Genomic DNA, 91,065 nt, shown 5'->3' with positions numbered 1-91,065 from the left:
TCGTAACGGGCGGCCATCGCCATGCCGACGGCGTTGGCGACACCCTGGCCCAGCGGACCGGTGGTGGTCTCGACGCCGGCGGTGTGGCCGTACTCGGGGTGACCGGGCGTTTTCGAACCGTGGGTACGGAAGGCCTTGAGGTCGTCGAGCTCCAGCTCGTACCCGGCCAGGAAGAGCTGGGTGTAGAGGGTGAGCGAGGTGTGTCCGGGGGACAGGACGAAGCGGTCGCGGCCGGTCCACTCCGGGTCCGCGGGATCGTGTCGCATCACCTTCTGAAAGATCGTGTACGCCGCCGGAGCCAGGCTCATCGCGGTGCCCGGGTGTCCGTTCCCGACCCGCTGCACGGCATCGGCCGCCAGGAGACGGGCCGTGTCGACGGCACGCCGGTCGAGTTCGGTCCATTCGAAGCTGTGCGGTGTCTGCGTGCTCATCTTCAAGAAGTCCTCGATCGGAGCGGGGTAGCTGGTCTGACGTGTTCAAACTTAAAAGTCTGACTTTTATGGGGGAAGGTGGCCATGTGCCAGCCTGTGGTGAAAGTGGGACACGGACGGCTCGACCGAGGCGGCACGAGAAGGACATGGCGGACAGAACCATCCAAGGCGGAGACGGCGACGGTGGCGTGGACGGGATCAGAACCTTCCCCTTCCCGGTCGAACTGAGCGTCGGCGGTGTCGGCATGCAGGTCGGGCCGATGGGCACCGGCCGCACCTGGCACGCGGACGCGCCACTGGAACGCGTGCACCGCATCGACTTCCACGTCGTCATGCTCTTCGGCGACGGCCCCGTACACCACATGATCGACTTCGCCGAGTACGAGGCGACGGCCGGCGACCTGCTGTGGATCCGCCCGGGGCAGGTCCACCGCTTCTCGCCGAGCAGCGAGTACCGCGGAACCGTCCTGACCATGCAGCCCGGCTTCCTGCCCCGCGCCACCGTCGAGGCCACCGGCCTGTACCGCTACGACCTGCCGCCCCTGCTGCACCCCGACGAACCCCAGCTCGCCGCCCTGCGGGCCGCCCTCGCCCAACTGCAACGCGAGTACGAGGACACCGGCACCCTCCCGGCCGGCCTGCACACCTCGGTGCTGCGCCACTCGCTGACCGCCTTCCTGCTCCGTCTGGCCCACCTCGCGGCCAGCTCCGAGGAGGCGGCCCGGCGGCAGGCCGACACGACCTTCACCCTCTTCAGGAACGCCGTCGAGCAGGGCTTCGCCACCAACCACAGCGTCAGCGCCTACGCCGACGCCCTCGGCTACTCCCGCCGCACCCTGGTGCGCGCGGTCCGCGCCGCCACCGGCGAGACCCCCAAGGGCTTCATCGACAAACGCGTGATCCTGGAGGCCAAACGGCTGCTGGCCCACACGGAGCTGCCGATCGGCCGCGTCGGGGCGGCGGTCGGTTTCCCGGACGCGGCGAACTTCTCGAAGTTCTTCCAGCAGCACACGGACATGACGCCGGCGGCCTTCCGGGCGGAGCTGCGCTGACACCGCGACATCGCGACATCGCGACACCGCGACGGGGCTCCACGCGCGCGTGGAGCCCCGTCCGGGGAAGCGGGCCGCGGGTCAGCGACCGAAGGTGAACCAGTTCACGTTCACGAAGTCCGCCGGCTGGCCGCTCGTGAACGTCAGGTAGACGTCGTGGGTGCCGGTGACCGCGCTCATGTTCGCGGGGACCGTCCGCCACGACTGCCAGCCGCCCGTGTTGGCCAGCGAGAAGCTGCCGACGGGTGCGCTGGTACGGCTGTCCAGGCGGACCTCGACGAGACCGCTGACACCGCCCGCCGCGCCGCTCGCCACGCGGGCCACGAACTGGGTGGCCGCCGTGGAGCCGAAGTTGACGCCCCGGTAGAGCGCCCAGTCGCCGCCTGCGAGGGAGCCGATGTTCTGGCCGCCGCCGGTGTCGGAGGTGGTCTCGGTGCCGGCGCCGGACTGGCCGTCGTAGGACTCGGCCTGGATGGCGCTGTAGGCGTCACGGTTGCCGGTCGGCGGGGGCGTGGTGGAACCGCCCCCGGCGGCCGACAGCACCTGGACGTAGTCGACGACCATGGGGACGCCGGAGCGGGTGTCGCCGTCCAGGCCGCCGCCGAACGCGTCGGGGAAGGCGCCGCCCATCGCCACGTTCAGGATGATGAAGAAGCCGTGGTTGGTGGCGTTGGTCCAGGTCGTCGCGTCGACCTGGTTCGCGGTGACGGTGTGGAAGTTGACGCCGTCGACGAGGAAGCGGATGGCTTCCGGGCTCGCCGAGCGGTCCCACTCCATGGTGTAGGTGTGGAAGCCGGACTGGCAGGTGCTGCCGGGACACGCGGTCGAGTTGCCTATGCCGGTCGTCTCGTTGCACGGGCCGCCCGGATTGGTGCCGCAGTGCATCGTGGCCCACACGGTGTTGCGGCCCTGGACGTTCTCCATGATGTCCAGCTCGCCGACGCTCGGCCAGTTCTGGTAGTTGCCCCGGTACGGGGCGCCCAGCATCCAGAACGCGGGCCAGTAGCCCTCCGCGGCGGTGCCGGTGACGTTCGGCATCTGGATACGGGCCTCGACACGGAGTTTGCCGCCCGACGGGGGCTGGAAGTCGGTGCGGTTGGTCTCGATGCGGCCCGAGGTCCAGCTGCCGGCCGCACTGCGCAGCGGGGTGATGCGCAGATTGCCGTTGCCGTCGAGTGAGACGTTGTTCGTGCTGTTCGTCATCGTCTCGACCTCGCCGGTGCCCCAGTTGGCGGGGCCGCCCGGATACGAGGTGCCGGTGGCGTACTGCCAGTTGGAGGTGTTGACGCCGGTGCCCGCGGCGCCGGTGAAGTCGTCGAGGAAGACCTGCGACCAGCCCGCCGGGGGCGTGGGCGCGGAGGCGTTCGCGGAGGGGGAGGCGACCGTGGCGGCGGCCGCCGCGAGCCCCAGGGTGCTGATGACGGCGACGAGCGCCCGGCGCAGGGGGCGCCGTCTGCGGGACAGGCCGGCGGGGTCGGGTATGCCGGAGGGTTCACTCATGGTGGGGGGCCTCTCGGGTACGGAAGGGGATGCGCGGGTGCCTTGGAGACACCTTGAGAGCCCTCTGAGAGCGCTCTCAAAGTGCGCCCAATGTGCTCCCGGCCGCTCCGGCCGTCAAGAGGTGTAACAGTGAAACTCCTTTTGCCCCAGGTGAGTTAACCCGCTGAAGTCGCCCATGTGCTAAAGCGCGCTGCCCGCCTTCCAGTCCTGCCACGACAGGTTCCAGCCGTTGAGCCCGTTGGCCGGATCGACGGTCTCCTCGCCGGAGTTCGTCACGATGACGACGTCGCCGAGCATCGAGCTCTCGTAGAACTTGTAGCCGTCCACGGAGCTGTCGTTCGCGCCCTTCGCGTCGTGCAGGCCGACGCAGCCATGGCTGGTGTTCTCGCTGCCGAACACCGCGGTGGACGCCCAGTAGTTGCCGTGGACGAAGGTGCCGGACGTGGTCAGACGCTGGGCGTGCGGGACGTCGGCGATGTCGTACTCGTCGCCGAGTCCGACGGTCGAGGACTCCATCCGGGTCTGCTTGAACCGTTCGCTGATCACCATGATCCCGGACCAGGTGGTGTGGTCGGCGTCGCCGCCGCTGACCGGGTAGGTGGCGAGGGTCGCGCCGTCACGGCGGACCGTCATCCGCTTGGTGGCGAGGTCGACCGTGCTGATCTGCTCGCGGCCGATGTGGAAGGTGATGTCCTTCGACTGTATACCGTAGACATCATCCGTTCCCTCGACGTCCTTCAACCTCAGACCGAGCGTGATGGTGGTCCCGGCCGCCCAGTACGTCTCGGGCCGGAAGTCGAGCCGGGTGTCGCCGAACCAGTGGCCGACGACCACGACGGCCGGCTCGGCGGTCACCGTGATCGCCTTCTCGACAGCCGCCTTGTCCGTCACCGCGTGCGTGAAGTTGACCGACACGGGCATGCCGACACCGGACGTGGAGTTCGCCTCGGGCGTGAAGTAGCCGACGAAGGTCTCGCCGGGCGACCTGGTGGTGAAGGTCGCGGTCTTCCCGGCGCCGTCGTCGGTCTTGGCGGCGACCGTGTACCTGGTCCCCGAGTACGGGTTCCGGGTGGAAGTCCACCTCGTCCGCGTGTCGTCGAAGGAGCCGGTCAGCGTGGAACCGTCGTTGCCGGTGACCTTCACGGAGGCGAGAGCACCGTCGGTGACGGTGACCTCGACGGGGCTGGTGAAAGCGGCCTTCTTGGTGCCGTCGGCGGGAGTGACGGCGATGACCGTCTTCTTCCCGGCGACCTGCGCGGAAGTCGTGGACGTCGTGTTCGCCATGGGCGTCTTCCCGTCCGAGGCGTCCGCCGCGCCGCCACCGCACCCGGTCAGAACGGCTGCGGCGGGTACCGCGCCGAACACCCCGAGCAGCCCGCGCCGGGACCACCCCTTCGACTGCCGCTCGGACCGGTTCGATATGTGCGGGACGCCCACGACACGCCTTCCTGAGATATCCGTCTTTGCGTGTGCATCGTGCGCCCCGTACCTGGGTTGATCCTTTGAAAGCCCGGGCCGCCGTCTGAGATTTGGGTGAGGAGACGCCGAGCGGGCCCCCGGAACCACGCCGGGGCCGGGCACCGGCTGCCAGGCAGGGGCCTGCGTGCCAGAATGGCTGCGCCCTTTGCCCCCGCGTCACCGACCCACGCTCGTCGCTGCCGTACTTGTCACCCCCGTACCTGCCGCTCCCGTACCTGCCGCTTCTGTACCTGTCGCGCCCGTACTGATCAGACCGAGGTTGTCGCTGTGACCAAGTCCGTCGCCCGTGAGCCGCTGCGACGCAACGCGCGGTCCAACCGGGCGCGGATCCTGGCCACGGCCCGCCAGGAACTCGGGCGGAACCCGGACATCACCCTGGAGGAGCTGGCGCGGGCCTCCGGTGTCGTACGGCGCACCCTCTTCGGGCACTTCCCCGGCCGTGCCGCGCTGCTGGAGGCCCTCGCCGAGGAGGCCTGCGAGACCCTTCGGGCGGCGGTCGAGGGCGGTGCGAGGCCCGCTGACCCGGCCGAGCGGGCACTCGCGTACTTCGTGTTCGCGATGTGGCCCGTGGGCGACCGCTACCGGATGCTCCTGGCCCTCGCCCGGCACGATCTGGGCGCGGAGCGCGTCGCGGAGATCCTGGCACCGGCCCGCGCGGAGGTCACCGCCATCCTCGACCGGGGCCGGCGGGACGGCGTCTTCCACACCCACCTGCCGCCCGCCGTGCTGAGCGCCGCCCTGGAGGCGATGACCCTCGCCCTGCTGGAGGAGGTCAACACCGGGGCTCTGGAGGACGACGGCACCCGGGTCGCCGTCGCCACGCTCATCGCGGCCGGTGTGCCTCAGGAGCGGGCGCGTTCGGTGGTCGACGACGTCGTGTCGACGGGGGTTCCGCGGCCCGCCGCCGGTGCCTGACCGGTCGCCCGCGCCCGTAGCGTCGTCGGCCCGGTGAGGGTGACGACGACTGCCTCGGCGAGAGGTCCCGGCCGCTGAGGCCGCTGAGGCCGTAAGCCGCTGAGCCGGATGAACCGATCAGGCCGATGACGGTGAGACAACGGCCGCCGAGCGGCCGCGAGGTGAGGACGCGGCACGCCAGGGTACTCGCGGCCCTCGGGAGCGGCGTACGGGTGAGGGTGAGCGCGGGTCGTATCGCCTCCGTGCTCTTCGCGCCCTCCGGGACCTCCGCGATGTCGCGGTGGGGCCCCGCCCTCGGAGACCCGCCCCCCGGTGATCTCGACAAGGGCCGTCCGGCCCGCGAAATGGAGACAGACGGTGCGACGTGCCACTCCGGCCCCGGGGACCCCCGCGAGGCCGCTGTCTGAATTGCCGCCCGCTCCACACCGTGCCGCTTCCAGGACGTGGTCGAGGGAGCGGCGCGCCCCGTGGCTGTGCGACGGGCGGGAATCAGGGCTGAGGTCAGGGCTGGGGCCGAGATATTTGCACATCACTGAGCAGTAACTTAATCTGCACGTTGATGGGTAACTAACTCGTCCTCCAGGAGCTTTCCATGCCCTTGCCCGCCCACACACCTGTCGAGAAGATGGCCGGCCCCTACGAACGGCGCTGGTGGGCCCTGCTCGTCCTGTGTCTGAGCCTGCTGATCGTCGTGATGGCCAACACGTCCCTGATCGTGGCCGCGCCGGACATGACCAAGGCGCTGGGCCTGAGCAGCAGTGACCTGCAGTGGGTCATCGACGGCTACACCGTCCCGTACGCCGCGCTGATGCTCGTGCTGGGCTCGATAGGCGACAAGTACAGCCGCCGCGGCGCCCTCGTCACCGGCCTGCTGGTCTTCGGCTGGGGTTCGGTGATGGGCAGCCTGGTCGACGAGACCGGGCTCGTCATCACCGCCCGCGCGATCATGGGTGTCGGCGCCGCCATCGTCATGCCGGCCACGCTGTCGCTGCTGGTCGCGACCTTCCCGCGGGCAGAGCGGGCCAAGGCCATCACGGTCTGGACCGCCACCTCCGGCCTCGCCATCGCCGTCGGCCCCCTGGTCGCCGGCTGGCTGCTGGAGGACCACGCCTGGGGCTCCACCTTCCTGATCAACGTCCCCGTCGCGGTCGTCGCCGTCGTCGGGGCGCTCGCCCTCGTCCCGCCGTCCAAGGCCAAGGGCATGGGCCGGATCGACTACGTGGGCGGACTGCTCTCGATCGTTTCCGTCGGCTGCCTCGTCTACGCGACCATCGAGGGCCCGCACTTCGGCTGGGGCACCGGGCCCGTCACCGCGGCCGTGGTCGCGGGCGTCGGCTTCCTCGCCTTCGTGGCCTGGGAACTGCGGCACCCGCGCCCCATGCTGGACGTGCGCAAGTTCGCCCTGCGGCCCTTCAGCGGGTCGATGCTCGCGGTGCTGTTCTTCTTCTTCGGCACCTTCGGCGCGATCTACTACGCCACCCAGTTCCTGCAGTTCGTCCTCGGCTACGACGCGCTGCAGACCGGCGTACGACTGCTGCCGCTGGCCGGTGCCGTCTTCGCCGGCGCCGCGGCGACCGGGCGGCTGGCCCCGAAGCTGGGCGTGAAGGCGCTGGTCACGGCCGGCATGGCGATCGGCACCGTGGGCGTCTTCCTGCTCGTCCAGGTCGACAAGGCCTCCACCTACGGTGACTTCCTGCCCACCTTGCTGCTGCTCGGCTTCGCCATCGGCCTGAGCGTGTCCCCGGCGACGGACACCATCATGGGCTCCTTCCCCGAGGCCGAGCTGGGCGTCGGCGGCGGCGCCAACGACACCGCGCTCGAACTCGGCGGCTCCCTCGGCATCGCGATCCTCGGCTCGCTGCTGGGCACCGCCTACCGCGACGAGCTGACCGACCTGGCCGGCGGCCGGCTCCCGGCCACCGCGATGGACACGGCCAAGGACTCGGTGGGCGGCGGTCTCGCGGTCGCCGAGCAGTTGGCGCAGAGCCCCTCCGCAGGCCCTCGGCAGGCGCAGGCCCTGATCGACGCCGTCCACGAGTCCTTCGCCCACGCCGTCGCCCGGACCAGCCTCGTCGGCGGGATCATCATGGCTGTCGGCACGGTGATCGTCCTCGCCGTCCTGCCCGGCCTCCGGGCCGCCGGAAAGCCCCGGTCACAGGAGACGGCGGCACCGGAGACGACGGCAGCGCAGGCGGCCCGCGACGAGGAACACGCCCACTCCCGCTGACGATTGACCTGCCCGGTCACGCTGGCGTTCATCGAGTGAAGGTCCGCCGGCAGGGCCCGGCCGGCGCGGGGTGCCGTCCTGCATCGGGCGCCGGCCGGCACCGGCGGTCGGGCCGTCTCCGGCTCGCCGCGTGTCGATGACGACGACCGCGGCCGCCGCGAGGAATCCAGGCCGCGCAGGAACGCGCTCGTAAGCGGAAGCGGCAGCGCCGATCGTTCGCCACAGGCCGTTCGCCACCGACCGCCTATGTCCGGCTCCCGTCCGGCTGCCACCCCAGCGCCCGCGAGATCCCCCGCGCCGCCAGCCGCACCGCCGGAATCAGCGTCGGGACCTGGGCGCCGTCCTGCGGCACGACGACCGACACGGCCGCGACCAGCGTCCCGTCAAGGCCGCGTACCGGGGCGGCCACCGACAGGGCGTCCTCGGTGACCTGGCGGTCGCTCACCGCGACGCCCGAGCGGCGTACGTCGGCCAGGACACGGCGCAGCCGGCCCGGGTCGGTGATCGTGTGCGGGGTGTAGGAGGCGAGCGGGCGGGCGCAGTACTCCTCCTGGAGGTCCGGGTCGCCGTAGGCCAGCAGTGCGAGCCCGACCCCGGTGACGTGCAGGGGCCAGCGGGCTCCGACGCGGATGTGGACGCCGACCGCCGAGCGGCCGGAGATCCACTCGATGTAGACGACCTCCGAGCCGTCGCGCACCGCCAACTGCACGTTCTCGTGCGTGGCTTCGTACAGGTCCTCCAGGTACGGCAGCGCGACCTGCCGCAGTGCGAGGGCGCGGGGGGCGAGTGCCGCGACCTCCCACAGGCGCAGTCCGACGTGGTAGGTGCCGGACTCGTCGCGCTCGAGGGCGCCCCACGCGGTGAGGGCGCCCACGAGCCGGTGCGCGGTGGTCAGGGTCAGCCCGGCCCGCCGGCTGATGTCCGTCAGGGTGAGCGCCGGGTGTTCGTGGTCGAACGCGGCGAGGACGGACAGCAGCCGGTCGGGCGCGGAGCGGGTGGTCATGGCCGGGCGTCTCCCGGGTGGGCGAGGTCGTAGGGGCGGGGGTAGGCGGTCGGCCGGAAGGCGAGGTAACGGCCCGGGGTGGCCGGGTCCGCCTGCTGGGCGCGGGAGTTGAGGGTGGCGGGCGAGGTGTCCCAGCGGCCGGTGTCCAGTCGGTGCTCCAGGGTGTGCAGGGCGCTGACCATCTCGCCGGTGGTGAAGGTGCAGTGGCCGGGGCCGTCGACGTAGGCCTGGCTGAGCAGTGGTGCCGCGCCGGCGGCGGTGGCGGCCCGCCGGTAGGCGCTCTCGGACTGTACGGGGATCAGCGCGTCGCCGGTGGTGTGGATGTTCAGCTGGGGATCGGTGAGGCGGCCGGTGAAGCTGCTGGTCTGTCGCATCCAGCGTACGGCGGTGGGGTCGGCGGGGATACGCGGCGACCGGGCGAGGGCCGTGAGGTCGCCCCGCAGCGACACGCCCGCCTCCTTGTAGAGCTCCGTCACCTCCTTGTACAGCGGGGAGCGTCCGAGCATGGCGGTGTAGTCGATGCCGGTGTTCCAGGACGGGTTGCCGCCCGCGCGGCTCTCCGCCTCCTGCCGCCAGGAGAAGGCGGGGCGGCCCAGGAGACCGGTGACGGCGGCGTACTGGTTGGCCTGCTGCCCCGCCCAGTCGGACGGGCCGGGCTCGGTCTGTGCGGGGTCGTTGTGGCCGGGGATGTTGTGCAGGGCGGCGGCCAGGGCGATCCGGGCGCGGCCCGCCGGCGTCTGCTGGGCCGAGGTCACCTTCCCGGTGAGGGCCTTCGACGCGTCGACCGCGGACGCCTGGTCGGCGAAGCCGGTGAGCGGGATGTCGGCGTCCGGCGCGAGGAGGGTCTTGAGCGCGAACACCGGATCCAGGGTGCTGTTCCAGTTGGCGACGCCACCCTGTACGAGCCCGCACATCGACAGCGATCCGTCGAAGCGGTCGGCGTGCCGCTCGGCCAGGGCCGTCGTCACGAGGCCGCCGTACGACCTGCCCCAGGCGAGTGTCCGCCGGGCCGGGCCGAACTTCTGCGTGAACAGGTCCAGCGTGGCGAGCTGGTCGGGCACCGCGTCGGTGACGGCCCAGCCGTTCGTCGCGTACGAGGAGCCGATGAGGGCGTAGCCCTCGGCCAGCAGTTGGGCGGTCGTCGCACCGCCGGAGTCCGAATCGGGCGAGTTCTGAGCCGCGTTGGGCAGGCCGACGGGGCGGTAGCCGTGGCTGAACAGGAGGACCGTGCCGTTCCAGTCGGCGGGTACGTCCATCAAGTAGGCCGCACCCGAGGGGAGTTTGCCTTCGATGTGGGCGTCCGTCGCGGCCTGTTGTGCCGGTTGTGCCTGTGCGGGCAGTGAGGTCGTGGCGCACAGGGCGATGGTCAGTAACGCGACGCGGGTGGGGGTCCTCATCGGGGTGACCTTTCCGGGGTGGGGGTGGCGGTGCGGGTGGGGGCGGAGTCGAGCGTGTCGGTGTGGGTCTCGCGCATCCGCCAGACGGTGAGCGCGGTGATCGCCGCGCCGCCGCACAGCAGCAGGGACACGGGGGTGCTGCCGCCGCCGTTGGAGGCGAGCAGGCTGCTCGCGATCAGCGGCGAGAAGCCGGCCCCGACGAGGGTGGCCGCCTGGTAGCCGAGGGAGGCGCCGGTGTAGCGGACGCGGGTGCCGAACATCTCGGTGAGCAGGGCGCCGAGCGGGCCGTACATCGTGGACTGGGCGATGCCGTGGCCGAGGACGAGGGCGAGGATCAGCAGGCCGGGGGAGCCCGAGTCGACCAGGGCCAGTACCGGGAAGGCGAGCGCGGCCGAGGCGAGGGCACCGGCCAGGACCACCGGGCGGCGGCCGACCCGGTCGGACAGCGCGGACGCGGCGGGCAGGACCAGCAGGGCGACGCACGAGGCGATCGTCACGGCGGCGAGCACCTGTGGACGGCTGTACCCGTGGCCGACCGCGTACGAAATCATGAATCCGGTCAGCAGCGACTGCGCGGTGAACGCGCCGATCCCGACACAGGCGGCCAGCAGCACCGGCTTCGGGCGCCGCAGCACCTCCAGGATCGGGGGCTTCGCCGACGGCTGCGGCTTCACCTCGGCGAACAGCGGGCTCTCCGCCACCTTGAGGCGGACGAACATGCCGACCGCAAGCAACAGGATGCTCAGCAGGAACGGCACCCGCCAGCCCCAGGAGCGGAAGTCGTCGTCGGGCAGGGCGGAGACCAGCGTGACCACGCCGGCCGACAGTACGGAGCCGAGCGGGGCGCCGAGCTGGGTGAAGCTGGACCACAGGCCGCGCCGGGAACCCTGGACGCGTTCGGCGTGCTCGACGACCATCAGGGTCGCGCCGCCCCACTCGCCGCCGATCGCGAGGCCCTGCACGACCCGCAGGGCGACGAGGAGGACGGGGGCCCAGACGCCGATCGTGTCGTAGGTCGGCAGTACGCCGATCAGGAAACTCCCGCAGCCCATCAGGGCCATGGTCAGCAGCATCATCGACTTGCGGCCGAGGCGGTCGCCGAAGTGGCCGAAGACGATGCCGCCGAGCGGGCGGGCCACATAACCCGCGGCGAAGGTGCCGAAGGCCGCGATGGTGCCGACCGCGGGGTCGGCGCCGGGGAAGAACAGGTCGCCGAAGACCAGCGCGGCGACCGTGCCGTAGACGAGGAAGTCGTAGAACTCCACTGCCGTGCCGAGCAGGCCGGACAGGGCGACGCGGCGCAACTGCCGCTGTTGTGGGGACGGTTGGCGTGCGGACGTGTGGGGTGGCTGCACGATGTGCTCCCTGATGCCGATGGCGTGGGGGTGTCACCGGTGGGGGACTTCACCGATGCCCCGGTGAAGTTAGGCATCCATCGTGCGGCCGTCAATCATTTGCACAACATCAGTTGAGACCGTCCTCCGCGATCCGCAGCAGGAGCGCGTGCAGCGCGTCCCGCTCCGCCGCGTCGAGCGGGTCGAGGAGTTCGTTGGTCACCCGCAGGCCGGCCTCGTCGGTGTCGCGCAGGAAGCCGCGGCCGGCCTCGGTGAGGACGACGATGCGGCTGCGGCGGTCGTCCGGGGAGGGCCGGCGTTCGGCGAAACCCAGCTTCTCCAGGTCGTCGACCAGGCCGACGATCGCGCTCGGGTCGTAGCCGAGGGTCGTGCTCAGTTCGCGCTGCAGGGCGCCCCCGGAGGTGGCGAGGAGGCGGAGCAGGGCGTAGTGGCGCAGGCGCAGGCCGGACTCCTGGAGGAAGCCGTTGAACAGCTGCCCGGAGCGCAGTCCCAGCCGGTACAGGAGGTAGCCGGTGTCCGCGTGCAGCCCGCGCATCCACGGCTCGTCGGCGTCGATCGGGGCGGGGCCTGCGGCGTGGTCGGTGGCACGTGGCTGGCGAGCGATGGCGGGCTCCCTGGGAGAGGCCCCGGGGTGGGGCGGTTCGGCTTGCTGTGCGGTGGCTGAGCGGAGGGCTGAGCCGTCGTCGAGGTGGTGCCGCGTCCAGTCTGACGCACCGGCCGGGCGGCAACAACTATTGACGTCACCAATTATTGCTCTTAGCTTCGATCTGTACGCCGCACAGCCGCGGCCGCATCACCCGTGTCACCTTGTGAAGGGACCCGCCCGTGCCCAGCATCGATCTCACCGGCAAGGCCGCCGTCGTCACCGGCAGCGGCCGGGGCCTCGGCCTCGCCTACGCGCACGCCCTGGCCGCCCACGGCGCCTTCGTGGTCGTCAACGACATCGACGAGGCCGTGGCCGAGCAGGCCGTGAAGTCCATCACCGCGGCGGGCGGCACCGCCGTCGCCGAGGTCGTCCCGGTCGGCACGACCGAGGCCGCCGACCGGCTCGTCGGCCGCGCGGTCGAGGAGTTCGGACGGCTCGACATCCTGGTCACCAACGCGGGCATCCTGCGCGACAAGGTGCTGTGGAAGATGACCGACGAGGACTTCGACGCGGTGATCACCACCCACCTCAAGGGCACCTTCACCTGCGCCCGTGCCGCCGCCGTGCGCATGCGCGAGCAGGGCGAGGGCGGCAGCCTGATCCTGGTCGGCTCCCCGGCCGGACAGCGCGGCAACTTCGGCCAGACCAACTACGCCGCCGCCAAGGCCGGCATCGCCGCGATGGCCCGCACCTGGTCCATGGAGCTCGGCCGTGCCGGCATCACCGTCAACGCGATCGTGCCGGTCGCCGCCACCGCGATGACCGAGACCATCCCCGCGTTCGCCCCGTACATCGAGGCCATGAAGAACGGCGAGCCGCTGCCGGACTTCCTCCGCAAGGGCGAGGGCTTCGGCACGCCCGAGGACTGCGCGGCCCTCGTCCCCTTCCTCGCCTCCGAGGCCGCCCGCTCGATCACCGGCCAGGCCATCGGCATCGGCGGCGACAAGGTGGCACTCTGGTCGCATCCGCAGGAGATCAGCGCGGCCTACGCCGACGGCGGCTGGACCCCCGCGACCCTGGCCGACGCCTTCCCCACCTCGGTCGGCGCCGAGCTCCAGACGGTCGGCATCCCGGCCCCCAAGTTCCCGGAGGCCTGACCATGACGACCATCGACGTCGAGGATCTCGTCGCGATCGACGTCCACACCCACGCGGAGGTGTCCTCCAAGGGTCACTCCTCCCTGGACGACGACCTGCACGACGCCTCCTCCGCCTACTTCAAGGTTGAGGGCAAGCGGAAGCCGACGCTTCAGGAGACGGCCGCCTACTACCGCGAGCGGAAGATGGCCGCCGTGATCTTCACGGTGGACGCCGAGTCCGCGACCGGCACGGCCCCCGTCCCCAACGAGGAGGTCGCCGAGGCGGCGGCCGCCAACGCGGACGTCCTCATCCCCTTCGCGTCCATCGACCCGTTCCGGGGTAAGGCGGGCGTGAAGCGGGCCCGGCGCCTGGTCGAGGAGTACGGGGTGAGGGGCTTCAAGTTCCACCCCAGCGTCCAGGGCTTCTTCCCCAACGACCGCTCGGTGGCGTACGACCTCTACGAGGTGATCGAGGAGACCGGCACCATCGCCCTCTTCCACACCGGCCAGACCGGTATCGGCGCCGGCGTGCCCGGCGGGGGCGGGATCCGGCTCAAGTACTCGAACCCGCTGCACGTGGACGACGTGGCGGCCGACTTCCCGCATATGAAGATCATTCTGGCGCACCCGTCCTTTCCCTGGCAGGACGAGGCCCTCGCGGTCGCCACCCACAAGCCGGGCGTGCACATCGACCTGTCCGGCTGGTCGCCGAAGTACTTCCCGCCGCAGCTCGTGCAGTACGCCAACACGCTGCTCAAGGACAAGGTGCTGTTCGGTTCGGACTTCCCCCTCCTCACCCCCGACCGCTGGCTCGCCGACTTCGCGAAGCTGCCGATCAAGGACGAGGTCAGGCCGAAGATCCTCAAGGAGAACGCCGCCCGCCTGCTCGGGCTGACCAAACCGTAAGGGGCGTGACATGCGCAACGAGGGACTGGGGTCGTGGCCCGCACGCCGGGCCCGCAAGACCCCGCACCGCACCGCCCTGGTCCACGGTGGGCAGTCGACTGACTACCGCACATTGCATACACGCACCACCCGTCTCGCCCACGCACTGCGCGCCCGGGGCATCCGACGTGGCGACCGCATCGCCTACCTCGGCCCCAACCACCCTTCCTACCTGGAGACCCTGTTCGCGGCCGGCATCCTCGGCGCGGTCTTCGTCCCCCTCAACACCCGCCTCGTCGGCCCGGAGATCGCCTACCAGCTGGCCGACTCCGGTGCCAAGGCGCTCGTCTACGGCCCGTCGTTCCAGGCACTGGTCGCCGGCCTGCCGGGCAGCACGGACGTGCGGACGTACGTCGAAGTCGGCGCCGAATACGAACAAGCGCTGTCCGAGGCCGTGGCGGAGCCCATCGACGAGCCGGTCGGGGCCGACGACACCTGCATCATCATGTACACCTCGGGCACGACCGGCCGCCCCAAGGGCGCCATGCTCACCCACGGCAACCTCACCTGGAATGCGATCAACGTCCTCGTCGACACCGACCTGATCGCCGACGAACGGGCCCTGGTCTCCGCCCCGTTGTTCCACACGGCAGGCCTGAACATGCTCACCCTGCCGGTCCTCCTCAAGGGCGGCACCTGCGTCCTGGTCGAGGCCTTCGACCCGGACGCCACCTTCGGCCTGGTCGAAGAGCACCGGATCACCTTCATGTTCGGCGTGCCCACGATGTTCGACCAGATGGCCCGGCATCCGCGCTGGAAGGACGCCGACCTGTCCTCCCTGCGGATCCTCACCTGCGGCGGCTCCCCGGTGCCGTCGCCGCTGATCGCCGCCTACCAGGAGCGCGGCCTGACCTTCCTCCAGGGCTACGGCATGACGGAGGCGTCTCCCGGCACGCTGTTCCTGGACGCCGAACACGTGGCGAGCAAGGCGGGTTCGGCCGGGGTGCCACACTTCTTCAGCGACGTAAGGGTGGTACGGCCGGACCTGGCTCCCGTCGACGTCGACGAGACCGGCGAGGTCATGGTCCGCGGCCCGCACGTCATGCCCGGCTACTGGGGGCTGCCCGAGGAGACGGCGGCCTCCTTCGCGGACGGCTGGTTCCGCAGCGGGGACGCCGCCCGCGTCGACGAGGACGGCTACGTCTACATCGTCGACCGCATCAAGGACATGATCATCTCCGGTGGCGAGAACATCTACCCCGCCGAGATCGAGGACCTGCTCCTCGCCCACCCGGACATCGTCGAGTGCGCGGTCATCGGCGTTCCCGACGACAAGTGGGGTGAGGTGCCGCGGGCGGTCGTCGTGCCGCGCGAGGGTGCCTCGCCGGACCCCGACGAGGTACTGGCCTCGCTCGCCGGCCGGCTCGCCAAGTACAAGATCCCGAAGTCGGTGGTCGTCGCGGACGAACTCCCGCGCACCGCCTCCGGCAAGCTCCTCAAGTCCCGGGTGCGCAAACGCTTCGGCACCCAGTCCTGACGTTCAACTCTCCGCTTCCGACTCCCAGCTTAAGGAAAGCCACATGGGCATCACCGTCAACGGCCTCGACGAACTGAAGAAGCTGGCCGGCAGCGACCTCGGCACGAGCGAGTGGATCGAGGTCACCCAGGAGCGCATCAACACCTTCGCCGACGCCACCGGCGACCACCAGTGGATCCACGTGGACCCGGAGAGGGCCGCGGCGGGCCCCTTCGGCGCCCCCATCGCGCACGGCTATCTCACCCTCTCCCTCTTCATCCCGCTGTTCACCGAGCTGCTGGACGTCCAGGGCGTGACCACGAAGGTCAACTACGGCCTCAACAAGGTGCGTTTCCCCGCCCCGGTGAAGGTGGGCTCACGCATCAGGCTGGTGGCGAAGCTGACGGAGGTCGAGGACGTGCCGGGCGGTGTGCAGGTCGCCGTCGACGGGGCGATCGAGGTCGAGGGCGGGGCGAAGCCGGCGGCCGTGCTGCAGAGCCTGTCGCGGTTCTACGCCTGAGACCGAGGGACCGGGCCCGCGCCCGCCGAGCCGCACGGGTCAGCTCGCGCGTCGTCGGGCTCAGTCGCTCTCGCGCACCGGCACCAGGTCGAGCAGCCGCTGCGCGCACTCCCGGGCGAGCGGGGTGAGCCGGTCGTAAACCGTCCGGAACGTCTTCTCGGCCTCTTCCGCCGGCCAGTCGTCCGGCAGGTGCCTGACCGGCAGGCGGGGGTCGCGGCGGATCACCTGGAGCCACTCGGTGGACAGCCGCAGCCGTAGCGCGAGCGAGGCGAGTTGGGGATCCTCGCGCCCGGAGGCCGGGGAGACGTCGTCGGGGGTGGGCAGCCGGGCCTCCCACGGCTGCCAGCGCCGTACGAACTCCTCGTAGCGCGCCGCCAGTTCGGCCAGCTCCCAGGTCTCCTCGACCATCGCGCCGATGTCCATGCCGGTGTCGGCGTGTGCGCGGAAGACCTTCACATGGGCGGACAGGCCCAGCTCGTCGACCAGCGACGACACGTCGACCTCGCCGGGCGCGATCCACAGGCCGCTGAACAGCGGCCCGAAGCCGCTCCAGGTGAGCTTGGAGCGCAGGTCGTGGCGCTGCCGCTGCCAGGACTCGGGCAGGGAGAAGCCGAGCAGAGTCCAGGTGCCGTCCCAGTGCCGGTTGACCGCGCCGGTCTGCCAGATGCGCCGGCCGCCGTCCCGCAGCACCGCCGCCGAGCGCTCCGTCAGGCCGAAGTACATGCGGCGGCCCTCACGCTGCCGGCGCAGCAGACCGCGGTTCACCATGCGGGTCAGCGTCGACCGCGTCGCCTGCTCGCCGACCCCGGCGCACGCGAAGACGTCGATGACACTGCCCGAATACACACAGACGTCCCGGCCGAGCACCTGGTCGCCCAGGAACGTCAGCATGAGCGACTGGGGCCGCAGCGACTCTTCGGTGGTCACGCGGCCCACGTTACCTCCCGCCGATCAGTCCGTGACCTGCTTGTACGAGTACACGGCCGTCGCCACCGCGCACACTCCGGGCGGGATCACCTCCACGCGCAAGGTGCCGCTGCCCGGGTCGTGGTCGACGCCCTCCGCCTCGAACGTGCCCGTGCACACGCTGCGCTGCGGCAGCCCGAACAGGCTCCGCACCGAGCCGGTGACCGCCTGTCCGTCCAGCTTGTGGGCAAGGTCGATCCGGAGCAGCGGCCGGATCTCGGGGAACAGCGTGCCGGTGGCGTCGTTCGAGGCGCACACCAGGCGGGTGTCCGTCACGAAGTCGCAGCCCTGGATGTCGCGCACCGGCTTGTCGAGCGTGATCTGCCAGACCTCCGGCAGGTCGCCGCCGGTCGGAGGAGTGGCCGGGTTGAGCAGGGGAGCGGGGAAGACCTGGAATCTGTTCTGGTCGCCCCACTCACCCGACACCAGCCACTGCCCGTCGGGCGAGACGGCGGCGAAGGAGTTGTTCAGCTGCTCGCCCGGGTTGAGCCGGTGGACGTACTCGTAGCGCTTCCCGGCCGGTGTGGTGACCGCGAACATCTTCGACGTGGCCGTGTCGGGGCCCTGGTAGGCGTCGAAGACGTACCCGCGCGCGATGTCCGGGTCACCGATGTGGTTCCAGCCCTTGACGCGCAGATCGAGGGGGATGGACGCCAGTCCGCGGTACAGCAGTGAGCCGTCCGCGCGACTGGCGAGGCCCTGACCGCCGCCGAGGGTGTCGGTGTACGCGGTGGCGGTCTGCGCCCAGTGCGGGTCACCGGCGGCCGACGCCGTGCCCACGCCGAGCGCGCAGGCACCCAATAAGCCAGCCAGAGCAACGAGTTGACGTCTCATCAGGCTCCTGTCACGTCGACGAAGACGGGGTTGGAATAGAACCACGTGTCGGCCCACGGGTCACCGTCTCCGGGCACGTGGGGAATCGGGCCGTGCGGGTCGACGGAGGCACCCAGGTAGCCGGCGCCGTTGCGCTTGCCGTCGCTGCCGCGGAGGCGGACGTAGAAGGACTCGTCCCCGGCGGTGACCGGGATGCGCAGGGTGTACGTCCCCTTGCGGCCCGAGACGTCCTTCGTCTGGACGACCTTCGTGTCGGGAGCCTTCCAGGTGTCACGGTCGGCCACCGGGCCGCGCACCGCGCCCCGGATCACGTCCACGTGTGCCAACTCGGGCAGAATTCCCTGAGTGTTGGGGCGCGAGGTGGTCGTGACGGTGACGTTCAGCGTGAGCTTCTCGCCCTTGCGGACCCGCAGCCGGCCGCCCAGGGTGACGCCCGGTCCGAAGTCGCGGTCCCGTGTCAGCCGGACGTCGAGCCCGTCGAGCAGATGCCCGTGGTCGAGCCAGACCCGGCCCGCCCGCAGGCCCGCCATCACCGAGCGGTAGCCGTAGCGGGTCACGCCGACATGGGTGCGGCTGAACTGGCCGGGCCAGAAGTCGCCGCCGGGCTGGGGGGAGTCGGTGTTCACGGGGTCGGGGATGTGGCCGGTGTTGTCGAAGTTCTGTCCCGGCAGCCAGTCGCCGTTCTTCCAGGTGTCGAAGACGACGCGGTGCACGTCCGAGTTGGTGGTGATGGTGAACAGCTTGCCCTCGGCGAGCATGGAGTCCCACATGCCGCCGACGGTCGCCGTCATCCAGTCGTATCCTCCGTACAGGACGTACGCGTTCTCCGGATAGCCGGGCCAGGAGTTCACGGACGGCTTGTTGGTGTACTCGCCGCGCTGCGAGTCGGGTCCCTCCCAGCCGGGGATGCCTCCGCCCTGGGCGCCGGGCGCCCCCTCCATCCCGATCATGATCTCGGGCGCCGCGTCCCGCCAGTTGCGCATCTCGTGCGGTGAGTCGATGCCCAGCCGGAGCGGGTGGTTCGCGAGGACGAGGACGTCGTCGACGTAGCCCGAACGCCGTTGGTCGGCCAGCCACTTGATGGCCTTCACGGCGTGTGCCTCGTTGCGGGCCGTGTTCGGGTTGTCGGCCGCGCCGTCGGTGTAGTTGAGCAGCTTGCCGTCGTACGCGAGCTCGAACTGCGTGAGCAGGTCCACCTCGTGCGGGCCGGGCGCCGAGAAGACCGTGCAGTGCTCGGCGGCCGGGATGTACCACTCCAGGCCCTGGAAGATCAGCTGACGGGGGTTCTCGGCCCGCGCCTTGAGGATCTCCTGGTGCTCCATCGCGGCGCCGTAGTAGGCGTGACCGAAGTTGGAGTGCTCGTTGAAGACCATCCAGTCGAGACCGTACTTGGCTGACGCGGTGGCCAGTTGGGAGAACGTGTACTTCGCGTCGTGGCTGTAGACGGAGTGGATGTGGTGGTCGCCGACGAGATAGGCGAGACGGGGGTCCTCGCCGCCGAGCGGGCGCTCGTCCGCCGCCGTTGCCGCCACCGCGGGCGTGGCCGCGGAGCCGAGGGCGAACGCCGCGCCGAACAGGCCGGCGCGCCGCAGGAGCCCGCGCCGGGAAACACCCTGCGCGTCGAGGTCGGAGGGGGAGACGGACGGGTCGGCCCAGGAGGGCAGCTGCTGATCGGTCATGGTGTCTGTCCTCTGCGTGATCAAAGACTCAGTGGTTCATGAACGAGGTGACGGGCAGCGCCCGTTCGACGATGCGGACGTCGCCGAGCCGTCCGTGCAGGATCTGGTCGATCTTTCCGGCGTACTCGTATCCCCCGAGCAGCCACGGCAGCCCGACGGAGGTGAGCCCGACAGCGGAGGCGTGCGGATTGCGGGCGACCGGGCAGCCCTGGACGTACATCGTGGTGTGGGAGCCGTCGTTGACGACGGCGACGTGCCACCACACCTCCCGGGCCGTCTCGTCGCCCCAGTTCGTGGCGATGCCCTGCTGGTTGAGCGGGCGGACCGCCCACTGCGGGCCGGGCCCGTCGGACAGCGAGAGCGTGGCCAGCGGCTCATCGGGGTCGTCCTCGGTCTTGCCGGCGGCGCCGCCCGTGCCGGTCCGGCTGACCAGTCCCGACCAGGCGTTGTGGTCGGGGTCCCAGTCGGCCGGGAGGCGGTAGAAGGCCTCGATGGTGTAACCGGCCTTGAATGTCGCCGAGTTGAGGGGAGCTCCGTCGACCGTGCGCAGGTAGGCGCCCTTCAGCGGGGACTTGTAGCCCGAGAACTCCAGGCTGCCGTGGCCGGGCTGGTCGGGGTGGTGGTCGGCCGACCAGCCCAGGGAGCCGCCGCCCACCGACACCAGGGTGAGGTCGTTGCCGCGGCCGGACAGGTCACGGATCGTGCCGGACGCGGGTGACTCGAAGCGCCAGTACGCGACCGTGCCCGGGACCAGCATCCTGGAGACGGGGCGGGCCGGGCGCACGGGCTGCGGGGCGAAGCCGGAGAAGCGGGCCGCGAAGTCGATGTCGACGGAGAAGCGGTCGGCGTCGCCGCTCAGTTCGATCTCCTGCCGCTCCAGCTCGTTCAGCCCCTTCGAGGCCCGGCCGAGGATCCACGGTGAGACCGTCTCGACGTCGATGACGTCGCGGTCCAGGTCGAAGTGGTACAGACGGATCATCGCCGCGCCGCCGAAGTACCGGTTCTGATAGTTCGTCAGGTGCAGGTGGACGTCGTTCCCGGCAGCGTTCCTGCGCGTCGCCCGGCCTGCCGGCCAGTAGTGCCCGTTGAGGGTGAGGAAGATCTGGTCGTGGTCCTCGATCAGCTGGTCCCACAACTGCTGTCCGTACGCCGACAGGGTGTCGTCCTCGACGACCAGTTCGTGCGTGGTGAGGACGACCGGCGTCTTGGGGTGCCTGGCCAGGACGTCCTTGGCCCAGGCGTACCCCTTCGCCGACAGTCGCCAGTCCAGCGCTAGGACCATCCACTCCCGGCCGGCCGCCTTGAAGAGGTGGAAGGTGTTGTAGCCGTCGGGCGAAGCCCCGCCGAAGGTCGGCTTGCCCTTGAACCGGTCCGGTCCGAAGGCGTCCAGGTACGGCGTCGAGCCCCGCTGGTCGTCGGTCGACGACTTCACGTCGTGGTTGCCGGCCAGCACGCTGTAGCCGACACCGCGCCGGTCCAGCAGCCCGAACGCCTCGCTGATCGCGGTGACTTCACTCTCGGCGCCGTTCTCCGTGAGGTCGCCGAGGTGGGACAGGAAGACGATGTTCTCCTCCCTGCCGTGCTCCAGGAGGTAGCGCAGGGACGCCTCGATCGGCGCCTTGTCGATGCTCGGCCCGTCGAAGAGGTACTGGGTGTCGGGCATGACGGCGAGCGTGAAGCGGCTGCTGTCCGGGTCGGGCCGCCAGGCGGCGGAGGCCGGGGCCGCCTCGGCGGCCGCCGGCAGCGCGAGACCGGCCGTCGCGGCGGCGCCCAGAAGCGCCGTCGCCCGCAGGAAACCGCGTCTTCCGGCACCGGCCTGCGCGGCCTCGCCCTGGTCGTGCTCATGCGAAACGCACACGTGTGCTCCGTAACACTGCGTAAAAGGTGACAGAGGTGGCGTGGGGGGTGGTCAGAGGGCGCGCAGGGTCCAGCTCCAGTGGTGGACGCCCGGCGCGACGAGGTACGACGGTGAGGTGTCGGGCCCGCACGAGGCGGTGCCCAGGCCGCGGTGGGCCGCGTCGAGATGGACCACGCACCCCGCCCGTGGGACGAGTTGGTCGTGGTGGGTCACGGCGGTCAGGTCCTCGGCGCGGTAACGGGTCACGGACACCTGCCGTGGCTCGTCCAGCGCGACCGTGAGACCCGTGGCGTCCGGCGCCGACAGGGTGAACCGCCGTACGCCGTGCCGCCCGCCGCTCTCCTGCGGACGCAGATAGGGGGTGAACAACTCGTCCACCGGTACGGAGTGATGGCCGACGGGCGCGCCGAAGCCGCGGTCCGGATACGACTCCCAGGGGCCCTGCCCGTACCACTCCATCAGGTCGAGACCCGCCACCGTCTCGAACACGGAGCCGACCCGCGCCACATCGTCCAGCGCGTCCGGCAGTTCGGCCTGTTCCTCGACGTGGACGCCGCCCTCGACCGGCGTGAGCACCTGCACATGGCGGACGACGCCCGCCTCGGTCGCGTACTCGGCGTGCACGGTGACCCGCCCCGCCGCCCGGCGGACGTCGGCGACCTTGCGCACGAGCGCGTCCAGCCCCCAGGTCCGCCAGCGCGGCGCCATACCGCCCAGCTCGTCGTTGTCGGTGGGCGCCCGCCACAGGGAGAGGACGGGTGCGGAAGTGAGCAGGGGGTGGAGGAGCAGCCCTTCCCCGTCGACCTCGACGGAACGGTTCTGCGCCAAGGGGGTGAACCGCTTGGGCTCAGCCGCGCGCAGCCGCACCTGCGGCAGACACACCACCGTGCCGCGCGGCGCCCACGCCTCGTCGGCCGCGGTCGTCACCCGCAGCGTCAGCCACGCCTCGCCGCCGCCGTGAGGCAGCTCGAACGGCAGCGGCACCGCCGCCGTCTCACCCGGGCGCAGCTCGGGCAGCTCGGCCGGTGCGGTCAGCGTGCCGCCGTCGGCCAGGGCCAGCTCCCACCGGGCGGACAGCCAGTCCAGACCGCGGAAGTGCTGGTGGTTGCCGATGACGATGCCCTCGTGCCGCAAGCACTCCAGCCGCACCGGCGCCGCGATCTCCCGGTGCTCGTACATCACGGGTTTGGGCGTCCGGTCCGGGAAGACGATCCCGTCCGCGATGAAGGCGCCGTCGTGGATCCGCTCCCCGAAGTCGCCGCCGTACGCCCAGCGGTGGCCGGGCGCGGTGACACCGTTGTCATGGAGTCCGGCGCCCCCTCGCCCGACCGGTCTTCCGTCGTTCACACGCTGCAGGATGCCGTGGTCCCAGAACTCCCAGATGAAGCCGCCCTGAAGACCCGGGGTGGACTCGATGGCCGCCCAGTGGTCCGCGAGCGTGCCGTTGCTGTTGCCCATCGCATGGGAGTACTCGCACTGGATGAGCGGCTTGGTCTGCTCGCCGGACAGCGCGTGCGCCACGCAGTCCTCCAGCGGGGCGTACATCGGGCAGGCGATGTCGGAGGCCACCTCCGGGTCCGCCCAGCCGAGTTTGGCGGCGCCCTCGTACTGGATCGGCCGGGTCGGGTCGTGCCGGCGTACCCAGCCCGCCGCCGCGTCGTGGTTCGCGCCGTAGTCGGACTCGTTGCCCAGCGACCAGATGATGACCGAGGGGTGGTTCTTGTCCCGCAGCACCATCCGGGAGACGCGGTCCACGAAGGCGTTCAGATAGCGCGGGTCGTCGGCGATCTCGTGGGCGTGGTCGTGGGACTCGATGTCCGCCTCGTCGACGAGGTAGAAGCCCAGTTCGTCGGCGAGGTCGTACAGTGCCGGGTCGGCCGGGTAGTGCGAGGTGCGGATCGCGTTGAAGCCGAAACGCTTCAGCACGACCAGGTCGGCGCGCAGGTCGTCCCGCGACACCGTCCGCCCGGTCAGCGGATGGAAGTCGTGCCGGTTGACGCCCCGGACGAACACCCGCTCGCCGTTGACGAGCAGGTCCCGCCCGACGATCTCGACGTCCCGGAAGCCGGCCCGGTGGTGCGAGGTGTCGGCGACGGTGCCGTCGGCGCGGTGCAGCCGCACCGTCAGGTCGTACAGCTCGGGCGTCTCGGCGTTCCAGGTACGCACGTCCGCGACGGTGGCCTGCAGCCGTGCCTCGCCGAGGAAGTCGGAGACGCGGTCGTCGTCGGCGTTGGCCCGGTCGAACTCCGTGTCCTGCGTGAGGAGGTGACCGTTCAGCTCGCCGCTGACGTACCACCCCCCGGGCAGGGCGCCGCCCGCGTCCCGCACCCGGCAGTCGACCCGCAGGTCGCCGTACCGCCTGGCCCGCACGGTCACGTCGGCGAGGTGCAGCGGATCCGTCGCGTACAGCAGCACCGACCGGGTGACGCCCCCGTGCCACCACTGGTCCTGGTCCTCGATGTGCGAGGCGTCCGACCACTTCACGACCGTCAGCCGTACGACGGCCCGCTCACCGGCGCGCACCATCCCCGTCAGATCGAACTCGGCGGCCAGGTGGGAGTCCTTGGAGACGCCGGCCGGCCGCCCGTCCACGTGCACGAGGAGCACGCTCTCGGCGGCCCCCACCTGGAGCACGATCCGCCGCCCCGCCCACTCGGCGGGCACGTCCACCACACGCTCGTAGACACCCGTCGGATTGCCGGCCGGAGACAGTGGCGGGAATTCTGTATACGGCATACGGACGTTGGTGTACTGCGGAAGGTCGTCGGTGTCCTGCATGGTCCAGACACCGGGAACGTACGCCGACGACCACGCGTCCGTCAGCGGCGCGTCCGGCGCCGGCAGCAGCTGGAAGCGCCAGTCACCGTCCAGCTTCAGCGCCCCGGCGCGGCGATCGACGGCGTTCATCGGCAGCCGACGCCAGGAGGTCACCTCGGGTGCCTCCCACGGGCGGAGCGCCAGCAAGGGATCCATCAGCGGATGGCCCCCTTGCCGAGGTCGCCGATGATCTGCTTGGCGCCGATCGCGAACACGATCAGCAGCGGGATCAGGGCGAGCAGCGCACCGGTCATCACCATGCCGTAGTCCGTGGTGCCGTGGACGCCGTTGAGCTGGGACAGCGCGACCTGGAGGGTGACGTTGTCCGGGTTGGTGAGGGCGATCAGGGGCCAGGCGTAGTCGTTCCACTGGGCCATGAAGGTGAAGATGCCGAGGAAGGCGAGACCCGGGCGGACGACCGGGAGCGCGACGTGCCAGTACTGGCGCAGGAAGTTCGCCCCGTCGATCTTCGAGGCGTCCAGCAGTTCGTCGTGGATCGCGCTCTGCATGTACTGGCGCATCCAGAAGATGCCGAACGCGTTGGCCGCGGCCGGCACGATCAGCGCGGTCATCGAGCCGATCCAGCCGATGTTCGCCATGATCACGAACTGCGGGATGATCGCCATCTGCGTCGGCACCATGAAGATCGCCATCAGCACGACGAACAGCACCCTGCGGCCCGGAAACTCGAACTTGGCGAAGACGAACGCGGCCAGCGAGTCGAAGAACAGGACCAGGAAGGTCACCGAACAGGCCACGAGCAGCGAGTTGAGCATCGAGCCGAAGAAGTCGATGTTGTCGAAGAGACTGCGCACGTTCTGAAGGAAGTGCGAGCCGGGCAGCAGCTTCGGCGGGTAGGAGAAGATCTCGGTCGACGTGTGCGTCGACATGATGATGGCCCAGTAGAACGGGAAGGCCGACAGCAGCAGCCCGGTGACGAGGACCGCGTGCAGTGCGATGCCCCGGCGCCGGACACCCTGTATGCCCTTGGGGCGCCTGGTGCCTTGGATGGATGCCATGGTGTTCGGGCCTCCCTAGTCTTCGTCCCGGCGCTGCACCAGCCGCCAGTTGATGATCGAGAAGATGACGACGACGAGGAAGATGCCCCACGCCACGGCGGCGCCGTAGCCGAAGTCGTTGTTGTCGAAGGTCTGCTGGAAGAAGTAGAGGACCATCGTCCGGCCCGCGTGGTCCGGGCCGCCGGAGAACGTCGAGTCGTTCGAGGTGTTCTGCAGCAGGACCTGCGCCTCGGTGAAGCTCTGCAGGCCGGTGACCGTGGAGACCACGAGCACGAACAGCAGGGTCGGCCGCAGCAGGGGCAGCGTGATCCGGAAGAACGTCTGCAGGGGACCGGCGCCGTCCATGCGCGCCGCCTCGTACAGCTCGCCCGGGATCGTCTGCAGTCCCGCGAGGAAGATGATCGCGTTGTAGCCGACCCACTGCCAGGTCATCAGCGTCGCGATGGCGACCTTGATGCCCCACGGCGTGTTCAGCCAGGCCACCTGGTCCAGGCCCACGGCCTGCAACAGGGCGTTCACCAGGCCGAAGTTGGTGGAGAACACCGAGCCGAAGACGATGGCGATCGCCACCACCGAGGTGACGTTCGGCAGGAAGTAGGCGAACCGGTACACGTTCTTGAAGCGGACCGCCGCGTTGAGCATCACGGCCGTGACCATCGCCAGGAAGATCATGGGGAAGGTGGCCAGCGCCCAGATGACGAGGGTGTTGCCGATCGAGCTCCAGAAGTCGCTGTCGCTCAGCAGGTACCGGTACTGCGACAGGCCCGCCCACTCCATCGAGCCGAGACCGTCCCAGCGGTGGAAGGAGAGGTAGAGCGAGAAGCCGACGGGGATCAGACCGAAGGCGAGGAACAGCAGATAGAACGGGGAGATCGCGGCATACAGGTGCCAGTACTTGCGCCACCCGTTCTTCGGCCGCACGACGGGCGGGTCCGCCAGGACCACGCGGGGCTTCTCCAGGGCGGGGACGGTGGCCATCAGTAGCTCACCCCCAGGTGCTTCGCGATGCGCCGGCACTTGCTCATGGCGTCACTCCAGGCCTTCTCCGGGTCCTTGCCGAGGACGCCGACGTTCTTGATCTCGTCCTTGATGGGCTGCCCGAGGGCCACGTCGAAGGGGCTGTTGTAGGCGACCACGATCTTCTGCGCGGCGGGCCCGAAGACGTCCGTCGTCACCTGGCCGCCGAAGAACGGGTCGGGTTCGCGCAGTTGCTTCAGGCCGTACGAGGCCGGAGTGGAGGGGAACAGGCCCGCGTCGACGTAGCCCGAGGCCTGGTTGGCCGCGTCGAGCATCCACGCGATGATCTCGAAGGCCTGCTCGGGCTCCCGGCACGCCTTGGTGATCGACAGGAACGAGCCGCCGTTGTTGGAGGGCCGCACCGGCATGTCCGCGATCCGCCACTTGCCTTTGGTCTTCGGGTTGCCGTTCTTGATGTCGTACGTCGCCCAGGAGGCGCCGAGCTGGCTGGGCAGCTTGCCGGAGTCCACCGCCGAGATCTGGTCCGGGGTGCCGGTGACCAGGTTGGAGACGATCCGGCGCCGCTTGGCCTCCACGGCCAGCGCCCAGGCCGCCCGCACATGCTCCTGGTCGCCGATGAAGTTGCGGTCCTTGTCGACGTACCGCCTGCTGCCCTGCTGCACCACGTTCTCGAAGACGCTGTTGACGTCGGTGAGCAGGGAGGTTCCGGCAATCCGCTTCCGGAGCTGCTCGCCGGCCGCGAAGTACTTCTCCCAGGTGTTCAGCTCCCGGGACACGTCGGCGGGCTCGTACGGCAGTCCCGCCTCGCGGAAGACCTCGTACTGGTAGAAGTGCGCGACCGGACCGCAGTCGATGGGGAAGCCCACCATCGAGCCGTCGTCGGCGATGCCCTGGTCCCATTTCCAGGACAGGTACTGGCTCTTGTACTGCTCCGCGCCCAGGGTCCGCAGGTCCACGAACTGGTCCGCGTTGGGCAGGTAGGACGCCATGTCCTCGCCCTTGAGGCCGGCGATGTCGGGGACGTGGGCACGTCCGGCCATCGTGGTGATCAGCTTGGACCGGTAGTAGCCGCCGATCTTGATGGCCCGGAGGTCGACCGTGCTGTCGTAGCGGGCCTTGGCCTTGGCGACGACGGTGTCGCCCAGGCCGCCGTCCCAGTACCACAGGACCATGTTCGAGCCGGTCGAGCCGGTCGGAACGGCACAGCCGGACGTCAGGCCGCCCAGCGCCGTGGCCGCCGTGCCGGCCAGGCCCGCGCGCAGCAGGCCTCTTCGTGAGAGCCGCACAGCTCCCACCGCCTTTCGGGTCTGTTCGCAACTTCGCATACGAGGGGGGATGTCGGGGGCTTCGCGAGAGCGGGGGTCACTGCTGCCGTACGGGAGGCGTGACGGGCGCGTACCGGACGGGAGGACCGGGATCGGCGGGGAGCCGCTCCGCCAGGAAGCCGTACGCCCGCTTCAGGGCGGGGTCGGTCAGCGAGCGCCACCAGCGGTCGACGCCGTACCAGCCGGGGGCCGCCAGCGCACCACCGTGATGCCGTACGGACAGGCCCGCGGCCAGTACGGCGAACCGCAGCCGTTCCTCCAGCGGCCAGCCACCGAGCGAGGCGGCGACGAAGCTCGCGCCGAAGACGTCCCCGGCGCCCGTCGCGTCCAGGACGTCGATGTCCAGGGCGGGGACGTCCACGTACTCGCCGGTGGTCTGGTCGACGGCGACGGCGCCGTCGCCGCCCCGCGTGACCACGGCGACCGGCACCAGCTCGGACAGCGTGCCGAGGGCGGCGACCGCGCTGTCGGTACGGGTGTAGGCCATCGCCTCGGTCTCGTTGGGGAGGAAGGCGTGGCACAGGGACAGTTGGTCGAGGAGGTCGGTGGACCACTGCTGGGTGGGGTCCCAGCCGACGTCGGCGTAGATCCGGGTGCCGTTCGCGGCGGCCTTGGCGAGCCAGGCGCGCGGTTCGGCCTCCAGGTGCACGAGGGCCGTGAGCGCCTCGGGCGGGTCGCCCATCAGCGCGTCCTGCGAGTACGGCGGTTCCTGGCCGTGGGTGACCAGGGCCCGGTCGTTGCCGTGGGCGAGCGCGACGGTGACGGGGGTGTGCCAGCCGTCCGCGACGCGCGAGAGTGAGAGGTCGACGCCTTCCTGACCGGCGAGGATCTCCTGGCAGTAGGCGCCGTAGAAGTCGTCGCCGAACACCGTGGCCAGGGAGGTTCGCAGGCCGAGGCGGGAGGCGGCGACGGCCAGGTTGGCGATGCCGCCGGGGCCGCAGCCCATGCCGGCCGTCCAGACCTCCTCGCCCGGCGCCGGCGGCCTGCCCAGACCCGTGAGGACGAGGTCGTAGAAGAGCAGCCCGGTCAGCAGCACCTCGGGCCGGTCGTCGTCCACGCGCGCATCCTCTCGTCTGGAGAGTCTCGTCAGATCGTCAGGAGAGTCTCGTCAAAACTCTTCATTTCGGTGACCGGAATCGTGCGCCGATCGGCGACATTGGTCAAGACCTCAGCAGAAGTGAGCATAGAAATGATTGAAGATGACGAGTAGTGTTCACGTCGTGCTGGCAGAACGACGACATCAACTCATCCTGCGGGCCCTGCGCTCCGGCGGTCCCGCGGCCGTGACCGATCTCTCCGAGCAACTGGGGGTGAGCCCCGCCACGATCCGGCGTGACCTGGTCAAACTCGAGGAGGACGGCCTGCTGACGCGGGTGCACGGCGGGGCCGTGGCCGACGAGGGCGACCAGCCCTTCGCCGAGGTCGCCGAGGTGCGGGTGGCCGAGAAGGACGCCATAGCCGCTCACGCGGCCGCCATGGTGGCCGACGGTCAGTCGGTGCTGCTCGACATCGGCACCACCGCCTACCGCCTGGCCAGACAGCTGCACGGCCGCCGCCTCACCGTGATCACCAGCAACCTGGTGGTCTACGAGGAGCTCGCCGACGACGAGGGCATCGAGCTGGTGCTGCTCGGCGGCATGCTCCGCCGCGAGTACCGCTCCCTGGTCGGTTTCCTCACCGAGGACAATCTGCGCCAGCTGCACGCGGACTGGCTCTTCCTCGGCACCAGTGGAGTGCGGCCGGGCGGGCAGGTGATGGATACGACGGTGGTCGAGGTCCCGGTGAAGCGGGCCATGATCAAGGCCAGTGACAAGGTCGTCCTGCTCGCCGACTCGGCGAAGTTCCCGGGTACCGGCATGGCGAAGGTCTGCGGTCCCGAGGAGCTGGACGCGGTGGTGACGAACGCGCCGGTGAACGCGGCGACCCGGTCCTCCCTGGAGGAGGCGGGCGTCGACGTGGTCCTGGCGGAAGAACGAGGAAAGGCGGGTGCGGCGTGAAGCTGACGATTCTGGGCGGCGGCGGATTCCGGGTGCCGCTCGTGTACGGGGCGCTGCTGACGGACCGCGCCGAGGGCCGGGTCACGGAAGTCGTTCTGCACGATCTGGACGACAGTCGACTGTATGCAGTCGCCCGTGTGCTGGATGAGCAGGCCGCCGCCGTGCCCGACGCGCCCCGGGTGACCGCCACCACCGACCTCGACGAGGCCCTGCGCGGCGCCGACTTCATCTTCTCCGCGATCCGGGTCGGTGGTCTGGAGGGCCGCGCCAACGACGAGCGGGTGGCGCTGGACGAGGGTGTGCTCGGCCAGGAGACGGTCGGCGCGGGCGGCATCGCCTACGGTCTGCGGACGGTCCCGGTGGCCGTCGACATCGCGCGGCGCGTGGCCCGCCTCGCGCCCGACGCCTGGGTCATCAACTTCACCAACCCGGCAGGACTGGTCACCGAGGCCATGTCCCGCCACCTCGGCGACCGCGTCATCGGCATCTGCGACTCGCCGGTCGGCCTCGGCCGCCGGATCGCCCGCGTCCTCGGGGCGAACCCCAAGGAGGCCTGGATCGACTACGTCGGTCTCAACCACCTCGGCTGGGTGCGCGGCCTGCGCGTCGCCGGCCGCGACGAACTCCCGCGGCTGCTCGCCGACCCCGACCTGCTCGGCTCCTTCGAGGAGGGCAAGCTCTTCGGCGTCGACTGGCTCCAGTCCCTGGGCGCGATCCCCAACGAGTACCTGCACTACTACTACTTCAACCGGGAAGCCGTCCGTTCCTACCAGCAGGCCGTGAAGACCCGCGGCGCCTTCCTCGCCGACCAGCAGGCCCGCTTCTACGAGGAGATGAAGCGTCCCGACGCGGCGGCCCTGACCGCCTGGGACCGCACCCGCGCCGAGCGCGAGGCCACCTACATGTCCGAGAACCGGGAGACGGCGGGCGCCGGGGAGCGCGACGCCGACGACCTGTCCGGCGGCTACGAGAAGGTGGCCCTCGCGCTGATGAGGGCCATCGCCCGTGACGAGCGCACCACCCTGATCCTCAACGTGCGCAACCAGGGCACCCTCTCGGTGCTCGACGCGGACGCCGTCATCGAGGTGCCCTGCCTGGTCGACGCCAACGGCGCCCACCCGGTCGCCGTCGCCCCGCTGCCCGACCACGCCACCGGCCTGGTCTGCTCGGTGAAGGCGGTCGAGCGCGAGGTGCTGGCCGCCGCCGAGGCCGGCTCCCGTGCGACGGCCGTGAAGGCGTTCGCGCTGCACCCGCTCGTCGACTCCGTGAACGTCGCCCGCAAACTGGTGGACGGATACACCTCGGTCCATCCCGGCCTGGCGTACCTGAAGTAAGCGCTTTCCCCTTACTGGTTTCCTGGAGACTTCCATGCACGACGAACGCCGCCGGATCGAGGAGCGCGTCGAGCGCGTCCACACCCAGCGCATCAAGCCCGCGATCTACGCGGCCACCGTCCCCTTCGAGGTAGAGGCATGGCAGGCGCCGGGGGAGCCGGTCCCCTTCGCGGAGGCCGCCGCCGCGCCCTACGAGCCCTTCGTGATGGACACCCCGTGGGGCCCGCCCTGGGGGACCACCTGGTTCCGCATGCGCGGCCAGGTGCCCGCCGAGTGGGCCGGCAAGCGCGTCGAGGCGGTCATCGACCTCGGCTTCGTGGGGGACTGGCCCGGCAACCAGGCCGAGGCGCTGGTCCACCTCACGGACGGGACGCCCCTGAAGGCGGTCAACCCGCTCAACCAGTACGTGCCGATCGCCCACCCCGCCACCGGCGGCGAGACGGTCGACTACCTGGTCGAGGCGGCCTCCAACCCCGACATCCTCGCCGACAACTTCTCGGCCCCGACCCTGATGGGCGACGTCCTGACGGCGGGCGACAAGCCGCTGTACACGTTCCGGCGCGCCGACCTCGCCGTCCTCGACGAGGAGGTCTGGCACCTCGACCTGGACCTCCAGGTGCTGAGCGAGCTCATGGTCCACCTCGGTGAGCACGAACCGCGCCGCCACGAGATCATGCACGCCCTGGACCGGGCCATGGACACCCTGGACCTGGACGACGTCTCCGGCAGCGCCGCCGTCGTCCGCGAGGTCCTCGCCCCCGTCCTGGCCCGGCCCGCCCACGCCAGCGCCCACACCATCTCCGGCGTCGGCCACGCCCACATCGACTCCGCCTGGCTGTGGCCGATCCGCGAGACCAAGCGCAAGACGTCCCGCACCTTCTCCAACGTGACGTCCCTGGCCGACGAGTACGACGACTTCATCTTCGCCTGCTCCCAGGCCCAGCAGTACGAGTGGGTGCGCGACAACTACCCCCACGTGTGGGCCCGCATCCAGGACTCGGTGAAGAAGGGCCAGTGGGCCCCGGTCGGCGGCATGTGGGTCGAGGCCGACGGCAACCTGCCCGGCGGCGAGGCCATCGCCCGCCAGCTCGTCCACGGCAAGCGGTTTTTCATCGAGCACTTCGGCGTCGAGACCAAGGGCGTGTGGCTGCCGGACTCCTTCGGCTACACCGCCGCCTACCCGCAGCTCGCCAAGCTCGCCGGCAACGAGTGGTTCCTCACCCAGAAGATCTCCTGGAACCAGACCAACAAGTTCCCCCACCACACCTTCTGGTGGGAGGGCATCGACGGCACCCGCATCTTCACCCACTTCCCGCCGGTCGACACCTACAACGCCCGCTTCAGCGGCGAGGAGATGGACCGCGCGGTGCGCAACTACCGCGAGAAGGGCGGCGGTACGCGCTCCCTGGCTCCCTTCGGCTGGGGCGACGGCGGTGGCGGCCCCACCCGCGAGATCATGGAACGGGCCCGCAGGCTCGCCGACCTGGAGGGCTCGCCCAAGGTCGTCGTCGAGCACCCCGACGCGTTCTTCGCCAAGGCCCGCGAGGAGTACGAGGACGCCCCGGTCTGGAACGGCGAGCTCTACCTGGAGCTGCACCGCGCCACCTACACCTCACAGGCCCGCACCAAGCAGGGCAACCGCCGCAGCGAGCACAAGCTCCGCGAGGCCGAGCTGTGGGCCACGACGGCCGCGCTGCACGCCCCGGGCTACGCCTACCCGTACGAGAAGCTCGACCGGCTGTGGAAGACGGTCCTCCTGCACCAGTTCCACGACATCCTGCCCGGCTCCTCGATCGCCTGGGTGCACCGGGAGGCGGAGGCCGAATACGCGCGCGTCGCCGAGGAGCTGGAGACGCTGACGGCCGAGGCGGTCGCGGCGCTGGGCGGTGGCGGCGCCCGCGTGTTCAACACCAGCCCCTGCGACCGCGCGGAGGTGGTCCACAGGGCCGACGGCACACCGGTGTACGTGGAGGTGCCCGCGAACGGCAGCGCGCCCCTGACCGACGCCCGGCCCGCGCGGCCGGTGAAGGCGGAGGGGTTGGTCCTCGACAACGGTCTGGTGCGTGTACAGGTTGCGGAAGACGGAACACTGTCTTCTGTCTACGATCTGCGGTCGCACCGCGAAGTGCTCGCCGGCAAGGGCAACCTGCTCCGCCTGCACACCGACCTCCCGAACTACTGGGACGCCTGGGACATCGACAAGCACTACAAGAACCGCTACACCGACCTCCTGTCCCCGGACTCCGTCGAGATCGTCTCGGCCGACCCCCTGCTCGGCGCGATCCGCGTCACGCGCTCCTTCGGCAAGGGCTCCACGCTCACCCAGACGATCACGCTTCGCGCCGACAGCCCCCGCATCGACTTCGAGACCGAGATCGACTGGCACGAGGCCGAGAAGATCCTCAAGGCGGGCTTCCCGGTGGACGTCCGGGCGGCGCACTCCTCCGCGGAGATCCAGTTCGGCCACGTCCAGCGGCCCACGCACACCAACACCAGCTGGGAGGCGGCCCGCTTCGAGGTCTGCGGCCACCGCTGGGTGCACATCGGCGAACCCGGCTACGGCGTCGCGGTCATCAACGACTCGACCTACGGCCACGACGTCACCCGCACGGTCCGCGAGGACGGCGGAACGACGACCACGGTCGCCCTCAGCCTGGTGCGCGCCCCGCGGATCCCGGACCCCGAGGCCGACCAGGGCAGGCACAGGTTCACGTACTCCCTGCTCCCGGGCGCCACGATCGGCGACGCGGTCGCCGAGGGCTACGCCCTCAACCTGCCGCTGCGCGTCGCGGACGCGGCGGGCCCCGCGGAGCCGGTCGTGTCCGTGGCCGGCGAGGGCGTCACCGTCGAGGCGGTCAAGCTCGCCGACGACGAGTCCGGTGACGTGGTCGTGCGGTTGTACGAGTCGCGCGGCGGCCGCGCCCAGGGTGTGCTGAGCACCGGGTTCCCACTCGCGGGTGCCCAGGTGACCGACCTGCTGGAGCGGCCGCTGCCGGACGAGAGCGCGCACATCGACGGCGAGGGCGCGGTCGCGGTGTCACTGCGCCCCTTCCAGGTGCTGACGCTCCGTCTGCGGCGCGGTACCACCGGCCGGTAACCACCGGCCCAGGGGCGGGCGCGTCCGCCGCGTCCGCCCCTTTCCCGCAGTGTCCGAAGTCCCCGATCGTGCCGAGGAGTTCAGCCGTGCCCATGCAGCCGTGGTTCACCGACGCCAAGTTGGGGATCTTCGTCCACTGGGGGATCTACGCCGTCGACGGCGTCCAGGAGTCCTGGTCGTTCTACGACGACATCGTGCCGCACGACCGGTACATGTCCCAGCTCGACCGCTTCACCGGCGCCCACTACGACCCGCGCGCCTGGGCCGCCCTCTTCGCCCGGGCAGGCGCCGGGTACGCCGTCCTCACCAGCCGCCACCACGACGGCGTCGCCCTGTGGGACACCGCCTACGGCGACCTCAACCTCGGCCGCGACTACATCGGCCCCTACGCCGACGCCCTGCGCGAGAAGGGCCTCAAGGTCGGCCTGTACTACTCGCACTCCGACTGGAACCACCCCGACTACGCCAGCACCCGCAAGCCGGGCCGCCCGCCGGAGCAGGAGGACAACCGTTACTCGGAGGTCGCGGCCGAGTTCGAGGACCTGGACGCCTGGGAGCGGTTCATCGCCTACCGCGACGGCCAGATCCGCGAGCTGGCCTCCCGCTACCGCCCCGACCTGATGTGGTTCGACGGCGAGTGGGACCGCAGCGAGGAACAGTGGCGCATCCAGGAGCTCGCCGCGCTCATCCGCTCGTACTCGCCCGACGTCGTCTTCAACGCCCGCATGCTCGGCGAGGGCGACTACGCCACCCCCGAACAAGGCGCCCCCATCGAACCCCCGGACGGGCCCTGGGAGTTGTGCCTGACGATCAACGACTCGTGGGGCTACCAGCACCATGACCACAACCACAAGTCGCTCACCCAGCTGATCCGCTACTTCACGGAGACCATCGGCGGGGGCGGCAACCTCCTTCTCGACGTCGGCCCGATGGAGGACGGCACCATCCCCGAGCCGCAGGCCGAGCGCCTGGAAGGTCTGGGGGAGTGGATCCGCAAGCACGCCGAGGCCGTGTACGGGACGGTGCGCGGGCTGCCGGCCGGGCACCACTACGGACCCAGCACCCTCTCCGCCGACCGCCGCACCCTCTACCTCACCCTGTACGACATCCCGCGCGCCGAGATCGGGGTACGCGGCCTGGTCACGCCGGTCCGCAAGGTCACCGTCCTCGGCACCGGCACCGAACTCGCCCATCGCGTGGTCGGCGGACTCCACGAGGCCGTCGGCGTGGTGTGGATCGACCCTCCCGCGACGGCCGACCTCGATCCGTACGCCACGGTCCTCGCGGTCGAGCTGGACGGAGAGCTGGAGCTGTACCGCGGGTCGGGCCGCTTCTGAGGTGCCGGCCCTGTCCGCCCACTGGTCGCCACGTCCTCGCCGCACCGCCGTACGGACCGGGACCCCGACGTCATCGCGCCGAGGTCCTCGACCGTCCGCCCCCGGGCGCGGCGACTGGTCCGGCACCATCGGGGCCCGGCCGCATCCGGTCCGCCCGCACACCCGAGCCGGCAGCCGCAGCGCCGCTAGCCGCACCGGCTCGCGGAGCCGGCCGGGTACCGGGGCCGCCCGGCCGGGTGGACGAGACCTGCGAACAGCGGCCCGCGGGCGCGCAACGGCGAGGACTAAGCCGGTGCGATCGCCGAGGCCGAGGCCGTAGCCGAAGCCGTCGCGGAAGCCGTGGTGCCGGACTCCGTGGGGACCGGCTCCGCCGACTGCGGGGCCGGCGCCGAGACCGCCGGCAGCGGCTCGTGGACCTCCGCGCGCTGCTGCGGGAGAGACACCGGCCGCAGCTGACGCGGGCCCGACACCACCGTGTAGTCCTGCCCCAGGAACGGCGGAACGATCTCGCCCGGGTCCTCGCCGAGCGCCAACTGCACGGCCGCCCAAGGGGCGTTGACGCCGCACAGGGACAGCTGGTGCAGCCCGCCCGCCGGACGGGTGTTCACGTCCATGAGGACGGGCGTGTCGCCGTACATCCGGAACTGGATGTTGGACAGGTAGTGCAGCCCGAAGCCCTCCGCGATCCGCCGCGCCGGCTCCAGCCACTGCTCGTGCAGCGTGAACCCACGCCGGCGGCCGTTCTTCGTACGGCCCACGGCCATCCGGATGCGGTTGTCGGGGCCGGTGAGGCAGTCCACCGACACCTCCGGCTGCTCCAGCCTCGGCATGACCAGCCAGTCGACCGGCTCGTCCTGGTCGTCGGCCTCCTTGAGGGCCCCCAGCACCAGGTCCATCGGGACGTAGGGGCTCGGGAAGCCGTTCAGGTGCATGAGCGAGAAGGGGGTACGCGTGATCACGCGGAAGCCCACCCCGCCCGCGCCGGACGCCGGCTTGAAGCACGCCTTGTGGCCGTCCGCCTCCAACTCGTCGACAGCGGCGACGAGTTCGTCCGCATTGCGCACCCGCCACCACGGCGGCACCGGCGCGCCGATCGCCTGGACGGCCTCGTAGGCGATCACCTTGTCGTGGAAGACGGCCACGGCCTCGGGCGGCGGCGCGAGCAGGGCCGTACCGGACGCCTCGAAGTCGGCGCGGTGTGCCACGATCGCCGACTGGTGCAGCCGGGGCACGAACACATCGATGGCGCGCCGGGCGCACTGGTCGAGCGCGTACTCGACGTACGCCGCAGGGGACAGGCCCTCCGGCTCCAGGTCGGCGGTGTCGGCCGCAGCCAGTACGGGGGAGTCCGCGTCTCCGTGCGTGGCATGGATCTCGACGGCGCGATCGCTCGGATTTCGCCGCAGCTGATCCATGAAGAACACGTTCTCCGCGTACGTGCGGTTGAGCCAGACGCGTACGCGAGAGACCATGCAGGCCGCCTTTCACGGTTTGTGGGCAGGGCGGAGCACGCCCGTGCCCGGGCAGGGTGGTTGGAGGGACACCAAACCGCCCCCGTGTGAGGGGACGTTCATGGGTGGTGTTGGGGCGATCATACGGCTTCGAAGGGGCGCCGCGTGCAACGCGCGTGTTACGGAATTTCCGATCATGGTTCCTTCCGTGGTCAGGCGCATTGAGCCGGAGCACGTCACCGGGTGGCGAGCCGAAGACCGGCCGACTCGATCAGCCCTTGTCCTCGGGAGGGCGACTGTGTTCTCGTGGTCCTCTGGGATGCTCGGAGGGGGCGAGAAGTGACGTCGACGGCCGGCGGTGCCGGACAGCTGCTGGCCATCAGCGACCTGCACATCGGGTACGAGGAGAACCGCGCGCTCGTCGAACGCATGCGTCCCGGGACGGACGAGGACTGGCTTCTGGTGGCCGGCGACGTCTCGGAGACCGTGTCCGACATCCGCTGGGCCCTGGAAACCCTCGCCGGCCGCTTCCGCAAAGTCCTGTGGGCCCCCGGCAACCACGAACTGTGGACCCATCCGAAGGACCCGGTCACCCTGCGCGGCGTCGCCCGCTACGACCACCTGGTCGCCCTGTGCCGGGAACTCGGCGTGACGACCCCCGAGGACCCCTACCCGGTGTGGGACGGCCCCGGCGGCCCGGTCGTCGTCGCACCCCTGTTCCTGCTGTACGACTACTCCTTTCTGCCGGCCGGCTGCGCGACCAAGGAACAGGGACTGCAGTACGCGCACGGCACGGGCATCGTGTGCACCGACGAGTACCTGCTGCACCCCGACCCGTACCCGTCCCGCGAGGCCTGGTGCCGGGCCCGGGTCACCGAGACCGAACGCAGACTCGGCGCCCTGCCCGACGGCCTTCCCACCATCCTCGTCAACCACTACCCGCTGGACCGGCACCCCACGGACGTCCTGTGGCACCCCGAGTTCGCCATGTGGTGCGGCACCAGCCGCACGGCCGACTGGCATCGCAGATTCCGCGTCGAGACCATGGTCTACGGCCATCTCCACATCCCGCGGACCACCTGGCACGAGGGCGTCCGCTTCGAAGAGGTGTCCGTGGGCTACCCCCGCGAGTGGCGCGAACGCTCCGAGGCGCCGGGGCGGTTGCGCCGGATCATGCCGAGGGAGGCCGTGGCGCGATGATCGAGGAACTGCTGCCCGCCACCGTGGTGGCCGTGGAGGCGTACGGCCACGACGAGTCGGTGAACGCGCTGCTGTACCCCGAGGAAGAGGCCGTCATGGTGAAGGCGGTGGCCAAGCGGCGCCGCGAGTTCGCCGCCGTACGCGGCTGTGCCCGCCGGGCGATGGAGAAGCTCGGCGTGCCGCCGCAGCCCGTCCTGCCCGGGGAACGCGGCGCCCCGCGCTGGCCGGCCGGCCTCACCGGCAGCATGACCCACTGCGACGGATACTGCGCCGCCGCCCTGGTCCGCACTACCGATCTGGCCTCGCTGGGCATCGACGCCGAACCCGAGGGGCCGCTCCCGGACGGCGTCCTGCCCTCGGTGGCGCTGCCCGCCGAGTTGGACCGGCTGCCCCGGCTCGCCCGGGACCACCCCGGCATCCACTGGGACCGGCTCCTGTTCAGCGCCAAGGAGTCCGTCTACAAGGCGTGGTTCCCCCTCACCGGGAAGTGGCTCGGCTTCGAGGAGGCCGACATCGAGTTCGCCGTCGGACGGCCCGCCGGGCCCATCGGCCTCGGCCCCGACGCCATCTCCGACTCCGTCCCCGACTCCGGCGAGCGGATGAGCGGCACCTTCCGCGCCGAACTCCTCGTGCCGGGGCCCTCGGTGGGCGGCCGGCGGCTCGGGCAGTTCCAGGGCCGCTGGACCGTCCGGCGGGGGCTGGTGGCGACGGCGGTCGCCGTGCCGCACGACTGAGGCCCTCATGCGGCACGACCGGCACCTTCCGCGCTACGACTGAGGCGGGCACCAGGTGTGCAGCAGCCGGAAGAACGCCTCCTCGTTGCCCGCCAGCCCCGCCCGGGCCAGGGCCTGTTCCGCCTCGGCGAGCACGGCGGGCGCAACGACAGGCGGTCGAGCGGTCTCCGGCGGACCGGACTCCACGTCGAAAGCCGCTCGCACGGTGTGCAGCAGCCGCAGATAGGCCTGTACGGCGGTGCGCTCACGGTCGGTCAGTACAGCGGTGGGCATCGCGCGGCTCTCCCCATGTCGGCGTCGTCGGTCGCGCCCCCGGACGGGGCACACTTCCAGCTTGCCGCCCACCACTGACAATCCGGCCCCGTCACGGGTCGGTTCGCCCGCTTAGCGGAGGCGAAACCTCACCGAAATCCCCGGGGGGAATGCGCCCCTACGCTGGGGTGAAGGGCTTTCGAGTGAAGGACTCCCGGCCGCTGAGACGCGGCCGGGGAACGGGAGGCGAGCGCGTGGTCGACGCCCCGCGACGTCACCCCGCGCGCACCGTACGGCTGCGCTCGGTGGGCGACGCAGAACTCGAGTTGCAGTACCGGGTCGTACACGGCTACCGCCGTGCCTTCCGCGTGGCCGGCGAGGGACCCGCGCTGGTGCTCATCCACGGCATCGGCGACTCCTCGGCGACCTGGGCCGAACTGATCCCGGACCTCGCCCGCACCCACACCGTGATCGCCCCCGACCTCCTCGGCCACGGCGACTCGGACAAACCGCGCGCCGACTACTCGGTCGCCGCCTACGCCAACGGCGTGCGCGACCTGCTCACCACCCTCGGCATCGAGTCCGCGACCCTTGTCGGGCACTCGCTGGGCGGAGGCGTGGCGATGCAGTTCGCCTACCAGTTCCCCGAGCGCACCGAACGGCTCATCCTGGTCAGCGCCGGCGGCGTCGGCCGCGAGGTCAACCCCGTGCTGCGGATGGTGTCCCTGCCCGGCGCCCACCTCATGCTCGCCGGCCTGCGCCTGCCCGGCATGCGTCTGCACGTCGGTCTCGCCGTACGCCTGATGAAGCTCCTCGACACCGACCTCGGCCAGGACGCCCCCGAACTGCTCACCCTCGTCGACGCGCTGCCCGACGAGACCTCCCGCAACGCCTTCATCCGCACCCTGCGCGCGGTCGTCGACTGGCGCGGCCAGGTCGTGACCATGCTCGACCGCTGCTATCTCACCGAAGGCATGCCGACCATGCTGCTGTGGGGCGACCGGGACAGCGTGGTGCCCGTACGGCACGCGTACGGCGCGCACGAGGCGATGCCGGGCAGCCGTCTGGAGATCTTCGAGCAGGCCGGCCACTTCCCGTTCCACACCGACCCCGCCCGGTTCGTATCCCTGGTCGAGGAGTTCACCGCCGGCACGGAACCGGCCCACTGGAGCCGCGAACACTGGCGCGACCTGCTCCGCTCCGGCCGGCCCGGCAGCTCCGCCGGCCGCCCGGACACCGCCCGCAGCCGCGCTGTGGAACGCGGCCTGCGCGAAGCCAGCGAACGCAGCGCGACCTGAACCAACGCGCGATCGCCCGCGGTTCGCTCTTCAGCCCTGCGGGCCCAGGTATCCGAGGGACGCCTCGATCCGGCCCGCCAGATGATCGCGCTGCACCGGGCCCCGCAGGGACGAACCGGCGAGCCAGGTGCGGCACTTGCTGGCGAGGAGCAGTCCGAAGCGTTCGGCCTCCCTCTCGTCGGCCTGGTCGAAGCGGCTGCGGGCGGCCACCTTCAGTACGGTCGCCTGCAGGTCCGCGTCGTCGCACAGTAAACGGGCCGCGACCGCCGCCCCCTCGACGTGATGGCTGCAGTGCCCGGCCTTCATGTGCCACAGCTCGTGGCCGAGGATCACCAACTGGTGGTCGGGCGCGGTGCGTTCCTCGATCACCACGAGGTCCTGGTCGGCCATGTCGAGCCACAGTCCGCTGGCCGTGCCGGGCGGGAAGGCGGACGTACGGAAATGGACCGGGCGGCCGCGCCGTCTGCTCATCCCGTCGCACAGGGCGCCGTACAGCTCCGCGGGCTGCGCCGGTGCCGGAAGGGTCAGCTCCGCGACCAGCTCGCCGCACAGGCGGCGCATTTCCTTACCGATGCCCACAGTTCTCCCCCGGATCACGACTCGGGCCGCTTGACACTCTCCAAGAGCATGTCCAGCCACTCCGCCACCTTGTCGCGGTGCTGGTCGGTGGGCAGCTGTGCGGCCCGCCAGGCGATCCCGCGGACGCCGTGGTCCTGCAACAGCCGCTCCAGCGGATCGACGGCGGCCGCGGCCGCCTCCCGCTCACGGTCGGCGAGCTTCTGCAGGAGTTCCTGTTCGGTGCGCTGCAGCGTGCCCGCCAGCGCCTCGGGGTCCTCGGCGGTGAGGAAGCCGGCGTGTACCCGGAAGAAGCGCTGGATGGCGTCGCAGTGCTCCATGGTGGGGCGCCGGTCGCCGTTGATGAGCGCTCCGGCCTGCTGCCGGGACATGCCGGCGCCGTCGGCGATCTCCTGCTGGGTGTACTTGCGCCCGTTCGGCTTGAGCCGGGTGCGGCGCAGCAGGTCCAGGCGTTGCAGGAAACGCGCCTGTACGTCGGGCTCACCCGCGCGCCGGCCGCTCAGCAGGGCCTTGACCACCGGTTCGGTCACGCCGGAGGCGACCGAGAGGCGGCCGGTGTCGAAGACCTCCGCGTGCGGCACGCCGAGCCGGCCCGCGAGCGCGGTGACGCGGGCGACGACGGCCGGCAGCACAGTCGACGCCACGTCGCCCGGACCCTCGAAGCCTTCCGACACCGACAGATCTCCTACGTTTCTCACTGGCTTCTCACAAGCGGTTGCCGTGAACATCCCGGAGAGTAGCCGGTTGTTCGAACTTACATCCAGGTCTCGCCACAACTGTGGCCAATTTCAGCCGTCAACAGCCGTGGAATGCCACGATAGTTGACACGACTTGTGTCGGGGCAGCAGGATCAACACCGCCGCGAGAAGGCCGCATAGGCAAGAGGGGTGACCTCCCGATGGCGTATCAGGCAGGTGGGCAGCGGTCGGTACCGCGGCCCGTCCCCGAGAGTCTTGAGGCCCAGGCGTATCTCCAGGACTACGCCACGCTTCTGGAGGCCGTCTCCTTTCCCTCCGTCGTCCTCGACCACCGCTGGGACGTCGTCCTGGCCAACACCGCTTTCGCGTCACTCTTCGGCGGCGTGGGCCCCCATCCGACGGCGATGCCCGACGACAACTTCCTGAGATTCGTCCTCTTCCACCCGGACGCGAGCCAGGTCCTGGGCGAACACGAGTCGCGCTGGTGCCTGCCGATGCTGGCGCACTTCGCCGCTGCCGTGGAGCGACACGGCCACGACCACGGACTCCAGTCGATCCGCCGGGACATCGCCCAGGATCCGATCATGGAGGCCGCCTACCGGCAGGGACTGCCGCACTGGATCCGCGCGGTCGGGGAGCAGGCCGTCGCGCTGGACGGCGCGGTCCGCCCGCTGAAGCACCCCGACCCGCGCTGGGGCGTCACCGAGTGCCGGGTCGTCGACGAGACGCCGAGGACCCTGGCGGACATGGGCTACAGCCGGCTGACGCTGGTCCTGCGCCCCGCCCGCCGCGCGGCGCCCCCGGCACGACGGGCGGTGCGTGCGCGCCGTCCGGCGAGCCACCTCAGCGTGGTGCCCGTCCCCGAGGTCTGACGGGCACCGTCGGCGTTCAGGTCGCCGACGGTGCCTCGTCAAGCGTTTGCCCTACGTGTGCCCTGCCTGTGCCCTGCGTGTCCATGCCCTGCGTGTCCATGCCCGTCGATACGTGTGTTCTCCGCGTGACGGCCTCGTTCCCCGATGCGGCGGTATGTGACATAGTACTGCCGTGAGCAAGCGACTGACCTGCGATGTCGTGGTCGTCGGAGCGGGAATGGTCGGCGCCGCCTGCGCCCTGTACGCGGCCCGGGCCGGCCTCGACGTCACCGTCGTCGACCGTGGACCGGTGGCCGGCGGCACGACCGGCGGCGGGGAGGGCAACCTTCTGGTCTCCGACAAGGAACCGGGGCCGGAGCTGGAACTCGCGCTGCTGTCCGGCCGCCTGTGGGGCGAACTCGCCGAGGAATTCGGCAGGCTCGTCGAGTACGAGGCCAAGGGTGGTGTCGTCGTGGCCTCTTCACCCGGCGGACTCACCGCGCTGGAGCGTTTCGCCGAAGGGCAGCGTGCTGCCGGAGTCGTCGCCGAACTGGTCGGGGGCGACGCGTTGTACGACCTCGAACCCCACCTCGCTCCGGGCCTGCCGGGCGCCGTCCACTACCCCCAGGACAGCCAGGTGATGCCCGCCCTGGCCGCCGCCCACCTGCTCCGCGCGTCGGGCGCCCGCCTGCTCACCGGCCGGACCGTGACCGCCGTTCCGCGCACCCCGGACGGAGCCGTGCGCGGAGTTGCCACCGACCGGGGCGACATCCACGCCCCCGCGGTCGTCAACGCGGCCGGCACGTGGGGCTCCGACCTGGCCGGCCTCGCGGGAACGTCCCTGCCCGTGCTCCCGCGCCGCGGCTTCGTGCTGGTCACCGAACCGCTCCCGCGCATGGTCCGCCACAAGGTGTACGCCGCCGACTACGTGGCCGACGTGGCCAGCGACTCGGCGGCCCTGCAGACCTCACCGGTCGTCGAGGGGACGGCCGCCGGTCCGATCCTGATCGGCGCGAGCCGGGAACGGGTCGGCTTCGACCGGACGTTCTCGCTGCCGGTCGCACGAGCCCTGGCGGCGGGCGCGACCCGGCTGTTCCCGTTCCTCTCCGACGTCCGCGCCCTGCGCGCCTACCTCGGCTTCCGCCCCTATCTGCCCGACCACCTGCCCGCCATCGGCCCCGACCCCCGCGTCCCCGGCCTGCACCACGCCTGCGGCCACGAAGGCGCGGGCATCGGCCTCGCCACCGGCACCGGGCACCTGATCGCGCAGGCGCTGACCGCGAAGACGCCCGACCTGGACCTGACGCCCTTCCGGCCCGACCGCTTCACCGAGGAGACCGCGTGAAATCTCCCCTGGACCTGGCCGGGGCCCGCCCGGGTCCCGCCTTCACGGTCACCCTGGACGGCCGCGAGATCGAGGCACTGCCGGGACAGACCGTCGCCGCCGCGCTCTGGGCGGCCGGTGTCACCTCCTGGCGCACCACCCGCGGCGAGGGCCGCCCGCGCGGCGTCTTCTGCGGGATCGGCATCTGCTTCGACTGCCTGGTGACCGTCAACGACCACCCGAACCAACGCGCTTGCCTGATGCCCTTGCACCCGGGCGACGCCATCCGCACGCAGGAGGGGACGGGCCACGATGACTGACCGGGAACGGGAAGCGGCCGTACCGCATCTCGCGGTGATCGGCGCGGGTCCGGCCGGGCTCGCCGCCACCCTCGCGGCGGCGGCGCGAGGAGTACGCGTCACGCTGCTCGACTCGGCCGCGGAGGCTGGCGGGCAGTTCTACCGCCGGCCCGCCGCCGCACTGCGCGCCCGCCGCCCGCAGGCCCTGCACCACCGGTGGCGCACCTGGGAGCGACTGCGGGACGGCCTGCGAACCCACGTGAAGACAGGCGCCGTACGGCACCTGACGGGCCATCACGTCTGGTTCGTGGAGCGACGCGACCACGGCTTCACCGTCCACGCCCTGCTCGGCCCCGGCCAGGAGGACCCGGTCGAGGTCCGCGCCGACGCCGTCCTCCTCGCCACCGGCGGCTACGAGAAGGTGCTGCCCTTCCCTGGCTGGACCCTCCCCGGAGTCATCAGCGCGGGCGGCGCCCAGGCCATGCTCAAGGGCGCCCTCGCGGTGTCCGGCCGTACCGCAGTCGTCGCCGGGACGGGGCCACTGCTCCTGCCCGTGGCGACCGGCCTCGCCGCCGCCGCGGTGGAGGTGACCGCGCTGGTCGAGTCCGCCGGCCCCACGGCGTTCCTGCGGCAGTCCCGCGCACTGGCCGCCCAGCCGGGCAAGGCCGCCGAAGGCGCCCGGTACGCGACCCGGTTGCTGCGCCACCACGTGCGGCTCCTCGCGCGGCATGCCGTCGTCGAGGCGCACGGCACCGAGCGGCTGGAGGCGGTGACCGTCGCAGCGCTCGACGCGGAAGGGCGCGTGCGGCCCGGCACCGGGCGGCGCATTCCCTGCGACACCCTCGCCGTCGGCCACGGCATGCTGCCGCACACCGACCTCGCCGACACCCTGGGCTGCCCTCTCGACGGGCTGAACGTCCACGTCGACGACGAGCAGCGCACCGGCGTCCCCGGCGTGTGGGCGGCGGGCGAGACCACCGGCATCGGCGGCTCGGACCTGTCCCTCGCCGAGGGACACATCGCGGGCCGCTCCGCCGCGGCCCGTCTGCACGGCACCGAGCCCGACCCGCGAGCCTGGGCGGCGGCCGCGCGGACCCGCACCCGGCTGCGGGCCTTCTCCGCCGCGCTGGAGCGTGTGTACGCCCCGCCCGCGCACTGGACCGAGCAGGTCACCGACGACACCGTCGTCTGCCGCTGCGAGGAGGTCACCGGCGGCGCGGTCCGTGCGGCCGTGGCGGACCTCGGCGCCGGCGACCTGCGCACCGTGAAGCTGCTGACGCGCGCCGGGATGGGCTGGTGCCAGGGCCGGGTGTGCGGGCCCGCGGTCGCGGGACTCACCGGGTGCGAACTCACCCTGTCCCGGCGGCCGTTCGCCCGGCCGGTGCCGCTCGGGGTGCTGGCGCGCGCCGGAGAGTCCGAGGAGGACTGAGCCCACCCCAGCCCGCTGTTGCAGACCTGGACCGCTCGGTAAAACCACTCAGTAAAATGTCACACCCTATTCAGATGGGACCCCGGATGACCACCACCGAGACTCGCCCCTGGCGCGGCGTCCTCGTCGCCACCGCCCTCCCGCTGCGGGCCGACCTCCGTGTCGACCACGGCAGGTACGCCGAACACTGCGCCTGGCTTATCGAGAACGGCTGCGACGGCGTCGTACCGAACGGCTCCCTGGGCGAGTACCAGGTGCTGACCCCCGAGGAGCGGTCCAAGGTCGTCGAGACGGCCGTGGCCGCCGTCGGCGGCGAACGCGTCATGCCGGGCGTCGCCGCCTACGGATCCGCCGAGGCCCGCCGCTGGGCCGAGCAGGCGCGCGACGCGGGCTGCGCCGCCGTGATGCTCCTGCCGCCCAACGCCTACCGCGCCGACGAGCGCTCCGTCCTCGCCCACTACGCCGAGGTCGCCGAGGCCGGCGTGCCGGTCGTCGCCTACAACAACCCCATCGACACCAAGGTCGACCTGGTGCCCGAACTGCTCGCCACCCTGCACGGCGAGGGCTACATCCACGCCGTCAAGGAATTCTCCGGCGACGTCCGCCGCGCCTACCAACTCGCCGAACTCGTCCCCGAACTGGACCTGTTGATCGGCGCCGACGACGTCCTGCTGGAGCTCGCCGTGGCCGGCGCCAAGGGCTGGGTGGCCGGCTACCCGAACGCACTGCCCGCCGCGAGCGTCGCCCTGTACCGCGCGGCCGTCGGCGGCGACCTGGGCACGGCCAGGAAGCTGTACGAGCAGTTGCACCCGCTGCTGCGCTGGGACTCCAAGGTCGAGTTCGTGCAGGCCATCAAGTTGTCCATGGACATCGTCGGCCGTCACGGCGGCCCGGTGCGCCCGCCGCGCGTCCCACTGCTGCCCGAGCAGGAGGCCGCGGTCCGCGCCGCCACCGAGAAGGCGGTCGCGGCCGGGCTCGCGTAGCAGTCCCCATCGGTCCGTCACGTCCACCAGGAGCGTCATGCGCAGCAAACTCGTCCTGCACGCCGTCGACTCGCACACCGAGGGCATGCCCACCCGAGTGATCACCGGCGGCATCGGCACGATCCCCGGCGCGACCATGAACGAGCGGCGCCTGTACTTCCGCGAGCACCGCGACGACATCAAGCAGCTCCTGATGAACGAGCCGCGCGGTCACGCGGCGATGAGCGGCGCCATCCTCCAGCCGCCCACCCGCCCCGACTGCGACTGGGGCGTCGTCTACATCGAGGTCTCGGGCTATCTGCCCATGTGCGGACACGGCACGATCGGGGTGGCGACCGTGCTCGTCGAGACCGGGATGGTCGAGGTCGTCGAGCCGGTCACCACCATCCGCCTCGACACCCCCGCCGGCCCGGTCGTCGCCGAGGTGACGGTGGAGGACGGCGCCGCCAAGGCCGTCACCCTCCACAACGTCCCGTCCTTCGCCGTCGGCCTCGACCGCAAGATCACCCTCGCCGACGGCCGCACGGTGACCTACGACCTGGCCTACGGCGGCAACTTCTACGCCGTCCTGCCGCTGGAGCAGTTCCAGCTGCCCTTCGACCGCGCCCGCAAGGACGACATCCTCAAGGCGGGTCTGTTCCTCATGGACGCGATCAACGCCGAGGGGGAGCCCGTCCACCCCGAGGACCCCTCCATCCGCGGCTGCCACCACGTCCACCTGTACGCGCCCGGCGCCACCGCCCGCCACTCACGGCACGCGATGGCGATCCACCCCGGCTGGTTCGACCGCTCACCCTGCGGGACCGGAACCAGCGCGCGCATGGCGCAACTCCACGCGCGCGGCGAACTGCCCCTGCACACCGAGTTCGTGAACGAGTCCTTCATCGGGACACAGTTCACGGGCCGCCTCCTCGGCACCACGGAGGTCGCCGGGCTCCCCGCCGTCCTGCCCAGCTTCACCGGGCGCGCCTGGATCACCGGCACCGCCCAGTACCTGCTCGATCCGACCGACCCCTTCCCGGCCGGGTTCGTCCTCTAGACGTCTGGAGGTATGGAGGTCTGGACGTCGAGGACAATGACCGGTGACGCGTGACATTGCACAGCTAGGAGAAACCCCTTGGCCGCCGCCCAGCGCACCAGCGCCCCGTCCGCCGCCGCCCCCGCCCTGCCGGTGCTGGGCGGCAAGAAGAGCAGCTACCGCGAGCGGGTCGCGGACGCGCTGCGGGCCGCGCTGATCGCCGGTGAGCTGCGCCCGGGCGACGTGTACTCGGCGCCCACGCTCGCCGCCCGCTTCGGCGTCTCCGCGACGCCGGTGCGCGAGGCGATGCTGGACCTGGCCAAGGAGGGCCTGGTCGACACCGTCCCCAACAAGGGCTTCCGGGTCACGGCCGTCTCCGAGAAACAGCTCGACGAGTACACCCACATCCGCGCGCTCGTCGAGATCCCCACGGTGGTGGAGCTGGCCCGCACCGCCGACCCGGTCTCGCTGGAGGCGCTGCGCCCGGCCGCCCGGGAGATCGTGCACGCCGCGGTGGCCGGTGACCTCATCGCCTACGTCGAGGCCGACACGCGTTTCCACCTCGGCTTGCTCGCCCTGGCGGGCAACCAGCACCTCGTCGAGGTGGTCGGCGACCTGCGGGGGCGCTCCCGGCTCTACGGTCTCACCGCGCTGCTGGAGGGGGGCCGCCTGCTGGGCTCCGCCGAGGAGCACCTCGAACTCCTCGACGCCCTGCTGGCCCGCGACACGGACGCGGTGCACGACGTCATGACCCGCCATCTCGGCCACGTCCGCGGTCTGTGGGCGGCCCGCGGCTGAGGAGAGGCGCGGGCGACCACGAAAACGGGGCCCTCGCAGCCCCGTTCAGGGAGGTGGCGGCGGGTCCGTCTTGGCAACAGCCGCCCCGCGCTTCGCCGCCTGGATCTGCTCGTACACATGGGTCCGCAACTCGGCGAAGCGCGGGGCGACCCGGGTGTGCAACTGGTCCCGGTCGTCCGGCAGGTCGACCTTCAGCTGCTCCTGCACCACGGTCGGGGAGGCGGACAGGACGACCACCCGCTCGCCCAGGTACACGGCCTCGTCGATGTCGTGGGTGACGAACAGGATCGTGATCCCGCGCTGCCGCCACAGTCCCCGGACGAGGTCCTCCAGGTCGGCGCGGGTCTGCGCGTCCACCGCCGCGAACGGCTCGTCCATCAGCAGCACCCGGGGCTCGTACGCCAGGGCGCGGGCGATGGCGACCCGCTGCTGCATGCCGCCGGACAGCTGCCACGGGTAGGCGTCGGCGGCGTCCGCGAGCCCGACCGACCGCAGCGCGTCCGCGACCAGCTCCCGGCGCCGCGACGCACTCAAGCCCTTCTGTTTCAGCGGCAGTTCGACGTTCTGTGCGACCCGCATCCAGGGGAAGAGGCTGCGTCCGTACTCCTGGAAGACGAACGCCATCCCGGGCGGCGGGCCGTTCACCTTGTGCCCCTCCAGGAGGACTTCGCCGCTGGTCGGGGTCAGCAGTCCGCCCATGCACTTCAGCAGGGTCGTCTTGCCGCAGCCCGACGGTCCGACGAGGCAGACGAGTTCGCCGGCCTCGACGGTGAAGGTGAGGTCGCGCACCGCCTCCACCCGCCGGCCGGACCCCTCGTAGACCTTCTTCAGGCCGCGTACGTCAAGCATGGACCGCCCTTTCGGGTAACTCACGGGGACCGCCGGGCCGCCGCGCGCAGGCCGTGATACCAGGCCAGGACCCGTCGCTCGACCAGCTGGAAGACGACGGAGAGCAGGAAGCCGAGCAGGCCCAGGACGAGGATCCCGGTCCACATGCCGGGGATCGCGAAACTGCGCTGGAACTGGACGACGGTGAAACCGAGGCCGTTGCTGGCCGCGAACATCTCGCTGATGACCATCAGGATGATGCCGATGGACAGGGCCTGGCGCAGGCCGGCGAAGATCTGCGGGCTCGCCGAGCGCAGCACCAGGTTCGTCAGGCGCGAGGGGCCCTTGATGCCGTACGAGCGTGCCGTCTCGGCCATCACCGGGTCGACCGCGCGGACGCCCTCGACGGTGTTGAGGAGGATCGGCCACACGCAGCCGCTGGCGATCACCGTGACCTTCATGGTGTCGTCGATGCCCGCGAACAGCATGATGACCGGCACGAGCACCGGCGGCGGCACCGCCCGCAGGAACTCCAGGACCGGTTCGCACACCGCGCGGACGCGCCGGTAGGAGCCGATGACCGTGCCGAGCGCCACCCCCACGACGGCCGCGAGCGCGTAGCCGCCCGTCAGCCGCAGCACGCTGGGCAGGACGTCGTCCCTGAGGCGATCGCCGGTCCACACCTCCGGGAAGGTCCGCATGATCGTGCGCAGGGGCGGCCAGAACACGTCCGTGCTGTTGTCGGACGCGAGCCACCAGACGGCGACGAGCAGCGCGGGCAGGGCGAACACGAAGAACAGCCGCAGCAGGACGCTCCCCCACATCCTCGACTTCGCTCGAACAGGGGGGACCCCCATCACACCGCCACCTCCCCGCGCACCGACTGGTGCCAGGCCAGGGCCCGTCGCTCCACCGTCCGGGCGCCCACGTTGATGAACAGCCCCAGCAGACCGGTGACCACGATCAGCGCGTACATCTCGGGCACCGCCTGCGAGGTCTGCGCGACCGCGATCCGGGCACCCAACCCCGGTGCCCCGATGACGAGTTCGGCGGTGATGGTGAGGATCAGGGCGACGGCCGCCGCCAGTCGGACCCCGGTCATCACGTACGGCAGCGCGGTCGGCCACAGCACGTACCGGACCCGAGCCCAGGTGCCCAGGCCGTAGGACCGTGCCGTCTCCTCGGCGACCGGGTCGACGTCCTGCACGCCGTAGAGGGTCTGGATGAGGATCTGCCAGAAGGAGGCGTACACGACGAGCAGGAGCACCGAGCGCAGTTCGGTGCCGTACAGCAGCACCGCCAGGGGGATCAGGGCGACCGAGGGGATCGGGCGCAGGAACTCGATCGTCGAGGCGGTCGCCTCGCGCAGATACGGGACGACGGAGATCACCACGCCGGCGACGATTCCCGCGCAGGCCGCGATCGCGAGGCCCAGCGCCCAGCCGGTGAGGGTGTCGCCGAGCGCCGACCAGAAGGCGCTGTCGGCGAGTTCGTCCGCGAAGGCGCCGGCGATGCGGCTGGTCGGCGGGAAGTAGGCCTCCTTGACGAGGCCGAGCCGCGGCACCGCCTCGCCCAGGGCGAGGAAGGCCGCGAGCCCGGCGGCGCCGAGGACCGCGTTCTCACCCTTCACGGCAGGAGCGCGTCCAGGTCGGGGGTCTTCTTGAAGAGCCCGTCCTGCTCACCGAGCTTCGCCAGTGCCTCGATGGAGGCGCGGTTCGCCTCGGCCGGCCACTTCGGCAGGGTGACCTGCGCCAGCACCGACGCCGGGATCTTCGTGTACGTCGTGACGACCTCGCGGACCTCGTCCGGGTGGCTGTCGGCGTACGCGAGGGACTCGGCGGTGGCCTCCTCGAACCTCTTCACCACGTCCGGGTTCTTCCGGAGATACTGCGCCGACGTGAAGTACATGGCGACGGTCAGGTCCGGCGCCACGTCGATCAGCGGCGAGTCGATCTCCACACCGCCCTGGCTCTTGACGGTGGCGAGCGCCGGCTCGACCACGCTCGCGGCGTCGATCTGCCCCTTGTCGAGGGCCGCGGGCATCTGGTCGAAGGCGAGCTCGACGAACTTCACCTTGTCGGGGTCGCCGCCCGCCTTGCGCACCGACTCGCGTACCGCGGACTCGTTGATGTTCTTGAGGGTGTTGATGGCGACCTTCTTGCCCTCCAGCTCCCTGGGCGAGGTGATGGCGCTGCCCTTCTTCACCACGAGGCCGTTGAAGTCCTTGCCCTGCACGCCGGTCGAGGCGATGCCGTTGACGACGGCCTTGACGGGGACGCTGTTGGACTGGGCGATCATCAGCGAGGTGACGTTGGAGAACCCGAACTGGTACTGGCCCGACGCCACGGCGGGCACGATCGCCGCACCGCCCTGAGCGGCCGTCAACTCCAGCTTGAGACCGCGCTTTCCGTAGAAGCCCTTCTTCTGGCCGAGGTAGAGGGGCGCGACATCGACGATCGGGATGAGCCCGACCTTGACCGTGGTGGTGCCCCCGGACGACTCGCTCGCGTCCGACGAACCACCGTCGGACGAGCCGCAGGCCGTCCCGGCGAGCAGGAAGGCGCCGGCGGTGAGACCGGCGAACAGACGACGCATGGGCTCCTCCTGTGCAGACAACGGTGCAACGGTGTTCCGACAGGTTGTGCGCAGACCGCACAGTAGTGCGCAGGCCCGCTCAGCGGGAAGGTAGAACTCGCAACGGTTCAGGGTCAATTGGGCCGGAGACCACATGGTTGACAGTGCTGGAGGCGCCGGATGCCCGAGCCAGTCCGAGCAGCGCACTTCGTGAGGTCCTTCGAGCACGGCCTCGCCGTCATCCGCGCCTTCGACGCCGAGCACCCGGTGCGCACGCTCAGCGAGGTCGCCCGCACCTGCGACCTGACCCGCGCGGCCGCCCGCCGGCTGCTGCTGACCCTCGCCGACCTCGGCTACGTCCACCAGGACGGCCGCACGTTCCGGCTCACCGCGCGCGTGCTGGAACTCGGCTACTCCTACCTGTCGAGCTTCTCACTGCCCCAGATCGCCGAACCGCATCTGGAGCAACTCGTGGAGCGCACCAGGGAGTCGTCGTCCCTGTGCGTGCTCGACGGCGACGACGTCGTGTACGTGGCCCGGGTGCCGGCCCGCCGCATCATGACCGCGGCCATCACCGTCGGCACCCGCTTCCCGGCCCACGCCACCTCCGTGGGCCGGGTCATCCTCGCCCATCTGCCGGACGAGGAGCTTCAGGCGCGGCTCGCCCGCGCCGACCTGCGTCCGCTGACCGCCCGCACCATCGTGTCGGTGAAGGCGCTCCGGGCCGAGCTCGACCGGGTACGCCGGCAGGGATACGCCCTCGTCGACCAGGAACTGGAGGAGGGGCTGCGCTCGATCGCCGCCCCGGTGCGGGACCGGGGCGGCGAGGTGGTGGCGGCGGTGAACATCCCGGTGCACGCCAGCCGCAACTCCCTGGCGTCGGTGCGCCGGGACCTGCTGCCGCCCCTGCTGGCGGCGGTCGCCGGGATCGAGACCGACCTCGGGCTGTCTACAGGTCGAGGACGAGCCGCCTGCCCCGGCACCGGGACACACAGATGAGCATGGTCTCCCCGGCCTCCCGCTCCTCGTCCGTGAGCACCGAGTCCCGGTGGTCCGGGGTGCCTTCGAGGACGTCGGTCTCGCAGGTGCCGCAGGTGCCCTCGGTGCAGGAGAACAGCACCTCGACGCCCGCGGCTCGCACGGTGTCGAGCACGGAGACGTCCTTCGGGACGGTGAGCGTCCGGCCGCTCCGCGCCAGCTCGACCTCGAACTCGGTGGTCTCGCCCGCCTCCTGCTCCTTGGGCTGGAACCGTTCGACACGCAGCACCCCGGCCGGGCACCGCGCCTCCACCGCGTCGAGGAGCGGCCCGGGACCGCAGCAGTAGACGAGGGTGCCCTCGGGGACGTCGTCGAGCACCGGGCCCAGGTCCAGCAGACCGGACTCGTCCTGCGGGGCGATCGTGACCCGGTCCCCGTAACGCGCCAACTCGCCTGCGAACGCCATGGATTGACGGCTCCGGCCGCCGTACAGCAGCGTCCACTCGGCGCCCGCCGCCTCCGCCGCCGCCAGCATCGGAAGGATCGGCGTGATGCCGATGCCGCCCGCGACGAAGCGGTAGCGGGGCGCGGGGTGCAGGGCGAAGTGGTTGCGCGGACCGCGCACCCGCAGCTTGTCGCCCTGCACCAACTGCCCGTGCACATGGGCGGATCCGCCGCGCCCGTCCGGCTCGCGCAGGACGGCGATCCGCCAGGCTCCGCGGTCGGCCGGGTCGCCGCACAGCGAGTACTGGCGCTCCAGGTCAGGCCCGAGCACGACGTCGATGTGGGCGCCGGGCTCCCAGACCGGAAGCGGTTCGCCCAGCGGATGACGCAGGGTCAGGGCGAGCACTCCGTCCGCCGCGAACTCCCGCTGCTCGACGACGAGTTCGGCTTCGTACAGGGTCATGAGCTGTTTCCTTGCGGCTCGTGTCCTTGCGGGTGGGCGAGCATCCACTCCCACATCTCGATCGGGTCCTGCGAGGTGTGCTCGCGGCCGCAGTGACAGGTGCCGTGCAGGATGTCCGTGCCGGGCAGCCAGTCGATGCGGTAGACCTCGCCGGTGGGGCTGGTCACTGGACCTTCTCCATCGGCTTCGCGCCCTCCTCGACCAGACGGGCGAGGATACGGCGGGCGGCGAGGCCGCCGGTGTCGATGTTGATGCTCAGCTCCTGGTAGCCGGTGCGCTCGCTGCCGAGCGTCTCCTGGAGCAGGTTGAGCGCGTCGACGTCCTGCATGACGACCGTGTGGTTGTTGCCCCGCAGGAACTCCGTGACCTCGGCGTCCTCCGTCGCCCAGTCGCGCGAGACCATCCAGAAGTCGTACACCTTGCCGTCGGCGGACGGCGTGATGGCGTACGTGATCTCGGTGTGGAAGCCGTTCGGGTCGCTGCCGTCCGCCTCGGGCACCACACCGACCGGCGCGATCCGGCTGTGCAGCAGGTAGAGACAGGGCGCGTGGTATTCGATGTCCTGCCAGCGCGTGATCCGGCCCTTGATGCCGGTGGACTTGGCGTAGAACGGCGGGCACTCCGCGTCGTCCATGTGCCGGCTCACCCGTACGATCCCGGCGCCCTCGTCGACCTCGGTGGTGATCGGCGTCTCGGCGACCTCGGGGGTGCCGATGTAGCCGCCGTGCAGATACGTCTCGTGGGACAGGTCGAGGAGGTTGTCGACCAGCAGGCCGTAGTCGGCGTCGATCGGCTCCATGCCGCGTACCGTCACCCAGCCGGGGGAGTCGAGGTGGCGGGCCCGGGGGATGGCCTGCGGGTCGGCGAGCGCCGGGTCGCCGATCCACACCCAGACCAGGGAGTCCTGCTCGACGACCGGGTAGGAAGCGACGCGGGCGGTGCGCGGGACGCGCTTCTGCCCGGGCACGTACACGCAGGCGCCCGTCTTGTCGTACGTGAAGCCGTGGTAGCCGCAGACGATGCGGTCACCGTCGAGTCCGCTCTTGGAGAGCGGGTAGCGCCGGTGCACGCACCGGTCGTGCAGCGCGACGGGCGTCCCCTCCTCCTCGGTGCGGTAGAAGACGAGCGGTTCACCGAGGATCGTCCGGCCGAGCAACTCCTCGCGTCCGACCTCGTGGCTGTAGGCGGCGACGTACCACTGGTTCCTGGCGAAGGCGGTGGTGTGAGGCATGGAAGCGGCTCCGTCTCTCTGGTGATGGCGACATCATCCGGAAGGGCGTCAGGGCACGGCAATGCCTCTTCCGTCTCGCGGAAGGCGGGCGGCGGCCCCCGCGCGGCCCGGGCGCCCTGACCGAATTCGCTACACGTTCCGAAATTATTCGGGACGGCTCCGTGCATGTGGCCGAAATGCATCGCTCATAGCTTCGCTCCTGGGTCCGTCGGACCGAAAAAGCTACTTCCCCCTGAAATCCCAGGAGCCCAAGGTGCCCAACCTCTCCAGACGCGGTGCCCTGAAGCTGACCGCCGGCATGGCCGTTCTCGGCACCCTCGGCCTGACCGGCTGCGGGCGCGAGGGCGACACCACGGCGGCCAAAACCTCCGCCAAGCCGATCGACGACTCCCCGGCCACCGGCACCGTCAGCGTCTGGGCCGCCCAGGGCGACGCCGACGTGCTGGAGAAGGTCATCGAACCCTTCAAGAGCGCGAACCCCGACGTCACCGTGAGGTTCACGCTGATCCCGAACGCCGAGTACTACACCAAGCTCCAGGCGGCGATCGCGGCGGGCAAGGGCCCCGACGTGGCCCAGTTCTTCCCCGAGTCGCAGGCGCAGTTCCTCGACCCGTCGATCCTGCGGCCCGTTCCGGACGGCCTCGTCGACCCGGCCGGCTTCTTCAAGAGCCTGTGGGACGCGGGCGTGGTCGACGACGTGGCCTACACGGTGCCCTGGTACGCCTACACGTACGCCCTCGTCTACCGCTCCGACCTGGCCAGGAAGGCGGGCGTCGAGGCGCCGGCCACGTGGGACGAGATGGTGCCGTTCTTCAAGGCGCTCCAGGGTGCCGGAGCCATACACGGCCTCGGCGCCGACAACGGCTGGGACCTCTTCAACGGCCAGGACGTCGCGATGTACGCCTGGCAGGCCGGTGGTTCGCTCCTCTCCGCCGACGGGAAATGGACCCTCGACACACCCGCGATGGCCGACGCGCTCAGGTACAACGCCTCGTTCTTCACCTCGGGCGTCGCCGACACCGCCACGCCCACCTTCCTCGACGCGCAGCCGTACTTCGTCAGCGGGAAGACCGCCACGATGATCACCGGCCCGTGGGTGGTCGGGCAGCTCGACACCGCCGCGAAGAAGGACGGCTGGACGGCGTCCCACGTGGCCACCGCACCGCTGCCGGCCGGTTCGTCGGGCAGCGTCTCCTTCTCCGCGGGAGGCAGCTGGGGCGTGCTCGCGGACAGCGGCGACGCGGACGCGTCGTGGAAGCTCGTCCGGCACCTCGCGAAGCCCGGCACCCAGGTCGCGCAGTACAAGGCGTACAGCTCGCTGCCGGCGGTCATCTCCGCCTGGGACGACCCCGCCATCAAGAACCAGCCACTGCTCGACGCGTTCCTCACCCAGCTCAAGAACACCCGGACGTTCCCGCGCGTCACCACCTGGCAGCAGATCGCGACCCGGATGGGCAAGGAGATGGAAGCCGTGGCCAAGAAGACGGCGACCGCCGAGAAGGCCGCCGCGAACATCCAGTCGTACGCCGAGAGCCTCGGCACGGGCGCGAAGTGAGCGGCGGATGACCACCACGCCTGTTCTCGTCGGCTCCGGACGCCGCAGCCGGCGCCGCGCCCGCCGTACGGCCGTCGCCTGGCTGTTCCTCACGCCGTTCGCCCTGGTGTTCCTGCTCTACACGGCCCTGCCCACCGTCGCCGCGCTCGGCTTCAGCCTCACCGACCTGCGCGGCACGGATCTGAGGCATCCGCTCGCGGTCGACTTCACCGGCCTGGACAACTTCGTCCGTCTGTTCCGGGACGAGAGCTTCCTGCGCGACATCCGCAACACCGTCCTGTTCGTGGCCGTCGGGGTGCCCCTGACCATGGGGATCGGCTTCGGGCTTGCCCTCGCGTTGAACTCCGGCATCCGGCGCCTGCGCGGCACGTTCCGCACCCTCTTCTTCGCGCCGGTCGTCACCAACGTCGTGGCGATCGCCCTGATCTGGCAGTACGCCTTCAACGCCGACGGCACCGTCAACAAGGTGCTCGGCGCCGTGGGCCTCGCCGGACCGAACTGGCTGGACGACCCGGACCTCGCCATGCCAGTGGTGATCCTGCTCGGCGTCTGGCGCAACTTCGGCACCGCGATGGTCCTGTTCCTCGCCGGTCTGCAGTCGATCGGGGACGACGTGTACGAGGCCGCCTCACTCGACGGGGCAGGACGGTGGCGGCAGTTGCGGCACATCACGCTGCCGCTGCTGCTGCCGACCACCCTGATGGTGTCGGTGCTGCTGACCGTCTTCTACCTCCAGGTGTTCGACGAGCCGTACCTGCTCACGAACGGCGGCCCGCTCGGCTCCACCGAATCCGTGGCGCTGTACACCTACCACCAGTTCGGGGCCGGCGAGTTCGGGATGTCCTCGGCCGCGTCCTTCGTGACGCTCGTCATGGTGGCCCTGGTGAGCCTTGTCCAGTTCCGGCTGCTGCGGCCCCGCGTATGACCGCCCTCGCCGCGTCGCGGAACGCCGAAACCGCCACCGACCGGGTCGCCGCGCGCCCCCGGTCCGTCGCCCGGCCGCTGCTGTACGGCGCGCTGGTGCTGTGCGCGCTCCTCACGATGCTGCCGTTCGCCTGGGTGATCAGCGGCTCGCTGCGCGGTCTCGACGAGATCCGCTCCGACCCCGGTGCCTGGGTTCCGCACCATGTCACCCTCGACAACTTCGGGCGGCTGTTCGCCACCGAGGGCTTCGGCCGGTTCATGGCCAACAGCGTCGTGGTCGCCCTCCTCGTGGTGGCCGGCAACATCGTCGCGGCGTCGGCCGCCGGCTACGCGCTCGCGAAACTCGACTTCGCGGGCAGGCGGCTCGCGTTCGGCGCGGTCATGGCGGCGATGATGGTGCCGTTCACCGCGGTCTTCGTCACGCAGTTCGTGATCACCGTCGACCTCGGCCTGGCGGACACCCTCACCGGTATCGCCCTGCCCGGTGTGGCGATGCCCCTGTCGGTGTTCATCATGCGGCAGTACGCGATGTCCATCCCCGACGAACTGCTGGAGGCGGCCCGGATCGACGGCGCGGGCGAGTTCCGGATCTTCTTCCGGATCTTCCTGCCGCTGGCGGGCCCCGCCGTCGCGACGATCACGATCATGTCGTTCCTCACCTCGTGGAACAACTTCATCTGGCCGCTCATCGTCGCCCAGAGCATGTCCACCTACACGCTGCCGGTCGGCCTCGCCGCCACCAGCCAGGCCGCCGCCCACGTCACGGACTACGGCCTGATGCTCGCCGGCGCGATCGTCGTGATGCTGCCGGTGCTGCTGCTCTTCCTGTTCCTGCAGCGGTACTTCGTGCAGGGCATCTCCGGAACGGGAATGCGGTGAGCGGGATGTCGGGGATGAACCAGAGCGCCGTCCGACGCGTCAACACCTCCGTCGTCCTGCGAGCCCTGGCGGTGTCGGCCGGGCCGACGACGCTGACCGCGCTCGCCGGGCGGGCCGGTCTCTCCCGCCGCACGATCGAGCTGATCCTGGACTCGCTGGTCGAAGCCGGCTGGGTGGCGGAGCTGGACCGGGTGCCGGTCAGCGGCTCCGCCGGGCGCCCCGCCCGACGGTACGAACTGCGCGCCGAACACGCGCTGTTGGCGGCCGTCACCATCACCACCTCGGACGCGTCCGCGGTCGTCGCCGACGTACGCGGCCGCATCCTCGGCCGGGCCCACGGCCCGCTGCGCGCCTACCAGGACCCGCAGGTCACACTCGACGACGCGGCCGCCCTGGTGCTGGCGGCGCTCGACGACGCGGGCGGGTCGGCGGACCGGCTGCGCGCCGGTGCTGTCGCGGGCGGCGGCGCGATCGACGACGACGGAGTCGTACGGCGCCTGGTGCACACCACACACTGGGAAGGCGTGCACCTGCCCGAAGAAATGGGCCGGCGCGTCCCGGTGCCCTGGTTCGCGGACAACGACACCAACCTCGGTGCCCTCGCGGAGCGTTGGCGGGGCGTGGCCGGCGACCACGACAACGTCGTATGGGCGATCCTGGGCAACCGCACCGGCCTCGGCATCCTCATCCGGGGCGCCGTGCACCGCGGTCTCGACGGCGCCGCGGGCGAGATCGTCGAGGCCCGCTCCATACCGGCCGGCTCGGTCGAGCACCACCCGGTGGCCTGGCTGACGTCACCGGACGCGGCCCAACGCGGCGTCGCGCTCGGCCGGTTCGACGCGGCGCGCGCGGGCGAGGCGGCCGCGCTCGCCGAGGTCGACGAGTTCGTGGAGAACATCGCGTCGATCCTCACCATCCTGTCGTGGACGGTCGCCCCGTCGCTCATCGTGCTCGGCGGCGGCCTGGAGGACGCGGCCGACGTCCTGCTGCCGCGGGTGCGTGCGGCGATGCACGACGCCCGCACCCCCCCGATCGAGCTGCGCGCCACCGGTTTGGGCCGCGACGCCGCCCTCGTCGGCGCCGTCAAGCTGGCCCTCGACCGCATGGACACCGAGCTGTTCGGCCCGCTCGTCCCGCGCACGTGAGCGCACCCCCCACCCCTCTGCTCCGGCACCCGTGGCCCGACACCTGGAGTCTCACCTTGACCGACACCCCCCGCACCGACGTCCTCATCGTGGGCAGCGGCATCATGGGATCCGTCGTGGCCCGACAGCTGCGCGACACCGATCCGGCGCTGGACATCACCATGGTGGACGGCGGCAGCGCGATCGGTGAGAGTCCCGGCCTGCACCTGCACGACCTCGACGACCCGCTCCTGTGGGCCCGCTACAACGAACAGGTCGCCACCGGCGTCCAGGGCATGTACACGGGCGCCGAGGTGGTGCGCGAGGTCCCCGACAGCCTCACCGGCCTGACGCCCGGCATGGTCCACGCCCTGGCCTTCGGCGAGGACGCCGAGGCGATGCCCGCGACGGCGCTCGCCTGGAACGCGGGCGGCATGGGCGTCCACTGGACCGCCGCGACACCGTGGCCCGCCGGACCCGAGGTGTTCGACTTCGGCGACCCGGCCCGCTGGGCCGCCGACCTGGACACCGCGCGCCGGGTCCTCGCCGTCACCCCCGCCGCGATCGGCCCGACCGAGGTCGGCCGGACCGTCCTCGACGTCCTGCGCCGACGCTTCGACGGCACGGGACCGCCCGACCGGCGGCCACAGCCGATGCCGATGGCCGTCACCCCGACGACCTCGGGCCCCATGCCCCGCACGGCCCCGGGAACGATCTTCCCCGCCCTCGCGACCGGCGGGGACCCGGCCTTCACCCTGATGACCGGCACGCTCGCGACGGCCCTGCTGGTCGCGGACCACCGCGTCACCGGCGCCCGGCTGCGCCGCGTCGCCGACGGCGCCGCCTGCGAACTCCTCGCGGACACCGTGGTGGTGTGCGCCGACGCGCTGCGCACCCCGCAGCTGTTGTTCGCCTCGGGCATACGGCCCCACGCGCTCGGCCGTCACCTCAACGAGCACGCGTTCATCACCGCCCGGGTCCTGCTCGACCTCGGCCGGTTCGGCATCGGCGTCGACGACCTGCCCCTGCAGCGCCCCGGCGAGTTCAGCACGGACTCGCTGTGGCTGCCGCAGAACGGGGCGGCGCAGCCCTTCCACGGCCAGATCATGAACCGCACCTATCTGGACGAGCACGGCCGGCCCCTCGCCCACTCCGTGGGCCTGTCGCTGTACGCCCCCGTCGAGTCGCGCCCCGAGAACCGGCTCGTGTTCTCCGAGACGGAGACCGACCTCGCCGGGATGCCCCGGATGACCGTCGAGTTCGGCTACAGCGACGCGGACCGTGCGCTGATCTGCCGGGCACTGGACGAAGTCCGGTCGACCGCCGAGGAGTTCGGCCCCTTCGACCCCGCGACCGAAAGCGCGCTGCTCCCACCCGGCTCCTCGCTGCACCAGACCGGCACCGTCCGGTCCGGCGCCGCCGACGACGGCACCAGCGTGTGCGACCCGGACGGCAGGGTGTGGGGCTACGACAACCTGTACCTCGCCGGCAACGGTGTGATCCCCACCGCGATGGCCGCCAACGTCACCCTGACCGGCGCGGTGACAGCCGTCCGGGCCGCCCGTGCCATAGCCCGGCGCGACACCGCGCTCGCCACCCACTGACAGGAAGCACCACCATGATCGACATCGCCAGGCAGTACCAGGTGGCCCTGCCGGCCTGGATCGACGACGAACTGGCCGACGTGCCCGCCGTCGTCCCCGGCCGCGAGGACCGTATGCGCCTCGTGCACCGCCTCGCCGACCGCAACTGGCGCGAGGGGGACGGCGGCCCGTTCGCGGCCCTCGTCGCCGAGCGGGACACCGGCCGGATCGTCTCGGTCGGCGTGAACGTCGTCCTCGCCTCCGGCGTCTCCAGCGCACACGCCGAGGTCGTCGCGCTGGGCCTGGCGCAGACGGCGACCGGCGGCTGGGACCTGGGCGGCGAGGGCCTGTCGGCACACGAGCTCGTCGTCAACTGGCGTCCGTGCGTCCAGTGTTACGGCGCCACCCTGTGGTCCGGCGTGCGCGCTCTCGTGGTCGCCGGCGAGGGCCCGGAACTGGAGGAGATCACCACCTTCGACGAGGGCCCGCTCGGTACGGACTGGGCCGGGCAGTTCGAGGCACGCGGCATCGAGGTCGTCGGGGACATTCTGCGCGACGAGGCGCTCGCCGTGTTCCGCGGCTACCGCGAGGCCGTCGACAGCGCCGACGGCGTCGTCGTCTACAACGCCCGCGGCGGTGCCGAATGACGCCTCGCTTCGCGACCGACATCATCACCTTCCACCACCCGGCGTTCTGGAATCTCGCCTCCGCGGACGCCGTGCGCGACTGGGCCCGCCAGCACCCGGAGCGGTTCTGGGAGAAGATCATGGACGCGCTGGCCGACGCCGGGGTCACCGGCATCGAGCTGACCTTCGCACCCGGCGACATCGACTCCGCCCTGCGCGCCTTCGGCAGCGCACCGGCGTTCCGCCGTGAGCTCGCCGGCCGGGGCCTGTCCGTCGTGAGCGCCTTCATCGCCGGCAGCGACTGCCCCGACTGGCGGCACGGCGAGAACCTGGCCGCGATCGTCGCCGACGCCGAACGCCGCGCGGCCTTCCTCGCCGAGGCCGGGGCGCAACTCCTCGTCGCCGGACTGCCCATGCGGACGACGTACGGGATTCGGCCGCCCTTCTTCGTCGACGCCGCGTACATGACCCGCATGGCCGGCATCGCGCACGCGGTCGGCGAGGCGGTGTCCCGGCACGGCGTGAAGCTCGCCTTCCACACGGAGTCCAACAGCACCCTCTGGTACGAGCGGGACATCGACCTGTTCATGGCCCTCACCGACCCGCGCTACGTGTGGCTGTGCCCCGACTCCTGCCACATCGCCCTCGGAGGAGGCGACCCCGTCGCCGTCGCACGCCGTCACGCCCCGCGCATCGCCCTGGCGCACTGGAAGGACGCGGTCGGGCCCATCGACGTGGAACTCACCATCGACGACACGGTCTTCGCCCGGCAGCAGCCCTACATGGCCGAACTGGGCAGGGGCATCGTCGACTGGAAGGGCTGGGCCGACGCGATGTCCCGCACCCCTGGCGCCGGCACGGTGCTCATCGAACTGGACGAGGCGGCCGACCCGGTGGCCGCGCTCCGGGCGGGAAAGGCCGTGGCACAGCGGTGGACCTCAGCGCCGTAGCTCCGTGTGGGCCGTCTCCGGCAGCCGCAGGTACACCAGCGACGACACCAGGCACAGGACGGCGACGTACCAGGGGAAGAGCCCGGTGTGCCCCAACTCCTTGAAGAGCGTGCCCACATAGGGGGCCGTCCCGCCGAACAGGGCCACCGTCAGCGAGTAGGGGAAGCCGATGCCGGCCGCCCGCACGCGGGGCGGGAAGACCTCGGCGTTGACGGCGGCGCTGATCGAGGTGAACCCGGTCAGCAGGACCATGCCCGCGCACTGGACGAGCAGCAGGACGGCGAAGGAGTCCCGCAGGGCGTGCAGCAGCGGCACGCTGAAAAGGGCGAAGCCCAGGCCGAAGAAGAGCAGCGGCGGGCGTCGGCCGAAGCGGTCGGAGAGCAGGCCGCCGAGTGGCTGGAGCAGGCCGAAGAAGGCGAGCGAGATGGTGCCCGCGAGAAGTGCGTCCGACTTGGCGACGCCCGCGTTGAGCTCGGCGTACGTCGGCAGGTACGACGTCCACGTGTAGTAGGCGATCGTGCCGCCCGCCGTGATCCCGCAGATCAGCAGGGACTCGCGCGGATGGCGGCGCAGCGCCTCGAACAGGCCCGGCCGCGGCGCCTGTTGCTGCTCCTCGCTGCGGGTCTCCTGCGCGCCCTGCCGGATCCAGAAGCCGACCAGGCTCAGCGCGGCCCCGAGGACGAAGGGGAGCCGCCAGCCCCAGCCGTTCATCTGCCCGTCGCTGAGCGTGCCCACGAGCAGGGTGGCGATCCCGGACGCGACGAGCTGCCCGGCGGTCGTCGACACGTACTGGAAGCTGGAGAACAGCCCGCGCCGGCCGGGCCCCGCCGACTCGACCAGGAACGTCGTCGAGGCCGCGAACTCCCCGCCTACGGACAGGCCTTGCAGCAGGCGCGCGAGGACGAGGATCACGGGAGCCAGGACGCCCGCCGCCGCGTACGTCGGCGTCAGTCCGACCAGCAGGCTGCTGCCGCCCATCAGCAGGATGGTGACCGTCAGCGCGGCGCGCCGCCCGTGCCGGTCCGCGACCGTGCCCATCAGCAGCCCGCCGACCGGCCGCATGAAGAAACCCACCGCGAAGACGGCGAACGTCGACAGCAGCGGCACCAGCGAGTTGTCCGCGCTCTTGGGGAAGACCTCGGCGGCGATGTAGGTGGCCAGAAACGTGTAGGCGTACCAGTCGTACCACTCCACGGCGTTGCCCACGGAGGCGGCGAGGAGCTGGCGTACGGGCCGTTTCGTCGGCGTGGACGCCGAGGTGTGCGTCTCTGTCATGATCGCGACCCTCCCCGCGCTCCGGCCCGGCACACCCTGCGTACTCACGACTTTCACATCAGCGCCACCAGACCCTTCCCCGACGTTTGGTGCTCTTGGAACACTCCTTTCGCGCACCTTCCGTCACGTTCCGGCCATCCGTACCAGGATGAGAGGCCCCACCCATGCCCGACGTCAACAGGCGCCGCTTCCTCCAGCTCACCGGCGCCACCACGGCGTTCACCGCGCTGTCCAACAGCATCCAGCGCGCCGCAGCGCTCCCGGCCCAGCACCGCACGGGGACGATCGAGGACGTCGAGCACATCGTCGTCCTGATGCAGGAGAACCGTTCCTTCGACCACTACTTCGGCTCGCTCAGAGGCGTCCGCGGCTTCGGCGACCCCCGCCCGGTCACCCTCCAGAACGGCAAGTCCGTGTGGCACCAGTCGGACGGCACCAAGGACGTCCTCCCGTTCCACCCCGGCGCCGACAACCTCGGCATGGCCTTCCTCCAGGACCTCCCGCACGGCTGGAACGACGGCCACGCAGCCGTCAACGCGGGCAAGTACGACAAGTGGGTGCCGTCCAAGGGCGCCACGACCATGGCGTACCTGAACCGCGAGGACATCCCCTTCCACTACGCGCTCGCCGACTCCTTCACCGTCTGCGACGCCTACCACTGCTCGTTCATCGGCTCCACCGACCCCAACCGCTACTACATGTGGACCGGCTACACGGGCAACGACGGCACCGGCGGCGGCCCGGTCCTCGGCAACGACGAGGCCGGCTACGGCTGGACGACCTATCCCGAGCGTCTGGAGAAGGCCGGGGTCTCCTGGAAGATCTACCAGGACGTCGGCGACGGCCTGGACGCCGACGGCTCCTGGGGCTGGATCGCCGACGCCTACCGCGGCAACTACGGCGACAACTCGCTCCTCTACTTCGACCAGTACCGGAACGCGAAGCCCGGCGACCCCCTGTACGACAAGGCCCGCACCGGCACCGATCTCACCACGGGCGAGGGCTACTTCGACCAGCTCACGGCCGACGTCAAGGGCGGCAAGCTGCCGCAGATCTCCTGGATCGTCGCCCCCGAGGCCTTCACCGAACACCCCAACTGGCCCGCGAACTACGGCGCCTGGTACATCGCCCAGGTCATCGACGCGCTCACCTGCGACCCGGCGGTGTGGGCGAAGACGGCCCTGTTCATCACGTACGACGAGAACGACGGCTTCTTCGACCACCTGGTCCCGCCGTTCCCGCCCGCCTCCGCCGGCCAGGGCAGGTCCACGGTCGACGTCGGCCCGGACCTCTTCCAGGGCGACAGCGGCCACGTCGCCGGTGCCTACGGACTGGGCCAGCGCGTACCGATGATCGTCGTCTCGCCGTGGAGCAAGGGCGGGTACGTCTGCTCCGAGACGCTCGACCACACCTCGATCATCCGCTTCATGGAGAACCGCTTCGGCGTACACGAGCCGAACATCTCGCCCTGGCGGCGCGCGGTCTGCGGTGACCTGACGTCCGCGTTCGACTTCTCCCGCAAGGACACCCGGCCGGTCGCCCTGCCCGACACCGGCGGCTACCGGCCCCCGGACCGCGAACGCCACCCCGACTACGTGCCCACCCCGCCCGCCACCCCCGCCCTGCCCAGGCAGGAGCGCGGGCTGCGCCCCGCCCGTCCGCTCAAGTACGCCCCGTACGTGGACGGTTCGGCGGACCCGGCGAGCGGGAGGTTCACGCTCACCTTCGCCTCCGGCGCCAAGGCCGGTGCCGCGTTCCTGGTGACCTCCGGCAACCGCGCCGACGGCCCCTGGAGCTACACCACCGAGGCCGGCAAGACCGTCGCGGACGCCTGGAACTCGGCGTACTCGAACGGCTCGTACGACCTGACCGTGCACGGCCCGAACGGCTTCCTGCGCGTCTTCGAGGGCCCGAACGGCAGCGCCGGCCCCGAGGTCACCGCGCGCCACCGGGGCGACGACGTCGAGCTGGCCTTCGCCAACAAGGGCTCCGCCACCGTGCGGTTGAAGGTCACCAGCGGATACGGCGACCGGGACAGGACCTTCACCGTGCGCGCCGGCGTCACCGTCAAGCACACCTTCGACCTCACGGCGAGCAGGCGCTGGTACGACCTGACCGTCACGTCCGAGAGCGAGCCGGCGTTCCTGCGCAGGTTCGCCGGCCACGTGGAGAACGGGCGGCCGGGGGTGAGCGACCCGGCTGTCATGACTGGGTAAAGGCTTCCGGAGTGCGCGGATCCGGGCTGGTCGGGGACGGGGACACTCGGGATAGTGTGCCTCGGTGACCACGCAATCGAACACGCCTGCAGGCTGGTACCCGGATCCGCACGGAGCGGCCCAGACGCTCCGTTACTGGGACGGCGCGCAGTGGACGGACCACACGAACCAGCAGGCGGCGGCCGCACCGCAGGTGCCGCCGCAGCCGGCCGGCCCGGACCAGCGCGTCCAGCACCAGGTGCAGCAGCAGGCCGGGGTCGCGGCGGGCGGCCCCGGCGGCGGCAGTCTGTTCAGCGAGCCGGTCCTGGTGGTGAACCAGAAGGCCAAGCTGATCGAGCTGACCAACGAGTACAAGGTCATGGACCAGAACGGCAACCAGCTCGGCTCGGTCGTCCAGGTCGGACAGAGCGCGCTGAAGAAGGCCCTGCGCCTCGTCGCCAGCGTCGACCAGTTCCTGACGCACAAACTGGAGATCCGCGACGCGTACGGGCAGCCCGTTTTGGTGCTGACCCGTCCCGCGAAGTTCCTCAAGTCACGGGTGCTCGTGGCACGTCCGGACGGTCAGCCGGTGGGCGAGATCGTCCAGCAGAACATGATCGGCAAGATCAACTTCGCGATGAACGTGGACGGCCGGCAGGTCGGCGCGATCAAGGCGGAGAACTGGCGCGCGTGGAACTTCGCCATCGTCGACCACACCGAGAAGGAGGTCGCCCGGATCACCAAGACCTGGGAAGGCCTCGCCAAGACGATGTTCACGACCGCGGACAACTACGTCCTGCAGATCCACTACCAGCTGCCCGAACCGCTGCTGAGCCTGGTCGTGGCGACGGCCCTGACCGTCGACACGGCGCTCAAGCAGGACTCGCGGGGACTCGGCTGAGCCTGCCCGCGACGGCGCTCACAGCGGTGTGAGGTGTCCCGGCTCGGACCGCCGGGCCACCATCGCCGGCTCGGACCGCCGGGGCGGCACCATCGCAGGTTCGGCCGGCCGGGGCACCCACGCCGGTTCGGCCGCCGCCGACTCCGGCCTCAGGGCCAGGACCGCGGCCACGGGGTGTTCCTCGTGCTCGTGTGCGTCCGCCCCCACGACGTCCACGGTGTCCACGGCGTCTTCGATGTCCACGGCGCGCGGCACCCGCGAGAGCAGCACCACGCCCCACGCCGCGAGCCCCGCCCCCGCCAGCGCGAGCAGGACGCCCGCCGCGCCGCCCTGCAGCCGCTCGCCGAGCAGGACGAGGCCGATCGCCGCGGCGGCCACCGGATTCGCCAGCGTCACCACCGCGAGCGGGGCACCGAGGCCGCCCCGGTAGGCGGTCTGGGACAGCAGCAGTCCGCCGGTCGCGAAGGCCGCGACGAGCAGCGCCACCCCGATCACCTCCACGCTGAGCAGGGACTGGGTGCGGTCCGTCACGGCCACCGTCACGGTCTGGGTGAGCGCCGAGGCGACCCCGGAGGCGAAGCCCGACGCGGACGCGTGCCGCAGGCCCGGCCGGGCGCCCCGCCGTGCCAGTACGCCGATCAGCGTGGCCGTCACCGCCGCGACCGCCACCGCCTCGGGGGCGCTCAGCACGTCCTCGGGCGCCGGCCCGGAGGCCGTGACCAGGATCGCGGACAGACCGAGCAGCGTCAGCGCGGTGCCCCGCCACTCCGCGGCACTGACCCGCCGCCCCGCGACCCGCGCCCCCATGGGCACCGCCGCGACCAGGGTGAGCGCACCGAGCGGCTGGACCACGGTCAGCGGCCCGTACTTCAGGGCGACCACGTGCAGCAGCGCGGCCGCGGCGTTGAGCACGACCGACCCCCACCAGGCGCCCGAGCGCAGCAGCCGCAGCGTGCCCGAGCCCGGATCGCGGGAGGCCAGCCTTTCCTGGGCCACGGCCGCGGCCGCGTAGGCGACGGAGGAGAAGAGGGACAGGACGACGGCGAGAACGGTGGCGTTCATCGGCCCGCCCCCACGAGAACCTGCTCCTCGGCGGGTATGAGCCGGCCCTGACCGCGTCCGGCGGTGGTGGCCGTCCGGTGCGGCAGGTGGATCACCGCGAGCGCGAGGGCGAGCAGCGCCCCCGCGGCGATCGCGTCCAGCCAGTAGTGGTTGGCCGTGCCGACGATCACCAGCAGGGTCAGCAGCGGGTGCAGCAGCCACAGCCACCGCCAGTGGGAGCGGGTGGCGACGATCAGGCCGATCGCCAGCATCAACGCCCAGCCGAAGTGCAACGAGGGCATCGCCGCGAACTGGTTCGAGAGGTGGTCGGTCCGCGGCGGGCCGTACACGGAGGGGCCGTAGATCCGTGCGGTGTCCACCAGGCCGGTGACGGCGAGCATGCGCGGCGGGGCCAGCGGGAACAGGAGGTGCGCCGCCAGCGCGGCGCCGGTGAGCGCGGCCAGGACGCGGCGGGCCCACACGTAGTGCGCGGGGCGGCGCAGGTAGAGCCAGACCAGGAAGGCCACCGTGACCGGGAAGTGGACGGTGGCGTAGTACGTGTTCGCGACGTGCGTGAACGTGTCGCCGTGCAGCAGCAGGGACTGCACCGAGCCTTCGCCGGGCAGCCGCAGGGTTCGTTCCAGGTCCCACACGCGGTGCGCGTTGCGGAAGGCCTCGCCGGTGTGGCCCGTGGCCAGTTGCCGGCCGAACTTGTAGACGAGGAAGAACCCTGCGACGAGCAGGAGCTCACGGACGAGCGGCGGCCGCGCTATCGCGCTCGGCGCCGCTGGTGAAGGCTTTGGTGAAGGCTCGGTGCGGGCATTCATCCCCCGGCCCTTTCGCTGACGTGGTGCGTGTGCTGGTGCTGTTCCGGACGGGCTTGTGACTCCTCCGGCCCCGAAAACTCATCGATACTGTGGCGTACCGATACGCCAGTGTACCGATACGAACCCGTACCGGTACACTCCAGTATCGATAGACGTACGACACACTGGGACGTGAGCCCCCGGGCCACGGATACGAGCGAGGAGAGAGTCGATGACGTCGCAGGCCGCAGACGGACCGGAAGCGGTCGCCGCCTCGCGCCGCTCCAAGATCACGCCGGAGCGTGAGCGGGAGTTCTTCGACGCCGTACTCGAACAGATTCGCGAATGCGGCTACGACTCCGTCACCATGGACGGCGTCGCCACCAGCACGCGCTGCAGCAAGTCGACGCTGTACCGGCAGTGGAAGACCAAGCCCCAGTTCGTGGCGGCGGCCCTGCGCGGCAGCCGTCGGGTGCGCTTCGCCGGCATCGACACCGGCTCGCTCGCCGAGGACCTGCGCCAGGCCGCACGGGCGGCGGGTGCCTGGTCGACGAGCGACACCAAGCTGGTCCAGGCGCTCGGCCACGCCGTCACGCAGGACGAGGAACTCGCGCTGGCGCTGCGCGAGGCGCTGGTGGAACCGGAGATCGCCGCGCTCCAGGAGATCCTGCGTCGGGGCATCGAACGCGGCGAGATCGCCGCCGACCATCCGGCGGTGGAGTACATCCCGGCCCAGATGTTCGGCGTCCTGCGCGCGCGGCCCGTCCTGGAGGGCAAGTACGCCGACCCGGACTACCTCGTCCGGTTCGTGGAGGCCGCCGTGCTGCCGGCGCTCGGCCTGACCTGAGACCCAGGCCGCCGTCCGCCGGATGACCGGGACGGTGACCTGCCCGCGCCGCACCGTGGGGACGGGGGCGGCGCGCACCCCCCGGCCGGGTGGGGTTCCTCTTGAGCGGAGAGGCGCCCCACCCGGCCGGCATGTTCACGAAGGACCTGCCGGACGTCAGACGTCCTGGCCGCTGCCGCCGCCCGTCGACACCTTGATGCCCTTGGTGATCTCGTCGAGCACGGCCTGCGTCTCCTCCACGTCCACGCCGAAGCGGACGACGACCATCTGCTGGGAGTTCGCGGGGGAGGGGAAGGCCAGCGACTGGACGTAGCCGTCGGAGCCCTTGCTGGTGACCGCCTTCCAGCGGACCAGATAGCCCTTCTGCCCGGCCACGGTCACGGCCTTGGAGGCCAGCACGTCGTGCGAGGTGATCTCGCCGTAGGTCGAGCCGCCGTAGGAATCCTCCGCGTTGGCCGAGATGTCCGCCTTCGCGATCTCCTCGGCCGTGGTGCCCTTGGTGCCGAGCGCGAGGGCGGGAGCCGAGTACGCGCCGCCCTTCGTGCAGGACTTGGAGGTGTCGCCGGGGCAGTCGTAGGAGTCGTTCGACGTGACCGACGCCCCCACCGACATCTGCCGGCCGTACCAGTCGGCCGGTATCGGCAGGCTGATCCCGTCGATCGCGTCGGTCACCGACCCGCTCTCGATCTTCGGCGGCTCGGACTGGTCGGGCGAGGGCGACCGGCCACCGGACCCGCCGGACCCGCCGGACCCGCCGGACCCGCCGTCGCCCCCGGATCCGCCGTTGCCGCCGAAGGGGCCGCGCGTGGAGCCGTCCTGGCCGCCGGGGCCACCCTGTCCGCCCGGCCCCTGCGAGTTCGCGGTGTCACCCTTGCCGCCCTCGTCACCGGCGAGCGCGTACACGCCCACGCCTATGCACGCCAGGACCACGACGGCCGCCGCGACGGCTATGCCCGTGCGCAGACCGCGCCGCGGCCCGGCCGGCGGCTGCGCGGGATACCCCGGATACCCCGGATGCGCCGGGAACGGACCGGCACTCGCCGCCACCTCCGGAGGACCCCACGCGGCGGCCGACCCCGCGGCCCGGGTCTGGTCCGTCCATGCCTTGCCGTCCCACCAGCGCTCGGTGGCGGGACCGTCACTTGTCTGCCCGGGATCGGGGTACCACCCGGAGGGAGTCGCCTGCGTCATGCCCCCACCGTATGAGGCCTCGGTGAAAGAGGCATGAGAAGGCCGGGCTTCGAATTCGCCCCATTACGGGGCGAGTCCTGCCGGTCACGAAGAAATCGACCCATGGTCGAGTCCTGTGACCGCCGGTCACGGGCAGAGCCCGTCGACCGCACGCACCCGGCATCACCCGTCACGGCAACTGGTGCCCTTACCGGCCTCCGCTTCGGCACCCGGACGGCTACGCTCAAGTCTGTACGTCGTTCGGGCGACTTGGGGAGGTAGCGCGATGACGGAGGTACGGCCCCTGGAGGCCGCCCCGGCCTCGCTGTGGGAGCGTGACGAGGAAGTCTCCGGCGTCGTACGGGCCATCGACGCGCTGGGCGCGGACAGCTCCTCCTCGGGCAGCCTGCTGATGATCAGCGGCGAGGCCGGCTTCGGGAAGACCGCCCTGCTCGCCGAGACCCGCCGGATCGCCGAAGGACGCGGTTGCACCGTGTGGTCGGCGCGCGGCGGCGAGACCCTCAGGTCCGTTCCCTTCAACGTCGTACGACAACTGCTGCAACCCGTCCTCATGTCGCTGATGCCGGAGGAGGTTCGCGAGTATCTCGGCGACTGGTACGACATCGCCGGCCCGGCGCTCGGCCTCACGGATCCCGGAGGGCGCCAGGCCGACCCGCAGGGCGTCACCGACGGCCTGGTCGCCGCGGTGCGCCGGCTGGCCCGGCGCGACTGGCCGCTGGTCCTGCTGATCGACGACGCCCACTGGGCCGACCAGGAGACCCTGTGCTGGCTCGCCGCGTTCGCCGAACGCCTGGACGACCTGTCCGTCCTGGTCGTGGTGGCCCGCCGCCCCGGCGAGATGACCGGCGAGAGCGCCCGGCTCCTCGACGAGGTCGCCGCCACCGCGGGCCACCCCGCCACCACCCTGAGCGCCCTGACCCCGGACGCCACCGCCGGCCTCACCCGCGCCACCCTCGGCGGGCACGCCGACGCCGCCTTCTGCCGCGAGGTCTGGGCCGTCACCGCCGGCAACCCGTACGAGGCCGTCGAACTCCTCGCCAAGGTCCAGGACAGCGAACTGGAGCCGACCGAGAGCGCGGCCGGCGAACTGCGCGCCCTGAACCGCGCGGCCCGCGGCGGCGGCCTCGTCGCCCGCCTGGAGGAACTCGGCATCGACGCCACCCGGTTCGCCTGGGCGGCCGCCATCCTCGGCACCGGAATCTCCGTCGACCTGGTGGCCAAGCTCGCCACCCTCGGCCGCGACGACGCCGTGCGCTGCGCCGAACTGCTGTGCAGCGCCCGCATCCTGACCGCGCCCGACCCGGCGAACGGCCGGGCCGACGAGGGCGACCTGGAGTTCGTCCACCCGCTCATCGCCACCGCCGTCTACAACTCCATCCCGCCCGCCCTGTGCACCGCCATGCACGGCATCGCCGCCCAGGTCGTCACCGACTCCGGCCGGGGCGCCGCGGCCGCCGCCCGCCACCTCCTGCAGGTCCACCCGGACGACGACGAGGAACTCGTCGAGCAGCTGCGTGAGGCCGCCCGCGAGCACCTCGCCGTCGGCGCCCCCGACGCCGCCCGCCGCTGCCTGGAACGCGCCCTGCTGGAACCCCCGCAGCCCGAGGTGCACGCGCGCGTGCTCTTCGAACTCGGCTGCGCCACCCTCCTGACCGCGCCCGCGAAGACCATCGACCACCTCCAGACCGCGCTCGCCATGCCGGGCCTCGAAGGCGACGCACGCGTCGACGCCGTCTTCCGCCTCTCCCAGGCACTGCTGCACAACGACCAGCTGGAGGAGGCCGTCCGCACCGTCGAGGCGGAGGCCGCCCGGCACACGGCCGGACCCGCCCGGATGCGGCTGCAGGCCGTGCAGTACATGTGGGAGGGCATCTACGCGGGCGAGGCCGCCTCACCGGGCCGCTCCGAGCGCCTCGCCGAACTCGCCCGCACCTGCACCGGCCGGGACAACTCCGAGCGCGCCCTGCTCATGCTGCGCGGCTTCGACGCCATGACCCACGGCGAGAGCGCCGAGGCGGTCGTCGACCTGTGCGACCGCGCCCTCGTCAACGGCCGGCTCGCCCCCGGACTCGGCTGGACCGACACCGAGTGGGGCGTCGAACTGCTCCTCATGCTGGCCAACGCGTACGCCTACACCGACCGCCTCGACCGGGCCGACGCCCTTTATTCCGAGGCCCTGCGCGCCTACGAGTCCGCCGGCTGGAGCGGCGGCCACCTCGCCCTGGCCCACGCCTACGTCGGGGTCGGCCACCGCAGGCGCGGCCGGCTCCGGGAGGCCGAGACGTCCCTGCGCGAGTCGCTGCGCCTGGCCGAACGCGTCGGGCGCGGACTGCCCCTGTACTGGACCGCGACCTGCAACCTCGTCGACACCCTGCTCGCCCGCGGGCACGTCGAGGAGGCCTGGGCGACCGCCCAACAGTGCGGCTTCGCCCCGCCCTACCCCTCCACCATCGTGCTGCCCGACCCCCGCTCCGTGCGCGGCCGCCTCCTGCTCGCCGTCGGCCGTACCAAAGACGGCATCAACGAACTGGAGGCCGCGGAGAAGGCGGCGGCCGCTCGCGGCCACCACAACCCGGTGCTCGTCCCCTGGGCCTTCGACCTCGCCCGAGCCCTCGTCACCGAGGACCCGGCCCGCGCCGCCCGGCTCGCCACCGACGTCCGCCGGCACGCCGAACGCCTCGGCACCGACACGGCCATAGGCGAGGCCCTGCGCTGCGCCGCCGCCCTGGAGACCGGCCAGCGCGCGGTCCGGCTGGCCGCGCAGGCGGTCGCCTACCTGGAGGCCTCACCCTGCCAGTACGAACACGCGGCGGCACGCGTCGAGTACGGCATCCTCGCCCGCTCGGTGGCCGAGCTCGACCGGGGCCTGGCGCTGGCGCGGTCCTGTGGGGCGGACGGGCTGGTGGCGCAGGCGAGGGCGGTGTTGGAGACGGGGCGTGGGCTGCGGTAGGTCGGGTGTCCCCGCCGTGGGTCGGGGGCGGCCGGCGGATGCTTGTGTCCGTCCCTGCCCGCTCGGTGGCCGAGCTCGACCGGGGCCTGGCGCTGGCGCGGTCCTGTGGGGCGGACGGGCTGGTGGCGCAGGCGAGGGCGGTGTTGGAGACGGGGCTTGGGCTGCGGTAGGTCGGGTGTCCCCGCCGTGGGTCGGTGGCGGCCGGCGGATGCTTGTGTACGTCCCTGCCCGCTCGGTGGCCGAGCTCGACCGGGGCCTGGCGCTGGCGCGGTCCTGTGGGGCGGACGGGCTGGGGGCGCAGGCGAGGGCGGTGTTGGAGACGGGGCGTGGGCTGCGGTAGGTCGGGTGTCCCCGCCGTGGGTCGGTGGCGGCCGGCGGATGCTTGTGTACGTCCCTGCCCGCTCGGTGGCCGAGCTCGACCGGGGCCTGGCGCTGGCGCGGTCCTGTGGGGCGGACGGGCTGGGGGCGCAGGCGAGGGCGGTGTTGGAGACGGGGCGTGGGCTGCGGTAGGTCAGGCGTCCAGGAGGCGGTCGGTGACGGCCGACAGACGTTTCTGTACGTCCCTGTCGTACGTCGCCCGGTGCGCCCGCGCCGCACGGGTTCCGTCGAAGTAGGCGCCGCTGCCCAGGTCCTGGGTGGCCAGGGCCAGGACGCCCGGAGCGCCGTCGGCCACCGTGTTCCAGGGGCTGATGCCGCCCTCGCGGACCATCGCCGTGTCCATGTAGGTCGCCGGGTGCAGCACGTTCACCGAGACACCGGTGCCGTCCAGCTCCTCGGCCAAGGCGAAGGTGTGCGCGGCGAGTGCGAACTTGCTGCGGCAGTACGCCGACAGACCGCTGTAGCCGCGGGTGAGTTCGGGATCGTCGACGTCGAGGGGCTCCTGGCCGGCCGAGCCGACGTTGACGATCCGCGCGGGCGGGTTCGCCAGCAGCACCGGCAGCAGCGCGCGAGTCAGCGCGACCGGCGCCAAGTAGTTCACGGCCAGCCTGAGTTCATGCCCGTCGGCGCTCACCTCCCGCCCCGAGCCTGGCGAACCGCCGCCCACACCCGCGTTGTTGACCAGGACGTCGAGCTCGGGGTGCGCCTCGGCGACCCGCGTGCCCAGCTCGCGCACCTGCGCCAGTGAGGCCAGGTCGGCGACGAACCCTTCGGCCGCGCCCTCGCCGCGCAGTTCCTCGACGAGCTGCCGCGTGCGGGCGGCGTCACGGCCGTGGGCGAGGACCAGGTGTCCGGAGCGGACCAGTTCGAAGGCGACGTGGCGGCCGAGACCGGCTGTGGCGCCGGTGATCAGAATCGTGGACATGCCCCCACCGTAGGCGCGCAACGGGGCATCGGCGTGGTGCTGCCGAAGCTACGACCGGCAGGGTCACCCTCCCGCTCACCCTGCGGCTCACCCTCCGGCTCACGCCTCGGTGTCGTCCTCCTGCGCCAGCACCCGCTGCGCCGTCGCGAACGCCGAGTTCGCCGCCGGGACCCCGCAGTACACGGCCGTCTGCAGCAGCACCGCGCCGATCTCCTCGGGAGTCAGGCCGTTGCGCCGGGCCGCCCGCACATGCATCGCCAGCTCGTCGTAGTGGCCGTGCGCGACCAGCGCCGTCAGCGTGATCATGCTGCGTTCCCGGCGGCTGAGCGTCGGGTCGGTCCAGATCTCGCCCCACGCGTAGCGCGAGATGAAGTCCTGGAAGCGCGCGGTGAAGGGCGTCTGCCGGGCCTGCGCCCGGTCCACGTGCGCGTCCCCGAGAACCTGGCGCCGCACCTCCATGCCCCGCTTGGCGCCACCGTCGACATGCGCCCGCAGCGCGGTCAGGACGGCCTCGGGGCACTGTGCGGGCGCCAGATGCGAGGCGCCGGGGATCTCCACCAGCGCGGCGCCCGGCACCGCGTCCGCGATCTCCCGCAGATGCGCGGGCGGGGTCGCGGGATCCTCGCGGCCGGCCACCAGCAGTGTGGGCGCGGAGATCTCCGCCAGCCGCTCCCGCAGGTCGAACGCGGCCAGCGCGTCACAGCAGGCGGCGTACGCCTCGGGGTCGGCGTCCCGGTGGTCCCGGACGAGTTCCGGCACGGTGAACCCGGAGGTGAACCAGCGCGCGTCGGCACCGCCCGCGAGCCATTCCATGCCCTCGCTCCGGACGCGCGCGGCCCGCTCCTCCCACGGCTTGGAGCCGTTGAAGTGGGCGGAGGAACAGATCACCGCGAGCGACGACACCCGCTGCGGATGGTGCACGGCCAGATGCAGCCCCACCGCACCGCCCAAGGACACCCCGGCGTACGCGAACCGCTCGATGCCCAGGGAGTCGGCGAGCGCGAGCACCAGATCGGCGAGATCCCCGACGGTCGCGCCCGGCCCGATCAGGTCGGCCGCGGAACCGCCGTGCCCCGGCAGGTCCCAGCGGATCACCCGGTGAGTGAGGGACAGCTCGGGTGCGACCCGGTCCCACAGGGCGTACGAGGTGCCCAGCGAGGGCCCGAGCAGGAGCGGAGGAGCGGAAGCGGGCCCTTCCGCGCGGTGGTTGAGGCGGTTGTCGGTCAACGTCGCTCCAGAGCACGGTCGGTGAGGACTCCGGCGGAGCCGGTGTAGCGGGCGGGGTCGGTGAGCTCGTCGAGGTCGACGTCCTTCAACTCGGCCTGTTCCGAGAGGAGTTCGCCGAGGCTGCGTCCTTCGGCGTAGGTGCGCCCGGCGAGCTCCGTGAGCAGTTCCCGGGCACGGGCGCGGCCGAGAACGGGTGCCAGCTCGGCGGACAGCCGCTCGGAGACGACCAGCCCGTGGGTGAGGTCGAGGTGGGCGCGCATGACGTCCGTGTGGACCCGCAGGTTCTCGGTCAGTTCGGCCGCGTCGCGGGCCGCGCCGCCGACCAGCCGGAGCAGGTCCCGCAGCGGCTCCCACTCGGCGTGCCAGGCCCCGGCCGGCCGCTCGTCCTCGGCGACCAGCGAGCCGTACAGGGTGGCCGCGAGCTGCGGGGCACGCCGGGCCGCGGCCGCGATCAGCGTGGACCGTACCGGGTTCGCCTTGTGCGGCATGGCGGACGAGCCGCCGCCGCTGCCCTCCGCGACCTCCGCGATCTCGGTCCTGGACAGCGTCAGCACGTCCGCGGCGATCTTGCCCAGGGCGCCCGCCGTGAACGCCAGGCACCCGGCGAGATCGGCGACCGGCGTCCGCAGGGTGTGCCAGGGCAGGGGCGGCTCGGCGAGCCCGGTCTCGCGGGCGAAGGAGGCCAGCAGCGCGGTCGGATCGTCCGCGCCGTACGCCGTGAAGGCCGCCAACGTCCCGGCCGCTCCGCCGAGTTGGGCGGGCAGCGAGTCCCGTACGGTCGTCACCCGGTCCCGGGCGTCCAGCACCAGCGACCGCCACCCGGCCGCCTTCAGCCCGAACGTCGTCGGCACGGCGTGCTGGGTCAGCGTCCGTCCCGGCATCGCGGTGTCCCGGTGTTCGGCGGCCAGCCGGGCCAGCACCCGCTCGGTGCGGCCGAGGTCGTCGAGGACCAGGTCCAGCGTGCGCCGGGCGACCAGCATCATCGCCGTGTCCACGATGTCCTGGCTGGTGGCGCCCCGGTGGACGTACGGCCCGAACTCCTCGCCCACCGCCTTCGTCAGATCGGCGACCAGCGCGATGACCGGATTCCCGCCGCCCCGGGCGCGCTCCGCCAGCGACCGTACGTCGAAACGACCGGCGTCGGCCGCCTCGGTCACCGCCGTCGCCGCCCCGGCCGGGGCGAGCCCCCGCGCCGCCTGGGCGCGGGTCAGCGCCGCCTCCGCGTCCAGCAGTGCCTGCAGGTAGGCGCGGTCGTCGGTCGCGGACGCGGCCGGGGAGCCCGCCCACCCGGGGGCGAGCAGGCCGGTGTCCGCTTCTTCGGATGTCACTGGAACTCCAGGAAGACCGTCTCGCCCTCGCCTTGAAGGCGGATGTCGAAACGGTACGTTCCCCTGCCCGCGTCGGTCGCGATCAGCGTGTCGCGCCGCTTGGCGTCCAGCCGCGCGAGCAGTGGGTCCGCGGCGAGTGCCGCCTCGTCGCCCGGCAGGTAGATCCGGGTGAACAGGTGTACCAGCAGCCCGCGCGCGAAGACGCACACGCTGAGGTACGGGGCGCTGTGCCCGCGGGCGCCGGGCCGCAGCGTCCGCGCGGACCAGTGGCCGCTCGCGTCCGTCTGGACGCGGCCCCAGCCGGTGAACTCCACGCCGTTGCGCCCGAGGAAGCCGCCGCTGGCCGGGTCGCGCCGCATCGAGCCGTCGACCGTGGGCAGGTTGCCGTCCGGGTCGGGCCCCCACAGCTCCACGAACGCGTCGGGCAGCGGGTTGCCCTCGCCGTCGTACACGTGGCCGTGGACGGCGATCGTGTCCGGGTGGCCGGCCGGGGCGATGTCGCCGCCGCCGGGGAACGGCAGGGCATGGCCGTAGAAGGGGCCGACCGTGTGCGACGGGGTGGGCAGCACGGTCTCCGGACGACTCGTGTCGATCTTCGTCATGGCAGGTCAGCGTCCTTCTTCGATCCAGGTGGCGTTCGGCCCGTCGAGCACGATGTCCCAGTGGTAGCCCATCGAGAACTCCGGCACCGACAGACTGTGGTCGTACGTCGCCACCAGCCGCTGCCGGGCCGCGTCGTCCGTCACCGACTGGATGATCGGGTCGTAGGGGAACAGCGGGTCGCTCGGGAAGTACATCTGCGTCACGAGGCGTTGCGTGAACGCCGAACCGAACAGGGAGAAGTGGATGTGCGCCGGCCGCCAGGCGTTGACGTGCTGACGCCACGGGTACGGGCCCGGCTGGACGGTCGTGAAGCGGTAGAAGCCGCTGTCGTCGGTCAGCGTGCGGCCGACACCGGTGAAGTTCGGGTCCAGCGGGGCGTCGTGCTGCTCGCGCTGGTGCGCGTAGCGGCCGGCCGAGTTCGCCTGCCAGATCTCCACCAGCTGGCCGCGGACCGGGCGCCCGTCGCGGTCGAGGAGCCGCCCGGAGACGGTGATGCGCTCGCCGATCGGCTCGCCGTCGTGCTGCCGGGTGAGGTCGTTGTCGATCTCGGTGATGTCCCGTTCCCCGAAGGCGGGGGAGGACAGCTCCACCAGCTCGGGGTCCTGGCTGACGTCGATCGCGACCGGCGGCTGCTTGGGGTGCCGCAGGACCGAGGAGCGGTACGGCGCGTAGTCGCGACGTGGCTGGTGCTCCACGGGGGCGCCGTCGGTGAGGCGCTTCTCGTACGCGGCGTGCTCGGCCGCGATCTCCAGGTCGATGTCCGCTTGGGTGAGAGTCATGGGGTTCCTAACGCTTCCTAGCGCTCGAGGACGAGGGCGAGGCCCTGGCCCACGCCGATGCAGAGGGTGGCGGCGCCGGTACCGCTGCCCTGGCGGGCGGGCTGGTGGGCGACCGTACCGGCGAGCCGGGCACCGGAGGTGCCATGGGGGTCACTCCGCTCGAGCGGAGCCGGGAGTGGGGGAGGGTGGCCGAGGGCGGTGGCGCCGCCCCGCGGGTTGAGGATCGCCGGGTCGAACTCGGGCCACTCGGCCACACCTCCCGGTGCCTGTGGGGCGAACGCCTCGTTCGACTCCAGCACGGACACCGAGAGGCCGGAGTCCATCGCGCCGCAGTTGTCCGAGACGACGCTCACGTCGGTGACCTCCCGCTCGTACAGCGCCTGGATCAGCGCGTTCGGCACACCGCCCGGCCCGGAGCCGCCCACCGCGAGCGACGCACCGGCCGGCACACCGGCCACCGCCTCAAGGGCGGTGGCGACCACCGTGTCCATCCGTGCAGCCCCATCCCGTCCGAGTACCCGTCCTGCAGTTAGTCAGGGCACTGATTATCTCAGTGTGGTGTTCTTCACGCTGCCACCGGAGCTGCGGGGCGTCAAGGCCCAGGAGAAACGTGAGGTCAGTTCACCAGGTGCGCGCCGCAGACAGTTGCCGCATCGCGCCGGTATCGTTCAGTGCACCAACGAATCCGATCAGGGGAGCGCACATGGCCGCGGTGGACCTCTCCACTCACCCCGGGCACCTGGCCCGGCGGCTTCAGCAGGCGCACTACCTGCTGTGGAACACGATGGTCTCCGAGGAGATCACCTCGCCGCAGTTCGCCGTCCTGAACGCGCTCGTCGGGGAACCGGACCGACTGGACCAGCGAACCGTGGGGGAGCGGGTGGGCCTCGACCGGTCGACCATCGCCGAGGTGATCAGCCGGCTCGGCCGGCGCGGGCTCCTCGACAAGGTGCGCGACCCGCAGGACGGCCGCCGCTTCCTGCTGCGCCTCACGGACGAGGGCCTGCGCACCCACCGCAAGCTGACCGTGCGCACCGCCCGGATGAACCAGGTGTTCCTGGCCCCGCTCTCGGCCGCGGAGCAGAGCGTGTTCTTCGACCTCATCCAGCGGGTCTCGGACGCGGCCGAGGAGCTCCGCAACCCGACGGAACCCCTCGCCCGCCGGCCCTGAGCGGCGCGGCGACTCAGCCGCCCGGCCGCTCACGAGGCTTTCGCGAACACCACCCACACCTGCCCGTCGGCGAAGTTCACCGGCTCGCCGTCTTTCGTCGTGAACCCGGTGCCCGTCGTGGCCTCGGGGCGCGACCACTTCACGTCGTAGGCACGTCCGCCGCGCAGTACCTCCGCGGTCCCGGAGCCGACCGTCTCGGTGTACGGCGTGTTGTTGCCGAGGAAGTCGTGGAAGGCGGACTTGCGCACGTTCACGTACTGCACGACGACCGTCGCCGGTGCCATCCGCTTCCCGTCCGTCGTCACGGCCGGCGTCCCGTCCATCGAGACCAGCCAGCGGGCCCGGTCCGCGGACCAGCTGAAGGTGAAGGCGGCAGCCGGGTAGCGCACGGTCCGCGAGGTCTCCTTCCGGCCCCCGGCGGGTGCGGTGCCGTACCGGAAGCCGGTGGTCAGCGCGTCCGTGCCGGGAGCGGCGGGCAGCAGCCGGTCCGGGCGCAGGTAGAGGTTGTGCGGGGAGGGCTTGCCGGTGCCGCGGTAGTAGGCGCCGGACACCTTGCCGGGCGTCTGCACGACCAGCGGTGCCTTGTCGATCAGCGGCATCAGCTTGCCCTGGGCCCCGGAGAAGGCGAGTGTCGGCCGGTCGAACTGGCGCAGCAGCTCCAGATCCGACTCACGGGCGCTGCGCACCGGGCCGACGACCTTCGGCAGCTTGGTCGCGTAGACCGCCATCAGCCGGCTCATCCCGCCCTCGACCTGCTCGGCGTACACGACGTCCGCGGAGTTCAGGCCCGTGTGGGGCCGGGCCGCCCGCGCGTTGTCGATCTTCACGGCGAGTACCGAGCCGACGTCGGCACGCTCGCTCGGGCTCTCACCCAGACTCTCGACGGGCGTGCGCAGTTGCCCGCGCCCGTCGTCACCGCTGTCGTGCCCACCCGTGCAGCTCGCCGTCAGCGAGGCGGTCGCCGTGGCGGCGAGCAGCGCCACCGCCATGACGGTGCGTCGCGAGCGCGCTCTGTGTCCCATGCCCACCGTGGCCACCCGTCTCTTGTCCTTGATTGTGCGCTCGTACGTTCATTGATGGCCATACCCGCTTGATTCTGATCGGCTGCGTCGATACGTCGATCGGCGCAGGTGCGGGCGATTCGGCCGGGTGGCGGCCGGGTACTCGGCCGCCACCCAGACCGGACACGCCGACGTGACGTAGGGAGCGTGCGATGAAGGCAGTGACCTGGCAGGGCAAGCGGGACGTGCGGGTGGAGAGCGTGCCCGATCCGACGATCCAGGAGCCGACGGACGCCGTCATCCGCGTCACCTCCACCGGGCTGTGCGGCTCCGACCTGCACCTGTACGAAGTGCTCACCCCGTTCATGACACCGGGCGACATCCTCGGTCACGAGCCCATGGGCATCGTCGAGGAGGTCGGCGCCGGAGTGCAGGACCTCTCCGCCGGAGACCGGGTCGTGGTGCCGTTCCAGATCGCCTGCGGCAAATGCTGGATGTGCATGACCGGCCTGCCGACGCAGTGCGAGACCACCCAGGTCCACAGCGAGGGCATGGGCGCCGCCCTCTTCGGCTACACCCGTCTGTACGGCTCCGTCCCCGGCGGCCAGGCCGAGTACCTGCGCGTCCCGCAGGCACAGTTCGGCCCGATCAAGGTCCCCGAGGGCCCGCCCGACGACCGCTTCGTCTACCTCTCCGACGTCCTGCCCACCGCCTGGCAGGCGGTCGCCTACGCGGACATCCCGCAGGGCGGCAGCGTCGCCGTGCTCGGCCTCGGGCCGATCGGCGACATGGCGTGCCGCATCGCCCAGCTGCGCGGCGCCGGACAGGTCTTCGGCGTGGACCTGGTGGGCGAGCGGCTGCGCCGGGCACGGTCGCGCGGTGTGCAGACGTACGACCTCAGGAGGTTCGACAGCGAGAAGGAACTGGTCCAGGAGATCCGCGACGAGACGGACGGACGCGGCCCCGACGCCGTGATCGACGCCGTCGGCACCGAGGCCCACGGCAGCGGCGCCGCCCGCCTCGCCCAGCAGGCCTCGGCCATGCTGCCCCGGAAGATCAGCGGGCCGTTCGCGGAACGCTTCAGCGTCGACCGGCTCGGCGCCCTTCACACCGCCATCGAGCTCGTGCGCCGGGGCGGCACGATCTCGCTGTCCGGCGTGTACGGCGGCACGGCCGACCCGCTGCCGATGCTCACCATGTTCGACAAGCAGATCCAGGTCCGGATGGGCCAGGCCAACGTGCGCCGCTGGAGCGACGAGATCATCCCCTACCTCACGGACGAGGACCCTCTCGGCGTCGACGACTTCGCCACCCACCGGCTGCCGCTCAGCGAGGCACCGAACGCGTACCGGATGTTCCAGCAGAAGCGGGACGGCGCGGTCAAGGTGCTGATGACGCCCTGAGTCACCCCGGGGGGCCGAGGATCTCCGCCAGGTCGTAGCGCACCGGCTCCTCCAGTTGCGCGTACGTGCAGCTCTCGGGGGTCCTGTCCGGGCGCCAGCGGCGGAAGCGGGCCGTGTGCCGGAAGCGGGCACCGTTCTCCATGTGGTCGTACGCCACCTCGACCACCCGCTCCGGCCGCAGCGGCACCCAGGACAGGTCCTTCTTGCCGGACCAGCGGCTGGGCGCCCCGGGCAGCCGGGCCGTCTCGTGCGCCGCCTCCTCGGCCCAGGCCGCCCACGGATGCCCCGTGACGTCGTCCATGCGCAGCGGCTCCAGCTCCTCGACCAGTTCGGCCCGCCGCTTCATGGCGAAGGCGGCCGACACGCCCACGTGCTGAAGGGCACCCCGGTCGTCGTACAGGCCGAGCAGGAGCGAGCCGACCACCGGTCCGCTCTTGTGCAGGCGGTAGCCCGCGACGACGACGTCCGCCGTCCGCTCGTGCTTGATCTTGAACATGGCCCGCTCGTCCTGGAGGTACCGCCCGTTGAGCGGCTTGGCGATGACACCGTCCAGGCCGGCCCCCTCGTACTGCTCGAACCACCGCTGAGCCATGTCGATGTCGGTCGTCGCCGGCGCCACGTGCACGGGGGCCGTCGCCTCGGTCAGGGCCGTGGTCAGCAGGGCCCGCCGTTCGACGAGCGGCACGTCCAGCAGCGACTCGTCCGCCAGGGCGAGCAGGTCGAAGGCGACGAACGACGACGGCGTCCGCTCCGCCAGCATCCGCACCCGGGAGTCCGCCGGATGGATGCGCTCGGTCAGCGCGTCGAAGTCCAGCCGCCCCTCCCGCGCGATGACGATCTCCCCGTCCAGCACGCACCGCTCGGGCACCCGCTCCCGCAGCGCCGCCGCCAACTCCGGGAAGTACCTGGTCAGAGGCTTTCCGGTGCGGCTGCCCAGCTCGACCTCGGCACCGTCACGGAACACGATCGCCCGGAACCCGTCCCACTTCGCCTCGTAGTGCATGTCCGGCGGAATCTTCGCCACCGACTTGGCGAGCATGGGCTTCACGGGCGGCATCACGGGCAGATCCATGCTCCGATTCTGCGCTCGACCGACCGGAAACGCCCGGTGTGCGAGGTATGCGCAGTACGCCTACCGTGGCTCGCATGGGCGAAGCGGTGCAACTGGAGGCGGGCGGCCGGACCGTACGGCTGTCCAGCCCGGACAAGGTCTTCTTCCCGGAGCGCGGCTTCACCAAGCTGGACCTCGCCCGCTACTACCAGGCCGTCGGCCCCGGCATCCTGCGCGCCCTGCGCAACCGCCCCACCACCCTGGAGCGCTACCCGGACGGAGTGGGCGGCGAGTTCTTCTTCCAGAAGCGGGCGCCGAAGAACATGCCCGACTGGATCCCCACCGCGCACATCACCTTCCCCAGCGGCCGCAGCGCCGACGAGATGTGCCCCACCGAGGAGGCCGCCGTGCTGTGGGCCGCCCAGTTCGGCACCCTCACCTTCCATCCCTGGCCGGTCCGCCGCGACGACGTCGACCGCCCCGACGAACTGCGCATCGACCTCGACCCGCAGCCCGGCACCGACTACGACGACGCGGTCCGCGCCGCCCACGAACTGCGCGCGGTCCTCGACGAGCACGGCGGCCTGCGCGGCTGGCCCAAGACCTCAGGCGGACGGGGCCTGCACGTCTTCGTACCGATCGAACCCCGCTGGACCTTCACCCAGGTCCGGCGCGCGGCCATCGCCGTCGGACGGGAGATGGAACGCCGGATGCCGGAGCGGGTGACCATCAAGTGGTGGAAGGAGGAGCGGGGCGAGCGCATCTTCGTCGACTACAACCAGACCGCCCGGGACCGCACGATCGCCTCCGCCTACTCCGTACGGCCGCGCCCGCACGCCCCCGTCTCCGCGCCGCTGCGCTGGGACGAGGTCGGCACCGCGCACCCCCAGGACTTCGACATCGCGACCATGCCCGCCCGCTTCGCCGAACTCGGCGACGTGCACGCGGACATGGACGACCACGCCTTCTCCCTCGAGGCCCTCCTGGAGTTGGCGCGCCGCGACGAGCACGATCACGGGCTCGGCGATCTGCCGTACCCGCCCGAGTATCCGAAGATGCCGGGAGAGCCCAAGCGCGTGCAGCCGAGCAAGGCGAGGAAGCAGACGCCCCCGCCGGAGGCACCTCCTTCCTGATCTGCGAAGGTGCCCCCTGCGAGGTACGTCTCCCGGGACCTACAGCTCCTTGATCCTGATGTCCCGGTAGGAGATCACGTCCGTCGTGCCGTGCACCTGGAGCCCGATGTAGCCGGAGGCGAACCGCCGCCCGTCCGTGCCCGGGTCGTCCGAGCGCGGCGGGGAGAAGTCCTGGCCGCCGGTGTTGTCGAACTCGTTGATCAGCACGCCGTTGCGGTAGACCGAGTAGTGCTGGTCGACCACCCGGATCTCGTAGTCGTTCCACGTGCCCTTCTGGGTGACACCGGCCCCCGCCAGCCCCACCCGGTCGAAGCCGTAGACCGAGCCCGTCTTGTACATGTCCCCGTCGGGCCGGTCGAGCACCTGCACCTCGTGCCCGTACTTGATGGCGACCCACTCCGGCCGCGACTCCTCCGGGTGGTCGAGCACCCACGGGAACCGCACGAACACACCGGAGTTGGCGTTGCCGGTGCCCGGAGCGTCGTCACGCCACTGGAGCCTGAGCGAGAAGTCGCCGTACTTGCGCTGCGGGAACCACAGCATGCCGAGCCCGGCCCTGGTGGTGCCGGAGGTGATCGAACCGTCGGGGTTCGGCGCGAAGGAGCCGCCGCCCACCTGCTGCCACTTGGAGAAGGACTCCGCGCTGCCGTCGAGGATGGTGCGGTAGCCCTCGGTCTGTCCGGGACTGCCGATGCCGGACTGGCGGGCCGCCTTCTGGATCGCGTTGTCCTCGCGCTGGTCGACGACGCCTTCGGTCAGCAGCCTGTCGAGGACGGCCTTGACGTGCTTCAGGAACAGCGCGTGGGACGTCCACTCCTTCTCGTCCTCGATCAGCTCGTTGATCCGGCACCGGTTGTCGGTGACCCGGTTCGGCACGCCCGAGTCGACCGCGCCCACGATGACCGTCAACCGCTCGTCGTACTCGGCGCAGTTCGGCGCGGGCACCCCGCCACCGGCCACCACCGAGAAACTGACGGTGCGTGCCGCGGAGGTGTTGCCCGCCTTGTCGATCGCCCGGTACGCGACGGTGTGCGTACCCGCACGGTCGACCACCACGGGGATGGTGTAGGCGATGTACGGTCCACCGTCGAGTGAGTACTCGATCCGGTCGACACCCGAACCGCCCTCGTCCGTCGCGCTCACGGTCACCTTGGCGTTGCCCACGTACGCCCCGTCGGAGTTCCGCGTGCCGTCGACACTCACGCCGGTCGTCGGCGGGATGGTGTCCTGTGGGGGCGCCGCGACGACGGTGAACCGCACGTCCTTCTCGGCGGCGGTGTTGCCGGCCTTGTCGGTGGCCCGGTAGCGCACGGTGTGCGTGCCGGTCTGGTGCACCATCACGGGGGCGGTGTACGGCTGCCAGGCCCCGGAACCGACCGCGTACTCGATGGCGTTCACACCGGAGCCGGTGTCGGAGGCGCTGACGGTGACTGTCGCCATGTCGATGTATGTCCCGTCGGCGTTCCGTTCGCCGGTCACCGTCGCCGAGGTGTCCGGCGGTGTCGTGTCCTCCGAGGAGGGGGCGACGACCGTGAAGTCGACGCTCTTCTCGGCCGACACGTTGCCCGCCTTGTCGAGGGCGCGGTAGCGGACCTTGTGACTGCCGACCTGGTTGACGACGACGGGTGCGGTATACGGAATCCAGTCACCCCCGTCGCCGACCGCATACTGTATGCCGTCGACTCCGGATCCACCGTCGCCGTCCGTCGCGCTGATCGCGACGCTCGCCGAACCGACGTACGCGCCCTGCGCGTTCTGGGTGCCGGTCACCTGTGCCGCCGTCTCGGGCGGGGTCGTGTCCTCGCCGCCGGCCTCGGTCACCACGAGGATGCCCTGCATCTGGCCGTGGCCGGGGATCGTGCAGTGGTAGAAGTAGCGGCCCGGGGTGAGCGTGACCTCGGCGGTGTGGCGGCCGCCCTGGTCGTCGCCCGGGTTGGCGAGGATGTTGAGCTGGACGTCGCTGTTGAACTCCGGATCGTTCGTCACGAACGTCAACGTGTGGGGCATTCCGGTGGTGTTGCCGGTGGCCGCGCTGTTCTCGAAGACGATCGTCGCCGCTCCCGCCACCGCTGTCGTCGGCGCCGAGGTGTACTTGGTGATGTCGTCGCCGGCGGTCCAGGTCAGGACCTGGGCGGCGGCGGTCCGGTCTGAGGCCGGATCGTCGGCCTGTCTCCCCGCGGCGGGTGCCGCCTGCAGTCCCAGCATCATCAGCAGGGTGGCCAACAGGCCCGTCCAGATTCTTCGTTGCCGTGTCACCGCGTCCCCCTCGCCAGCTGGGCCGCGGCCGGAGTCGGCCCGCCGCCCGTGTACGTGACCCGCCACAGCGCCGACCTGGCGTCCGAGGTGAAGAAGCCGCGGCCGTAGTCGAGGACGTACAGGGACCCGTCCGGACCGAACTTCCAGTCCATGAGGTTCCTGATGCCGTCGTTGCCGACCGGCACGATCTTCTTCAGGGACTCCGAGTGGACCGGCAGACCGCCGGCGCCCTGGTTCTTCGGATCGGTGATGACCGCGTTGCGCGGCTGGTCGGCGTCGTAGAAGTCGCCGACGAACCACTTGCCGTCCCAGTAGGAGGGCCACTTGGTGGCGCTCGCGCTCGCCGCGTCGTACCGGTAGAGCGGCCCGTTCATCGCGGCCTGGCCGCCGCCCTTGAGCCACGGCAGCCGATAGGTGGCCTCCTCCTGCTTGTACGAGGGGATGCCGTTCGCGTCGCGCGGGTAGTCCGGCGCGCCGCCCTGGGGCGAGTACCAGATGTTGTTGCCGGTGACGGGGGGCAGGTTGACCAGGCCGTCGTTGTTCGGCGACTCGTTCTTCGGGTGGTCGCAGTCGTACCAGCCGAGCGGCCGGGTGGGGTCGGGCAGGTTGCGGTCCCGGTAGGGCTGCTTGTTGCCCATGCAGTACGGCCAGCCGCGGTTGCCCGCCTCGGTGATCACGGCGAAGGTGTCGTACTTGGCCGGGCCCCAGGTCGTCGACGGCGTGCTCGCGTCCGGGCCGACCCAGCCGGCGTACAGGGTGTCCGTCTGCTTGTCGACGGAGATGCGGGCCGGGTTGCGCACGCCCATCACATAGATCTCGCCCCGTGTCTTGCCGCCGCCCTCGTCGGTCTCCCTGCCGGTGAAGAGGTTGCCGTCGGGGAGGGTGTACGTCCCGTCGGGCTCCGGGTGGATGCGCAGGATCTTGCCGTTGAGGTTGTTGGTGTTGCCGGCGGTGCGGCGCGCGTCGGCGAAGGAGACACCCTTGTAGGCGGGCTGCGGGTTGTTGCCCGAGTAACCGTCGCTGAAGCCGCTGGAGTTGTTGTCACCGGTGGCGATGTACAGGTTGCCCTGGGAGTCCCACGCCATCCCGCCGCCCGCATGGCAGCAACTGTGGACCTGCACCGGCCACTTGAGCAGCACCTTCTCGCTGCCCGGCTCCAGCTTGCCGGTGGCGGGGTCGAGGGTGAAGCGGGAGACACGCCGCTCGGCCGTCCGGGTGTCGCGGTTGATCTGGCTGTGCGGCGTGTAGTGCAGGTACACCCAGCCGTTCTGCTCGAAGCGCGGGTCGAGTTCGATGCCGAGCAGACCCTCCTCCACCTTGACCAGTTCGTCGCCGCCGCCCTTGTTGCCGAAGACGGTCAACTCGCCCGCCAGGGTGACCTTCTTGGTCGCCGGGTCGTAGACATGGATCTGGCCCTTGCCCTTGCCGACGTCGGGGTTGTTCCAGTCCGTGACCACGGGCTGGGAGGAGTCGGCGCCGCCCCGGCCGATGTAGAACACGCGGCCGTCGGGGGCGGTGACCAGGCCGTGCGGTTCGCCGATCTGGTCGCTCTGTCCGGGCTGGTTGGGCCGGGTGAGCCGCTCCGCCTTGTAGTTTCCGGTGACGGTCGCCTTGCAGTCGGCCTGCACCAGCCGGGTGGTCCACAACAGGGCGCCGCGCAGGTGTGCGCGGAAGTCCGTCTCGTCGTACGACGACACCGTGCCGCCCATGCCGGTGTAGAAGGACCGTCCGCCGTCGTAGTCCCGGCACCAACTGACCGGGTGGTCCCAGCCGTTGGCGCTCGCCCCCGGCTGGTAGGTCGACTCCCGTACTCGGGCGACCGTATGCACCTCACCCGACGGGTTCTTCGCCCAGTTGAGCCACTGGTCGGGGCGCTTCCACTGGAGCGGCAGGTCCTTGGTCGCCGGATGCCGGCGGTCGCCCACCTCGACGGTGGCCCGCTGTACGCTCGTCGGGCTGGACGCGGCCGGCCGGGCGCCGACGAGACCGGTGAACCAGTCCGAGTACGGCTCCGCGCGGGCCGCGTCATGGATGCCGAGGAAGCCGCCCCCGGCCTCCATGTAGGCCTCCAGGCCCGCTTCCTGCTCCGGATCGAGGACGTCGCCGCCACCCGTCAGGAAGGCGATGGCGTTGTAGCGCCCGAGCCTCGTCTCGTCGGTGAAGACCGAGGGGTCACCCGTGGCCTCGACCCTGAAGCGTCCGCTCGCCGGTCCGGACAGACCGATCTGCTCGATCGCCTCGATGCCGGCGTTCACGACCGGCGACTCGTCCCCGGCGGCGGCGGACCCGTGGAAGATCAGCACCCGTACGTCGGCGCCGCCCGGCGGCGACTTGACGGACATCGTTGTCCAAGACGGCTCCGGGGCCGGACGCGCGCTCGCGGCGGGCCCCGCCAACAGTCCGGCGGCGACGAACCCGGCGGTCACAGTGGCCGCCCAGGCCCGTCTTCTCCTGTTCCTCGTGCTTCTCGCGCTCAACCCTCGTAAGTGCATGGGCACCTCCTCGGTCACAGCAACAGCGCGATGGAAGCTAGACCACTTTGCGCAACTCGCCAATACCTATGACCGAGTTGCGACGAACTTTGTCCTGAGTGTGGATGAACGGCGGAACGGCCGGTACCGTCTCACCGGTTCATCACAGGTACGTCTCCGCAAGTTCCTTATCAGGGTGGGGAGTTCCGCATGGACAGACGCGGGTTCAACCGACGAGTACTGCTGGGCGGCGCGGTCGTGGCGACATCGTTGTCCCTCGGGTCCGAGGCCATGAGCGCCGACACCCCGGCGAAGACCGCCCCGGCCGGGGGCGAGGTGAAACACATCAGGCTGTACGCCGAGAAGCTCGCCGACGGGCAGATGGGCTACGGCTTCGAGAAGGGGAAGGCCACGATCCCCGGACCGCTGATCGAACTCAACGAGGGCGACACGCTGCACATCGAGTTCGAGAACACGACGGACGTGGCGGCGAGCCTGCACGTGCACGGCCTGGACTACGAGATCTCCAGCGACGGCACGAAGCTGAACAAGAGCGACGTCGAGCCAGGCGGCACCCGGACCTACACGTGGCGCACGCACGCCCCCGGGCGTCGCAAGGACGGCACCTGGCGGGCGGGCAGCGCCGGTTACTGGCACTACCACGACCACGTCGTGGGGACGGAGCACGGAACCGGCGGAATCCGCAAGGGCCTGTACGGGCCGGTGATCGTCCGGCGCAAGGGAGACGTCCTGCCGGACCGGACCCACACCATCGTCTTCAACGACATGCTGATCAACAACCGGCCCGCGCACTCCGGCCCCGACTTCGAGGCCACGGTGGGCGATCGGGTGGAGTTCGTGATGATCACGCACGGCGAGTACTACCACACCTTCCACCTGCACGGTCATCGCTGGGCGGACAACCGTACGGGCATGCTCACCGGTCCCGACGACCCCAGTCAGGTCGTCGACAACAAGATCGTGGGCCCGGCGGACTCCTTCGGCTTCCAGGTGATCGCGGGGGAGGGGGTGGGAGCCGGGGCGTGGATGTACCACTGCCATGTGCAGAGCCACTCCGACATGGGGATGGTGGGCCTGTTCCTGGTGAAGAAGACCGACGGGACCATCCCGGGATACGAGCCGCACGGGCCGCATGAGTCACACGAGACGCACACGTCCCACTGAGTCGATCGCGAAACTCCGCGCGCCGCGGAGCGCTCCGAAAGCGTGGCGCCGGCGTCCCGAAAGCGTGGCGCCAGCGTCACGAGAGTCTCGCCGAAGCGCTCCGAGAGCGCTCTCACCCCGCTCCGCACCCGGCGCTATCCTGATCGGCACCCCGCCGATGAGGAGTCCCGAAGTGACCGAGACAGCGCCGCGTCCCACGCTGGAGGCCGTGGCCGCGCGGGCCGGGGTCTCGCGGGCCACCGCCTCGCGGGTGGTCAACGGCGGGGACGGGGTCAGGGAACCGCTCGTGGAGCGGGTGCGGCGCGCGGTGGACGAGCTCGGGTACGTGCCCAACCAGGCCGCCCGCAGTCTGGTGACCAAACGGCACGACGCCGTCGCCGTCGTCGTCGCCGAACCGGAGACGCGCGTCTTCGCCGACCCCTTCTTCGCCCTGCAACTGCGAGGCATCAGCAAGGAGTTGACGGCCCTCGACAATCAGCTGGTGCTGCTGCTCACCGAAGGCCGCGACGACCACGCCCGGGTCGGCCGCTATCTCGCCGGCGGTCACGTCGACGGGGCGCTGGTGTTCTCGCTGCACCTCGACGACCCGTTGCCCGGACTGATCCGCCGCGCCGGCATCCCGACCGTCTTCGG

78 protein-coding genes and 1 pseudogene (1 of these 79 only partly in view) are annotated in these 91,065 nt (G+C 71.3%); 38 read left to right on the top strand and 41 right to left on the bottom strand.

Going from position 1 to position 91,065, the window contains the following annotated elements; genetic code table 11:
• A pseudogene (locus ACWBNA_RS21455) lies at nucleotides 1–431 on the bottom strand (transketolase); the annotation flags it as partial.
• Nucleotides 432–577: 146 nt separating this feature from the next.
• Between ACWBNA_RS21455 and ACWBNA_RS21450 the strand changes: the two are divergent.
• The gene (locus ACWBNA_RS21450; protein WP_482706047.1) at nucleotides 578–1,483 is read left to right on the top strand and encodes a helix-turn-helix domain-containing protein; all 906 of its coding nucleotides are present in this window, start codon (nucleotides 578–580) and stop codon (nucleotides 1,481–1,483) included.
• A gap of 81 nt (nucleotides 1,484–1,564) precedes the next feature.
• Here ACWBNA_RS21450 and ACWBNA_RS21445 read toward each other — a convergent pair whose 3' ends face one another.
• Together ACWBNA_RS21445 and ACWBNA_RS21440 are read right to left on the bottom strand one after the other, a co-directional pair.
• On the bottom strand, nucleotides 1,565–2,983 hold the full coding sequence (locus ACWBNA_RS21445) for a glycoside hydrolase family 16 protein (RefSeq protein ID WP_482706045.1): 1,419 nt from the start codon (nucleotides 2,981–2,983) through the stop codon (nucleotides 1,565–1,567).
• Nucleotides 2,984–3,163: 180 nt separating this feature from the next.
• Nucleotides 3,164–4,420, bottom strand: a complete 1,257-nt coding sequence (locus ACWBNA_RS21440; RefSeq protein WP_482706044.1) for a L,D-transpeptidase — start codon at nucleotides 4,418–4,420, stop codon at nucleotides 3,164–3,166.
• 309 nt (nucleotides 4,421–4,729) lie between these two features.
• On the opposite strand from ACWBNA_RS21440, the gene ACWBNA_RS21435 reads away from it, so the two are divergent.
• Both ACWBNA_RS21435 and ACWBNA_RS21430 read left to right on the top strand, forming a co-directional pair.
• Entirely contained in the window at nucleotides 4,730–5,377 is a 648-nt protein-coding gene (locus ACWBNA_RS21435) for a TetR/AcrR family transcriptional regulator (RefSeq protein WP_482706043.1), read from the top strand.
• Between the two features lie 592 nt (nucleotides 5,378–5,969).
• On the top strand, nucleotides 5,970–7,604 hold the full coding sequence (locus tag ACWBNA_RS21430; protein ID WP_482706042.1) for an MFS transporter: 1,635 nt from the start codon (nucleotides 5,970–5,972) through the stop codon (nucleotides 7,602–7,604).
• Nucleotides 7,605–7,848: 244 nt separating this feature from the next.
• On the opposite strand, the gene ACWBNA_RS21425 is transcribed toward ACWBNA_RS21430, so the two are convergent.
• The 4 genes from ACWBNA_RS21425 to ACWBNA_RS21410 all read right to left on the bottom strand — a co-directional run bounded on the left by ACWBNA_RS21425 (nucleotide 7,849) and on the right by ACWBNA_RS21410 (nucleotide 11,894).
• Complete coding sequence (locus tag ACWBNA_RS21425; RefSeq protein WP_482706040.1) at nucleotides 7,849–8,607, bottom strand: IclR family transcriptional regulator; 759 nt, start codon at nucleotides 8,605–8,607, stop codon at nucleotides 7,849–7,851.
• A complete protein-coding gene (locus ACWBNA_RS21420) occupies nucleotides 8,604–10,004 on the bottom strand; it encodes an alpha/beta hydrolase family protein (protein WP_482706039.1) in 1,401 nt (466 codons plus the stop codon). Before ACWBNA_RS21420 ends, ACWBNA_RS21425 begins: the two co-directional genes overlap by 4 nt.
• Nucleotides 10,001–11,359 (bottom strand): MFS transporter, encoded by a 1,359-nt coding sequence (locus ACWBNA_RS21415; RefSeq protein ID WP_482706038.1) that lies wholly within the window; start codon nucleotides 11,357–11,359, stop codon nucleotides 10,001–10,003. The genes ACWBNA_RS21420 and ACWBNA_RS21415 overlap by 4 nt, the downstream gene beginning before the upstream one ends.
• A 109-nt stretch (nucleotides 11,360–11,468) precedes the next feature.
• Entirely contained in the window at nucleotides 11,469–11,894 is a 426-nt protein-coding gene (locus tag ACWBNA_RS21410) for a MarR family winged helix-turn-helix transcriptional regulator (RefSeq protein WP_482706037.1), read from the bottom strand.
• Between the two features lie 290 nt (nucleotides 11,895–12,184).
• On the opposite strand from ACWBNA_RS21410, the gene ACWBNA_RS21405 reads away from it, so the two are divergent.
• Genes ACWBNA_RS21405 through ACWBNA_RS21390 form a run of 4 tightly spaced genes read left to right on the top strand, consistent with a single transcriptional unit; the run spans nucleotide 12,185 to nucleotide 16,004 of the window.
• Nucleotides 12,185–13,102, top strand: a complete 918-nt coding sequence (locus tag ACWBNA_RS21405) for an SDR family NAD(P)-dependent oxidoreductase (RefSeq protein WP_482706036.1) — start codon at nucleotides 12,185–12,187, stop codon at nucleotides 13,100–13,102.
• Between the two features lie 11 nt (nucleotides 13,103–13,113).
• Nucleotides 13,114–13,989 carry an amidohydrolase family protein gene (locus ACWBNA_RS21400; protein WP_482706058.1) on the top strand — a complete coding sequence of 292 codons (876 nt, stop codon included), beginning with the start codon at nucleotides 13,114–13,116 and terminating at the stop codon, nucleotides 13,987–13,989.
• Between the two features lie 10 nt (nucleotides 13,990–13,999).
• Nucleotides 14,000–15,505: an o-succinylbenzoate--CoA ligase gene (gene menE, locus ACWBNA_RS21395; RefSeq protein ID WP_482706035.1), complete on the top strand. Its 1,506-nt coding sequence runs from the start codon at nucleotides 14,000–14,002 to the stop codon at nucleotides 15,503–15,505.
• Between the two features lie 43 nt (nucleotides 15,506–15,548).
• The gene (locus ACWBNA_RS21390; RefSeq protein WP_482706034.1) at nucleotides 15,549–16,004 is read left to right on the top strand and encodes a MaoC family dehydratase; all 456 of its coding nucleotides are present in this window, start codon (nucleotides 15,549–15,551) and stop codon (nucleotides 16,002–16,004) included.
• A 60-nt stretch (nucleotides 16,005–16,064) separates the two neighbouring features.
• Here the strand turns inward: ACWBNA_RS21390 and ACWBNA_RS21385 are convergent, their stop codons facing one another.
• The 9 genes from ACWBNA_RS21385 to ACWBNA_RS21345 all read right to left on the bottom strand — a co-directional run bounded on the left by ACWBNA_RS21385 (nucleotide 16,065) and on the right by ACWBNA_RS21345 (nucleotide 28,537).
• A complete protein-coding gene (locus ACWBNA_RS21385; RefSeq protein ID WP_482706033.1) occupies nucleotides 16,065–16,931 on the bottom strand; it encodes a PaaX family transcriptional regulator in 867 nt (288 codons plus the stop codon).
• Between the two features lie 24 nt (nucleotides 16,932–16,955).
• Nucleotides 16,956–17,804 (bottom strand): hypothetical protein, encoded by an 849-nt coding sequence (locus tag ACWBNA_RS21380; protein WP_482706032.1) that lies wholly within the window; start codon nucleotides 17,802–17,804, stop codon nucleotides 16,956–16,958.
• The gene (locus ACWBNA_RS21375) at nucleotides 17,804–19,483 is read right to left on the bottom strand and encodes a histidinol-phosphatase (protein ID WP_482706031.1); all 1,680 of its coding nucleotides are present in this window, start codon (nucleotides 19,481–19,483) and stop codon (nucleotides 17,804–17,806) included. The genes ACWBNA_RS21380 and ACWBNA_RS21375 overlap by 1 nt, the downstream gene beginning before the upstream one ends.
• A 28-nt stretch (nucleotides 19,484–19,511) precedes the next feature.
• On the bottom strand, nucleotides 19,512–21,341 hold the full coding sequence (locus ACWBNA_RS21370; RefSeq protein WP_482706030.1) for a LamG-like jellyroll fold domain-containing protein: 1,830 nt from the start codon (nucleotides 21,339–21,341) through the stop codon (nucleotides 19,512–19,514).
• A gap of 51 nt (nucleotides 21,342–21,392) precedes the next feature.
• Nucleotides 21,393–24,314: a glycoside hydrolase family 2 TIM barrel-domain containing protein gene (locus ACWBNA_RS21365; protein WP_482706029.1), complete on the bottom strand. Its 2,922-nt coding sequence runs from the start codon at nucleotides 24,312–24,314 to the stop codon at nucleotides 21,393–21,395.
• A complete protein-coding gene (locus tag ACWBNA_RS21360) occupies nucleotides 24,314–25,177 on the bottom strand; it encodes a carbohydrate ABC transporter permease (protein WP_482706028.1) in 864 nt (287 codons plus the stop codon). Before ACWBNA_RS21360 ends, ACWBNA_RS21365 begins: the two co-directional genes overlap by 1 nt.
• 15 nt (nucleotides 25,178–25,192) lie before the next feature.
• On the bottom strand, nucleotides 25,193–26,155 hold the full coding sequence (locus ACWBNA_RS21355; protein WP_482706027.1) for a carbohydrate ABC transporter permease: 963 nt from the start codon (nucleotides 26,153–26,155) through the stop codon (nucleotides 25,193–25,195).
• The gene (locus tag ACWBNA_RS21350; protein WP_482706026.1) at nucleotides 26,155–27,441 is read right to left on the bottom strand and encodes an ABC transporter substrate-binding protein; all 1,287 of its coding nucleotides are present in this window, start codon (nucleotides 27,439–27,441) and stop codon (nucleotides 26,155–26,157) included. Before ACWBNA_RS21350 ends, ACWBNA_RS21355 begins: the two co-directional genes overlap by 1 nt.
• A gap of 76 nt (nucleotides 27,442–27,517) precedes the next feature.
• Nucleotides 27,518–28,537, bottom strand: a complete 1,020-nt coding sequence (locus tag ACWBNA_RS21345) for a carbohydrate kinase family protein (RefSeq protein WP_482706025.1) — start codon at nucleotides 28,535–28,537, stop codon at nucleotides 27,518–27,520.
• Nucleotides 28,538–28,700: 163 nt separating this feature from the next.
• On the opposite strand from ACWBNA_RS21345, the gene ACWBNA_RS21340 reads away from it, so the two are divergent.
• From ACWBNA_RS21340 to ACWBNA_RS21325, 4 genes are all read left to right on the top strand, one after another.
• The gene (locus tag ACWBNA_RS21340) at nucleotides 28,701–29,477 is read left to right on the top strand and encodes a DeoR/GlpR family DNA-binding transcription regulator (protein ID WP_482706024.1); all 777 of its coding nucleotides are present in this window, start codon (nucleotides 28,701–28,703) and stop codon (nucleotides 29,475–29,477) included.
• Entirely contained in the window at nucleotides 29,474–30,811 is a 1,338-nt protein-coding gene (locus tag ACWBNA_RS21335; RefSeq protein ID WP_482706023.1) for a 6-phospho-beta-glucosidase, read from the top strand. Before ACWBNA_RS21340 ends, ACWBNA_RS21335 begins: the two co-directional genes overlap by 4 nt.
• 34 nt (nucleotides 30,812–30,845) lie before the next feature.
• Nucleotides 30,846–33,908: an alpha-mannosidase gene (locus ACWBNA_RS21330; RefSeq protein ID WP_482706022.1), complete on the top strand. Its 3,063-nt coding sequence runs from the start codon at nucleotides 30,846–30,848 to the stop codon at nucleotides 33,906–33,908.
• An 86-nt stretch (nucleotides 33,909–33,994) separates the two neighbouring features.
• On the top strand, nucleotides 33,995–35,245 hold the full coding sequence (locus ACWBNA_RS21325) for an alpha-L-fucosidase (RefSeq protein WP_482706021.1): 1,251 nt from the start codon (nucleotides 33,995–33,997) through the stop codon (nucleotides 35,243–35,245).
• 284 nt (nucleotides 35,246–35,529) lie between these two features.
• On the opposite strand, the gene ACWBNA_RS21320 is transcribed toward ACWBNA_RS21325, so the two are convergent.
• Nucleotides 35,530–36,717 (bottom strand): ATP-grasp domain-containing protein, encoded by a 1,188-nt coding sequence (locus ACWBNA_RS21320; protein WP_482706020.1) that lies wholly within the window; start codon nucleotides 36,715–36,717, stop codon nucleotides 35,530–35,532.
• Between the two features lie 318 nt (nucleotides 36,718–37,035).
• Here ACWBNA_RS21320 and ACWBNA_RS21315 point away from each other — a divergent pair, with 318 nt between their 5' ends.
• A complete protein-coding gene (locus ACWBNA_RS21315; protein WP_482706019.1) occupies nucleotides 37,036–37,896 on the top strand; it encodes a metallophosphoesterase family protein in 861 nt (286 codons plus the stop codon).
• On the top strand, nucleotides 37,893–38,630 hold the full coding sequence (locus tag ACWBNA_RS21310) for a 4'-phosphopantetheinyl transferase family protein (protein WP_482706018.1): 738 nt from the start codon (nucleotides 37,893–37,895) through the stop codon (nucleotides 38,628–38,630). The genes ACWBNA_RS21315 and ACWBNA_RS21310 overlap by 4 nt, the downstream gene beginning before the upstream one ends.
• Before the next feature lie 33 nt (nucleotides 38,631–38,663).
• Here ACWBNA_RS21310 and ACWBNA_RS21305 read toward each other — a convergent pair whose 3' ends face one another.
• A complete protein-coding gene (locus ACWBNA_RS21305; RefSeq protein WP_482706017.1) occupies nucleotides 38,664–38,903 on the bottom strand; it encodes a hypothetical protein in 240 nt (79 codons plus the stop codon).
• Between the two features lie 233 nt (nucleotides 38,904–39,136).
• Here ACWBNA_RS21305 and ACWBNA_RS21300 point away from each other — a divergent pair, with 233 nt between their 5' ends.
• Nucleotides 39,137–40,180 (top strand): alpha/beta fold hydrolase, encoded by a 1,044-nt coding sequence (locus ACWBNA_RS21300; RefSeq protein WP_482706016.1) that lies wholly within the window; start codon nucleotides 39,137–39,139, stop codon nucleotides 40,178–40,180.
• Between the two features lie 30 nt (nucleotides 40,181–40,210).
• Here ACWBNA_RS21300 and ACWBNA_RS21295 read toward each other — a convergent pair whose 3' ends face one another.
• A complete protein-coding gene (locus tag ACWBNA_RS21295; RefSeq protein WP_482706057.1) occupies nucleotides 40,211–40,741 on the bottom strand; it encodes a toxin-antitoxin system, toxin component in 531 nt (176 codons plus the stop codon).
• 32 nt (nucleotides 40,742–40,773) lie between these two features.
• Nucleotides 40,774–41,430: a helix-turn-helix domain-containing protein gene (locus ACWBNA_RS21290; RefSeq protein WP_482706015.1), complete on the bottom strand. Its 657-nt coding sequence runs from the start codon at nucleotides 41,428–41,430 to the stop codon at nucleotides 40,774–40,776.
• Between the two features lie 224 nt (nucleotides 41,431–41,654).
• Here ACWBNA_RS21290 and ACWBNA_RS21285 point away from each other — a divergent pair, with 224 nt between their 5' ends.
• The 7 genes from ACWBNA_RS21285 (at nucleotide 41,655) to ACWBNA_RS21255 (ending at nucleotide 48,156) form a co-directional block, all read left to right on the top strand.
• Nucleotides 41,655–42,326, top strand: a complete 672-nt coding sequence (locus ACWBNA_RS21285) for an MmyB family transcriptional regulator (protein WP_482706014.1) — start codon at nucleotides 41,655–41,657, stop codon at nucleotides 42,324–42,326.
• A 172-nt stretch (nucleotides 42,327–42,498) separates the two neighbouring features.
• Nucleotides 42,499–43,650, top strand: a complete 1,152-nt coding sequence (locus tag ACWBNA_RS21280; protein WP_482706013.1) for an NAD(P)/FAD-dependent oxidoreductase — start codon at nucleotides 42,499–42,501, stop codon at nucleotides 43,648–43,650.
• The gene (locus tag ACWBNA_RS21275; protein ID WP_482706012.1) at nucleotides 43,647–43,949 is read left to right on the top strand and encodes a (2Fe-2S)-binding protein; all 303 of its coding nucleotides are present in this window, start codon (nucleotides 43,647–43,649) and stop codon (nucleotides 43,947–43,949) included. The genes ACWBNA_RS21280 and ACWBNA_RS21275 overlap by 4 nt, the downstream gene beginning before the upstream one ends.
• Entirely contained in the window at nucleotides 43,942–45,357 is a 1,416-nt protein-coding gene (locus ACWBNA_RS21270) for an FAD-dependent oxidoreductase (RefSeq protein WP_482706011.1), read from the top strand. Before ACWBNA_RS21275 ends, ACWBNA_RS21270 begins: the two co-directional genes overlap by 8 nt.
• 86 nt (nucleotides 45,358–45,443) lie before the next feature.
• Complete coding sequence (locus tag ACWBNA_RS21265) at nucleotides 45,444–46,340, top strand: dihydrodipicolinate synthase family protein (protein ID WP_482706010.1); 897 nt, start codon at nucleotides 45,444–45,446, stop codon at nucleotides 46,338–46,340.
• A gap of 37 nt (nucleotides 46,341–46,377) precedes the next feature.
• Nucleotides 46,378–47,379: a proline racemase family protein gene (locus ACWBNA_RS21260; protein WP_482706009.1), complete on the top strand. Its 1,002-nt coding sequence runs from the start codon at nucleotides 46,378–46,380 to the stop codon at nucleotides 47,377–47,379.
• A gap of 78 nt (nucleotides 47,380–47,457) precedes the next feature.
• Nucleotides 47,458–48,156 (top strand): GntR family transcriptional regulator, encoded by a 699-nt coding sequence (locus ACWBNA_RS21255; protein ID WP_482706008.1) that lies wholly within the window; start codon nucleotides 47,458–47,460, stop codon nucleotides 48,154–48,156.
• 45 nt (nucleotides 48,157–48,201) lie between these two features.
• Here ACWBNA_RS21255 and ACWBNA_RS21250 read toward each other — a convergent pair whose 3' ends face one another.
• The 4 genes from ACWBNA_RS21250 to ACWBNA_RS21235 are packed head-to-tail and all read right to left on the bottom strand — an operon-like array spanning nucleotide 48,202 to nucleotide 51,579.
• A complete protein-coding gene (locus ACWBNA_RS21250) occupies nucleotides 48,202–49,005 on the bottom strand; it encodes an ABC transporter ATP-binding protein (protein ID WP_482706007.1) in 804 nt (267 codons plus the stop codon).
• Nucleotides 49,006–49,025: 20 nt separating this feature from the next.
• On the bottom strand, nucleotides 49,026–49,808 hold the full coding sequence (locus ACWBNA_RS21245) for an ABC transporter permease (protein WP_482706006.1): 783 nt from the start codon (nucleotides 49,806–49,808) through the stop codon (nucleotides 49,026–49,028).
• A 32-nt stretch (nucleotides 49,809–49,840) separates the two neighbouring features.
• A complete protein-coding gene (locus ACWBNA_RS21240) occupies nucleotides 49,841–50,614 on the bottom strand; it encodes an ABC transporter permease (RefSeq protein ID WP_482706005.1) in 774 nt (257 codons plus the stop codon).
• Nucleotides 50,611–51,579 carry an ABC transporter substrate-binding protein gene (locus ACWBNA_RS21235; protein WP_482706004.1) on the bottom strand — a complete coding sequence of 323 codons (969 nt, stop codon included), beginning with the start codon at nucleotides 51,577–51,579 and terminating at the stop codon, nucleotides 50,611–50,613. The genes ACWBNA_RS21240 and ACWBNA_RS21235 overlap by 4 nt, the downstream gene beginning before the upstream one ends.
• 159 nt (nucleotides 51,580–51,738) lie before the next feature.
• Between ACWBNA_RS21235 and ACWBNA_RS21230 the strand changes: the two genes are divergently transcribed.
• On the top strand, nucleotides 51,739–52,557 hold the full coding sequence (locus tag ACWBNA_RS21230; RefSeq protein ID WP_482706003.1) for an IclR family transcriptional regulator domain-containing protein: 819 nt from the start codon (nucleotides 51,739–51,741) through the stop codon (nucleotides 52,555–52,557).
• On the opposite strand, the gene ACWBNA_RS21225 is transcribed toward ACWBNA_RS21230, so the two are convergent.
• From ACWBNA_RS21225 to ACWBNA_RS21215, 3 genes are read right to left on the bottom strand one after another with little or no spacing between them, the layout of a single operon-like run.
• On the bottom strand, nucleotides 52,508–53,443 hold the full coding sequence (locus tag ACWBNA_RS21225; RefSeq protein WP_482706002.1) for a PDR/VanB family oxidoreductase: 936 nt from the start codon (nucleotides 53,441–53,443) through the stop codon (nucleotides 52,508–52,510). The two genes, ACWBNA_RS21230 and ACWBNA_RS21225, sit on opposite strands and share 50 nt — an antisense overlap.
• Complete coding sequence (locus ACWBNA_RS21220; protein WP_482706001.1) at nucleotides 53,440–53,610, bottom strand: hypothetical protein; 171 nt, start codon at nucleotides 53,608–53,610, stop codon at nucleotides 53,440–53,442. Before ACWBNA_RS21220 ends, ACWBNA_RS21225 begins: the two co-directional genes overlap by 4 nt.
• Complete coding sequence (locus ACWBNA_RS21215; RefSeq protein WP_482706000.1) at nucleotides 53,607–54,674, bottom strand: Rieske 2Fe-2S domain-containing protein; 1,068 nt, start codon at nucleotides 54,672–54,674, stop codon at nucleotides 53,607–53,609. The genes ACWBNA_RS21220 and ACWBNA_RS21215 overlap by 4 nt, the downstream gene beginning before the upstream one ends.
• 253 nt (nucleotides 54,675–54,927) lie before the next feature.
• Here ACWBNA_RS21215 and ACWBNA_RS21210 point away from each other — a divergent pair, with 253 nt between their 5' ends.
• Genes ACWBNA_RS21210 through ACWBNA_RS21180 form a run of 7 tightly spaced genes read left to right on the top strand, consistent with a single transcriptional unit; the run spans nucleotide 54,928 to nucleotide 62,315 of the window.
• The gene (locus ACWBNA_RS21210; RefSeq protein WP_482705999.1) at nucleotides 54,928–56,229 is read left to right on the top strand and encodes an extracellular solute-binding protein; all 1,302 of its coding nucleotides are present in this window, start codon (nucleotides 54,928–54,930) and stop codon (nucleotides 56,227–56,229) included.
• Between the two features lie 7 nt (nucleotides 56,230–56,236).
• A complete protein-coding gene (locus tag ACWBNA_RS21205) occupies nucleotides 56,237–57,154 on the top strand; it encodes a carbohydrate ABC transporter permease (protein WP_482705998.1) in 918 nt (305 codons plus the stop codon).
• Nucleotides 57,151–58,032 carry a carbohydrate ABC transporter permease gene (locus tag ACWBNA_RS21200; RefSeq protein WP_482705997.1) on the top strand — a complete coding sequence of 294 codons (882 nt, stop codon included), beginning with the start codon at nucleotides 57,151–57,153 and terminating at the stop codon, nucleotides 58,030–58,032. Before ACWBNA_RS21205 ends, ACWBNA_RS21200 begins: the two co-directional genes overlap by 4 nt.
• A 14-nt stretch (nucleotides 58,033–58,046) precedes the next feature.
• A complete protein-coding gene (locus ACWBNA_RS21195) occupies nucleotides 58,047–59,177 on the top strand; it encodes an ROK family transcriptional regulator (protein ID WP_482705996.1) in 1,131 nt (376 codons plus the stop codon).
• A gap of 56 nt (nucleotides 59,178–59,233) precedes the next feature.
• Nucleotides 59,234–60,760: a GMC oxidoreductase gene (locus ACWBNA_RS21190; RefSeq protein ID WP_482705995.1), complete on the top strand. Its 1,527-nt coding sequence runs from the start codon at nucleotides 59,234–59,236 to the stop codon at nucleotides 60,758–60,760.
• Between the two features lie 14 nt (nucleotides 60,761–60,774).
• A complete protein-coding gene (locus tag ACWBNA_RS21185) occupies nucleotides 60,775–61,386 on the top strand; it encodes a nucleoside deaminase (RefSeq protein WP_482705994.1) in 612 nt (203 codons plus the stop codon).
• The gene (locus ACWBNA_RS21180) at nucleotides 61,383–62,315 is read left to right on the top strand and encodes a sugar phosphate isomerase/epimerase family protein (protein ID WP_482705993.1); all 933 of its coding nucleotides are present in this window, start codon (nucleotides 61,383–61,385) and stop codon (nucleotides 62,313–62,315) included. The genes ACWBNA_RS21185 and ACWBNA_RS21180 overlap by 4 nt, the downstream gene beginning before the upstream one ends.
• On the opposite strand, the gene ACWBNA_RS21175 is transcribed toward ACWBNA_RS21180, so the two are convergent.
• A complete protein-coding gene (locus tag ACWBNA_RS21175) occupies nucleotides 62,304–63,590 on the bottom strand; it encodes an MFS transporter (RefSeq protein WP_482705992.1) in 1,287 nt (428 codons plus the stop codon). The two genes, ACWBNA_RS21180 and ACWBNA_RS21175, sit on opposite strands and share 12 nt — an antisense overlap.
• A gap of 164 nt (nucleotides 63,591–63,754) precedes the next feature.
• On the opposite strand from ACWBNA_RS21175, the gene ACWBNA_RS21170 reads away from it, so the two are divergent.
• Both ACWBNA_RS21170 and ACWBNA_RS21165 read left to right on the top strand, forming a co-directional pair.
• The gene (locus tag ACWBNA_RS21170; protein WP_482705991.1) at nucleotides 63,755–65,806 is read left to right on the top strand and encodes a phosphocholine-specific phospholipase C; all 2,052 of its coding nucleotides are present in this window, start codon (nucleotides 63,755–63,757) and stop codon (nucleotides 65,804–65,806) included.
• Between the two features lie 64 nt (nucleotides 65,807–65,870).
• Nucleotides 65,871–66,686 (top strand): LURP-one-related family protein, encoded by an 816-nt coding sequence (locus ACWBNA_RS21165; RefSeq protein WP_482705990.1) that lies wholly within the window; start codon nucleotides 65,871–65,873, stop codon nucleotides 66,684–66,686.
• Nucleotides 66,687–66,704: 18 nt separating this feature from the next.
• On the opposite strand, the gene ACWBNA_RS21160 is transcribed toward ACWBNA_RS21165, so the two are convergent.
• Both ACWBNA_RS21160 and ACWBNA_RS21155 read right to left on the bottom strand, forming a co-directional pair.
• The gene (locus ACWBNA_RS21160; RefSeq protein ID WP_482705989.1) at nucleotides 66,705–67,748 is read right to left on the bottom strand and encodes a DMT family transporter; all 1,044 of its coding nucleotides are present in this window, start codon (nucleotides 67,746–67,748) and stop codon (nucleotides 66,705–66,707) included.
• Entirely contained in the window at nucleotides 67,745–68,554 is an 810-nt protein-coding gene (locus ACWBNA_RS21155) for a phosphatase PAP2 family protein (RefSeq protein ID WP_482705988.1), read from the bottom strand. The genes ACWBNA_RS21160 and ACWBNA_RS21155 overlap by 4 nt, the downstream gene beginning before the upstream one ends.
• Nucleotides 68,555–68,765: 211 nt before the next feature.
• Between ACWBNA_RS21155 and ACWBNA_RS21150 the strand changes: the two genes are divergently transcribed.
• Nucleotides 68,766–69,380, top strand: a complete 615-nt coding sequence (locus ACWBNA_RS21150; RefSeq protein ID WP_482705987.1) for a TetR/AcrR family transcriptional regulator — start codon at nucleotides 68,766–68,768, stop codon at nucleotides 69,378–69,380.
• Between the two features lie 156 nt (nucleotides 69,381–69,536).
• Here the strand turns inward: ACWBNA_RS21150 and ACWBNA_RS21145 are convergent, their stop codons facing one another.
• Nucleotides 69,537–70,571 (bottom strand): DUF2510 domain-containing protein, encoded by a 1,035-nt coding sequence (locus tag ACWBNA_RS21145; protein WP_482705986.1) that lies wholly within the window; start codon nucleotides 70,569–70,571, stop codon nucleotides 69,537–69,539.
• A 265-nt stretch (nucleotides 70,572–70,836) separates the two neighbouring features.
• Between ACWBNA_RS21145 and ACWBNA_RS21140 the strand changes: the two genes are divergently transcribed.
• Complete coding sequence (locus ACWBNA_RS21140) at nucleotides 70,837–73,521, top strand: ATP-binding protein (protein ID WP_482705985.1); 2,685 nt, start codon at nucleotides 70,837–70,839, stop codon at nucleotides 73,519–73,521.
• A gap of 511 nt (nucleotides 73,522–74,032) precedes the next feature.
• Here ACWBNA_RS21140 and ACWBNA_RS21135 read toward each other — a convergent pair.
• From ACWBNA_RS21135 to ACWBNA_RS21110, 6 genes are all read right to left on the bottom strand, one after another.
• Entirely contained in the window at nucleotides 74,033–74,824 is a 792-nt protein-coding gene (locus tag ACWBNA_RS21135; protein ID WP_482705984.1) for an SDR family NAD(P)-dependent oxidoreductase, read from the bottom strand.
• 99 nt (nucleotides 74,825–74,923) lie between these two features.
• Nucleotides 74,924–76,051, bottom strand: coding sequence for a bifunctional 3-oxoadipate enol-lactonase/4-carboxymuconolactone decarboxylase PcaDC (gene pcaDC / locus ACWBNA_RS21130; RefSeq protein ID WP_482705983.1), 1,128 nt, complete (start codon nucleotides 76,049–76,051; stop codon nucleotides 74,924–74,926).
• Nucleotides 76,048–77,379, bottom strand: coding sequence for a 3-carboxy-cis,cis-muconate cycloisomerase (gene pcaB, locus ACWBNA_RS21125; RefSeq protein WP_482705982.1), 1,332 nt, complete (start codon nucleotides 77,377–77,379; stop codon nucleotides 76,048–76,050). The genes pcaDC and pcaB overlap by 4 nt, the downstream gene beginning before the upstream one ends.
• Complete coding sequence (gene pcaG, locus ACWBNA_RS21120; protein ID WP_482705981.1) at nucleotides 77,376–77,981, bottom strand: protocatechuate 3,4-dioxygenase subunit alpha; 606 nt, start codon at nucleotides 77,979–77,981, stop codon at nucleotides 77,376–77,378. Before pcaG ends, pcaB begins: the two co-directional genes overlap by 4 nt.
• Before the next feature lie 6 nt (nucleotides 77,982–77,987).
• On the bottom strand, nucleotides 77,988–78,761 hold the full coding sequence (gene pcaH, locus ACWBNA_RS21115; RefSeq protein ID WP_482705980.1) for a protocatechuate 3,4-dioxygenase subunit beta: 774 nt from the start codon (nucleotides 78,759–78,761) through the stop codon (nucleotides 77,988–77,990).
• 17 nt (nucleotides 78,762–78,778) lie between these two features.
• On the bottom strand, nucleotides 78,779–79,252 hold the full coding sequence (locus ACWBNA_RS21110) for a CoA-transferase (RefSeq protein ID WP_482705979.1): 474 nt from the start codon (nucleotides 79,250–79,252) through the stop codon (nucleotides 78,779–78,781).
• Nucleotides 79,253–79,464: 212 nt separating this feature from the next.
• Between ACWBNA_RS21110 and ACWBNA_RS21105 the strand changes: the two genes are divergently transcribed.
• The gene (locus tag ACWBNA_RS21105; protein ID WP_482705978.1) at nucleotides 79,465–79,932 is read left to right on the top strand and encodes a MarR family winged helix-turn-helix transcriptional regulator; all 468 of its coding nucleotides are present in this window, start codon (nucleotides 79,465–79,467) and stop codon (nucleotides 79,930–79,932) included.
• A 29-nt stretch (nucleotides 79,933–79,961) separates the two neighbouring features.
• Here ACWBNA_RS21105 and ACWBNA_RS21100 read toward each other — a convergent pair whose 3' ends face one another.
• Nucleotides 79,962–80,954, bottom strand: coding sequence for a DUF3048 domain-containing protein (locus tag ACWBNA_RS21100; protein WP_482705977.1), 993 nt, complete (start codon nucleotides 80,952–80,954; stop codon nucleotides 79,962–79,964).
• Nucleotides 80,955–81,145: 191 nt separating this feature from the next.
• Between ACWBNA_RS21100 and ACWBNA_RS21095 the strand changes: the two genes are divergently transcribed.
• Entirely contained in the window at nucleotides 81,146–82,336 is a 1,191-nt protein-coding gene (locus tag ACWBNA_RS21095; protein WP_482705976.1) for a zinc-dependent alcohol dehydrogenase, read from the top strand.
• 1 nt (nucleotide 82,337) lies between these two features.
• On the opposite strand, the gene ACWBNA_RS21090 is transcribed toward ACWBNA_RS21095, so the two are convergent.
• Nucleotides 82,338–83,408, bottom strand: a complete 1,071-nt coding sequence (locus ACWBNA_RS21090; RefSeq protein WP_482705975.1) for an ATP-dependent DNA ligase — start codon at nucleotides 83,406–83,408, stop codon at nucleotides 82,338–82,340.
• A 74-nt stretch (nucleotides 83,409–83,482) separates the two neighbouring features.
• Between ACWBNA_RS21090 and ligD the strand changes: the two genes are divergently transcribed.
• Nucleotides 83,483–84,520: a non-homologous end-joining DNA ligase gene (ligD, locus tag ACWBNA_RS21085; RefSeq protein ID WP_482705974.1), complete on the top strand. Its 1,038-nt coding sequence runs from the start codon at nucleotides 83,483–83,485 to the stop codon at nucleotides 84,518–84,520.
• A 39-nt stretch (nucleotides 84,521–84,559) separates the two neighbouring features.
• Here the strand turns inward: ligD and ACWBNA_RS21080 are convergent, their stop codons facing one another.
• Both ACWBNA_RS21080 and ACWBNA_RS21075 read right to left on the bottom strand, forming a co-directional pair.
• Nucleotides 84,560–86,728 (bottom strand): OmpL47-type beta-barrel domain-containing protein, encoded by a 2,169-nt coding sequence (locus tag ACWBNA_RS21080; RefSeq protein WP_482706056.1) that lies wholly within the window; start codon nucleotides 86,726–86,728, stop codon nucleotides 84,560–84,562.
• Nucleotides 86,729–86,772: 44 nt separating this feature from the next.
• Nucleotides 86,773–89,268, bottom strand: a complete 2,496-nt coding sequence (locus ACWBNA_RS21075; RefSeq protein WP_482705973.1) for a ThuA domain-containing protein — start codon at nucleotides 89,266–89,268, stop codon at nucleotides 86,773–86,775.
• 189 nt (nucleotides 89,269–89,457) lie between these two features.
• On the opposite strand from ACWBNA_RS21075, the gene ACWBNA_RS21070 reads away from it, so the two are divergent.
• Complete coding sequence (locus ACWBNA_RS21070; RefSeq protein ID WP_482705972.1) at nucleotides 89,458–90,432, top strand: multicopper oxidase domain-containing protein; 975 nt, start codon at nucleotides 89,458–89,460, stop codon at nucleotides 90,430–90,432.
• Nucleotides 90,433–90,604: 172 nt separating this feature from the next.
• Nucleotides 90,605–91,065, top strand: partial view of a LacI family DNA-binding transcriptional regulator gene (locus tag ACWBNA_RS21065; RefSeq protein WP_482705971.1) — the start only. 574 nt of this gene lie beyond the right edge of the window; 461 of the gene's 1,035 nt are visible here — the first part of the coding sequence; its start codon is at nucleotides 90,605–90,607; its stop codon lies beyond the right edge, outside the window.

It is taken from the genome of Streptomyces sp. Q2 (assembly GCF_056820935.1).
Note: the sequence above shows the minus strand (reverse complement) of the source record. Positions and strands in the feature narration are given on the sequence as shown.

Excerpts from the sequence above, each read along its gene's own strand:
- ACWBNA_RS21175 (WP_482705992.1), bottom strand. The coding sequence starts at position 63,590 with ATGACAGAGACGCACACCTCGGCGTCCACGCCGACGAAACGGCCCGTA.
- ACWBNA_RS21075 (WP_482705973.1), bottom strand. The coding sequence starts at position 89,268 with ATGCACTTACGAGGGTTGAGCGCGAGAAGCACGAGGAACAGGAGAAGA.
- ACWBNA_RS21135 (WP_482705984.1), bottom strand. The coding sequence starts at position 74,824 with ATGTCCACGATTCTGATCACCGGCGCCACAGCCGGTCTCGGCCGCCAC.
- ACWBNA_RS21160 (WP_482705989.1), bottom strand. The coding sequence starts at position 67,748 with ATGAACGCCACCGTTCTCGCCGTCGTCCTGTCCCTCTTCTCCTCCGTC.
- ACWBNA_RS21360 (WP_482706028.1), bottom strand. The coding sequence starts at position 25,177 with ATGGCATCCATCCAAGGCACCAGGCGCCCCAAGGGCATACAGGGTGTC.
- ACWBNA_RS21090 (WP_482705975.1), bottom strand. The coding sequence starts at position 83,408 with ATGGATCTGCCCGTGATGCCGCCCGTGAAGCCCATGCTCGCCAAGTCG.
- ACWBNA_RS21375 (WP_482706031.1), bottom strand. The coding sequence starts at position 19,483 with ATGACCGATCAGCAGCTGCCCTCCTGGGCCGACCCGTCCGTCTCCCCC.
- ACWBNA_RS21205 (WP_482705998.1), top strand. The coding sequence starts at position 56,237 with ATGACCACCACGCCTGTTCTCGTCGGCTCCGGACGCCGCAGCCGGCGC.
- ACWBNA_RS21155 (WP_482705988.1), bottom strand. The coding sequence starts at position 68,554 with ATGAATGCCCGCACCGAGCCTTCACCAAAGCCTTCACCAGCGGCGCCG.
- ACWBNA_RS21080 (WP_482706056.1), bottom strand. The coding sequence starts at position 86,728 with ATGATGCTGGGACTGCAGGCGGCACCCGCCGCGGGGAGACAGGCCGAC.
- ACWBNA_RS21305 (WP_482706017.1), bottom strand. The coding sequence starts at position 38,903 with ATGCCCACCGCTGTACTGACCGACCGTGAGCGCACCGCCGTACAGGCC.
- ACWBNA_RS21245 (WP_482706006.1), bottom strand. The coding sequence starts at position 49,808 with ATGTGGGGGAGCGTCCTGCTGCGGCTGTTCTTCGTGTTCGCCCTGCCC.
- ACWBNA_RS21365 (WP_482706029.1), bottom strand. The coding sequence starts at position 24,314 with ATGGATCCCTTGCTGGCGCTCCGCCCGTGGGAGGCACCCGAGGTGACC.
- ACWBNA_RS21260 (WP_482706009.1), top strand. The coding sequence starts at position 46,378 with ATGCGCAGCAAACTCGTCCTGCACGCCGTCGACTCGCACACCGAGGGC.
- ACWBNA_RS21355 (WP_482706027.1), bottom strand. The coding sequence starts at position 26,155 with ATGGCCACCGTCCCCGCCCTGGAGAAGCCCCGCGTGGTCCTGGCGGAC.
- ACWBNA_RS21170 (WP_482705991.1), top strand. The coding sequence starts at position 63,755 with ATGCCCGACGTCAACAGGCGCCGCTTCCTCCAGCTCACCGGCGCCACC.
- ACWBNA_RS21185 (WP_482705994.1), top strand. The coding sequence starts at position 60,775 with ATGATCGACATCGCCAGGCAGTACCAGGTGGCCCTGCCGGCCTGGATC.
- ACWBNA_RS21295 (WP_482706057.1), bottom strand. The coding sequence starts at position 40,741 with ATGCGCCGCCTGTGCGGCGAGCTGGTCGCGGAGCTGACCCTTCCGGCA.
- ACWBNA_RS21195 (WP_482705996.1), top strand. The coding sequence starts at position 58,047 with ATGAACCAGAGCGCCGTCCGACGCGTCAACACCTCCGTCGTCCTGCGA.
- ACWBNA_RS21215 (WP_482706000.1), bottom strand. The coding sequence starts at position 54,674 with ATGCCTCACACCACCGCCTTCGCCAGGAACCAGTGGTACGTCGCCGCC.
- menE (WP_482706035.1), top strand. The coding sequence starts at position 14,000 with ATGCGCAACGAGGGACTGGGGTCGTGGCCCGCACGCCGGGCCCGCAAG.
- pcaH (WP_482705980.1), bottom strand. The coding sequence starts at position 78,761 with ATGACTCTCACCCAAGCGGACATCGACCTGGAGATCGCGGCCGAGCAC.
- pcaG (WP_482705981.1), bottom strand. The coding sequence starts at position 77,981 with ATGACGAAGATCGACACGAGTCGTCCGGAGACCGTGCTGCCCACCCCG.
- ACWBNA_RS21250 (WP_482706007.1), bottom strand. The coding sequence starts at position 49,005 with ATGCTTGACGTACGCGGCCTGAAGAAGGTCTACGAGGGGTCCGGCCGG.
- ACWBNA_RS21430 (WP_482706042.1), top strand. The coding sequence starts at position 5,970 with ATGCCCTTGCCCGCCCACACACCTGTCGAGAAGATGGCCGGCCCCTAC.
- ACWBNA_RS21180 (WP_482705993.1), top strand. The coding sequence starts at position 61,383 with ATGACGCCTCGCTTCGCGACCGACATCATCACCTTCCACCACCCGGCG.
- ACWBNA_RS21150 (WP_482705987.1), top strand. The coding sequence starts at position 68,766 with ATGACGTCGCAGGCCGCAGACGGACCGGAAGCGGTCGCCGCCTCGCGC.
- ACWBNA_RS21330 (WP_482706022.1), top strand. The coding sequence starts at position 30,846 with ATGCACGACGAACGCCGCCGGATCGAGGAGCGCGTCGAGCGCGTCCAC.
- ACWBNA_RS21145 (WP_482705986.1), bottom strand. The coding sequence starts at position 70,571 with ATGACGCAGGCGACTCCCTCCGGGTGGTACCCCGATCCCGGGCAGACA.
- ACWBNA_RS21320 (WP_482706020.1), bottom strand. The coding sequence starts at position 36,717 with ATGGTCTCTCGCGTACGCGTCTGGCTCAACCGCACGTACGCGGAGAAC.
- ACWBNA_RS21225 (WP_482706002.1), bottom strand. The coding sequence starts at position 53,443 with ATGACCCTGTACGAAGCCGAACTCGTCGTCGAGCAGCGGGAGTTCGCG.
- ACWBNA_RS21450 (WP_482706047.1), top strand. The coding sequence starts at position 578 with ATGGCGGACAGAACCATCCAAGGCGGAGACGGCGACGGTGGCGTGGAC.
- ligD (WP_482705974.1), top strand. The coding sequence starts at position 83,483 with ATGGGCGAAGCGGTGCAACTGGAGGCGGGCGGCCGGACCGTACGGCTG.
- ACWBNA_RS21445 (WP_482706045.1), bottom strand. The coding sequence starts at position 2,983 with ATGAGTGAACCCTCCGGCATACCCGACCCCGCCGGCCTGTCCCGCAGA.
- ACWBNA_RS21390 (WP_482706034.1), top strand. The coding sequence starts at position 15,549 with ATGGGCATCACCGTCAACGGCCTCGACGAACTGAAGAAGCTGGCCGGC.
- ACWBNA_RS21100 (WP_482705977.1), bottom strand. The coding sequence starts at position 80,954 with ATGGGACACAGAGCGCGCTCGCGACGCACCGTCATGGCGGTGGCGCTG.
- ACWBNA_RS21095 (WP_482705976.1), top strand. The coding sequence starts at position 81,146 with ATGAAGGCAGTGACCTGGCAGGGCAAGCGGGACGTGCGGGTGGAGAGC.
- ACWBNA_RS21105 (WP_482705978.1), top strand. The coding sequence starts at position 79,465 with ATGGCCGCGGTGGACCTCTCCACTCACCCCGGGCACCTGGCCCGGCGG.
- ACWBNA_RS21200 (WP_482705997.1), top strand. The coding sequence starts at position 57,151 with ATGACCGCCCTCGCCGCGTCGCGGAACGCCGAAACCGCCACCGACCGG.
- ACWBNA_RS21110 (WP_482705979.1), bottom strand. The coding sequence starts at position 79,252 with ATGGACACGGTGGTCGCCACCGCCCTTGAGGCGGTGGCCGGTGTGCCG.
- ACWBNA_RS21235 (WP_482706004.1), bottom strand. The coding sequence starts at position 51,579 with ATGCGTCGTCTGTTCGCCGGTCTCACCGCCGGCGCCTTCCTGCTCGCC.
- ACWBNA_RS21070 (WP_482705972.1), top strand. The coding sequence starts at position 89,458 with ATGGACAGACGCGGGTTCAACCGACGAGTACTGCTGGGCGGCGCGGTC.
- ACWBNA_RS21270 (WP_482706011.1), top strand. The coding sequence starts at position 43,942 with ATGACTGACCGGGAACGGGAAGCGGCCGTACCGCATCTCGCGGTGATC.
- ACWBNA_RS21425 (WP_482706040.1), bottom strand. The coding sequence starts at position 8,607 with ATGACCACCCGCTCCGCGCCCGACCGGCTGCTGTCCGTCCTCGCCGCG.
- ACWBNA_RS21230 (WP_482706003.1), top strand. The coding sequence starts at position 51,739 with ATGCCCGAGCCAGTCCGAGCAGCGCACTTCGTGAGGTCCTTCGAGCAC.
- ACWBNA_RS21410 (WP_482706037.1), bottom strand. The coding sequence starts at position 11,894 with ATGCGCGGGCTGCACGCGGACACCGGCTACCTCCTGTACCGGCTGGGA.
- ACWBNA_RS21285 (WP_482706014.1), top strand. The coding sequence starts at position 41,655 with ATGGCGTATCAGGCAGGTGGGCAGCGGTCGGTACCGCGGCCCGTCCCC.
- ACWBNA_RS21265 (WP_482706010.1), top strand. The coding sequence starts at position 45,444 with ATGACCACCACCGAGACTCGCCCCTGGCGCGGCGTCCTCGTCGCCACC.
- ACWBNA_RS21140 (WP_482705985.1), top strand. The coding sequence starts at position 70,837 with ATGACGGAGGTACGGCCCCTGGAGGCCGCCCCGGCCTCGCTGTGGGAG.
- ACWBNA_RS21310 (WP_482706018.1), top strand. The coding sequence starts at position 37,893 with ATGATCGAGGAACTGCTGCCCGCCACCGTGGTGGCCGTGGAGGCGTAC.
- ACWBNA_RS21380 (WP_482706032.1), bottom strand. The coding sequence starts at position 17,804 with ATGAGACGTCAACTCGTTGCTCTGGCTGGCTTATTGGGTGCCTGCGCG.
- ACWBNA_RS21420 (WP_482706039.1), bottom strand. The coding sequence starts at position 10,004 with ATGAGGACCCCCACCCGCGTCGCGTTACTGACCATCGCCCTGTGCGCC.